General features: G+C 62.1%; 115 protein-coding genes, 1 tRNA gene and 2 pseudogenes (2 of these 118 running past the window's edge). 67 read left to right on the plus strand and 51 right to left on the minus strand.

Annotated features, from left to right (window positions below; genetic code table 11):
- From pgeF to lgt, 3 genes are all read right to left on the minus strand, one after another.
- Positions 1–180, minus strand: the 5' portion of a protein-coding gene (pgeF, locus tag ACU8HS_RS15900; RefSeq protein WP_447014686.1) for a peptidoglycan editing factor PgeF. It extends 615 nt beyond the left edge of the window; only the first 180 of its 795 coding nucleotides appear in the window; it begins with the start codon at positions 178–180; the stop codon falls past the left edge of the window.
- Between the two features lie 107 nt (positions 181–287).
- The gene (locus ACU8HS_RS15905) at positions 288–1,388 is read right to left on the minus strand and encodes a class I SAM-dependent methyltransferase (protein ID WP_447014687.1); all 1,101 of its coding nucleotides are present in this window, start codon (positions 1,386–1,388) and stop codon (positions 288–290) included.
- Between the two features lie 19 nt (positions 1,389–1,407).
- Positions 1,408–2,256 (minus strand): prolipoprotein diacylglyceryl transferase, encoded by an 849-nt coding sequence (gene lgt, locus ACU8HS_RS15910; protein WP_112572553.1) that lies wholly within the window; start codon positions 2,254–2,256, stop codon positions 1,408–1,410.
- A gap of 193 nt (positions 2,257–2,449) precedes the next feature.
- On the opposite strand from lgt, the gene ACU8HS_RS15915 reads away from it, so the two are divergent.
- The 4 genes from ACU8HS_RS15915 to ACU8HS_RS15930 all read left to right on the plus strand — a co-directional run bounded on the left by ACU8HS_RS15915 (position 2,450) and on the right by ACU8HS_RS15930 (position 4,792).
- Positions 2,450–2,710, plus strand: a complete 261-nt coding sequence (locus tag ACU8HS_RS15915; protein WP_112572557.1) for an accessory factor UbiK family protein — start codon at positions 2,450–2,452, stop codon at positions 2,708–2,710.
- Positions 2,711–3,111: 401 nt separating this feature from the next.
- Positions 3,112–3,612: a type III secretion system chaperone family protein gene (locus tag ACU8HS_RS15920; protein ID WP_112572559.1), complete on the plus strand. Its 501-nt coding sequence runs from the start codon at positions 3,112–3,114 to the stop codon at positions 3,610–3,612.
- 1 nt (position 3,613) lies between these two features.
- The gene (gene proC / locus ACU8HS_RS15925; RefSeq protein ID WP_112572561.1) at positions 3,614–4,441 is read left to right on the plus strand and encodes a pyrroline-5-carboxylate reductase; all 828 of its coding nucleotides are present in this window, start codon (positions 3,614–3,616) and stop codon (positions 4,439–4,441) included.
- A 9-nt stretch (positions 4,442–4,450) separates the two neighbouring features.
- On the plus strand, positions 4,451–4,792 hold the full coding sequence (locus ACU8HS_RS15930) for a tRNA-binding protein (protein WP_112572563.1): 342 nt from the start codon (positions 4,451–4,453) through the stop codon (positions 4,790–4,792).
- 45 nt (positions 4,793–4,837) lie between these two features.
- On the opposite strand, the gene ACU8HS_RS15935 is transcribed toward ACU8HS_RS15930, so the two are convergent.
- Positions 4,838–5,407 carry a DUF1349 domain-containing protein gene (locus tag ACU8HS_RS15935; RefSeq protein WP_377311548.1) on the minus strand — a complete coding sequence of 190 codons (570 nt, stop codon included), beginning with the start codon at positions 5,405–5,407 and terminating at the stop codon, positions 4,838–4,840.
- A 2-nt stretch (positions 5,408–5,409) separates the two neighbouring features.
- Positions 5,410–6,054 (minus strand): MBL fold metallo-hydrolase, encoded by a 645-nt coding sequence (locus ACU8HS_RS15940; RefSeq protein ID WP_112572568.1) that lies wholly within the window; start codon positions 6,052–6,054, stop codon positions 5,410–5,412.
- 278 nt (positions 6,055–6,332) lie between these two features.
- Here ACU8HS_RS15940 and ACU8HS_RS15945 point away from each other — a divergent pair, with 278 nt between their 5' ends.
- Both ACU8HS_RS15945 and ACU8HS_RS15950 read left to right on the plus strand, forming a co-directional pair.
- The gene (locus ACU8HS_RS15945) at positions 6,333–6,950 is read left to right on the plus strand and encodes a DUF1236 domain-containing protein (RefSeq protein WP_377311549.1); all 618 of its coding nucleotides are present in this window, start codon (positions 6,333–6,335) and stop codon (positions 6,948–6,950) included.
- A gap of 190 nt (positions 6,951–7,140) precedes the next feature.
- Complete coding sequence (locus tag ACU8HS_RS15950) at positions 7,141–7,407, plus strand: hypothetical protein (RefSeq protein ID WP_007824354.1); 267 nt, start codon at positions 7,141–7,143, stop codon at positions 7,405–7,407.
- On the opposite strand, the gene ACU8HS_RS15955 is transcribed toward ACU8HS_RS15950, so the two are convergent.
- Positions 7,388–7,903: a hypothetical protein gene (locus ACU8HS_RS15955; RefSeq protein ID WP_447014688.1), complete on the minus strand. Its 516-nt coding sequence runs from the start codon at positions 7,901–7,903 to the stop codon at positions 7,388–7,390. The genes ACU8HS_RS15950 and ACU8HS_RS15955 overlap by 20 nt on opposite strands.
- Before the next feature lie 255 nt (positions 7,904–8,158).
- Here ACU8HS_RS15955 and ACU8HS_RS15960 point away from each other — a divergent pair, with 255 nt between their 5' ends.
- From ACU8HS_RS15960 to ACU8HS_RS15970, 3 genes are read left to right on the plus strand one after another with little or no spacing between them, the layout of a single operon-like run.
- Positions 8,159–8,596: a MarR family winged helix-turn-helix transcriptional regulator gene (locus ACU8HS_RS15960; RefSeq protein ID WP_112572595.1), complete on the plus strand. Its 438-nt coding sequence runs from the start codon at positions 8,159–8,161 to the stop codon at positions 8,594–8,596.
- Positions 8,597–9,298: a response regulator gene (locus ACU8HS_RS15965; RefSeq protein ID WP_112572572.1), complete on the plus strand. Its 702-nt coding sequence runs from the start codon at positions 8,597–8,599 to the stop codon at positions 9,296–9,298. It begins immediately after the preceding gene.
- Between the two features lie 25 nt (positions 9,299–9,323).
- On the plus strand, positions 9,324–10,700 hold the full coding sequence (locus tag ACU8HS_RS15970; RefSeq protein WP_112703924.1) for an ATP-binding protein: 1,377 nt from the start codon (positions 9,324–9,326) through the stop codon (positions 10,698–10,700).
- Here ACU8HS_RS15970 and ACU8HS_RS15975 read toward each other — a convergent pair.
- Entirely contained in the window at positions 10,697–11,110 is a 414-nt protein-coding gene (locus ACU8HS_RS15975; RefSeq protein WP_447014689.1) for a winged helix-turn-helix transcriptional regulator, read from the minus strand. The two genes, ACU8HS_RS15970 and ACU8HS_RS15975, sit on opposite strands and share 4 nt — an antisense overlap.
- 65 nt (positions 11,111–11,175) lie before the next feature.
- Between ACU8HS_RS15975 and ACU8HS_RS15980 the strand changes: the two genes are divergently transcribed.
- Positions 11,176–12,048 (plus strand): oxidoreductase, encoded by an 873-nt coding sequence (locus ACU8HS_RS15980; RefSeq protein ID WP_113412166.1) that lies wholly within the window; start codon positions 11,176–11,178, stop codon positions 12,046–12,048.
- Between the two features lie 70 nt (positions 12,049–12,118).
- On the opposite strand, the gene ACU8HS_RS15985 is transcribed toward ACU8HS_RS15980, so the two are convergent.
- The 3 genes from ACU8HS_RS15985 to ACU8HS_RS15995 form a co-directional block, all read right to left on the minus strand.
- Positions 12,119–12,559 (minus strand): BA14K family protein, encoded by a 441-nt coding sequence (locus ACU8HS_RS15985; RefSeq protein ID WP_112572578.1) that lies wholly within the window; start codon positions 12,557–12,559, stop codon positions 12,119–12,121.
- Positions 12,560–12,701: 142 nt separating this feature from the next.
- On the minus strand, positions 12,702–12,917 hold the full coding sequence (locus ACU8HS_RS15990) for a cold-shock protein (protein ID WP_007824341.1): 216 nt from the start codon (positions 12,915–12,917) through the stop codon (positions 12,702–12,704).
- A gap of 488 nt (positions 12,918–13,405) precedes the next feature.
- A complete protein-coding gene (locus ACU8HS_RS15995) occupies positions 13,406–14,296 on the minus strand; it encodes a DMT family transporter (protein ID WP_112756998.1) in 891 nt (296 codons plus the stop codon).
- Positions 14,297–14,403: 107 nt separating this feature from the next.
- Here ACU8HS_RS15995 and ACU8HS_RS16000 point away from each other — a divergent pair, with 107 nt between their 5' ends.
- Both ACU8HS_RS16000 and ACU8HS_RS16005 read left to right on the plus strand, forming a co-directional pair.
- Positions 14,404–14,967 carry a DUF1176 domain-containing protein gene (locus ACU8HS_RS16000; RefSeq protein WP_162703019.1) on the plus strand — a complete coding sequence of 188 codons (564 nt, stop codon included), beginning with the start codon at positions 14,404–14,406 and terminating at the stop codon, positions 14,965–14,967.
- The gene (locus tag ACU8HS_RS16005; RefSeq protein ID WP_447014690.1) at positions 14,907–15,380 is read left to right on the plus strand and encodes a DUF3052 domain-containing protein; all 474 of its coding nucleotides are present in this window, start codon (positions 14,907–14,909) and stop codon (positions 15,378–15,380) included. The genes ACU8HS_RS16000 and ACU8HS_RS16005 overlap by 61 nt, the downstream gene beginning before the upstream one ends.
- Here the strand turns inward: ACU8HS_RS16005 and ACU8HS_RS16010 are convergent.
- From ACU8HS_RS16010 to ACU8HS_RS16020, 3 genes are all read right to left on the minus strand, one after another.
- Complete coding sequence (locus tag ACU8HS_RS16010) at positions 15,377–16,531, minus strand: PQQ-dependent sugar dehydrogenase (protein ID WP_113412168.1); 1,155 nt, start codon at positions 16,529–16,531, stop codon at positions 15,377–15,379. The genes ACU8HS_RS16005 and ACU8HS_RS16010 overlap by 4 nt on opposite strands.
- Before the next feature lie 110 nt (positions 16,532–16,641).
- Positions 16,642–16,974 carry a sortase gene (locus ACU8HS_RS16015; protein ID WP_112759198.1) on the minus strand — a complete coding sequence of 111 codons (333 nt, stop codon included), beginning with the start codon at positions 16,972–16,974 and terminating at the stop codon, positions 16,642–16,644.
- Complete coding sequence (locus ACU8HS_RS16020; protein WP_112572589.1) at positions 16,964–17,263, minus strand: hypothetical protein; 300 nt, start codon at positions 17,261–17,263, stop codon at positions 16,964–16,966. Before ACU8HS_RS16020 ends, ACU8HS_RS16015 begins: the two co-directional genes overlap by 11 nt.
- A 385-nt stretch (positions 17,264–17,648) precedes the next feature.
- On the opposite strand from ACU8HS_RS16020, the gene ACU8HS_RS16025 reads away from it, so the two are divergent.
- Positions 17,649–18,851, plus strand: a complete 1,203-nt coding sequence (locus ACU8HS_RS16025) for a pyridoxal phosphate-dependent aminotransferase (RefSeq protein WP_112572591.1) — start codon at positions 17,649–17,651, stop codon at positions 18,849–18,851.
- 125 nt (positions 18,852–18,976) lie between these two features.
- On the opposite strand, the gene ACU8HS_RS16030 is transcribed toward ACU8HS_RS16025, so the two are convergent.
- Entirely contained in the window at positions 18,977–20,071 is a 1,095-nt protein-coding gene (locus ACU8HS_RS16030; protein ID WP_113412169.1) for a calcium:proton antiporter, read from the minus strand.
- 239 nt (positions 20,072–20,310) lie between these two features.
- Between ACU8HS_RS16030 and ACU8HS_RS16035 the strand changes: the two genes are divergently transcribed.
- Complete coding sequence (locus tag ACU8HS_RS16035; protein WP_112564531.1) at positions 20,311–20,592, plus strand: DUF2188 domain-containing protein; 282 nt, start codon at positions 20,311–20,313, stop codon at positions 20,590–20,592.
- Positions 20,593–20,628: 36 nt separating this feature from the next.
- Here the strand turns inward: ACU8HS_RS16035 and ACU8HS_RS16040 are convergent, their stop codons facing one another.
- Positions 20,629–21,537 (minus strand): LysR family transcriptional regulator, encoded by a 909-nt coding sequence (locus ACU8HS_RS16040; RefSeq protein ID WP_447014691.1) that lies wholly within the window; start codon positions 21,535–21,537, stop codon positions 20,629–20,631.
- Between the two features lie 89 nt (positions 21,538–21,626).
- On the opposite strand from ACU8HS_RS16040, the pseudogene ACU8HS_RS16045 reads away from it, so the two are divergent.
- A pseudogene (locus tag ACU8HS_RS16045) lies at positions 21,627–22,649 on the plus strand (NAD(P)H-binding protein).
- On the opposite strand, the gene ACU8HS_RS16050 reads toward ACU8HS_RS16045, so the two are convergent.
- From ACU8HS_RS16050 to trxB, 6 genes are all read right to left on the minus strand, one after another.
- Complete coding sequence (locus tag ACU8HS_RS16050; RefSeq protein ID WP_112564534.1) at positions 22,646–23,443, minus strand: aminoglycoside phosphotransferase family protein; 798 nt, start codon at positions 23,441–23,443, stop codon at positions 22,646–22,648. The pseudogene ACU8HS_RS16045 and the gene ACU8HS_RS16050 overlap by 4 nt on opposite strands.
- Positions 23,444–23,515: 72 nt before the next feature.
- On the minus strand, positions 23,516–24,640 hold the full coding sequence (locus ACU8HS_RS16055) for an alkene reductase (RefSeq protein WP_112756658.1): 1,125 nt from the start codon (positions 24,638–24,640) through the stop codon (positions 23,516–23,518).
- A 24-nt stretch (positions 24,641–24,664) separates the two neighbouring features.
- Positions 24,665–25,735, minus strand: coding sequence for an MFS transporter (locus ACU8HS_RS16060; protein WP_447014692.1), 1,071 nt, complete (start codon positions 25,733–25,735; stop codon positions 24,665–24,667).
- Between the two features lie 3 nt (positions 25,736–25,738).
- On the minus strand, positions 25,739–26,032 hold the full coding sequence (locus tag ACU8HS_RS16065) for an ArsR/SmtB family transcription factor (protein WP_112564790.1): 294 nt from the start codon (positions 26,030–26,032) through the stop codon (positions 25,739–25,741).
- A 555-nt stretch (positions 26,033–26,587) separates the two neighbouring features.
- Positions 26,588–27,484 carry a LysR family transcriptional regulator VtlR gene (locus ACU8HS_RS16070; protein ID WP_112543602.1) on the minus strand — a complete coding sequence of 299 codons (897 nt, stop codon included), beginning with the start codon at positions 27,482–27,484 and terminating at the stop codon, positions 26,588–26,590.
- A gap of 22 nt (positions 27,485–27,506) precedes the next feature.
- Complete coding sequence (trxB, locus tag ACU8HS_RS16075; RefSeq protein WP_112564537.1) at positions 27,507–28,481, minus strand: thioredoxin-disulfide reductase; 975 nt, start codon at positions 28,479–28,481, stop codon at positions 27,507–27,509.
- A gap of 230 nt (positions 28,482–28,711) precedes the next feature.
- Here trxB and ACU8HS_RS16080 point away from each other — a divergent pair, with 230 nt between their 5' ends.
- On the plus strand, positions 28,712–29,179 hold the full coding sequence (locus tag ACU8HS_RS16080; RefSeq protein ID WP_112564538.1) for an Lrp/AsnC family transcriptional regulator: 468 nt from the start codon (positions 28,712–28,714) through the stop codon (positions 29,177–29,179).
- Between the two features lie 20 nt (positions 29,180–29,199).
- Here ACU8HS_RS16080 and ACU8HS_RS16085 read toward each other — a convergent pair whose 3' ends face one another.
- Genes ACU8HS_RS16085 through greA form a run of 3 tightly spaced genes read right to left on the minus strand, consistent with a single transcriptional unit; the run spans position 29,200 to position 31,595 of the window.
- The gene (locus ACU8HS_RS16085; RefSeq protein WP_112759193.1) at positions 29,200–29,991 is read right to left on the minus strand and encodes a hypothetical protein; all 792 of its coding nucleotides are present in this window, start codon (positions 29,989–29,991) and stop codon (positions 29,200–29,202) included.
- A gap of 46 nt (positions 29,992–30,037) precedes the next feature.
- Complete coding sequence (locus ACU8HS_RS16090) at positions 30,038–31,087, minus strand: glycosyltransferase family 4 protein (RefSeq protein ID WP_113412173.1); 1,050 nt, start codon at positions 31,085–31,087, stop codon at positions 30,038–30,040.
- Positions 31,088–31,118: 31 nt separating this feature from the next.
- Complete coding sequence (gene greA / locus ACU8HS_RS16095) at positions 31,119–31,595, minus strand: transcription elongation factor GreA (protein ID WP_112564541.1); 477 nt, start codon at positions 31,593–31,595, stop codon at positions 31,119–31,121.
- Positions 31,596–31,845: 250 nt separating this feature from the next.
- Here greA and ACU8HS_RS16100 point away from each other — a divergent pair, with 250 nt between their 5' ends.
- Both ACU8HS_RS16100 and ACU8HS_RS16105 read left to right on the plus strand, forming a co-directional pair.
- Complete coding sequence (locus ACU8HS_RS16100) at positions 31,846–33,078, plus strand: putative DNA modification/repair radical SAM protein (protein ID WP_113412174.1); 1,233 nt, start codon at positions 31,846–31,848, stop codon at positions 33,076–33,078.
- Complete coding sequence (locus ACU8HS_RS16105) at positions 33,078–34,523, plus strand: UdgX family uracil-DNA binding protein (protein ID WP_447015913.1); 1,446 nt, start codon at positions 33,078–33,080, stop codon at positions 34,521–34,523. The genes ACU8HS_RS16100 and ACU8HS_RS16105 overlap by 1 nt, the downstream gene beginning before the upstream one ends.
- 22 nt (positions 34,524–34,545) lie before the next feature.
- On the opposite strand, the gene ACU8HS_RS16110 is transcribed toward ACU8HS_RS16105, so the two are convergent.
- The 4 genes from ACU8HS_RS16110 to ACU8HS_RS16125 all read right to left on the minus strand — a co-directional run bounded on the left by ACU8HS_RS16110 (position 34,546) and on the right by ACU8HS_RS16125 (position 41,403).
- Positions 34,546–35,745, minus strand: a complete 1,200-nt coding sequence (locus ACU8HS_RS16110; protein WP_113412175.1) for a T6SS phospholipase effector Tle1-like catalytic domain-containing protein — start codon at positions 35,743–35,745, stop codon at positions 34,546–34,548.
- Positions 35,746–35,867: 122 nt separating this feature from the next.
- The gene (gene carB, locus ACU8HS_RS16115; protein ID WP_112564544.1) at positions 35,868–39,353 is read right to left on the minus strand and encodes a carbamoyl-phosphate synthase large subunit; all 3,486 of its coding nucleotides are present in this window, start codon (positions 39,351–39,353) and stop codon (positions 35,868–35,870) included.
- Between the two features lie 173 nt (positions 39,354–39,526).
- Positions 39,527–40,555 (minus strand): zinc-dependent alcohol dehydrogenase family protein, encoded by a 1,029-nt coding sequence (locus ACU8HS_RS16120; RefSeq protein ID WP_113412176.1) that lies wholly within the window; start codon positions 40,553–40,555, stop codon positions 39,527–39,529.
- A gap of 77 nt (positions 40,556–40,632) precedes the next feature.
- A complete protein-coding gene (locus tag ACU8HS_RS16125; protein ID WP_447014693.1) occupies positions 40,633–41,403 on the minus strand; it encodes a LytTR family DNA-binding domain-containing protein in 771 nt (256 codons plus the stop codon).
- 85 nt (positions 41,404–41,488) lie between these two features.
- Here ACU8HS_RS16125 and ACU8HS_RS16130 point away from each other — a divergent pair, with 85 nt between their 5' ends.
- Together ACU8HS_RS16130 and ypfJ are read left to right on the plus strand one after the other, a co-directional pair.
- Positions 41,489–41,977, plus strand: a complete 489-nt coding sequence (locus ACU8HS_RS16130; protein ID WP_447014694.1) for a DUF2306 domain-containing protein — start codon at positions 41,489–41,491, stop codon at positions 41,975–41,977.
- Positions 41,978–42,061: 84 nt separating this feature from the next.
- Positions 42,062–42,991 (plus strand): KPN_02809 family neutral zinc metallopeptidase, encoded by a 930-nt coding sequence (gene ypfJ / locus ACU8HS_RS16135; RefSeq protein WP_112564548.1) that lies wholly within the window; start codon positions 42,062–42,064, stop codon positions 42,989–42,991.
- Positions 42,992–43,041: 50 nt separating this feature from the next.
- Here ypfJ and ACU8HS_RS16140 read toward each other — a convergent pair whose 3' ends face one another.
- Complete coding sequence (locus ACU8HS_RS16140) at positions 43,042–44,034, minus strand: aldo/keto reductase (RefSeq protein ID WP_447014695.1); 993 nt, start codon at positions 44,032–44,034, stop codon at positions 43,042–43,044.
- A gap of 111 nt (positions 44,035–44,145) precedes the next feature.
- Between ACU8HS_RS16140 and ACU8HS_RS16145 the strand changes: the two genes are divergently transcribed.
- The 3 genes from ACU8HS_RS16145 (at position 44,146) to ACU8HS_RS16155 (ending at position 47,977) form a co-directional block, all read left to right on the plus strand.
- Entirely contained in the window at positions 44,146–45,051 is a 906-nt protein-coding gene (locus ACU8HS_RS16145; protein ID WP_112703901.1) for a LysR family transcriptional regulator, read from the plus strand.
- 134 nt (positions 45,052–45,185) lie between these two features.
- Positions 45,186–46,433 carry a TCR/Tet family MFS transporter gene (locus tag ACU8HS_RS16150; RefSeq protein ID WP_112564551.1) on the plus strand — a complete coding sequence of 416 codons (1,248 nt, stop codon included), beginning with the start codon at positions 45,186–45,188 and terminating at the stop codon, positions 46,431–46,433.
- A 140-nt stretch (positions 46,434–46,573) separates the two neighbouring features.
- Positions 46,574–47,977 (plus strand): MATE family efflux transporter, encoded by a 1,404-nt coding sequence (locus ACU8HS_RS16155; protein WP_113412180.1) that lies wholly within the window; start codon positions 46,574–46,576, stop codon positions 47,975–47,977.
- A 31-nt stretch (positions 47,978–48,008) separates the two neighbouring features.
- Here the strand turns inward: ACU8HS_RS16155 and ACU8HS_RS16160 are convergent, their stop codons facing one another.
- Together ACU8HS_RS16160 and carA are read right to left on the minus strand one after the other, a co-directional pair.
- Complete coding sequence (locus ACU8HS_RS16160; RefSeq protein WP_112564553.1) at positions 48,009–48,329, minus strand: antibiotic biosynthesis monooxygenase; 321 nt, start codon at positions 48,327–48,329, stop codon at positions 48,009–48,011.
- A 114-nt stretch (positions 48,330–48,443) separates the two neighbouring features.
- Positions 48,444–49,649, minus strand: a complete 1,206-nt coding sequence (gene carA, locus ACU8HS_RS16165; RefSeq protein WP_447014696.1) for a glutamine-hydrolyzing carbamoyl-phosphate synthase small subunit — start codon at positions 49,647–49,649, stop codon at positions 48,444–48,446.
- 272 nt (positions 49,650–49,921) lie between these two features.
- Here carA and ACU8HS_RS16170 point away from each other — a divergent pair, with 272 nt between their 5' ends.
- Positions 49,922–50,374, plus strand: a complete 453-nt coding sequence (locus tag ACU8HS_RS16170; RefSeq protein WP_112756684.1) for a GatB/YqeY domain-containing protein — start codon at positions 49,922–49,924, stop codon at positions 50,372–50,374.
- Here ACU8HS_RS16170 and ACU8HS_RS16175 read toward each other — a convergent pair.
- Positions 50,355–51,251, minus strand: a complete 897-nt coding sequence (locus tag ACU8HS_RS16175) for a hypothetical protein (RefSeq protein ID WP_447014697.1) — start codon at positions 51,249–51,251, stop codon at positions 50,355–50,357. The genes ACU8HS_RS16170 and ACU8HS_RS16175 overlap by 20 nt on opposite strands.
- A gap of 654 nt (positions 51,252–51,905) precedes the next feature.
- Between ACU8HS_RS16175 and dnaG the strand changes: the two genes are divergently transcribed.
- The 6 genes from dnaG (at position 51,906) to ACU8HS_RS16205 (ending at position 59,333) form a co-directional block, all read left to right on the plus strand.
- The gene (gene dnaG, locus ACU8HS_RS16180) at positions 51,906–53,891 is read left to right on the plus strand and encodes a DNA primase (RefSeq protein ID WP_112756736.1); all 1,986 of its coding nucleotides are present in this window, start codon (positions 51,906–51,908) and stop codon (positions 53,889–53,891) included.
- Positions 53,891–55,756, plus strand: a complete 1,866-nt coding sequence (recQ, locus tag ACU8HS_RS16185; RefSeq protein WP_447014698.1) for a DNA helicase RecQ — start codon at positions 53,891–53,893, stop codon at positions 55,754–55,756. Before dnaG ends, recQ begins: the two co-directional genes overlap by 1 nt.
- 76 nt (positions 55,757–55,832) lie before the next feature.
- Positions 55,833–56,294: a cupin domain-containing protein gene (locus tag ACU8HS_RS16190; protein WP_447014699.1), complete on the plus strand. Its 462-nt coding sequence runs from the start codon at positions 55,833–55,835 to the stop codon at positions 56,292–56,294.
- Positions 56,295–56,639: 345 nt separating this feature from the next.
- Positions 56,640–57,827, plus strand: a complete 1,188-nt coding sequence (locus ACU8HS_RS16195) for a glycine C-acetyltransferase (protein WP_112756690.1) — start codon at positions 56,640–56,642, stop codon at positions 57,825–57,827.
- Between the two features lie 110 nt (positions 57,828–57,937).
- A complete protein-coding gene (tdh, locus tag ACU8HS_RS16200; protein WP_112564565.1) occupies positions 57,938–58,975 on the plus strand; it encodes an L-threonine 3-dehydrogenase in 1,038 nt (345 codons plus the stop codon).
- A 10-nt stretch (positions 58,976–58,985) separates the two neighbouring features.
- Positions 58,986–59,333 (plus strand): GFA family protein, encoded by a 348-nt coding sequence (locus tag ACU8HS_RS16205; protein ID WP_112564567.1) that lies wholly within the window; start codon positions 58,986–58,988, stop codon positions 59,331–59,333.
- Here ACU8HS_RS16205 and ACU8HS_RS16210 read toward each other — a convergent pair.
- A pseudogene (locus tag ACU8HS_RS16210) lies at positions 59,330–59,488 on the minus strand (L,D-transpeptidase family protein); the annotation flags it as partial. The gene ACU8HS_RS16205 and the pseudogene ACU8HS_RS16210 overlap by 4 nt on opposite strands.
- 498 nt (positions 59,489–59,986) lie before the next feature.
- Here ACU8HS_RS16210 and rpoD point away from each other — a divergent pair.
- From rpoD to ACU8HS_RS16250, 8 genes are all read left to right on the plus strand, one after another.
- A complete protein-coding gene (gene rpoD / locus ACU8HS_RS16215) occupies positions 59,987–62,041 on the plus strand; it encodes an RNA polymerase sigma factor RpoD (RefSeq protein ID WP_112564571.1) in 2,055 nt (684 codons plus the stop codon).
- 238 nt (positions 62,042–62,279) lie between these two features.
- Positions 62,280–62,573: a GYD domain-containing protein gene (locus tag ACU8HS_RS16220; protein ID WP_112564573.1), complete on the plus strand. Its 294-nt coding sequence runs from the start codon at positions 62,280–62,282 to the stop codon at positions 62,571–62,573.
- Positions 62,574–62,679: 106 nt separating this feature from the next.
- A complete protein-coding gene (locus ACU8HS_RS16225) occupies positions 62,680–63,429 on the plus strand; it encodes a DUF930 domain-containing protein (protein ID WP_447015914.1) in 750 nt (249 codons plus the stop codon).
- Positions 63,430–63,477: 48 nt separating this feature from the next.
- Entirely contained in the window at positions 63,478–64,557 is a 1,080-nt protein-coding gene (locus ACU8HS_RS16230) for a DUF930 domain-containing protein (RefSeq protein WP_112756694.1), read from the plus strand.
- A 100-nt stretch (positions 64,558–64,657) separates the two neighbouring features.
- Positions 64,658–64,819 carry a hypothetical protein gene (locus ACU8HS_RS16235; RefSeq protein WP_183740999.1) on the plus strand — a complete coding sequence of 54 codons (162 nt, stop codon included), beginning with the start codon at positions 64,658–64,660 and terminating at the stop codon, positions 64,817–64,819.
- A 52-nt stretch (positions 64,820–64,871) separates the two neighbouring features.
- Positions 64,872–65,669 carry an APH(3') family aminoglycoside O-phosphotransferase gene (locus ACU8HS_RS16240; RefSeq protein ID WP_447014700.1) on the plus strand — a complete coding sequence of 266 codons (798 nt, stop codon included), beginning with the start codon at positions 64,872–64,874 and terminating at the stop codon, positions 65,667–65,669.
- Between the two features lie 53 nt (positions 65,670–65,722).
- The gene (locus tag ACU8HS_RS16245) at positions 65,723–66,523 is read left to right on the plus strand and encodes an AraC family ligand binding domain-containing protein (protein ID WP_447014701.1); all 801 of its coding nucleotides are present in this window, start codon (positions 65,723–65,725) and stop codon (positions 66,521–66,523) included.
- Between the two features lie 72 nt (positions 66,524–66,595).
- Positions 66,596–67,483 carry a DMT family transporter gene (locus ACU8HS_RS16250; protein WP_447014702.1) on the plus strand — a complete coding sequence of 296 codons (888 nt, stop codon included), beginning with the start codon at positions 66,596–66,598 and terminating at the stop codon, positions 67,481–67,483.
- A 20-nt stretch (positions 67,484–67,503) separates the two neighbouring features.
- On the opposite strand, the gene ACU8HS_RS16255 is transcribed toward ACU8HS_RS16250, so the two are convergent.
- Complete coding sequence (locus ACU8HS_RS16255; protein ID WP_377310482.1) at positions 67,504–68,367, minus strand: helix-turn-helix domain-containing protein; 864 nt, start codon at positions 68,365–68,367, stop codon at positions 67,504–67,506.
- Positions 68,368–68,502: 135 nt separating this feature from the next.
- On the opposite strand from ACU8HS_RS16255, the gene ACU8HS_RS16260 reads away from it, so the two are divergent.
- From ACU8HS_RS16260 to ACU8HS_RS16300, 9 genes are all read left to right on the plus strand, one after another.
- Positions 68,503–69,438, plus strand: coding sequence for a phytanoyl-CoA dioxygenase family protein (locus ACU8HS_RS16260; RefSeq protein WP_112703888.1), 936 nt, complete (start codon positions 68,503–68,505; stop codon positions 69,436–69,438).
- A gap of 130 nt (positions 69,439–69,568) precedes the next feature.
- Positions 69,569–70,492: a ketopantoate reductase family protein gene (locus tag ACU8HS_RS16265; protein WP_447014703.1), complete on the plus strand. Its 924-nt coding sequence runs from the start codon at positions 69,569–69,571 to the stop codon at positions 70,490–70,492.
- A 66-nt stretch (positions 70,493–70,558) separates the two neighbouring features.
- Positions 70,559–70,957: a DUF427 domain-containing protein gene (locus ACU8HS_RS16270; RefSeq protein WP_112703886.1), complete on the plus strand. Its 399-nt coding sequence runs from the start codon at positions 70,559–70,561 to the stop codon at positions 70,955–70,957.
- 141 nt (positions 70,958–71,098) lie between these two features.
- Complete coding sequence (locus ACU8HS_RS16275) at positions 71,099–71,755, plus strand: hypothetical protein (protein ID WP_112564592.1); 657 nt, start codon at positions 71,099–71,101, stop codon at positions 71,753–71,755.
- Between the two features lie 123 nt (positions 71,756–71,878).
- The gene (locus ACU8HS_RS16280; RefSeq protein WP_113412190.1) at positions 71,879–73,102 is read left to right on the plus strand and encodes an MFS transporter; all 1,224 of its coding nucleotides are present in this window, start codon (positions 71,879–71,881) and stop codon (positions 73,100–73,102) included.
- Between the two features lie 108 nt (positions 73,103–73,210).
- Positions 73,211–73,564, plus strand: coding sequence for a DUF1428 domain-containing protein (locus ACU8HS_RS16285; RefSeq protein WP_112703883.1), 354 nt, complete (start codon positions 73,211–73,213; stop codon positions 73,562–73,564).
- 74 nt (positions 73,565–73,638) lie between these two features.
- Positions 73,639–74,061 (plus strand): secondary thiamine-phosphate synthase enzyme YjbQ, encoded by a 423-nt coding sequence (locus ACU8HS_RS16290; protein WP_112703882.1) that lies wholly within the window; start codon positions 73,639–73,641, stop codon positions 74,059–74,061.
- 178 nt (positions 74,062–74,239) lie between these two features.
- A complete protein-coding gene (locus ACU8HS_RS16295) occupies positions 74,240–74,551 on the plus strand; it encodes a hypothetical protein (protein WP_447014704.1) in 312 nt (103 codons plus the stop codon).
- A 152-nt stretch (positions 74,552–74,703) separates the two neighbouring features.
- A complete protein-coding gene (locus tag ACU8HS_RS16300) occupies positions 74,704–75,057 on the plus strand; it encodes a hypothetical protein (RefSeq protein WP_447014705.1) in 354 nt (117 codons plus the stop codon).
- Between the two features lie 111 nt (positions 75,058–75,168).
- Here ACU8HS_RS16300 and ACU8HS_RS16305 read toward each other — a convergent pair whose 3' ends face one another.
- Positions 75,169–75,912, minus strand: coding sequence for an SIMPL domain-containing protein (locus ACU8HS_RS16305; RefSeq protein WP_447014706.1), 744 nt, complete (start codon positions 75,910–75,912; stop codon positions 75,169–75,171).
- 230 nt (positions 75,913–76,142) lie between these two features.
- On the opposite strand from ACU8HS_RS16305, the gene ACU8HS_RS16310 reads away from it, so the two are divergent.
- The 4 genes from ACU8HS_RS16310 (at position 76,143) to ACU8HS_RS16325 (ending at position 80,858) form a co-directional block, all read left to right on the plus strand.
- Entirely contained in the window at positions 76,143–76,880 is a 738-nt protein-coding gene (locus ACU8HS_RS16310; protein WP_112564607.1) for a glycosyltransferase family 25 protein, read from the plus strand.
- Positions 76,874–78,220 (plus strand): O-antigen ligase family protein, encoded by a 1,347-nt coding sequence (locus ACU8HS_RS16315; protein WP_447014707.1) that lies wholly within the window; start codon positions 76,874–76,876, stop codon positions 78,218–78,220. Before ACU8HS_RS16310 ends, ACU8HS_RS16315 begins: the two co-directional genes overlap by 7 nt.
- Positions 78,221–78,280: 60 nt before the next feature.
- Positions 78,281–78,460: a hypothetical protein gene (locus ACU8HS_RS16320; RefSeq protein WP_162706878.1), complete on the plus strand. Its 180-nt coding sequence runs from the start codon at positions 78,281–78,283 to the stop codon at positions 78,458–78,460.
- Between the two features lie 184 nt (positions 78,461–78,644).
- A complete protein-coding gene (locus tag ACU8HS_RS16325) occupies positions 78,645–80,858 on the plus strand; it encodes an adenylate/guanylate cyclase domain-containing protein (RefSeq protein ID WP_447014708.1) in 2,214 nt (737 codons plus the stop codon).
- Positions 80,859–80,892: 34 nt separating this feature from the next.
- On the opposite strand, the gene ACU8HS_RS16330 is transcribed toward ACU8HS_RS16325, so the two are convergent.
- The 3 genes from ACU8HS_RS16330 to ACU8HS_RS16340 all read right to left on the minus strand — a co-directional run bounded on the left by ACU8HS_RS16330 (position 80,893) and on the right by ACU8HS_RS16340 (position 82,235).
- Positions 80,893–81,405, minus strand: coding sequence for a YHS domain-containing (seleno)protein (locus ACU8HS_RS16330; protein ID WP_377310495.1), 513 nt, complete (start codon positions 81,403–81,405; stop codon positions 80,893–80,895).
- A gap of 30 nt (positions 81,406–81,435) precedes the next feature.
- Positions 81,436–82,026, minus strand: a complete 591-nt coding sequence (locus ACU8HS_RS16335; RefSeq protein ID WP_112759166.1) for an ankyrin repeat domain-containing protein — start codon at positions 82,024–82,026, stop codon at positions 81,436–81,438.
- Between the two features lie 133 nt (positions 82,027–82,159).
- A tRNA-Ile gene (locus tag ACU8HS_RS16340) sits at positions 82,160–82,235 on the minus strand.
- A 407-nt stretch (positions 82,236–82,642) separates the two neighbouring features.
- On the opposite strand from ACU8HS_RS16340, the gene ACU8HS_RS16345 reads away from it, so the two are divergent.
- Entirely contained in the window at positions 82,643–83,011 is a 369-nt protein-coding gene (locus ACU8HS_RS16345; protein ID WP_447014709.1) for a response regulator, read from the plus strand.
- Positions 83,012–83,117: 106 nt separating this feature from the next.
- Here the strand turns inward: ACU8HS_RS16345 and ACU8HS_RS16350 are convergent, their stop codons facing one another.
- The 3 genes from ACU8HS_RS16350 to ACU8HS_RS16360 all read right to left on the minus strand — a co-directional run bounded on the left by ACU8HS_RS16350 (position 83,118) and on the right by ACU8HS_RS16360 (position 84,953).
- The gene (locus tag ACU8HS_RS16350) at positions 83,118–83,309 is read right to left on the minus strand and encodes a hypothetical protein (RefSeq protein WP_112564623.1); all 192 of its coding nucleotides are present in this window, start codon (positions 83,307–83,309) and stop codon (positions 83,118–83,120) included.
- Positions 83,306–83,971, minus strand: a complete 666-nt coding sequence (locus ACU8HS_RS16355; RefSeq protein ID WP_112564625.1) for an acyl-homoserine-lactone synthase — start codon at positions 83,969–83,971, stop codon at positions 83,306–83,308. The genes ACU8HS_RS16350 and ACU8HS_RS16355 overlap by 4 nt, the downstream gene beginning before the upstream one ends.
- A gap of 256 nt (positions 83,972–84,227) precedes the next feature.
- The gene (locus ACU8HS_RS16360) at positions 84,228–84,953 is read right to left on the minus strand and encodes a LuxR family transcriptional regulator (protein WP_112564629.1); all 726 of its coding nucleotides are present in this window, start codon (positions 84,951–84,953) and stop codon (positions 84,228–84,230) included.
- A 126-nt stretch (positions 84,954–85,079) separates the two neighbouring features.
- Here ACU8HS_RS16360 and ACU8HS_RS16365 point away from each other — a divergent pair, with 126 nt between their 5' ends.
- A complete protein-coding gene (locus ACU8HS_RS16365) occupies positions 85,080–85,265 on the plus strand; it encodes a hypothetical protein (protein WP_007824145.1) in 186 nt (61 codons plus the stop codon).
- A 32-nt stretch (positions 85,266–85,297) separates the two neighbouring features.
- On the opposite strand, the gene ACU8HS_RS16370 is transcribed toward ACU8HS_RS16365, so the two are convergent.
- The gene (locus ACU8HS_RS16370; protein WP_447014710.1) at positions 85,298–86,695 is read right to left on the minus strand and encodes a CehA/McbA family metallohydrolase; all 1,398 of its coding nucleotides are present in this window, start codon (positions 86,693–86,695) and stop codon (positions 85,298–85,300) included.
- Between the two features lie 373 nt (positions 86,696–87,068).
- Between ACU8HS_RS16370 and ACU8HS_RS16375 the strand changes: the two genes are divergently transcribed.
- A complete protein-coding gene (locus ACU8HS_RS16375; RefSeq protein WP_447014711.1) occupies positions 87,069–88,997 on the plus strand; it encodes a DUF5054 domain-containing protein in 1,929 nt (642 codons plus the stop codon).
- A 9-nt stretch (positions 88,998–89,006) separates the two neighbouring features.
- On the opposite strand, the gene ACU8HS_RS16380 is transcribed toward ACU8HS_RS16375, so the two are convergent.
- A complete protein-coding gene (locus ACU8HS_RS16380) occupies positions 89,007–89,255 on the minus strand; it encodes a DUF2934 domain-containing protein (protein WP_113413890.1) in 249 nt (82 codons plus the stop codon).
- A 284-nt stretch (positions 89,256–89,539) separates the two neighbouring features.
- On the minus strand, positions 89,540–89,746 hold the full coding sequence (locus ACU8HS_RS16385; RefSeq protein ID WP_112564633.1) for a hypothetical protein: 207 nt from the start codon (positions 89,744–89,746) through the stop codon (positions 89,540–89,542).
- A gap of 316 nt (positions 89,747–90,062) precedes the next feature.
- Here ACU8HS_RS16385 and ACU8HS_RS16390 point away from each other — a divergent pair, with 316 nt between their 5' ends.
- Both ACU8HS_RS16390 and ACU8HS_RS16395 read left to right on the plus strand, forming a co-directional pair.
- Complete coding sequence (locus tag ACU8HS_RS16390) at positions 90,063–90,446, plus strand: hypothetical protein (protein WP_112564635.1); 384 nt, start codon at positions 90,063–90,065, stop codon at positions 90,444–90,446.
- 93 nt (positions 90,447–90,539) lie between these two features.
- Positions 90,540–90,947, plus strand: coding sequence for a DUF4174 domain-containing protein (locus ACU8HS_RS16395; protein WP_112564803.1), 408 nt, complete (start codon positions 90,540–90,542; stop codon positions 90,945–90,947).
- A gap of 11 nt (positions 90,948–90,958) precedes the next feature.
- Here the strand turns inward: ACU8HS_RS16395 and ACU8HS_RS16400 are convergent, their stop codons facing one another.
- Positions 90,959–91,948: an alpha/beta fold hydrolase gene (locus ACU8HS_RS16400; protein ID WP_113413886.1), complete on the minus strand. Its 990-nt coding sequence runs from the start codon at positions 91,946–91,948 to the stop codon at positions 90,959–90,961.
- A gap of 127 nt (positions 91,949–92,075) precedes the next feature.
- On the opposite strand from ACU8HS_RS16400, the gene ACU8HS_RS16405 reads away from it, so the two are divergent.
- Positions 92,076–92,660 carry a TetR/AcrR family transcriptional regulator gene (locus ACU8HS_RS16405; protein ID WP_112703871.1) on the plus strand — a complete coding sequence of 195 codons (585 nt, stop codon included), beginning with the start codon at positions 92,076–92,078 and terminating at the stop codon, positions 92,658–92,660.
- 12 nt (positions 92,661–92,672) lie between these two features.
- On the opposite strand, the gene ACU8HS_RS16410 is transcribed toward ACU8HS_RS16405, so the two are convergent.
- Entirely contained in the window at positions 92,673–93,383 is a 711-nt protein-coding gene (locus tag ACU8HS_RS16410) for a GntR family transcriptional regulator (protein WP_112564641.1), read from the minus strand.
- Between the two features lie 268 nt (positions 93,384–93,651).
- On the opposite strand from ACU8HS_RS16410, the gene ACU8HS_RS16415 reads away from it, so the two are divergent.
- The 8 genes from ACU8HS_RS16415 (at position 93,652) to ACU8HS_RS16450 (ending at position 100,648) form a co-directional block, all read left to right on the plus strand.
- Positions 93,652–94,740, plus strand: coding sequence for an ABC transporter ATP-binding protein (locus tag ACU8HS_RS16415; RefSeq protein ID WP_447014712.1), 1,089 nt, complete (start codon positions 93,652–93,654; stop codon positions 94,738–94,740).
- Between the two features lie 29 nt (positions 94,741–94,769).
- Complete coding sequence (locus ACU8HS_RS16420; RefSeq protein WP_112756732.1) at positions 94,770–96,068, plus strand: ABC transporter substrate-binding protein; 1,299 nt, start codon at positions 94,770–94,772, stop codon at positions 96,066–96,068.
- Positions 96,069–96,233: 165 nt separating this feature from the next.
- Positions 96,234–97,145, plus strand: a complete 912-nt coding sequence (locus ACU8HS_RS16425) for an ABC transporter permease (RefSeq protein ID WP_112753280.1) — start codon at positions 96,234–96,236, stop codon at positions 97,143–97,145.
- A 1-nt stretch (position 97,146) separates the two neighbouring features.
- Positions 97,147–97,968: an ABC transporter permease gene (locus ACU8HS_RS16430; RefSeq protein WP_112753281.1), complete on the plus strand. Its 822-nt coding sequence runs from the start codon at positions 97,147–97,149 to the stop codon at positions 97,966–97,968.
- 1 nt (position 97,969) lies between these two features.
- On the plus strand, positions 97,970–98,713 hold the full coding sequence (locus ACU8HS_RS16435) for an aspartate/glutamate racemase family protein (RefSeq protein ID WP_112757427.1): 744 nt from the start codon (positions 97,970–97,972) through the stop codon (positions 98,711–98,713).
- A gap of 2 nt (positions 98,714–98,715) precedes the next feature.
- Positions 98,716–99,327 (plus strand): flavin reductase family protein, encoded by a 612-nt coding sequence (locus ACU8HS_RS16440; RefSeq protein WP_113414128.1) that lies wholly within the window; start codon positions 98,716–98,718, stop codon positions 99,325–99,327.
- A gap of 90 nt (positions 99,328–99,417) precedes the next feature.
- Entirely contained in the window at positions 99,418–99,906 is a 489-nt protein-coding gene (locus tag ACU8HS_RS16445; RefSeq protein ID WP_112757423.1) for a heme-degrading domain-containing protein, read from the plus strand.
- Between the two features lie 121 nt (positions 99,907–100,027).
- Entirely contained in the window at positions 100,028–100,648 is a 621-nt protein-coding gene (locus ACU8HS_RS16450) for a DUF2799 domain-containing protein (protein ID WP_112564658.1), read from the plus strand.
- Positions 100,649–100,658: 10 nt separating this feature from the next.
- On the opposite strand, the gene ACU8HS_RS16455 is transcribed toward ACU8HS_RS16450, so the two are convergent.
- A complete protein-coding gene (locus tag ACU8HS_RS16455; protein ID WP_112757421.1) occupies positions 100,659–101,903 on the minus strand; it encodes an AGE family epimerase/isomerase in 1,245 nt (414 codons plus the stop codon).
- A gap of 173 nt (positions 101,904–102,076) precedes the next feature.
- On the opposite strand from ACU8HS_RS16455, the gene metH reads away from it, so the two are divergent.
- Positions 102,077–105,850 (plus strand): methionine synthase, encoded by a 3,774-nt coding sequence (gene metH / locus ACU8HS_RS16460; protein WP_112757419.1) that lies wholly within the window; start codon positions 102,077–102,079, stop codon positions 105,848–105,850.
- 3 nt (positions 105,851–105,853) lie between these two features.
- Here the strand turns inward: metH and ACU8HS_RS16465 are convergent, their stop codons facing one another.
- From ACU8HS_RS16465 to ACU8HS_RS16480, 4 genes are all read right to left on the minus strand, one after another.
- On the minus strand, positions 105,854–106,273 hold the full coding sequence (locus tag ACU8HS_RS16465; RefSeq protein WP_112757417.1) for a type II toxin-antitoxin system RelE/ParE family toxin: 420 nt from the start codon (positions 106,271–106,273) through the stop codon (positions 105,854–105,856).
- The gene (locus tag ACU8HS_RS16470; protein WP_112757415.1) at positions 106,270–106,536 is read right to left on the minus strand and encodes a type II toxin-antitoxin system ParD family antitoxin; all 267 of its coding nucleotides are present in this window, start codon (positions 106,534–106,536) and stop codon (positions 106,270–106,272) included. Before ACU8HS_RS16470 ends, ACU8HS_RS16465 begins: the two co-directional genes overlap by 4 nt.
- 61 nt (positions 106,537–106,597) lie before the next feature.
- On the minus strand, positions 106,598–107,362 hold the full coding sequence (locus tag ACU8HS_RS16475) for a GntR family transcriptional regulator (RefSeq protein WP_112564665.1): 765 nt from the start codon (positions 107,360–107,362) through the stop codon (positions 106,598–106,600).
- The gene (locus ACU8HS_RS16480; protein ID WP_112757413.1) at positions 107,359–108,243 is read right to left on the minus strand and encodes an N-acetylglucosamine kinase; all 885 of its coding nucleotides are present in this window, start codon (positions 108,241–108,243) and stop codon (positions 107,359–107,361) included. Before ACU8HS_RS16480 ends, ACU8HS_RS16475 begins: the two co-directional genes overlap by 4 nt.
- A gap of 529 nt (positions 108,244–108,772) precedes the next feature.
- Here ACU8HS_RS16480 and ACU8HS_RS16485 point away from each other — a divergent pair.
- Positions 108,773–109,219 carry the start of an ABC transporter substrate-binding protein gene (locus tag ACU8HS_RS16485; RefSeq protein WP_112757411.1) on the plus strand. The gene runs 813 nt beyond the window's last position, so only the first 447 of its 1,260 coding nucleotides appear in the window; its start codon is at positions 108,773–108,775; the stop codon falls past the right edge of the window.

Genomic DNA, 109,219 nt, shown 5'->3' on the forward strand with positions numbered 1-109,219 from the left:
CCGGCGGTTTTCTTCGACATTGCCGCGCTCGTCATGCGAGCCGAGGCCGACATTGAGGCCGCGATAGATGCCTTCGGAGACGCCGCCGGCGCGGGTGAAATAGCCATGGCGGATCGTCCCGCCGGCCGCTTCGTTCAGCAGCGCGCTTTCGATCGGTGCCGGGGAGGCCGCATCTGTCATGTGATATTCCGGGTCTTTTGGAGAGGGATCGACGTCGTCTTCGCCGGTTCTCGCCCGGCGAAGCATTGTCATTTTGCGGCCGATGTTGGCGAGCGTAAGGCTGGCTGTCAATCCACCGGGCGGAACGGCATCAGGTCGATCGGCGGATGGGAGACGGCGAGCACCTTGAAGAGCTCGCCCATGCGGCCTTCGCCCGCACCGGCGAGCCGGTCGACGGCGCTCTGGATGATCTGTTGCGTGCGCGGCTCGCGGTCGCGGCCGAGGGCTGCGGCGCGCTCGAGAATGCCGAGCCCGGTCAGGAAGTCGCCCTGGTGCAATGCGCCGTTGATGTGGACGTCGGCGGAAGCCGCCGTTTCCGCAAGCTGCTGGAAATCGACATGGCTCGTCAGGTCCGCCTCGCCGGGATGGGCGAGCGGCGGATCGAACTCGTGCATGCGCACGGCCTGCAGCGTGTCGCCGAAACCGGTGACGAGATGCCCGTAGTCTATCGTAAGCGCGGTGCCGCTGAAGGCGCGCAGCCTTTCGCAGATGGCGCTCATGACGGCCTGACGCGCGGGCGAAATCTCAAACAGGGTGCCGAGCGGCACGCTTTGAGCGGGCTCCGGCAGCAGCGCCGGATCGATGCCGGCAACGCCGGCCGCAAAGGTCAGTTCGCCGTCTGCGTCCAGGCCGACCATGCGCTCGCGGAATCCGGTCTGCGTGCGCACGAACTGGCGGATCGGGATCGCGTCGAAGAGTTCGTTGGCGACGATCAGCGTGAAGCTGGGCGGGACCTCGTCGAAGCCGCCGTGCCAGCTGATCTTGCCGTCGTACGGTTCGAGCGTCTGGCTCTGGACATCGCGCAGGCGCTCGCTGGTTTCGACGAGATGGACGGTCATGTTGTCGAAGAGCGGCGGTGCGATGCGCGAAATCACCCGCAGCATGTCGGCCATCATCGTGCCGCGGCCAGGGCCGATCTCGATGAGGCGAACGCCGGCGGGCGTCGCGTGGCGCTGCCAGGCGTGGACGACGAAAACGCCGATCATTTCGCCGAAAAGCTGGCTGACCTCAGGCGCGGTGACGAAATCGCCCGAACGGCCGAAGGGCTCGCGGGTGCGGTAGTAACCGTGTTCGGGATCGGCAAGGCAAAGCGAGAAATAGTCGGTGACGCTGATCGGCCCGTTGGCCTGGATGATCGTCTTGATCTTTTCGCCCAAAGCGGTGGTCATTGCGGTCGTCCCGGTCGTTTCAATGCTGCAGGGCAGCTGCCTGGCGGGCGCGGAAGATCGCCCAGAGGCCGAGCAGGATCATCGGGAAGGACAGAACCATGCCCATCGTCAGCCAGCCGGTGCCGAGCAGATAGCCGAGCTGCGCATCCGGCTCGCGGAAGAATTCGACGAAGATGCGCGACAGCGCATAGCCGCAGACGAAGACGCCGGAAATGAGGCCGGGGCTCTTCAGCGCCTTGACGCCGTAGACGAGCGCGGCAAGGACGAGAAGCAGGACGATGCCTTCAAGGCCCGCTTCATAAAGCTGGCTCGGATGGCGTGCGAAGGGGCCGCCGGTCGGGAAGACGACCGCCCAGGGCACATCCGTCAGCCGGCCCCAGAGTTCGCCGTTGATGAAATTGGCGATGCGGCCGAAGAACAGGCCGCAGGGCACGACCGTGGCGACGATATCGAACAGGCTCCAGATCGGGATGCTGTTGCGGCGGGCAAAGAGGATCATGGCGATCGTCGTGCCGGCCAGGCCGCCATGGAAGGACATGCCGCCGTTCCAGATCTGCACGGCGCGGATCGGGTCTTCGATAATGGCGCCGAGATCATAGAAGAGGATATAGCCGATACGGCCGCCAAGAACGATGCCGAGGGCGGCCCAGACGATGAAGTCGTCCAGCTGGGGCCGCGATATGGGCGACGTATCGTTCGGCCAGAGGGTATCGTTTGCGGCGATGCGGCGGGCGTAGGCCCAGCCAAGGAGGATGCCGGCGACATAGGCCAGGCCGTACCAGTGAATCGCCAGCGGGCCGATCGAAAAAGCGATCGGATCGATATTAGGGAAAGGCATTATAGCAAGAAGATCAGCGGCTATCGGCAAGGTTTTCCCACCCGTTGAGATGCGCGGAACATGGCTCCGCGATCTGCGGGGGTCAAGTGCATTGTTCGTCACGGACCCGTGCGCCGGGGCTTATCCCGTGCAAAGCGCTTGCATCCTTAACGGCGAAGCCCTACCTCCATTTTCAGTGGCCGCAAGGCCTTACATTCACGTCGTGCGAAGGGAGAAATACGCCATGACGACCGGAACGAACCGCATCATGGATGAATTCGCCAAGCTGATGACCGATGCTGCGGGTGCTGCCCAGGGCGTGCGCAAGGAGATCGAAACGGCCTTCAACGCCCATGCCGAACGCTGGCTGAACAGCATGGACGTCGTCAAGCGCGAGGAGTTCGAAGCCGTGCGCGAAATGGCCATCAAGGCGCGTGACGAAAACGAGGCGCTGGCCGCCCGCATCGCCGCGCTCGAAGCCAAGCTCGCCGCCAAGGGCAAGTAGCCTCCGTCGAAAGAAGTTGCTGTATAAGGTGCGGCGTGGCCCATATGTTACATGCCGCATCTTCGATAAAAAAATCAGGTGCGATTTTCCACCTGTGGACACTGCCAAAAAAGCCAATGGGCAGAGTCTTTTACCTCCCCCGCTGAATCTGATTCCCTAAGTGCTTTCCACAACCGGCCCGGCCAAATTTCCGTGAGAGGGGCTGGCAGGCCGCGAGGGTCATTATACACTGATTTTAAATGATGATTCGAAGCGAATTGGTAAGCTCCGGGCAGGTTCACTGCGTTAGTCTGGCAGCGGTTCAGCGATCATCCCAGGTGGTGGTTTCCGGTGTTGCGTGTGTCTTGTTTTGTGTTTTTCACGAAGTTGGGCCGCATTCATTCCGGTCAAGAAGGTGCTGCATGAGCCTTATGGAATTGGAAGTCGAACGCCAGTCGAACCCGGTCGACATGATCGAGTACGTGGCGTCCAGCAATGACTGGGCATTCGAGCGGTCCGGCGAAGACGAGATTGCGATGACGGTCGAAGGACGCTGGGCTGACTATCACGTCTCCTTCTCCTGGATGGAGGAATTCGAAGCGCTGCATCTCGGCTGCGCCTTCGACATCAAGGTTCCCGATATCAGGGTCAACGAGGTGGTGAAGCTGCTCTCGGCGATCAACGGACAGGTGCTGATGGGCCATTTCGACCTGTGGCGCCAGGAAGATGTCGTCATCTTCCGCCAGTCGCTGCTGCTGGCCGGGGGCGCCGAGCCGACAAACCGCCAGGTCGAGGTGCTGCTTTCGAGTGCACTCGATACCTGCGAGGCCTATTATCAGGCGTTCCAGTTCGTCGTCTGGTCCGGAATGGAGGCCAGCAAGGCGATGGAAGCCGTTCTTTTCGAAACAGTTGGCGAGGCCTGACATGCCTGCAACCATCTTTTCCGCCGCCAATCCGGTCGTTCTCGTCGGTGCCGGCAATATGGGGGGCGCCATGCTCTCCGGCTGGCTGAAGAGCGGAGTTCCGGGTTCCGCCGTCGTCGTGGTCGATCCCGGCCCGTCGCCGGCGATGATGTCGACCATTGCCGATGCCGGCGCCACACATGTCACGTCCGCTCCGGCCAATCTCAAGGCCGGGGTCCTGTTCCTGGCGGTGAAGCCGCAGGTCATGGAAGCCGTGCTGCCCACGGTCAGGGGTGCCGTCGGGCCGCAGACGGTCGTCGTTTCGGTCGCAGCCGGCAAGACGCTGGCCTTCCTCGAAAAACATCTCGGCGAAGCGGCCATGGTGCGTGCGATGCCGAACACGCCCGCCATGGTCGGGCGCGGCGTGACCGGCGCCTTTGCCAATGCGCGTGTGAGCGCCGAACAGCGCGATGGCGTCAATGCCCTTCTTCGCGTCTCCGGCCCTGTCGAATGGGTGCCTGCCGAAGCCGACATCGATTCCGTGACGGCGCTTTCGGGCAGCGGGCCGGCTTATGTGTTCTATCTCGTCGAGTGTATGGCAGAAGCGGGCCGTAAGCTTGGCCTGCAGGCGGACCTTGCCATGCGTCTTGCGCGGGAAACTGTCGCGGGGGCTGGTGAGCTGCTGCACCAGTCCCCCGACGACGCTCAGCGCCTGCGCCAGAACGTGACCTCGCCGGGCGGAACGACGGCGGCGGCACTTTCCGTATTGATGGCTGAAGACGCCATGCAGCCGCTGTTCGACAAGGCGCTCGCGGCGGCCCGCAAGCGCGCCGAAGAACTCGCCAGCTGAGAGACGATCATGGCTGAAGAGATTACCTTTGCCGATTTCGAGCGCGTCGATATCCGTGTCGGCACCGTCATCGAGGCAAATCCCTTTCCGGAAGCGCGCAAGCCCGCGATCAAGCTCGTGATCGATTTCGGCCCCGAGATCGGCGTCAAGAAATCCTCGGCGCAGATCACGGTCCATTATTCGCCGGAACGGCTCGTCGGACGGCAGGTGCTTGCCGTCGTCAATTTTCCGCCGCGCCAGATCGGACCGTTCCGGTCCGAAGTGCTGACGCTCGGTTTTGCCGACGAGAAGGGCGATATCGTGCTGGCGGCCGTCGAGCGGCCGCTGCCGAACGGCCAGAAGCTGATGTAGGCCGCTCAGGCCGGGCAATCGTCGGCGCGGGCTGCGGGCCTGGCCTCAGTGGATGTCGCGCGAGAGCGGATCGCTCAGCAGGAAATCGTGGAAGACGGCTTCGAAGCCGGCGCGTTGCGGCGAGCAGAACACGGGGCCGACCAGCACCTCTTCAAAAGCGGGATCGAACCAGGCGAGGCGGGCCATGCGCCATTCGTCCATCGTATCCGTGCTGTACTGGATGAAGAGCGCGTCGCCGTTGCGGGTGGCGCGAACCGAAATGGCGTCGAAATCATGGCCGATGCGAAAGGCCGACCAGTCGGAATTGCCGTTGGTGACGACGGTGCTGAAATGCCTGGCGCCATCGGTATATTCGATGCCGCATTTCATCCAGTGTTCCTCATCGGCGCGGATCATCAGGCCGGCCTGGTCGTAGAGCGCTTCATAATTGCCGGAGAAGGTGACTTCGGCGGTGAAGTCGCCCCTGCGGCTTTCGTGCAGGAAATGGCCGTCGTCGCGGTGGAAGCCGTAATAGGTGCCCTGCCAGAAATCGGTCCTGTCACCGGAGCGGACATGGAGCGCGCCGTCGCGCTCTTCAAAGAAGGGCGGCGGGTTCAGCCAGCTCATGTGCCTCATGCTCAGATCTCCCGCAGGAAAGGATTTTCGCGGCGTTCGTCGCCGATGCGGCTGCCCGGTCCGTGGCCGCAGATGAAGCCGACATCGTCGCCGAGCGGCAGGACCTTGTCGCGGATGGAATCGAGAAGCTGGCGATGGTTGCCGCCGGGAAGGTCGGTGCGGCCGATCGAACCGTTGAAGAGCACGTCGCCGAGATGGGCAAATTTCTGGGCGCGGTTGACATAGATGACGTGGCCCGGCGCATGGCCCGGCGTGTGGTAGACCTCGAATTCGTGCGAGCCGAACGAGACTTTGTCACCATCCTTCAGCCAGCGGTCGGGCGTGACGTTCTGCAGGCCCGGCACGCCATATTTCTCGGCCTGGGTTTCGATGCGCTGCAAAAGCGGCAGGTCGTCCTCATGCGGGCCGACGATATCGACACCGAGCTTTTCCTTGAGCTCCTTCGCACCGCCCGCATGATCGAGATGGCCGTGGGTCAGCCAGATTTCCTTGATCTTGAAGCCGTTCTCCTCGATCACGCCTGCAATCACCGACACGTCGCCGCCGGGATCGACCACCACGCCCTCCTTCGTATCGGGATCGAAGAGGATGGTGCAGTTCTGCTGGAAGGGTGTCACCGGAATGATGCCGGCCTGGAGCATGCCCATGAATGCCTCGTTTTTACGTCTTTCGATTGCCTGTCTCTATAGGTGCAAACGCGGCCGAAGGCAGCCGGAATTTTCGGCCGGTTCACGCGCAGACGACAGGCTGAAACAGGAAGTTATCGGCTTCCCGATCGCGGCGTGGCGCTGGCCGTGGAGGGATTTCGTAGCGATTTCAGATGCTTGTCGCCGCCTTCTTTGCGCCATCGTTCAGCCGCGGCTTTTGCGGCGGAACAAGCGCGTGGCCCGTGCGTTGTCAGCCCATCGCAACAGGAGACCTTACAATGACCCTGAAGAGAAACCTTCTGCTGGCCGGTGCCTTTCTGGCTGCGAGTGCAGGCCTTGCTCAGGCGGAGATGGTGGCGACCTCCATCAACGACCTGAACATTCGCTCCGGTCCCGGCCCGCAATATCCTTCCGTCGGCCTTGCCACGCGCGGCTCGACCGCCGTGCTTGACGGCTGCATCGAAGGCAGCCGCTGGTGCCGCGTCGATGTGAACGGCGTGCGCGGCTGGGTCTATGCCGAATATCTGCAGGTCGATCAGGGCGGCTCGCCCGTCATCGTGGAACAGCATCGCGCCGATCTCGGCGTGCCCGTCGTGACCTACGAGACGACCTCCGGCGTTCTGCCGGCAGAGCCGATGCCCGCACCCGACGACGAACTGATCGGCCCGGTCGGATCGGTCGAGGCGATCACGCCGCCGGAAGAGGTCCGCACCTATATCGACAGCACGCCGGGGCAGGCCGTGCAGCTTGGCGGCGACGTGGTGGTCGGTGCCGAAGTGCCCGCCGACGTGACCTTCCAGGAGGTTCCGGATTACGAGTATCGCTATGTCCGCATCAACGACCGGCCGGTGCTGGTCGATCCGGGCACGCGCCGCATCGTCTACGTCTATCAATAAAGCCAGGGGGCAATAAAGCCAGGGCAAAGGCGGCCGTCCGGCCGCCTTTTCCCTTTCCGCGACGATCCGCCGGGCGCTCGCATGGGTTGCCAGAATCCTCTACTTCTCCTCGCAAATATGATAATATACTAACATGCCATCCGGTGATGGCATGAGTCGGCGATCGAAGAGATCGCCAGAGGAGAAAAACATGGAAGCGCTACTTCCGCTCATCACACAACTGGTTGCTGGCGCCGTCGGCGGCAATGTCGCCAGCGCGGCACTGAAACAGCAGGCGATCAATGTCGTTGCGCGCACGATTGCAGGCGCCATCGGCGGCATTGGCGGCGGCATGCTGCTCAGCATGGTTGGCGGGGAAGCGGCAATGACCGGACTGATCGCCGATGGTATCGGCGGGCTGATCGGCGGCGGCATCCTTTCGACGGTTGCCGGCCTGGTCATGGCCAAGGCACGCTGAAGGCCCGGACGCTGGGCGACGAAACGGCCCGGCAGACGCATGTTTCGGGCCGGCATGACTGACGGATGGTTTGATCGGCGGCGATCACCGCGGCCGATGAGATTTCCATCCTTCGTTCGTTTCCCGGCGTTTCGGAGATTGTCGCCGGCGTGAGGCGATACGGACCGGTTTCGGATACGGGAATGAATACCGCGGCCGAACCGGTCAGGAAGCAATGCGGGATCGGCGTGTGAACGGCGCCACCCCCGACAAGACGATATTGGGGCGAAGAGGAGATCGACGCCATTTGCCCCGACACCTGGCCGCGATGATCGAGCATCTTCGCCGCGGTGTATCCCGTAATTTCAGCCGCGTGAACGCGGTTTGCCCGGGAGAAGCGCCCGTCCTCTCGCCGGTGCGTCACAAGGAGCGGCCGCAGGTCAAGCCTTTCGAAAATCGAAGCCAGTCTTGGCGGCCCAGGCGCGGTTGCACCATGTCTGTTGATTGTTGTCCCCATTACGTTCTATCCACTGACGCCAGGGGAAATTGCGCGTGCGTTGGAGATTTGCCGGACGGGCCTTAGTTTCCGGGGAAGGAACGGTCCGTGCGGGCTTGCGCAATGTCCGGGGGAAGCTGACGGCGCATGAGAACAGGTTATTGAAGCCCATAAGTTCCGCGGGGCTTCGCAAGGCTCGCGCCAAGAGAAAGGAAATGCCGGGTGCCACGACAGATGAGCTCGAAAGCAGGCAAGCCTGAGCCGCTGGCCACGCCGATGGAGGATGCCGGGATCATCGATTTCGAGATCATCGAGCTGTTCTTCTTCGCTTATCGAGACTTCGTCTCCGATCCCGACGCCATTCTGGAAAAGAGCGGTTTCGGGCGCGCGCATCACCGCGTCGTGCACTTCGTCAACCGCAATCCCGGCATGACCGTCGCCGACCTGCTCGACACGCTGAAGATCACCAAGCAAAGCCTCGCAAGAGTGCTGAAGCAATTGATCGATTCAGGCTATATTCGGCAGGTGGCCGGCCCGGAGGATCGCCGGCAGCGCAAGCTCTATCCCACCAAATCGGGCAGGGAGCTGGCGCTGGCGCTAGCCGAGCCGCAATCGCGCCGTATTGAACGGGCATTCGAGGGAGCTACCCCTCAGGCGCGAGAGGGCGTAAAGGCATTCCTCCGAGGCATGAGAGACAGACAGAAGGCGGATTGAATGGCGGTGAAAACAGGCATTTCCGATGATGCGGCGCATCTTCTCGTCGTCGACGACGATACGCGTATCCGCGCACTGCTGAACCGCTACCTGACGGAAAACGGCTTTCGCGTGACCGTCGCCTCCGACGGGGCGGAGGCGCAGCGCAAATTGGCAGGGCTCGATTTCGACCTCATCATCATGGACGTGATGATGCCGGGCGAATCCGGTATCGACGTGACGCGCGGGCTGAGAGCCGTGAAAAACGTGCCGATCATCATGCTGACGGCGCTTGCCGAATCCGACAACCGCATCGCCGGTCTCGAGGCCGGGGCCGACGACTATCTCTCCAAGCCTTTCGATCCGCGCGAACTCGTGCTGCGTGTCAACAATATCCTGCGGCGCAACAGCAGCGGCGATACGCCGAAGATCGAGCAGATCATGTTCGGCCCCTACACGTTCTCGCTGACGCGCAAGGAGCTGAAGAAGGCGGCCGAAATAATTCGCCTGACGGATCGCGAGCAGGAAATCATGCTGCTTTTCGCGCGCCGCGCCGGCGATACGATCCCGCGCCACGAGCTGATCGGAGACGATGCCGAGGTCGGCGAGCGTACCATCGACGTGCAGATCAACCGCCTGCGGCGCAAGATCGAGGACGATCCTGCCAACCCGGTCTGGCTGCAGACGGTGCGCGGTATCGGCTACAGGCTGAGCATCGACTGAAACGACAGGTGCGGGACCGGCGCAAATGGTGACATTCGACAGCTTGCGGCGGGAAGACCGCTCTCCTGCACCCGGCTGGCGCTCCCTGGTGCGCTGGCTGCGCCGGCGATTGCCGACCGGCCTTTATACGCGTTCGCTGCTCATCATCATCATTCCGATGGTGCTTCTGCAGTCGGTCGTCGCCGCCGTGTTCATGGAACGTCACTGGCAGATGGTCACGGAGCGTCTGTCGCTCGGCGTGACCCGCGACATCGCCGCCATCATCGAGGTCATCAACACCTATCCGCAGGATGCGGACTATAGCGAAATTACCCGCATTGCCCGCGACCAGCTCAACCTGCAGATTTCGGTCGAGCCGGACGGAGACCTGCCGCCGCCGCGCGTCAAGCCGTTCTTCTCGATCCTCGACGGCATCCTGAGCGACGAAATCACCGACGAGATCCGCCGGCCGTTCTGGATCGATACGGTCGGCAATTCCAATCTCATCGAGATCCGCATCAAGCTCGACAACCGCATCCTGCGGGTGATTACCAAGCGCAGCCAGGCCTATGCGTCGAACACGCATATCTTCATTCTCTGGATGGTCGGCGCATCGCTGGTGCTGATCACAATCTCGATCCTGTTCCTGCGCGGCCAGATCCGGCCGATCCTCAATCTGGCGCGGGCAGCGGAAAATTTCGGCAAGGGGCAGAAGGCCGATAATTTCTATCCGCGCGGCGCCGATGAGGTCCGCCGCGCCGGTCTTGCCTTCATCCTCATGCGCGAGCGCATCGAACGGCAGATCGAACAGCGCACGGCGATGCTCTCGGGCGTCAGCCACGACCTCAGAACCATCCTCACACGCTTCAAACTGCAGCTGGCGCTCGCCGGCGACAATCCCGACCTTGCCGGACTCAACGAGGACGTCAACGACATGCAGACCATGCTGGAGGCCTATATGGCCTTCGCCAAGGGCGAGGTGGAGGAAGATGTCGGCGAGCTGAAGCTCAGCGAGGTCTTCGAAAAGCTCGAAGGCGATTTCGAGCTGCATGGCAAGGTGCTGACCTATTCCATCGACGGCGAGGACGATATCTCGGTGCGGCCGAACGCCTTCTTGCGCCTTGTGACCAACCTTGCCTCGAATGCAAGACGCTACGCCGACACGCTGCATATCGAGGCCAAGCATGGCGCCAAGTGGCTGACCATCGTCTTCGACGACAATGGTCCCGGCATCCCGGAAAAATACCGGGAGGATGTGTTCAAGCCGTTCTTCCGGCTGGACAGCGCCCGCAACCTCGATGCGTCGGGCACCGGCCTCGGGCTGGCGATCGTCAGGGACATCGCGCGCAGCCATGGCGGCAATATCACGCTTGGCGACAGCCCGCTCGGCGGGCTGAGGGCGACGGTGCGTATTCCGGCTTAGGCCCTGGTCGCCGGTTTGGCGGCGTCGAATTCATCGAGATGGACGACGATCCAGCGCCAGAGCGAGACGACCTGCGTCAGCAGTTCGCGGCCGAGCGGCGTCAACTCGTATTCGACGCGCGGCGGCACCTGCGGATAGAGCGTGCGGATGACGAGGCCGTCGTTTTCAAGCGTGCGCAAGGTCTGGGTCAGCACCTTCTGGCTGATATCTTCCACCCGCTCCAGCACTCTTGAAAAGCGCAGAGGCCCGTTTGCTTCCGAAAGCACGTGCAGGATACGCAACGGCCATTTTGCGGCAGCGCGCTCCAGCATCTGGCGGGCGCGGGCATCCTGCTCGTCGTTCAGGTCGCGGCAAAAATCGAATATGTCGTTGCTCATTACAGTTACTTCCAGGTGCGTATAGATCTCCAAGGTACCTTCTTTCTAAAGGAAACAATAGATCCTAAATGGATCGGGAACCGAAAAGGAGGTTTCCCATGTCGAAGGTTTGGTTGATTACAGGAAGTTCGCGCGGCCTCGGGCGGGCGCTCGCCAATGCCGTGCTCGAAGCCGGCGACAAGCTGGTTGCGACGGCGCGCGATCCCGGCCAGCTTGCCGATCTTGTCGAGAGGTTCGGATCGCAGGTTCTGGCGCTGCCGCTCGACGTGACGGACGAGGCTGCGGCGGGAGCGGCAGTCAAGGCCGCAGTCGATACGTTCGGCCGGCTCGACGTGCTGGTCAACAATGCCGGCTACGGCAATGTCGGCCCGATCGAGGATACGAGCCTTGCGGAATTCCGGGCGCAGATCGAAACCAATCTTTTCGGCACGATCATCATGACCAAGGCGGCGATCCCGGTCATGCGCGGGCAGGGGGCAGGCCACATCATCCAGTTCTCCTCCGTCGGCGGCAGGATCGGGCCTGTCGGCCGCGCGCCCTATGCGGCGGCGAAATGGGGCGTCGAGGGCTTTTCCGAAGTGCTCGCCAAGGAGGTCGGGCCGCTCGGCATCAAGGTGAGCGTCATCGAGCCCGGCGGCTTCCGCACCGATTTCGCCGGTTCCTCGACGACAATCTATGAAGGCCGCCCGGAATATGCCGAAACGGTCGGCGCCATGGCGCAGTACCAGCGCAATTACAATGGGCGTCAGCCCGGCGATCCCGCCAGGGCCGCCGCCGTCGTGCTCCACATTGCTTCGCTCGACGCGCCGCCGCTGCGACTGCTGCTCGGCAGCGATGCGGTTGCCGCGGTGGAAAGGGCGGATGCGGCGCGAATCGAGGCCGACCGCACGTGGCGCGTCGTCAGCCAGTCGACCGATTTCGAGGAGGGCGGCAGAGCCGGCCCCATGCCCTGGGAGAAGAAGGCCGGCTGAGCCCGGTCGCCGCACATGAAAAAGCGCCGCTCGAGGGCGGCGCTTGGTGCTTCAGCAATTTATGAGACTGTCAGCTCGCGACGCAGAAGTGCTCGCGGCCGTCATTGCCGACATAGGTGCCGCTCCGCGGATCGAAGGTGCGATAGCGGTAGGAGCAATAACGGTGCCATTGCGGGCTCCAGGGCTCCATGGCGCCGACCGGGCGGCCATAGACAGGCTCGGAATAGACCGGGCGCGCACGATAGACCGGCGGGGGAGCGTATTCGGGCTCATAAACCGGCGGGTCGATGTAGCGGCGCTCTTCGTAGACAGGGCCGTTATTGGCATTGGCGATGGCAGAGCCGACGATCAGGCCGGTGGCAAGGCCGACTGCACCGCCGACCAGCGCGTCGTTGCCGTGGTCATGGCCGTGGCGCCAGTGGCGGTCACGTGCGGACGCTTCGCCGATGGCCGAGAGAGTGAGGGCAGCGGCGGTTGCCGTCAGAAGGATAGTCTTTGCAAGCCTGTTCATCGCGTAAAATCCCAGTACCGGGAACCGGGAGCGGTCCCTTTCATGGTTTGGAAGCTAGTGGCGTCATGCTGAATGAAGACTGAACGACAAAACCCGGCATGGCTGCCGGGCTTCAACTCGAATTCCACGCCTACGCGAGTCTTCAGCCTGAAATCTGCAGATTGACGGCCTTCGGGCCTTTGCCGCGGCGATCCGGCTCCGTGTCGAAGCTTACTTTCTGGTTTTCCGTCAGACCGGCCAGGCCGGAAGCCTGAACGGCGGAAATGTGAACGAAGATATCGGCGCCACCCTTATCCGGCTTGATAAAGCCGAAGCCCTTGTCGGTATTGAAGAATTTTACAGTGCCAGTCTCGGCCATGCCTCAGGTCCTTTTGTCTCCGCCCGCCATCCACACGGGCAGCATTACGCTATTGTCTTCTTGCGAAGACGCTGGCAGGCAGATCTTGAAATGTGAGAAAAAGGTCCCCTCTACCTCCGCCGGCTCCAGACAGGACTTAACGCCTGCTGATTTTTGGAACCGGCTGACCGGAATATTAGCGTTTCCGGCTCGCAAATTCTTAAGGACTTCCCATGCTCGCAAAATGCCCGAACGCGCGAAGAGTGCTGCGTTTGACGGATTTTGGCAAGCAAAAGTTTTTTAACGTGTTGCTAAGAACACACTCGCAAATATGGCCCGTTTTCGCAAAAACGCAAAAAATCCTTCGTCGGGAGCAAATGATTAACGTTTTATATCGTCTGCAATATAAGTTCCGGGCAGATTTTACCAAAAATGCAACGATAGCGCGTCTTGCCGAGCCCCAAAAAAAATTTCAGATAAGGCTGAATACCCCACAAATGGACGCGTGTTCAGGCCATTTGTGAGCGGCGGCGGGTCATTTCAGGCACGAGCTCGACTACAAGCATAGCGATAAACATAAGCGCGCAACCGGCATAGCCGAGAGGCGACATGCTCTCTCCCAGAAGAAGCGCGGCGAGTGTTGCGCCGAACAGCGCTTCGGCGGAGAGGAAAATCGCCGCCTGCGACGGGGTGGTGTAGCGCTGGGCGACGACCTGCAGCACGAAGGCGACGCCCGAGGAGAAGATGCCGACATAAAGGATTTGGGGTGCCGCCGCGCGGATATCCTCCAGGCTGATCGGTTCGACAACGGCGGCAACGAGGAGCCCGCAGACTGCCGTAAGCGCAAACTGGGCGGTGGAAAGGGCAAGCGGCCGGCCGGTTTCGCCGACCGTCGTTCCGGCGAGCGTGATCTGGACGGACCAGAAGACGGCGCAGACGACCGTCAGCAGGTCGCCGATCGTCAGGGCCGAAAGCTGGCCGCCCGACAGCATGTAAATGCCGGACACCGCCATGATGGCGCCCGGCCAGATGATCCAATGCGGCGAGCGGCGCAGGAAAAAGACGGCAATCAGCGGGACGAAGATCACGTAAAGGCCGGTGATGAAGCTGGAATTGGTGACAGTCGTCGTCTGCAGGCCGAGCTGCTGTGTCGATGCGCCGCCGAACAGCGCAAGGCCGATCAGCAGGTAGAGGCCGAGATGCCGGCGGCTGGTGGCGATTTTCGCCTTGCGGGCTTCGAGGAGGGTAAAGGGCAGGGTGGCGAGCGCGGCGATGGCGAAGCGCAGGCCGATGAACCAGAAGGGGCCGATCGCCTTCATCGCCGTCGACTGGGCGACGAAGCCGCCGCCCCAGATGGCGGCGGCAAGCAACAGAAGGAGGTTCGCCTGGATGCGCGTCATTTCCGCCTCGATGTCAGGAAAGCACCTGGGAGTTATGCTGAGCGGGTTAGCAGTTGCATTTCTTTTCGGCAAGGACGAGGTTTTCGCAAATGGTTCGGAGCATGTGGATGAGAGAACGATTGATTGCGGCCGGGGCGGCCGCGGTATTGACAGGGCTCGGGTGCGGATCGGCCGAGGCTTCCCCAACCGTCCGGCCGATTACACGCTTTGCCGATCTGCCCGAGGTCGTGCGGGCGGATGTCGAGCCCGAGAATGGCGGCTGCCACATCGAAGAGCGGCGACTGGCCTATGGCGACGCTTTCGAAGTGGCCGACGAGACCGGGATGAGATTGATCGTCGTGCCTTGCGGCGAGACCGGCGCCTACAACATGCCCTTTGCGATCTATGGCGGTCGCGGCGACCGGATTTCCCGAACGGTCTTCCCCTTGAAGTTTTCGGAGACGACCGGCGATACGGCCTTCAATATCCGTTATGACGCGACGCAGCGGCTCTTTACCTCCTTCGTGAAGGGGCGCGGCATGGGCGATTGCGGCAGTTACTATGCCTGGCATATTGCCGAGCCCGGCAGTGCGGATCTGCTCGTGCTCGAGGAAGTGCGCATCAAGGAAGAATGCGACGCCAAAGCCGACGGCGGCCCGGCAACATGGCCGCTCGCATGGAAGCGTCAATGACGGCGGGCTATTCCGGAACGCCGCTTACACGGAAGCTCGGGCTCAAACCGGGGCAGGCTGCCCTGCTCGTCAATGTTCCCGATGGGCTGGGGGAGATCGGCGGGTTTGCGGGTTTCGTTTCGGTCGCGCGTGCCTTGCCGGCAGTTCCTCAGCGAGACTTCGACTACATCCACGTTTTCGAAACGCAGCGTGCGGCGCTCGAGGCGATGGCGGGCCGGCTGTTTCAAGCCGTCAGGCCGGGCGGCATGGTCTGGATATCCTGGCCGAAGAAGAGTTCGAAGGTAACCAGCAGCCTCACGGAGGATGCGTTGCGCGAAATCCTCTTGCCGACCGGCCTCGTCGACGTGAAGGTCTGTGCTATCGACGACATATGGTCGGGGCTGAAATTCGTGATCCGCAAGGAAAGGCTCTAGCCGGCCCGGTTGGCGGCGCGGGAGACCCGAAGCAATTCGCCGTCATTCTCGTCCGTCACCATCAGCAAGGCGCCATCGGGAGCGACAATCACATCGCGGATACGGCCATAATCGCCTTCGAACATGCGCTCCTCGGCGGTGAAGGCCCCGCTTGAATCCCGCTGCATGCGGGACAGCAGCTGGAACTTCAGCGCGGCGACGATGAAATTGCCGTCCCATTCCGGAAACATCTTGCCGCGATAGACGACGAGAGCGCCCGGCGCGATCGACGGATCCCAATAGTGCAGGGGCTGTTCCAATCCCTCCTTGGCCGTTCCCTCGCCGATCTTGGCGCCGGAATAGTCGCGGCCGTAGGTGATGACAGGCCAGCCGTAATTCTTGCCGGCCTCGGGATTGTTGATCTCGTCACCACCCTTTGCGCCGTGCTCGACCGTGTAGAGCTTGCCGTCGGCGCTGTCGAAAGTGATGCCCTGCGGGTTGCGATGGCCCTTGGACCAGATTTCCGGCAGGGCCTTGCTGCTGTCCTTGAAGGGATTGTCGGCGGGTATGCTGCCGTCGGCGTTGACGTGGACGATGGAACCGGCATCGTCCTTCCAGTCCTGCGAGCGGTCGCGATTGCCGCGATCGCCGACGCTGATGAACAGCGAACCGTCGGGGGCGATCGCGATGCGCGATCCGTACTGGATGTTGCCGCGGGTAAAGCGCTGCATGGTGAAGATGGGCGTGACGTTGTCGAGGCTCTTCTCGTCCGGGGAGAGCGTGGCGCTGAAAGCCTCGGTGCCGGAGCCCCGGTCGCTGGCGATTGCGGCGGTCAGGTAAAGCTTGCGGCTGGTGGCGAAATCCGGGGCCAGGGCGACATCCATCAGGCCGCCCTGGCCGCGGGCGCTGACTTCCGGCACGCCTTCGATCAGATCGGAAACCTTGCCGTCGCGGACGATGCGCAGCCGCCCCGGCCGCTCCGTGACGATATAGGCGCCGTCGGGCAGGACCTCGACCGCCCAGGGATGCTCCAGTCCTTCGGCGAGCTTTTCGACGCGAACCGAAACTTCCTGCGTCCTGACGATATCGCCGGTCTGGGCGAGGGCCGGACCTGCAATAATAGCGGCGCCTGCGAACAGCGCGGTGAAACGGAAAGTCGAAACGGCGTCCATCACAATCCCCCATCGTCGATTCGAGGATAAGGTGGCGCGGGCGATGAAGCGCTTCAACCGCCATTGGCGGTCCATAACGGTTTTGTGTTCCGGGGTTGAACGGGAGCCGGTCAGTCGATCACGCGGGGAGGGACGCGGATATCGAAATCGGCATATTGCAGCTGCGCGCTCATTGTCCGCTGGGTGATCAAGCCCGTGCGCTTCGCCTCGGCTTTCAGGAAAAGTCCGCAGCCGATCAGCGCCATGCCGTAGAAGGCGAGGCACACGATAGCGACGGCGACCAGTTTCTCGACGATCGAAAGCCCGGGCAGACGCGGCCTCGGCGCTGCAGGCGGCGCGTCATGGGCCGCCGCCGCGGCCATTGCAAGCTCCATATAGGTCGGCAGCGGCTCGAAAGCGTCCGCTTCCTCGATCCTGCCGGCACGCCGGGGCTTAACGGCCATCGCGCTTGCCTCCCGGAAGGACGAGGCCCTTGACGCGGCGCAGCCAGATGGCGAGACCGTTTGCGGCGACGAAGGCGGCAAAAAGCACGGTCACGCCGTCAGTAATCTTCTGATCCGCATAGGAAGACTGGAAAGAGCCGGAGGCCATGGCCGGCCCGGCCTCGGCGACCGAAAAGAGGCCGAAGGTTGCAACGGCGCAGCATGCGAACGCAATGACCGCCACCATCAGCGACAGGGAAACCCGGCTTGTGCGCAGCCGCCCCGCCGCGCGCTCGTCTTCCAGAAACATGGCATGCCCTCAATAACCAATGTCGGATGATGCAAGAATACCGTTTCGATCTCGGCGCTCTCACGACCGAATTGCGGCACGCCACGGCATTTGTTGCGGCTTATTCGTGGCAAATGGTAAACAGGCGATAACCTTGATTTTAAGGAATAAAACGGGGCCGACTTCAGAAAGTGATTCAAGTTTGCGTGAGGCCGGATCGGCGCCGTTTTGCGCCGGGCAGAGGTCCGGTCCAAGATTCCGGGCGCGGCTGCGGCAATCGATCAATAAGAATCATCGCCGCCATCACGCCTTTGCGCTTGAAATGATGTCACACATTGGACATAGAGCTTAGCGCAGAACTCCGGTCCCGGCCTTCTGCCCGTTTCAACCTTGTAGGACCGATATCATGGCCTTCCTTGCCGATGCCCTTTCCCGCGTGAAGCCTTCAGCCACCATCGCCGTCGCTCAGAAAGCGCGCGAGCTGAAAGCCAAAGGACGCGATGTCATCGGCCTTGGCGCCGGCGAGCCGGATTTCGATACGCCCGACAATATCAAGGAAGCGGCAATCGACGCGATCCGCCGCGGCGAAACGAAGTACACGCCGATCTCCGGCATTCCGGAGCTGCGCAAGGCGATCGCCGCCAAGTTCAAGCGCGAGAACAATCTCGACTATACCTGGGAGCAGACGATCGTCGGCACCGGCGGCAAGCACATTCTCTTCAACGCCTTCATGGCGACGCTGAATGCCGGCGACGAGGTAATCATCCCGACGCCTTACTGGGTTTCCTATCCCGAGATCGTCGCTCTTTGCGGCGGCACGCCTGTCTTCGTCGCGACGACGCAGGAGAACAACTTCAAGCTCCAGGCGGCCGATCTCGAAAAGGCGATCACGCCGAAGACCAAGTGGTTCATGTTCAACTCGCCGTCCAACCCGTCGGGCGCTGCCTATACGCACGACGAGCTGAAGGCGCTGACCGACGTGCTCGTCAGGCATCCGCATGTCTGGGTGCTGACGGACGACATGTACGAGCACCTGACCTATGGCGACTTCAAGTTCGCCACTCCGGTCGAGGTCGAGCCGGCGCTCTATGACCGCACGCTGACGATGAACGGCGTCTCCAAGGCTTATGCCATGACCGGCTGGCGTATCGGCTATGCGGCCGGCCCGATCCAGCTCATCAAGGCGATGGACATGATCCAGGGCCAGCAGACTTCGGGCACGACCTCGATTGCCCAGTGGGCCGCCGTCGAGGCGCTCAACGGTCCGCAGGACTTCATCCCCCGGAACAAGAAGATCTTCGAAGGCCGTCGCGATCTCGTCGTGTCCATGCTGAACCAGGCCAAGGGCATTTCCTGCCCGGTTCCGGAAGGCGCCTTCTACGTCTATCCGTCGTGCAAGGGCCTGATCGGCAAGACGGCTCCGTCGGGCAAGGTCATCGAGAACGACGAGGATTTCGTCACCGAGCTCCTGGAATCGGAAGGTGTTGCCGTCGTTCACGGCTCGGCCTTCGGTCTCGGGCCGAACTTCCGCATTTCCTATGCGACCTCGGAAGAGCTGCTTGAAGAAGCGTGCCGCCGCATCCAGCGCTTCTGCGCCGCCTGCAAGTAACCGGCAACATCGGCTTCATTGGAAAAGCCCGCCAGAGATGGCGGGCTTTTTGTTTGCCCTGAGTTTCTGATTTAACGCGCTGCGACGATGAATCAGCTTGTCGCGTCAAGTCACTGATTTCAGATTCAAAGTCCGATCGCCGTCAGCATGATGAAGGTGGCGAAGAGGATGAAGTGGGTCATGCCCTCGATGGCGTTCGTTTCGCCGTCGTTGAGGTTGATGGCCGCGGCAATCAGCGTGACCATGACCATCACCGTCTGGACCGGCGACATGGCCATGATGAAGGGCTGGCCGGTATAAAGCGCGATACCCTCCATGACCGGCACGGTGAGGATGACCGTCGAAAGGGAGGCGCCCATGGCGATGTTGACGGTTGCCTGCATGCGGTTGCGCAGCGCTGCCCTCAGGGCCGTCAGAATTTCCGGAGCCGCGGAGATGGCGGCGACCACGATGGCGGTTACGGCCACGGGAGCGCCGGTGCCGCGCAGGCCCTCGCTCATGAAGCCCGACATGAACTCGGCAAGCGCGCCGATGATGACCACGCCGATGAGGATGATGGTGATGGAGGCCGCGACCGATCCTTCTTCGTGATGTTCGTCCGGATGTTCCTTCTGCCGTTCCGAGCGCGGATAGCTGTAGGAGAAGAAGTAGCTGTGCTGGCCGACCTGCATGCGCAGGAAGAGGCCGTAAAGGGCGATCATGGCGATGATGGTGAAGCCGGAATAATAGTGCCATTTGTCGTCGGGCACGAATTCGGGAACGATCATCGAAATGCCCATGGCAGTCAGGATCATCACGCCGTAGGTCTTGCCGGAATTGTCGTTATAGGGCTGCTCGCCATGTTTCAGGCCGCCGAGCAGGGCTGCGAGGCCGAGAATGCCGTTGATGTCGAGCATGAGCGCCGAATAGATCGTGTCGCGCACGAGCGTCGGCGACGTTTCCTCGCCGCTCATCATGATGCCGAGAATGATGACTTCCACGGCGACGGCCGAGAGTGTCAGGATCATCGTGCCATAGGGATCGCCGACCTTGACGGCGAGCAGTTCCGCATGGTGGGCGACGCGCATGGAGGCGAGCACGATGGTGACGATCAGGGCAGCGGCGGCGGCAAGCGCGATCACCTGCCCGGCCTCCATGACGGCATGTTCCATGAGATAGGCGACGACTGCCACGACGACCGCCACGACCAGGAACTTTTCTTCCTTAAGATGCAATGCCATTTCCACCACCAGCGCCGATTTCGATTCCCCCGGGGACTGTAAGCCGGTGATTTTTCTACGCAAGAAGACTCGTCACGGATGAAATTTGCAGTCTGTGACGATTAATGAAATACTGCTTTTCATACGGCAGCCGGAACCCAGATCGCGGCGTCCTCGAAATCTTCTCAAGCGGCCCGCGCTGAACCGGACATGATCCGGGAGCCCACGGATGCGCAACGAGAAGAAGAGGAGAGACATGCATGGTCAAGGTGGTCTACGAAGTCGTACCGCATGACGGCGGCTGGGCCTACAAGCTGGGAGACGTCTATTCCGAGGCATTTCCGAGCCACTCCGAGGCGCTCGAAGCGGCCCGTATCGTTGCGGCAGAGCAGCAGGTGGGCGGCGATTCCGCCGAGATCAGCTGGCAGGATGCTCAGGGCAAGTGGCACGAGGAATATGCCGAGGGCGGGGATCGTCCCGAGACCGAGGTCGTGGACGTCTTTGCCAAGAGCCGTTCGCCCGAGGTTTCCCCCGAGCCCTGATTTGCGGCCGGCACCTCATCGTCGTTCAGCGCGTCGTCAGACGCGCGTTTCCCTGCATGACCTGATATAGTTCAGCAGCCCCTTGACCAGTGCGTCGAAGGCGACGCGGCAGCGCGGCGATGTCTTGAGGCTCTCGTGCATGACCACCCACGTCCCGAGAGGGATTTCGAATTCATCTGCCAGAATATGGACGAGATCGGGGTTCGGGCGGGCAAGTCCCGTCTGGCAGACGCCGATGCCTATTCCGGCGCGGATAGCGGTGTAGTGGGCCAGATGGCTGCTGGTGCGGAAGGCATAGGCGAGCTGCTCGGCCACCGGGTAGAGCTTCAGCATCATGCGGATATAGGCCGTCTGCCGGTCGAAGCCGATGAGGCGATGGCCGGCAAGCTCGGCCATGGTTTGCGGCGTGCCGTGCCGTTCCAGATAGCGGCGATGGGCATGGAAGCCCAGCGGGATATCGCCGATGCGCCGCACCAGCAGCGCGTCCTGCCGCGGTTCGGCCATGCGCACGGCAATATCCGCCTCCCGGTTCATGAGGTCTTCCAGCGCATCGGATGCCGACAGTTCCACCTGAAGGCCGGGATAGGCTTCCTGCAGATCGGCGATGATCGGCGGCAGGACCTCGATGCCGATCACTTCGCTGGCGCTGATGCGTACGGTGCCTTCCACCTTGCCGCGCTGGCTGGATGCTGTGCGCAGGAGCGCGGCCGCCGTCGTTGCCAGCGTTTCGGCGTAGGGCCGCAGGTCGAGCGCCATGTCGGTCGGCAACAGGCCGTTTGACGAGCGGATGAAAAGTTCCGCGCCGACAGCTTCCTCCAGCGCATCGATGTGGCGGCCGATCGTCGGCTGCGTCAGGCCGAGTTCGCGGGCGGCGGCCGAGAGCGACCCGTGGCGCAGCACAGTGAGGAAAGAGCGGTAGAAATCCCAGCTTGGCTCGGAGGTCATGTATTTATGTATAGCGGCGGAACGTATTTCGTCAATTTTGTTTATCTCCGGCCGAAGGCATAGTCGTCTCGTCGAACAAGGAGACGATCATGGGCAGTGGAGATCAGCGTAGGAAATCGGCGCTTATTCTGGGTGCTACGGGTGGCATCGGCGGCGCGGTTGCCCGCAAACTGCAGGCGCGCGGCTGGACGATCAGGGCACTCCACCGCAACGCCCAGAAAGCATCGGCGAGCGGGCAGGGCTTCGACTGGGTACAGGGTGACGCAATGAATGCCGCCGATGTTCGCAGGGCCGCGGAAGGTGTTGATCTCATCGTTCATGCCGTCAATCCCCCTGGCTATCGCGACTGGGAGAGGCTGGCGCTGCCGATGCTCGACAATACGATCGCCGCGGCCTGCGCGGTCGGCGCGCGCATCCTGCTGCCGGGCAATGTCTACAATTTCGGGCCGGATGCCTTTCCGGTCGTGACGGAGGACAGCCCCCAGCACCCGGTGACGAAGAAGGGCAGGATTCGCGTCGAGATGGAGAAGCGCCTGAAGGCGGCTTGCGAGATGGGCGCCAGCGTCATCATCGTGCGCGCCGGCGATTTCTTCGGGCCGGGCGCCACCGGCAACAGCTGGTTTTCCGCCGCCTATGCCACGCCGGGCAAACCGGTCGGCACGATCAGAAACCCCGCGCTGCCGGGCATCGGGCACCATTAGGCCTATCTGCCCGATGTCGCCGAGACGATGGTGCAGCTTGTCGAGCGGGCCGAGCGCCTGCCGGCTTTCGCCTGCTATCATATGAACGGATTCTGGGACGGCGATGGCCGCCAGCTGGCGGAAGCGGTCCGCCGGGTTGCCGGCGGCAAGGCGAAGATCGGTCGTTTTCCCTGGTTCGTCGTGCCGCTGCTCGCTCCCTTCATGACGCTGATGCGGGAACTGAAAGAGATGCGTTACCTCTGGAAAGTGCCGCTGCGCATGAAGAACGACAGGCTGGTCGCCGAGCTTGGAACCGAGCCGCATACGCCGATCGACGAAGCCGTGCGCGCCGCGCTCATTGCGCAAGGCTCGCTGCCGGAGCTGCCGCATGGCGCGGCGGCGCTTCTTTCGCATGCTGGAAAGGCCGGTTAGCCAAGCTCCGCAAGCGCGATGCGGGCAACCGTCAGAGGTTTCTCGGCGGAGGCATGATCGCCATCCTCAAGGAACCAGGCGGCGGAGAGGGCGGAATAGGCGGCGATCCATTTGAGCAGTCTCGACGGCTCGATGTCTGCCTCGCCGGAGACGATCGGAAGCTGGCGCCGCAAGCGCCTCGGGTCCACCGTCGTCGGCAGGTCTTCGTTGGCGAAGATATTGGCAAAGTCGTAGCCGCGCTCGCCGTAGATCCGCTTGGGGTCGATCGCCAGCCAGCCCCTTTCGCCGAAATCGAGGACGTTGCGGTGATGGATATCGCCGTGGAGAATGCCGAGCTGCTGCGGCGCCGCAAGCAGGGCGCTTGCGATCTTCCAGCAATCGGCGAAGGTGCCTGCATGGGTTTCCGCCGCCGGCTTCAGGCTGCGGAACCAGCGCTCGAGCGTCGGCGCCCCCTCAAGCGGGGTGGGGCGGGGCGCATGCAGCCTTGCGGCAGTGCGCACCATGATACGGCTTGCCTCGTCGTCCTTACCGTTCAGGGCCATGTGCAGCAGGGACTGCCTGTCTGCGGCGCGCTCCAGGAGGACGGCATCGTCCTCCTGCGCATAGACCCGGGCCGCGCCATCGCCATTCCACCATTGCATCAGCAAAGCGCCTTCGCGCTCGCTGCTGTCGATTGCGACTTTCAGCATGGCGGGTTTGTCCTGCCAGATGACCGGCAGGAGGCGGCTTGAATGGGTGATGATGGGTTCGCCGTCTGGCGACAGCGACCAGCGTTCGAGATAGCGGGAGAACATGGCGGCATGCTAGCGGCAATGGTCTGAAATGGAAATCCCGCCGGGCGGCGGGATTTCTGTCTGCTTCGACGATCAGGCGACCTTTTCGAGCAGCGGATAGTCGATGTAGCCCTTGGCGGTGCCACCGTAGAAGGTGGACTGGTCGGGCGTGTTGAGCGGCAGGTTCTTTTCCAGGCGCTCGACGAGATCCGGATTGGCGATGAAGGGTTTGCCGAAGGCAACAAGATCGGCCGCGCCGGTTTCGACGGCTTCGAGCGCCATATCGCGGTTGTAACCGTTGTTGACCATCCAGGCAGCCTTGCCGCCGGCCTTCTCGTAGGCGGCACGCAGCGCCTTGTAGTCGAAGGAGGGGTTGTCGCCCTGGCGATAGTCGCGCTCGCCGCCGGTCTGACCTTCAACGACATGGATATAGGCGAGGTCGTACCTGGCCAGGCCTTCGACGACATGGGTGAAGATCGCCTGCGGATTGGAATCGTAGGATTCGCCCGACGGCGTGACCGGCGAAATGCGGATCGCGGTGCGGCGGGCGCCGATTTCCCTGGTCACGGCTTCAACGACTTCAAAGGTCAAGCGGGCGCGGTTTTCGATCGGGCCGCCATATTCGTCGGTGCGGTCGTTGACGCCGTCGCGCATGAACTGGTCGAGCAGATAGCCGTTGGCGCCGTGGATTTCGACGCCGTCGAAGCCGGCATCGATCGCGGCGCGGGCGGCCTTGCGGTAATCCTCGACGATGCCGGGAATTTCGGAGGTTTCGAGCGCGCGCGGCTCGGAGGTGTCGGTAAAGCCGCCGGTGCCGTCCGCGTTGACGAGATAGGTCTTGGCCTTGGCGATGCGATTGGTCGACGAGACCGGCTTGCCGCCGTTCGGCTGCAGCGCGGTGTGCGAGATACGGCCGACATGCCACATCTGCACGACGATCTTGCCGCCCTCGGCATGGACGGCATCCGTCACCCGCTTCCAGCCATCGAGCGCTTCCTTGCTGTAGAGGCCGGGTACGTTGGCATAACCCTGGCCCTGGTGCGTGATGGCGGTCGCTTCGGTGATGATGAGGCCGGCCGTGGCGCGCTGGCGGTAATATTCGACATTCATGTCGTTCGGGATTGCGCCCGGCGAACGGTTACGGGTGAGCGGCGCCATGACGATATGGTTCTTCAGGGCAATATCGCCCGCCTGCGTCGGTTGAAAGAGCTTGGCCATAGTAAGGTCCTTTCTGCTTGGGGGTCACTCGGCGGCGGCGGGCGCGGCCTGCGCCCGGCCGGAGAGATAGGTAAGAGCGGTGGCGGCAAGGCCGATCAGGGCCATGGCGGCCGCCGCGAGGGGAACGCGGTCGAGATCGAGGCCGGCATCGATGACCGTGCCGCCGACCCAGGCGCCGAGGGCGTTGCCGGTGTTGAAGGCGCCGATATTGATGGTCGAGACGAGGTTCGGTGCGTCCCTGCCGAAGCCGACCACGCCGACCTGCAGGGCCGGCACCGCAGCAAAGGTGGCAGCAAGGGCAGTACCGAGGCGCCAGTCGGCAAGCTTGCCGCCGATCAGGTTGCCGACCGTCAGGCCGATGCCGATCAGGAACAGTGTCCAGGTCACCCCTTCCGGCGAGACGCCGGTCACGTCCCGCAGCAGCGGGGCGATATAGGTGAAGAGCGTGAACATCGAGGCCGAGAAGAAGACGGTGACCGACAGCGCCATCCACAGGCGGCCGTTCCGCAACGCCGCGATCTCGCGCAGGATGCCGCTCTGCTCTTCCTGTCCGTCGCGAGGCAGGGCGGCGATCAGGCCGGCAATGGTCACGACGCCGATTGCAGTCACCACCCAGAACGTGGACCGCCAGCCGAAGGCCTGGCCGATGGCGGTGCCGAGCGGCACGCCGAGCACGTTTGCGAGCGTCAGGCCGGTGAACATCAGGGCGACGGCGCGGGCCTTGCGGTCCTCGCTGACGAGATTGGCGGCAACGACCGAGCCGATGCCGAAAAAGGCGCCGTGGCAAAGGGCCGTGACGATGCGGGCGATCATCAGCACCCAGTAGTTGGGCGCAATCGCGCAGAGCAGGTTGCCGGCGATGAAGAAGGCCATCAGCATGATGAGCGCCGAGCGGCGCTTCAGCCTGGCGGTGGAAACGGCCATGACGGGCGCGCCGAGTGCTACGGCCAGCGCATAACCCGTTACCAGCCAGCCGGCCTGCGGGATCGTGACAGAGAGGTCGGCGGCGACTTCGGGCAGAAGGCCCATGATGACGAATTCGGTGGTGCCTATCGCAAAAGAGCTCAAGGCAAGCACGAGCAGGGCAAGGGGCATGGGTCAGAGATCCTGCGTCAGTTGCTGGAGGAAGGCGGCGATCGTTTCTTCGTTGCGCTTGTAGAAGATCCACTGGCCGACGCGCTTGCTGGTGACGAGGCCGGCGCGGTGGAGGATGCCAAGGTGCGAGGACACGGTGGATTGAGACAGGCCGCAGCGTTCGAACTGGCTGGCACAGACACCCATTTCAAACGGATGTTCCTGCGTCGGAAAGTGTTCTTCCGGGTTCTTCAGCCAGTTGAGGATGTCCATCCGGGCAGGATTGGCCAGCGCCTTGAGAATCTCGTCTTTGTCCATCGTCATTCATCGAATTATAAATCGGATTTTCTCGATATATGGATCGATGATATTCGATATGCAAGTCACGGAGGCGTGAGGTCGTAATTTTCCCGCTCTGCCTAAAGTTTAAGCAAAAAAAGAGGGCCGCTGGAAAACCAGGGCCCTATAAGTGTGAAGGTCAAAAACCTCCAGAGGGGAACAGCCAACGCGGTGGCACTGGGAGAGAAGCCACGAAATGCATCAGCTATGAGCGATATGGTGGTTCTTTGTGCAGCTTTCAATACATTTTTGTGCATGCCAGCTATGCGCTGCACAAAATTTTCCGCACTGCGGTATCTCCCGGTAAAATTCAGGCAAAAAAAGAGGGCCACCGGAAAACCGAGGCCCTTATAAGTGTGAAGGTCAAAAACCTCCAGAGGGGAACAGCTAATGCGGTGGAACTGGGAGGAAAAGCCACCGTGTGCATCAGCTATGTGCGATATGGTGCTTTAATGAGCAAACGGCAACCCTTTTTTGTGCATGTCAGTCATGCGTGGGTTGCATGATTTGATATTCGTTCCACAAAAAGGGAAATCAGAAGTTCCAGTTACGGGCCTTGCTGACGATGAAATCGCGGAAGGCTTTCAGCTTGGCGGCGTTCTTGATCTCGTCCGGATAGCAGAAATAGGTATCGAAGGAGGGAACGTCGGCATTGATCGCCAGCTGGATCAGGCCGGGGTCGCGGCCGACGATATAATCCGGCAGGCAGGCGATGCCGATACCGAGCAGGCAGGCGCGCTTGATCGAGGTCTGGCTGTTGATCTGCAGGTGCGGAATGCGCTTGTTGTCCGACGAGCGGCCGGCGATTTCCAGCCAGTTGACGTCGAGCAGGTAGTTCGGCGCCGGTTCGCCGAAGGTGATGATCCGGTGATTGTCGAGATCCTCGATCGTCTGCGGTTCGCCATGGCGGTTGATGTAGGAGGGGGCCGCATAGACGTGCATATGCACGGTGAAGAGCTTGCGCTGGATGAGGTCCGACTGTTGCGGCTGGCGAAGGCGGATGGCGCAATCGGCATGGCGCATGTTCACATCCACTTCCTCGTTGTCGAGGATGAGCTGGATCTGGACATCGGGATAGAGCTGCAGGAATTCCTGGATCTTGTCGGTCAGCCAGCCCTGGCCGAGACCGACCGTGGTGGTGACGCGCAGCTTGCCGGACGGTGTTTCCGTCGTCTCGGTCAGCTGCATCTTCACGGTTTCGAGCTTCAGCAGCACGTCATGGGCGGTGCGGTACAACAACTCGCCCTGTTCGGTGAGGATCAGGCCGCGCGCGTGGCGATGGAAGAGCTTGGTGCCCACATCCTGCTCGAGCGCGCTGACCTGACGGCTGATGGCCGACTGGGACAGATGCAGCTTGTCGGCCGCATGCGTAAACGATCCGGCTTCGGCAGCTGCGTGGAAAATACGCAGCTTGTCCCAGTCCAACGGCATTCCCCCACCCCTCATGCCACGATTACTCCGCTGCTACGGCAACGGGCATATGGCCCGTCAGATAACGCTCCGCCTCGAGGGCGGCCATGCATCCCATGCCTGCGGCAGTGACTGCCTGGCGGAACGTATCGTCGGTCACATCACCTGCGGCATAGACGCCCTCCAGGCTGGTCGCAGTCGAATCCGGCGCGGTCCAGAGATAGCCGTTGTCCTTCAGCTTCAGCTTGCCCTTGAAAAGTTCGGTTGCCGGTGCGTGGCCGATCGCGACGAAGACGCCGTCGACGGCGACCTCGGTGATGGCACCTGTGCGGGTATCACGCAGGCGGGCGCCGGAAACGGACGGCGGCATGGGGGGCTTTGCCGGCGTGCCCGTGATTTCGGCGACCTCGGTGTTCCAGAGAACCTTGACGTTCTCCTTGGCGAAGAGGCGTTCCTGCAGGATCTTTTCCGCACGGAAGCTGTCGCGGCGGTGCACGACAGTAACCGACCTGGCGATATTGGAGAGATAGAGCGCTTCTTCGACGGCGCTGTTGCCGCCGCCGACCACGATCACGTCCTTGTTGCGGTAGAAGAAGCCGTCGCAGGTGGCGCAGGCAGAGACGCCGAAGCCCTGGAAATGCTGCTCGCTCTCGATGCCGAGCCACTTGGCCTTGGCCCCGGTTGCGATGATCAGCGTATCGGCCGTCCAGACCTGGCCGCTATCGGTACGGGCGACGAAGGGGCGCTGGTTGAGATCGACCTCGGTGACGAGGTCGTTGACGATTTCGGCGCCGACATGCTGGGCCTGCTGCAGCATCTGGTCCATCAGCCAGGGACCCTGGATCGGATCGGCAAAGCCCGGATAGTTCTCGACGTCGGTGGTAATCATCAGCTGGCCGCCCTGTTCGAGACCGGCGATCAGAACCGGTTTCAGCATGGCGCGTGCGGCGTAGACCGCTGCCGTATAGCCGGCAGGTCCGGAACCGATAATGAGCACCTTGGTATGGCGGGCAGACATAGAATTTCCTTTCGACTGGCAGGATGCGACGGCCAAGAGGCGAATAAGGCCGTTTCGCAATCCCTGCGCCATTTATGAACGACCAATGCTTTTATTCAAGGGCAGCCTTGCATTGCCAACAAGGCAAATGCAGGTGCTGTGCAAGATTCCGTCATCGGACTGAAACTTTCTTGCGTATTCCGTGGCTTTATATAGAAGCTGCCCGCGGGGAATTAAAGAAAGGCCTGGGCGTGGTTCGCGCTGAACTTGACGTTATCGACATAAAGATATTGCGGGAACTGCAGGCAGACGGCCGCATGACCAATGTGGAACTTGCCGACCGGGTGGGAATTTCAGCGCCGCCCTGCCTGCGCCGGGTGCGCAAGCTCGAGGAAGCCGGCGTCATCGAAGGATACCACGCGATGCTGAACAGCCCGAAGCTCGGGCTCGATCTCGTCGCTTTCTGCATGGTCGGCCTCAAGCACCAGTCCGAGGCCAATCTGAAGGCCTTTGCCGCCGCCACCGCCGAATGGCCGCTGGTGCGCCAGGCCTGGATGGTTTCCGGCGACAGCGATTTCCTGCTGCATTGCGTGGCCCAGAACCTCACCCGCTTCCAGGATTTCGTCATCGAGGTGCTGACGGCCAACGAGCATGTCGATACCGTTCGCACCATGCTGACGATCCGCCAGGTCAAGAAGCTCGGGCTGGTCGAGCTCTGAACGCACTTTCCTGGAAGGCTTCAGCCGCGCCAGGCCTTGCTCAGCCAATCGGTATTGCCGATGCGGCGATACCATTTCTGCCCGCCGCCTTCGAAGACCTCGCTCATTTTCGGATTGCCGGCGAAGACGACGATCCTGGCTTCCGGCGGCAGTTCGGGATCGCGCCAGAAGCTCTTGATGTGGCGCGGCACGCAGGCGTTCTTGAAGCTCACGCACCATTCGCGCGGCCAGTATTGCAGGTTTCCATGGGCTGCGAGCTGTGCGCTCTGGAACTGCTGGGAAATCTCGTATTTCGACATGGCTGCCACAGGATCGGCGATGTAGGTGTCGAGAATATAGGCGTGGGCGCCGATTTCGTAGCGGAAGACCGAGCTGTTGCCGACCGAGGCCAGGAACCGGTCGCGGGCCGGATTGAGCTTGCGCAGCGGCTTTGGCCGGAAGAGATCGTCGTCGCGGATGATGAGGAACTTGCCCGGATGCTGGAAGAGCGGCTCCAGGTCGTCGACGATGACGAGGTCGAGATCGAGGAAGAGGCCGATGCCCTCGAGACCGGCGAGGTCGCGGCGGAAGAGCGACAGCTTCTGCCAGCGGCGGTCCTTCGAGCCGGCCGGCAGGCCGAGTTCGGGGAGGGGGAAGGTTTCGATACCCTCTTCGAGGCCTTCCGTGTTGTCGGTGAAGCAGACAAAACGGTGCGGGCGTTTCAGGTGCCGTTTGACGCCGCGGTAGAGGTTGTTGACATATTCGGGGCCGTAGAGCGTTCCCCACTTCATGCAGAGCACGTTGACCAGGTCATTGCTGTTTGCGGTCGACATCCCTTGCGCCCCTGCCTTCCCGAATTGTTTGTTACAAAAGTTCGGCTTAAGCGCCGAGAAGCTCCTGGTAAATCCGGGCGATTGCCGTCGCTTCCTTTTCCAATGCGAAATTTTCGCGCACGTGCCGGAGCGCCGTTTCCCCCTGTGCGGCGGCCAGCGCAGGATCGGCAAGATAGGTGGCAATGGCTGCCGTCAGCGCCTTGCCGTCGCCGGGCGGCACGATGACGCCGTTTTCGCCTGACACGATCATTTCGGCATAGGCGCCGGCGTCGGAGGCGACGACCGCCGTCTTCGAGGCCATGGCTTCCAGAGGGGTCAGGCCGAAGCCTTCGTTGCGGGACGGGGCGACGTAGAGCGTCAGGCGGCGATACCAGACCTTGATGTCGGGCACTTCGCCGATGAAGACGATGCGGTCGGCCAGGCCGGCGGCGGCAATATCGGCCTTCAGCCTGTCGGCGAATGCCGTGTGCTCCGGCGTGACGCGGCCGGAAATGACGGCCGTCCAATCCGGATATTGCGGCAGAAGCGCAATCATCGCCTGGACGAACAGATCGGTGCCCTTCTGGTGGCGCACGCGGCCGAAGCAGCCGACGAGATGGCGGCCGGGCAGGCCGGTGGCCATGATCGTATCGTCCGGTCCTTCGGGCGGATGGAAGAGCGCGAGATCGACGCCGTGCTGAATGACCGTGTGCGGCACCTTGAGGAAGGAGCCGGAGCGGCTGCTGGTGGCGATGACGGCATCCATCCGGCGGATCAGCCAGCGGGTGTAGGACGTGTGGCGGCGCTGGGCGGCCGAGGTGAAGACGAGCTTCAGCGGCATGCGCAGCACGTGGCGCAGGAGGATGCCTGCAGCCATCTCGTTGTTGCGGCGCGCATGCCAGACGCGGTGGCGGCGCCCGGCCGGCGGGCGCCAGAGGCCGGCCAGCTGCGGCCATTTCAAGCGCGGAAGATCCGGCGGCAGGCCGGGGCCGAGAGCGGCGATCCTGATCCCCAGCCGGATCTGGCAGGGGATAAGCTGGACGATCGTCGACGTGACGCCGGAGAGCCGGCGTTTCAGGTTGGGCGCGATGATCTCGACGTCGCTGATATCCGGCACGGGCTGCTCTTGAAAAGAAAAGCGCGGGCGATCAGCCCCAGGAAACGGAGAGGATTTCGTAGGCCTTGGAGCCGCCCGGCGCGTTGACTTCGATGGAATCGCCGACTTCCTTGCCGATCAGCGCGCGGGCGATCGGGGAGGAGATGGAAATTCGGCCCTGCTTCACGTCGGCTTCCTGATCGCCGACGATCTGGTAGGTCTTTTCCTCTTCGGTGTCCTCGTCGACGAGCTTCACCTTGGCGCCGAACTTGATCTTGTCGCCCGACATCTTGGTAAGGTCGATGACTTCGGCGCGCGCCGTCAGGTCTTCGAGCTCGGTGATGCGGCCCTCGTTGTGGCTCTGCGCTTCCTTGGCTGCATGGTACTCGGCATTTTCGGAAAGGTCGCCATGGGCGCGCGCTTCCGCAATGGCCTCGATGATTCGCGGGCGCTCCTCCTGCTGACGCCAGCGCAGCTCTTCCTGCAGCTTGACGAAACCACCCTGTGTCATCGGTACCTTATCAACCATTTTCTTGTCCTTCTCTCCCCGCATCTGCAGTTCGCGCAGACACAAAAGAAAACAGGTCCCGAAGGGGAACTTCGGAACCGTGTTACAATCCTATTTCGCCGCTTATAGCAGATCGGCACGCGCAATTTCCATAAAATTCGTATCGGCGCTTTTTGCGGTGTGCTGAAGTGCCTGCTTTTGAAGGGAAGTCGGGTACAATCCCGTTTCTCCGTCTTGATTTCGCCGCCGTGAACATTTAGTGAACATACGGATGAAGAAATCGCTTAAAGAACGGTTGGCGATCCTTTCCGACGCTGCCAAATACGATGCTTCCTGCGCCTCCAGCGGTACCGTCAAACGGGATTCGTCCGGCGCCGGCGGGCTTGGCTCCACCGAAGGCTCGGGCATCTGTCACGCCTATGCGCCTGACGGCCGATGCATCTCGCTGCTCAAGATCCTGCTCACCAATTTCTGCATCTATGACTGCGCCTATTGCATCAACCGCTCGTCGAGCAATGTCGAGCGCGCGCGGTTCACGCCCGAGGAGGTCGTCTGGCTGACGCTGGAATTTTACCGGCGGAACTACATCGAAGGCCTGTTCCTCTCCTCGGGCATCATCCGCTCATCCGATCACACGATGGAGGAAATGGTGCGCATCGTGCGGGAATTGCGGGTCACGCATAGTTTCCGCGGCTACATTCACCTGAAATCCATTCCGGAAGCATCCGCGCATCTGATCGAGGAGGCGGGGCTCTATGCCGACCGCCTCTCGCTCAATATCGAACTGCCGACCGATAGCGGCATCAGCCGCTTTGCACCGGAGAAGAAGCCGGCCGGCATTCGCCGCTCGATGGGCGATCTCCGGCTGAAGATCGAAGCGGCGCAAGAGCCGACGCTGCAAACCAGGAGGCGAAAGCGCTTCGTGCCGGCCGGCCAGAGCACGCAGATGATCGTCGGCGCCGACGGGGCCAGTGATGCGACGATCCTATCCACCAGCGGCCAGCTTTACAGCAGCTACGGCCTTAAACGCGTCTATTATTCCGCTTTCAGCCCGATCCCCGACAGTTCGAAGAACCTGCCGCTCATCAAGCCGCCGCTGATGCGCGAGCACAGGCTCTATCAGGCCGACTGGCTCTATCGTTTCTATGGGTTCGGCATCGACGAAATCACGTCGACGCAAGAGGGCGGCATGCTGGATCTCAATCTCGATCCCAAGCTTGCCTGGGCGCTTGGACATCGCGAGGACTTCCCCGTCGATGTCAACCGGGCCGATCGTGAGAAGCTGTTGCGCGTACCGGGGCTCGGCACCAGGACGGTGAAGGCGATCCTGACCGAGAGGCGGCAGCGCCGCTTGCGGCTCGAGGACCTGCCGCGGCTCGGCGTTTCCGTCCGCAGAGTGCAGGCTTTTGTTACCGCCGAGGGCTGGACACCGCATCGCCTTGTCGACCGGCCGGACCTGCGCGCCATGTTCGAGCCGCAACCCGAACAATTGACGCTGTTATGATGCGCCGGATCGTTCTGGAGGGCAGGGGGAATTTCGAGGAATGGCGCAAGGCCGCCCGCGCCTTTGCCGCGGCCGGAATCCTGCCTGACGACATCGACTGGCAGGAAAAGAGCAGCGAGCCGGGCTTTGCCTTCCAGCGTGATGCCTTGCCGCCCGATCCTCCCGCCGGCGCAAGGCCGATGAGCGTTCCGCCGGCCTTCATGGTTTTGGCCGAAGCGGTGATCTGCCATAGCGATCCCGGCCGGTTTTCGCTGCTCTACAGCCTGCTGTGGCGCCTGCTGGAAAACCGCGATCTGCTGGATCTGGCGTCCGACGAAGAGGTTTCGCGGGCGCGGCTGATGCAGAAGAGCGTGCATCGCGATGCGCATAAAATGACGGCCTTCGTGCGCTTCAAGGAAGTGGCGGCACCTGTCGGCGGGCGGCGAAAGTTTATCGCCTGGTTCGAGCCGGATCACTATATCGTCGCGCGCAAGGCGCCGTTCTTCCAGCGTCGCTTCAACGACATGGATTGGCTGATCGCCACGCCGAAGGGATCGGCCGCCTGGGACGGCGAGCGGCTGACGACGAGCGATGCACCCTGCGAAAAGCCTGACATCAGCGACGCAACCGACGATCTCTGGCGCACCTATTATGCCAGCATCTTCAATCCTGCCCGGCTGAAGGTGAAGGCCATGCAGGCCGAGATGCCGAAAAAATACTGGAAGAACCTGCCGGAGGCCGATCTCATCCCCGGCCTGATCGCCGATGCGGAAGCCAAGGTGCTTGCCATGGCCGAACGCGAAGCGACGATGCCGCTTGCCTATCATAACAGGATTCGGGAGGCGGCCGCCCGCATGCCGGCCCCGAAACGGGCGCCTGCCGGCACGCTGGAGGCGTTGCGGGAAGAAGCCGCCGCCTGCAGCCGATGCCCGCTGCATGAGAGGGCGACGCAGACGGTCTTTGGCGAGGGGCCGGTCGATGCCGAGATCATGTTCGTCGGCGAGCAGCCGGGCGATCAGGAGGACCTTGCCGGCCGCCCCTTCATCGGCCCGGCCGGGACCGTTTTCGACGAGGCGATCGCGCAGGCCGGTATCGATCGGTCGAGTCTCTATGTCACCAATGCCGTCAAACATTTCAAATACGAGCCGCGCGGCAAGCGGCGCATCCACCAGAAGCCCAATTTGGGCGAGGTGCAGCATTGCCGCTGGTGGCTGAAGCTGGAGCTCGATCTCATACGGCCGCGGCTGGTCGTGGCGATGGGGGCGACGGCCTTCTACGCGCTGACCGGTGAGAAGCGGAAGCTCGCGGATGTGCGGGGGCGAGCGATTGCCATGCAAGAGGGACGATCGCTTTTCGTCACCGTGCACCCTTCCTACCTGCTGCGGATTCCGGATGAGGAAAGGAAGGCGCAGGAGCTTGCGCGTTTTCGGCAGGAGATGAGTCTGATCAAGGGCCTGGCGGCCTGAACGGAGAAATCGATTCAACGCGTCAGCGCACGAATACGGGGTCTCTGGGCAGGTTGGGCGGAGCATAGCCGGTCGCCATGCGGGCCTGCACGGAGGCATGCAGGGTCGATCCGTCGGGAATGAAGCGCCGGTCCTGTCGCGGCAGATAGATGGCGCGTCTGTCGCCGCGTCTGCGCCAGGAATTTTCCGGCACCCGTCGCGGAATATATTCGAGCGGTTTCCAGCCGGCTGTCATGGAATCGTGCAGGGCCGCGGTCGGATCGAGTTCGACATATTGGTTGTCATTCTTGCCGAGCACGATGTTGTTGATCGTGCGCGAGACGTAGAGCAGGCCTGCCGGCTCCGTTTCGCGGATCATCCAGTCGAGCGGTATCTTCACCTGCGCGCTTTCGGCTTCCGGGTAGCCGCCGCCGATATCGCCGTGGACGCCGGCAAACCAGACTTCCTTGAAATCCTGCCTGGCACTCGCGGGCTTGAAGGGATTGCCGCGATAGTCCTGATCCGGCGTCCACAGTTCCGGCTGGAACATGGTTCTGCGCTCGTCGATCGATACGGCATGGCGCACGTATTCGACGCTTGGGTTCTTGCGGGTGAAGGGATGGGTCTTGAACTGAGGGCGCCCTCTGCCGGCCTCGATCACCGAGGCCACCGTATCGAACAGGCCGAGCAGCTTGATCGGCGGGCGGTCGTTGCGCAGCATGCGCTCGTAGAGACGCATACTCTTGAAGGCCGATGACGGATCGGCGCCGTCAGGGCCGTCGGTGCGCTGCTCCTGTTCGGGAATGCCCTTGTAGGTTCTGTAGGCATAGTCGAGCAGGTTCAGGTGATAGCGGCTGCTCAAGCCGAAGGCGTGAATGAAACCTGCCAGAACGCGGGCCGTATACGCGCCGCGGCTGAAGCCGAAAATATAGATGCGGTCGCGCTCGGGATGACCGCCGTGATCGTCGGGCGGACCGGCATCGTAGTTCTCGACCAGGAAGCGATAGGCGCCCTTGACGTTTTCATCAAGACCCCAGCCGGTGGCAAGGCCCCAGACTTCGATGGTCTTGCGGTAGAAGCGCGACCAGGCATCTGCCGCACCAAGCGTGCCGACTCCGGGATCGTAATAGACGATCTGTTCGTCCGAGCGCTTCAGCGTTCCGAACAGGCGCAGAATATTGGTGCGGTCTGCGGATATCTCGTTCGACGTGCCGTCGAACAGAATGACGATGTTCTTCGACATGCTGCTCCCCCAATACGGCCGGGGAGCAGGCTAACATCAAGTTCCCATGCCTGCAATTTTGGGTCGCAGTTTTGCCGGGATGGGAGGCAGAGGTGAAGAGGCCTTGCCCCTTCACCCGATCGTCAGAAGTAGCTCTGCAGCGGGCGGACTTCGAGGTTGCCGGCCTTGAGCGCCTTGATCGCCTGGGCGGCCGCTTCGGCGCCGGCCATGGTGGTGTAATAGGGCACTTTCTGCATCAGCGTGGCGCGGCGCAGCGACTTCGAATCCGAGATCGCCTTGTTGCCGTCGGTCGTGTTGATGACGAGCTGGACCTGGCGGTTGCGGATCGCGTCCTCGATATGCGGACGTCCTTCGAGAACCTTGTTGATCTTGGTGGCCTCGATGCCGTTTTCGCCGAGGAAGCGGGCGGTGCCGCCGGTTGCCAGAACCTTGAAGCCCTGTTCGGCCAGAATGCGGATCGCCGGCAGGACGCGCGGCTTGTCGGCATCGCGCACGGAGACGAAGACCGTGCCTTCACGCGGCAGTTCGACGCCGGCGCCGAGCTGGGACTTGGCGAAGGCCAGCGCGAAATCGCTGTCGAGGCCGATGACTTCGCCGGTGGAGCGCATTTCCGGGCCGAGCAGCGTGTCGACACCGGGGAAGCGGGCGAAGGGGAAGACGGCTTCCTTGACGGCGATGTGCTTCAGCGCCCGCGGATCGGGCTTTTCGCCATAGGCGGCGAAGGTCGCGTCGAGCTTCTCACCGGCCATGACGCGGGCGGCGATCTTGGCGATCGGCGCGCCGATGGTCTTGGCGACAAAAGGCACGGTACGCGAGGCGCGCGGGTTGACTTCAAGAACGTAGACCGTGTCGTCCTTGATGGCGAACTGCACGTTCATCAGGCCGCCGACATTCAGCGCCTTGGCCATGGCCTTGGCCTGACGCTCCAGCTCGTCGAGCATTTCGCGCGACAGCGTGCGCGGCGGCAGCGAGCAGGCGCTGTCGCCCGAATGGATGCCGGCCTCTTCGATATGCTCCATGATGCCGGCGACATAGACGTCGGTGCCGTCGGAGAGGCAGTCGACATCGACTTCGATGGCGTTGGTCAGGTAGCTGTCGAAGAGCAGCGGGTTCTTGCCGAGCAGGGTGTTGATCTGGCCAGTCTTGTCGTTCGGGTAGCGTGCCTTGATATCTTCCGGCACCAGTTCCGGAACGGTGTCGAGCAGGTAGGTCTGCAGCTGGCTCTCGGCGTGGATGATCTGCATGGCGCGGCCGCCGAGCACGTAGGACGGGCGAACGACCAGCGGGAAGCCGATTTCGGCGGCGACGAGGCGCGCCTGCTCGACCGAGTAGGCGATGCCGTTGTTCGGCTGGTTGAGGTCGAGCTTCATCAGAAGCTTCTGGAAACGGTCGCGGTCCTCGGCAAGGTCGATCGCATCGGGGGCGGTGCCGAGGATCGGGATACCGTTCTTTTCCAGCGCTTCGGCAAGCTTCAGCGGGGTCTGGCCGCCGAACTGGACGATGACGCCGACGACTTCGCCCTTTTCCTGCTCGGCGCGCAGGATCTCGATCACGTCTTCGGCCGTCAGCGGCTCGAAATAGAGGCGGTCTGACGTATCGTAGTCGGTCGAAACCGTTTCCGGGTTGCAGTTGATCATGATCGCTTCGTAGCCGGCATCCTTCAGCGCGAAGGCGGCATGGCAGCAGCAATAGTCGAACTCGATGCCCTGGCCGATACGGTTCGGGCCGCCGCCGAGGATGACGACCTTCTTGCGGTCGGAGACCTGCGCTTCGGAGCGGGCGGCGCCGACGAAAGGCGTCTCGTAGGTCGAGTACATGTAGGCGGTGGGCGAGGCGAATTCGGCCGCGCAGGTATCGATGCGCTTGAAGACCGGGCGGACGTTGAGCGAATTGCGCAGCTCGGCCACTTCCTTCGGGCGCTTGCCGGTCAGCGTGGCCAAGCGGGCATCGGAGAAGCCCATGGCCTTCAGCATGCGCAGGTTGGCGGCATCCTCGGGCAGGCCGTGCTCGCGGATGCGGGCTTCCATGTCGACGATGTTCTTCAGCTGGGCGATGAACCAGGGGTCGATCTTGCAGCCTTCGTGGACTTCGGCCTCGCTCATGCCCTGACGCAGCGCCTGGGCGACCATGCGCAGGCGGTCCGGGGTCGGCGTGCCGATCGCGGCGCGGATGGCGTTCTGGCTGGATTCGCCTTCCTCGAAATCCGGGATCTCGATTTCGTCGAGGCCGGTCAGGCCGGTTTCGAGGCCGCGCAGCGCCTTCTGCAGCGATTCCGCAAAGGTACGGCCGATCGCCATGACTTCGCCGACCGACTTCATGGCGGTCGTCAGGACCGGCGAAGCGCCGGGGAATTTCTCGAAGGCGAAACGCGGGATCTTGGTGACGACATAGTCGATCGACGGTTCGAAGGAGGCGGGTGTCGCGCCGCCGGTAATGTCGTTTTCGAGTTCGTCGAGCGTGTAGCCGATGGCGAGCTTGGCGGCGACCTTGGCGATCGGGAAGCCGGTGGCCTTGGAGGCGAGTGCGGAGGAGCGCGAGACGCGCGGGTTCATTTCGATGACGACGAGGCGGCCGTCCTTCGGATTGACGGCAAACTGCACGTTCGAGCCGCCCGTCTCCACGCCGATCTCGCGCAGCACCGCGATCGAGGCGTTGCGCATGATCTGGTATTCCTTGTCCGTCAGCGTCAGCGCCGGGGCAACGGTGATCGAATCGCCGGTATGGACGCCCATCGGATCGATGTTTTCGATGGAGCAGATGATGATGCAGTTGTCCGCCTTGTCGCGGACGACCTCCATCTCGTATTCCTTCCAGCCGAGAACGGACTCTTCGATCAGCACTTCCGTGGTCGGGGAGGCATCGAGGCCGCCGCCGACGATTTCGAAGAATTCCGAGCGGTTATAGGCAATGCCGCCGCCGGTGCCGCCGAGCGTGAAGGACGGGCGGATGATGGCGGGCAGGCCGACATGGTCGAGCGCCTGGGCGGCAATCGCCATGGCATGGCTCATGTAGCGCTGCTTGCGGTCGCTCTCGCCGAGGTTCCACTGGTTTTCCAGCTCGTCGAGCGCCTTGTCGAGATCGGCGCCGGAGAGGCTTTCGCGCAGCTTGGCACGCTCGGCCTCGTGCGTCTTGCGGTCGGCATCCTTGATATCGGTGGCGTTTGCCAGCATCGAGCGCGGGGTTTCCAGGCCGATCTTGGCCATGGCTTCGCGGAAGAGGGCGCGGTCTTCGGCCTTGTCGATGGCGGCGGGCTTGGCGCCGATCATCTCGACATTGTAGCGGTCGAGCACGCCCATGCGCTTCAGCGAAAGCGCGGTGTTCAGCGCGGTCTGGCCGCCCATGGTCGGCAGCAGCGCATCCGGGCGCTCCTTGGCGATGATCTTGGCGACGACTTCGGGCGTGATCGGCTCGACATAGGTCGCGTCGGCCAGGCCCGGATCGGTCATGATCGTTGCCGGGTTGGAGTTGACGAGGATGACGCGGTAGCCTTCCTCTTTCAGCGCCTTGCAGGCCTGGGTGCCGGAATAGTCGAATTCGCAAGCCTGGCCAATGACGATCGGTCCCGCGCCGATGATGAGGATCGATTTGATGTCTTGGCGCTTCGGCATGGGCGATATCCATTGTGTGGCTGCGCAAAAAGCCGGCCAGGGTGGGAGATCACCGGGTCGGGTCGCGCATTGAGGGTCTTTTCAGGCTAGAAGCGGCTTATAGGCAAATGTTTTTGCAAACGGAACCCCATAAATCACGGAATCGACAGGAATTCGGACCGGCTTTTGGAAGCCTATTGCCCGGCGGGCAAGACGAGCGTGCGAATCTCGCCGCCAAACGCCGGATTGGCGATGGCTTCGGGTGCCTGTTCCAGCGTTACACGACGCGAAATCAGTGGCTCGACCTTGACCGCGCCCGTGGCAATGAGATCGGCGGCGCGCTGATGGGTGAACGGGTTGAGGAAGGAGCTGACGAGGTTCACCTCCCGAAACAGCAGATCGAATGGCTCGATCTCTATCCTTGCGCCCTGCGGCATGACGCCGAGGATGACTGCCGTGCCGCCGCGTCTTGCAAGCCTCGGCGCCTGCATCATCGTTTCGGCAACACCGGCACATTCGAAGACGACATCGGCGCCGCTGGGCAGCAAGCCGCCGTCGCCGGCAATGCCGCTGACCGCATCTGCCGCTGACGGATCGAAGCTTGCGGTGGCGCCCAGCGTTTCGGCCAGCGCGCGTTTGCCGGCATTGCGGGTGACGAGGAGAATACGCGTCGCGCCGGCAAGCCGGGCAAGCTGGACGGTGAGCAGGCCGATCACGCCGCCACCAAGCACGATCACGGAAGCGCCTGTCTTGATGTTGGCGAGATCGACGCCATGCAGGCAGCAGGCGAGCGGCTCGCAAAAGGCGCCGTGCAGGGGATCGAGGCCGGGCGGCAGGGCAAAGGCCTGTTTCTGCGGAAGGATGACGTAATCGGCAAAGCCGCCATCGCGGTGAATGCCGATGGCCTGCAGGTTCCGGCAGAGATTGACCCGGCCCCTGCGGCATTCTTCGCAGCCGCCGCAGGCGATGTTGGGATCGCCGGTCACGCGCATGCCGGGGCGGAAGCCCACGACATCGGGGCCGACCGCTTCGATGATGCCGGCAAATTCGTGCCCGAGCGTCACCGGCGGGTGCGAGGGGAACTCGCCGAGGAAAAGATGGCGGTCGGTGCCGCAGATGCCACAGGCTTCGATGCGCACCAGCAAATCGCCGGGGCCGGGAACGGGCTTTTCGACCTCGCGCAGAAACAGCTTTCCGGTCGCTTCCAGGCGCACGGCTTTCATCGGCTTTCTCCTCCCTGTCTCCTTGCCGTCAGGAAGCGGGAAAGCGGGAGTCCCGTCAAGCATTTACCGGGGCTTCTTCAGCCGAAACGGCGGCGGGCTTGCTCGGCAAAACTCCGGCTGACCGGGATTTGCGTACCGTCGCGCGTGAGGATCAGGACCTTGCCATTGTCGCGTTTCAAGGTCTCGACATGGGCGTCGGCCACCCAATGCGACCTGTGGACCTGCAGCCCCGGTGTCGCGCCGATTTCGCGCAGCGCATCGGAAAAGCGCAGCAGCACCAGCTCGCGGCCGCGGCTGGTGACGACCTCCGTGTAGTGATCCTGTACCGAGAGGCGCAGCAGGACGCCGCGGTTCTGCGGCTTCAGCCGGTCGAGGATCGAGGCCGCAGGCGGGGCCTGTGCCGCGGCCTCCTCGATCTGCCGGTGCATGGCAAGATAGGTCAGAAAACAGAAGAGGGCGCAGAGCGGCAGCGCAAAAAGGGCTCTTGCCAGGCTGCCGCCGAGGGCTGCCGGATCGCCGCTGAAGGCATAGTCCACAAGGCCGATCGCAAAGCCGATCGGCAAGGCGGCGACCAGCGAGCCGATCATCATGCGCCAGAACGTATTCCCCAGCCGCTTGCGCAGCAGCGCATCGGCGAGCACGGAAAACAGGATGGCGATCGACCATGCGACGGCGTGCAGGATCAGCCAGTAGGCGAAGCGCTCGCCGGCCGGCATGCTGTCCATCGTGCCGTAGGGACCTGTCACCGCGAAGATGAGGACAATGGCGAGGAAGGTTCCCCAGAAGCGCGAAGAGCGCCAGAAGACCTGCAATTCGCGAAGCGTGGATTGCAAGGAGGGGTGATCCACGAAGTTTTCCCGCCGTTTACGCCATGTTCGTTGAGGGAAATGCACTCATGCCGGAAACGGGGGGCGAATTCAACCGGAGCCGATCATGACGCTTGAACCTCTGCTCAATGCGCCTGCTGCCATACAGATCCATGTCGCCGCCGTCGTGCCGGCGGCCATCCTCGGGGCCTATCTGCTCGCCCGGCCGAAGGGCACGCGGCTGCACCGGCTGCTCGGCAAGATCTGGATGGCGCTGATGGTGGTGACGGCGCTGTCGAGCTTCTTCATCCACGAGATCAATCTCGTTTACGGCTTCAGCCCGATCCACCTTCTCTCCGTCTTCGTACTCGCCGGAAGCTGGCGGGCAATCCTCGCTGCGCGCCGGCACGATATCCGCACGCATCGGCGGATCGTATCGGGCATGTATTTCGGCGGCATCGTCGTTGCCGGCCTTGCGACGCTGCTGCCGGGCCGGCTCATGCATGCGGTTGCGTTCTCCGGCAACAGCTGGCTGACGCTGGTGCTGTTCGGGCTGATTGCCGCCGCGCTCGTCGCGGCCGTCGGCCTTCGCCCGCGCCGCGGCCGGGTCGCGTGAGGAAGCGGCTGGAATTCGCCCTTGCGGCGGATATATAACTGACTCCTGAGAGCATGCATGGGCGCATCGCCGGGGAGATCGATCATGGAATGGAAAGGACGGCGTCAGTCCGACAATATCGAGGATCGCCGCAGCGATCCGTCCGGTGGCATTGGACGCAATCCCTTCGGCCGCGGCGGTGGCTTCAGCTTTCCGTCGGGCGGCGGCGTCGGCCGTCGCGGCGGCGGGCTCAGCATCGGCACGATCGTCTTTCTCGTCGTCATCTACCTGATCTTCAAGGCGATGGGCATCGACCTGATGCAGGTGATGGAAGGCGGCGGATCGATGGACGGCTCCGGCTATTCGCAGAGCGAGTCCGCCCCGCAGACGCCCGCCAACGACGAGATGACCGCCTTCGTGCGCACGGTTCTCGCCGAAACCGAAGATACCTGGCATGGTATCTTCCAGTCTCAGGGCCGGGATTACGAAGAGCCGCGCCTCGTGCTCTTCTCCGGCCAGACGCAGTCCGCCTGCGGTTTCGCATCGGCTGCGACCGGACCCTTCTATTGCCCGGGCGATCACAAGGTCTACCTCGATACGGCCTTCTTCCAGCAGCTTTCCGATCAGTTCGGCGCGTCGGGCGATTTTGCCGAGGCCTATGTGATCGCGCACGAAGTCGGCCATCACGTGCAGAACCTGCTCGGCATCCTGCCGAAATTCAATCAGGCGCGCCAAAGCATGAGCGAGGCCGATGCCAACAGGATGTCGGTCCGCGTCGAACTGCAGGCGGATTGTTTTGCCGGCATCTGGGGCAAGTTTACCCAGCAGAAGGGCATTCTGGACGCCGGCGATCTGGAGGAGGCGCTGAATGCCGCCCAGCAGATCGGCGACGATACGCTGCAGAAGCGTTCGCAGGGCTATGTCGTGCCCGAGAGTTTCAACCACGGCACGTCGGCGCAGCGTATGCGCTGGTTCAAGCGCGGCTTCGACAGCGGGCAGCTTTCGGCCTGCGATACTTTCTCCAACCCGATCTGATCGGGAAAGGCGGCACCCCGAAGGACAGGGTGCCGGCCTCTCGGGGCAGACTACTTTTCACTATCCATGTGCCTGAGCTGGGCTTCCGGATAACGGGCGCCCTTGGCCGCACCTTTCGGCACGGCGCGTTCGATGGCGGCGAGATCGTCGGCGGTGAGTTTCACCGCGCGCGAGCCGAGCGCCTCCGTCAGCCGGTCGCGGCGGCGGGCGCCGACCAGCGGCACGATATCCTCGCCCTGTGCCGCCACCCAGGCGATCGCGACCTGCGCGACCGAGGCGCCCTTGAAGGTGGCGATCTTTCTGAGTTCTTCGACCAGGGCAAGGTTTTCATCGACGTTGCCTTCCTGGAAGCGCGGGCTGAAGGCGCGGAAATCGCCTGCGCCCTGCTGGCCCTTCTGCCAATGGCCGCTGATGAGGCCGCGCGACAGCACGCCATAGGCGGTGACGGAAATGCCGAGTTCGCGGGTCGTCGGCAGGATTTCGTCCTCGATGCCGCGGGAAATCAGCGAATATTCGATCTGCAGGTCGGCGATAGGGGCGACGGCGGCGGCCCGGCGGATCGTATCCGCCCCGACTTCGGAGAGGCCGACATGGCGGACGTAACCGGCCTTGATGAGATCCGTTATCGCGCCGACCGTTTCCTCGATCGGCACATTGGGATCGAGGCGGGCGGGGCGATAGATGTCGATATAGTCGACGCCGAGGCGTTGCAGCGTATAGGCGAGGAAGTTCTTCACGGCGATCGGGCGGGCGTCGTAGCCGTTCCAGCCATTGGAGGGATCGCGCAGCGCGCCGAACTTGACACTGATGACGGCGTCTTCGCGCTTGCGGCCCTTCAGCGCTTCGCCGATCAGCATTTCGTTATGGCCCATGCCGTAGAAATCGCCGGTGTCGAGCAGGTTGATGCCGACATCGAGCGCGGCATGGATGGTCGCAATGCTTTCGGCGCGGTCGGACGGGCCGTACATGCCCGACATGCCCATGCAGCCGAGGCCGATGGCCGAGACTTGGGGACCGGTTTTTCCCAAACGATAGGTCTGCATCTTCTTCTCCTTCAGCGGCGCCCCGACGGCGTCTTCGGATGCGGTTTTATCGCCGATAAGTTTGTGCGATAATCCGGATAGTCTCGAACAGGCCGTACGGGAAAATGCACAATGGATGAGCTTCCCCTCAGTGATCTGGATGCCTTTGCCGCAATTGCAAGGGAGCGCAGCTTCCGCTCGGCGGCCCGAAAACGCGGGGTTTCCGCCTCGTCGCTGAGCGATTCCCTGCGGCGCCTGGAAGAGCGGCTCGGCGTCAGGCTGCTCAACCGCACGACCCGCTCCGTCACGCCGACGGCGGCGGGCGAAAGACTGCTGGAAAGGCTTGCTCCGGCGCTGTCGGAAGTTGCGGCCGCGCTCGGCCAGCTGGACAGCTTTCGCGATCATCCGGCCGGCACGCTGCGGCTCAATGTGCCGAGCATCGTCGTCAAGCTTTTCATGGCCGATCTTGCCGCCCGTTTCCTGACGCTGTACCCGCAGATCACGCTGGAGATCATTGCCGACGACAATTTCATCGACGTGCTCGCCGCCGGCTTCGATGCCGGCGTGCGTTACGATGAAAGGCTGGAGCGCGACATGATCGCCGTGCCGATCGGTCCGCGCCGGCAGCGCTACGTGACGGCGGCCGCACCCGCCTATCTCGACAGGCGCGGCGTGCCGCAGCATCCGAGGGACCTGCTGGAGCATAGCTGCATCCGCCATCGCTTCCTGAGCGGGGCCTCGCTGGCCTGGGAATTCGAACGCGGCAAGGAGACGGTGCTCGTCACCCCTTCCGGCCCCATCGTCGCCAATGCGGTGGAGATGGAGATAGGGGCAGCTTATGCCGGGCTCGGCGTCATCCGCACCTTCGGGGAGTTGCTTGCGCCCGGTATCGCCGATGGCCGGCTGATGCCGATCCTTGCGGAATGGGACAGCGAATTTTCCGGCCCGTTCCTTTATTATCCGAGCCGCCGCCATATGCCCGCACCGCTGCGCGCCTTTGTCGATTTCGTACGGATGGAGCAGCGGAAGGGCGCCTGACCCATCTGTTTTGACGGGTTCGCCATCAAAAACATTGAAATGTTCACGGATTGTTTCACCCGTCCCAATCGGCTATGTCACATGTTCGGCGACAAGATCGTCTTTCCGGAAAATAACAGCTGTAGAGATGTCTCATGCTTGATGCGAAATTCGTTCGCCGCGGCCTTTTCCTGGTCTTTGTCATTCTCTTCCTGGATATTATCGGCATTGCGATCATCTTGCCGGTGCTGCCGGTCTATCTGGAGCAGCTGACGGGCGGCACGGTCAGCGATGCGGCCATCGACGGTGGCTGGCTGATGCTGATCTATTCGCTGATGCAGTTCCTGTTTGCGCCGCTGCTCGGCAATTTGAGCGACCGTTTCGGGCGCCGTCCGATCCTCTTGCTGTCGGTGCTGACCTTCGCGCTCGACAATTTCATCTGCGCCATTGCCACCAGCTACTGGATGCTGTTCGTCGGCCGCGTGCTTGCCGGCATCAGCGGCGGCAGCTTCGCCACCTGCTCGGCCTATATTGCCGATATCAGCAACGAAGAGAACCGCGCCAAGAATTTCGGCCTGATCGGCATCGCCTTCGGCGTCGGCTTTACGGTCGGCCCCGTCATCGGCGGCTTCCTCGGCGAATTCGGGCCGCGCGTACCCTTCTTCGGCGCGGCGGCGCTGTCCTTCGTCAATTTCGTTGCCGCCTGCTTCCTGCTGCCGGAAACGCTGGATGAGAAGAACCGCCGCCGGTTCGAATGGAAGCGCGCCAACCCGCTCGGCACGCTGCGGCAGATGCGGCACTATCCCGGCATCGGCTGGGTCTGTCTCGTCATGTTCCTGGTCTTCCTGGCGCACGCCGTCTACCCTTCGGTCTGGGCTTTCGTCTCGAGTTTCCGTTATGGCTGGAGCGAGGGACAGATCGGCCTGTCGCTCGGCATCTACGGAATAGGCGTGGCGCTCATCATGGGGCTTGTGCTGCCGCGTATCGTGCCGGTGCTCGGGGAATGGAAGACGGCGCTGGTTGGGCTCTGTTTCACGATGGTTGCCCTCGTGGGCTATGCCTTCGCCTGGGAAGGCTGGGTCGTCTATACGGTAATCATATTGACCGTCATGGAGAATGTCGCCGATCCGCCGCTGCGCAGTATTGCCGCCGGCAAGGTGCCGCCCTCGGCGCAGGGCGAACTGCAGGGCGCGCTCACCAGCATCAGCAGCATCACCACGATCGTCGGGCCGCTGATCTTCACGCAGATGTTCGGCTATTTCACAAAGCCCGATGCGCCTGTCGTCTTTGCCGGCGCGCCCTATCTTCTGGCGGCTCTCTTCATTCTCGTGGCGGCAATCGTGTTTCTGACGCGGGTGACGACCGCGAAGGCGCCGGCGGAAGTATTCAACGCGGCGGAGTGATCCATCAAAAACAGTGAAGGCGTGATGAATTTTTCAGCATCTGCCCGTTTTGGGGTAGTTCTTCGCGCGAGTTTGCTCTAAGCCGACACGATATTTTGCCGCATTGCGGCCCTTAACGATCCAATCTCAGGAACAGTGTCATGGACACGCCCATCGAGGTGCGCTCGGTCGCGCCTGTAAACGACAACCGCTGGTCTGCGCATTTTCGCGCCACGCTGATGCTCGGCGTGCCGCTGATCGGCGCCCAGCTGGCCCAGTTCGGCATCGGCATGACCGACGTGATGATCGTCGGCCAGCTTGGTGCGGAAAACCTTGCGGCCATGGTGCTTTCGGCGCAGTTCCTGTTCACGATCCTGATTTTCGGCTCGGGCTTTGCGATCGCCGTCATTCCGATGGTGGCGCAGGCCTACGGGCGCGGCGATGTCGTGAGCGTGCGCCGGTCGCTGCGCATGGGGATCTGGGTCGTCATCTGCTACTGGCTGCTGATGCAGCCGGCCTTTTTCAATTCCGAGTCGATCCTGCGCTATTTCGGGCAGAAGCCCGACGTGGCGAAGCTTGCGCATGGTTATATCGTCATCGGCCAGTTCGGCGTACTGCCGGGGCTGCTTTACAATGTCATGCGCGCGCTCGTCAGCGCCATCGGCAAGGCCGGCGTCATCCTCAACGTCACCATCGCCATGCTGGTGCTGAATGCGATCGGCGCCTATATCCTCGTGCTCGGCCATTTCGGCTTCCCGGTCATGGGGCTGGAGGGGGCGGCAATCGTGTCCGTCGCGGTGCAGGTGGCGGGCTTCCTGTTCATCCTGTCCTATGTGCAGGGCAGGGAGGAGACGCGGCGCTACGAGATCTTCGTGCGCTTCTGGAAGCCGGACTGGCACGCCTTTTTCGAGGTCGTTCGCCTCGGCCTGCCGATCAGCATCACCATTCTCGCCGAGGTCAGCCTCTTTACGGCAGCGTCGCTGCTGATGGGCCATATCGGCACGATCGAGCTTGCCGCGCACGGCATTGCCCTGCAGTGGGCGTCGATGGCCTTCATGATCCCGCTCGGCCTCGGACAGGCGGCAACGGTGCGGGTCGGCGTCGCGCACGGGCAGGGCGATCATGCGGGTCTGGTGCGGGCGGCCGTCACGGTGTTGATCATCGCCAGCATTGCCGCGATCGTCGGCAGCGTCATCTTTGCGACCGTGCCGCAGGTTCTGGCGCGGCTGTTCCTCGATGTCAGCCTGCCGGAGGCGCCTCAGGTGCTTGCCTATGCCGGTCCGCTGATCGTCATTGCGGGCCTTTTCCAGTTCGTCGACGGCCTGCAGGCGATTGCCAGCGGCCTGCTGCGCGGGCTTAAGGATGCGCGCGTACCGATGATCATGGCCCTGATCGCCTATTGGCCGATCGGCTTCTTCCTCGCCTGGGCCTTTGCCTTCCCGCTCGGCTTCGGCGGGATCGGCATCTGGCTCGGTTTCCTGGTCGGGCTTGCGGCCGCGGCCGCCATGCTCTGCATGCGCTTCTATATCCTGGTTCGCCGGGAAGGCGCGACGGCCGGCGCTTGAGCCGGCCGGTGCGAGGTTGGCGCGACCTGCTTCAGGCAGCCACAGGCTTGTAGCTGGCGATATCGGCGCGAATGCCGAGACGCGCAAACATTTCCTGCGGATTGAAATTGGCCGCCTCGTGGGCCGCCGCTACCGCCGCCTTCACACGCTCGACGACATCGGCGCTTTCCCATTCGGCGACCGTGACGAAATTGAACTCGCCGGGACCGGCAACCTGTTCCAGCACCGTATGGCCGATGAAGCCGGCCTGTGCCTCCAGCACCTTATGGGTCCTCATCACATTGACCAGAAATTCCTCGCGCGCTGCGGCCGGCACGACGAATTTGTCTACCCTGTAGAAAGCTCCGCTCATTCAGTCTTCTCCTGCATCTGATGTGTTGCAGGCAGTTCTGTAATTCCTCAAGTTAAGTTGAGGTCAATATGCGGAGAAAGAAAAAGGCCCGCGCGAGCGAGCCTTGATCCGGTATCAGCGTTCGGCGAGTGCCGGTTCGCCCTTCTTCTCGCGCACCATGTTGACGAAGCGGCGGAAGAGGTAGTGGCTGTCCTGCGGGCCGGGCGAGGCTTCCGGGTGGTGCTGGACGGAGAAGACCGACTTGCCGAGAATGCGCAGGCCGCAATTGCTGCCGTCGAACAGCGAAACGTGAGTCTCTTCAACGCCTTCCGGCAGCGACTTCGTGTCGACCGCGAAGCCGTGGTTCATGGAGACGATCTCGACCTTGCCGGTCGTATGGTCCTTGACCGGATGGTTTGCGCCGTGGTGGCCCTGGTGCATCTTCTCTGTCCTGGCGCCGAGCGCGAGGCCCAGCATCTGGTGGCCGAGGCAGATGCCGAAGACCGGGATATCGGTCTTGATCAGTTCCTTGATGACGGGCACGGCATATTCGCCCGTGGCGGCCGGGTCGCCGGGGCCGTTCGACAGGAAGATGCCGTCCGGCTGCAGGGCAAGCACGTCCTCGGCGCTCGTCGTTGCCGGCATGACGGTGACCTTGCAGTCGAGGCCGGCAAAGAGGCGCAGGATATTGCGCTTCACGCCGTAATCGAGGCAGACGACGTGGTACTTCTGGCCGGCGGCGCCGAGTTCGCCGTAGCCTTCGTTCCAGACCCAGGGGGTCTGCGACCATTGCGAGGACTGGCCGGAGGAGGCGATCTTGGCGAGGTCGAGGCCTTCGAGGCCGCTCCAGGCCCTGGCTTCGGCCTTCAGCGCGTCCACATCGAAATTGCCCGCGGGGTCGTGGGCGATGACGGCGTTCGGGGAGCCGTTTTCGCGGATCCAGGCGGTCAGCGCGCGGGTATCGATGCCGCAGAGCCCGATGATGCCGCGCGCCTTCAGCCAGGCGTCGAGATGCTTGGCGGCGCGGTAGTTCGAGGGCTCGGTGATATCGGCCTTGAAGATGACGCCGACCGCGCCGTGGCGGGCTGCCGGCGTCAGGTCTTCGATATCTTCTTCGTTGGTGCCGATATTGCCGATATGGGGGAAGGTGAAGGTGACGATCTGGCCGAGATAGGAGGGATCGGTGAGGATCTCCTCGTAGCCGGTCAGCGCCGTGTTGAAGACCGCTTCGGCCTGGACCTTGCCGGTGGCGCCGATACCCTTGCCTTCGATGACGGTGCCGTCGGCAAGAACGAGCAGGGCGGTCGGCTTTTCGGTTGTCCAGGGTGCTGTCGCGGTCATCTTCATCCCGTTTCCGGCGGGCCTGGCGTTTGCGAAAACGCGAGCCGGCCATTTGATCTCGCAGGTACAGGCGCGCAGCTTTAGCCGCGTTTGACGCCTGATCACGAATTTTGGTGCAGGTGGCGGTAGATAGCCACGCTCTTTGTCCAGGTCAATCTTTGTACCGCAGATTGCGGTACTTTTCCTGCTGATATTGGCCGGATTCTCGCAATTTATTTGATCCCATGCATCGGCCTGGTTTATGAAAGCGCCATTTTAAAAGGAGTAGTAACATGCTGCGCGACCAACTCGCCACCGAGCTCAAAGAGGCCATGAAGGCAAAGAGGATGGACCGACTCGGCACCATCCGCCTCATCCAGGCCGCTATCAAGGATCGCGACATCGCCAATCGCGGCGCCGGCAAGGACGAGGCTGGCGACGATGAAGTGCTGCAGATCCTCGCCAAGATGGTGAAGCAGCGCGAGGAGTCGGCGAAGATCTACGAAGAGAATGCCCGCCCGGAGCTTGCCGAAAAGGAGCGTGCCGAAATCGCCGTCATTCAGGATTTCCTGCCGAAGCAGCTTTCCGACGATGAGGTGCGCGCCAATATCGCCGCCATCATCAAGGAAGTCGGCGCCGAAGGCCCGAAGGACATGGGCAAGATCATGGCCGCCCTCAAGGAGCGTTATGCCGGCCAGATGGATTTCGCCAAGGCTTCCGGCGCCGTCAAAGAGCTCTTGAAATAAGGCGTTTTGCCTGCGGTTGCTCGTCGACCGCAGGCCCGAACACTGCTTCGGCAGCGGCGTCGATAATGCCGAATTTCGCCGCCTGATAGTTCCAATATTCGAGGACGAAGCCGCGGGAGAGCCAGAAATCGCCCTTTCTCGGCGGCTCGGTCCAGCCCACGCTGCCCATGGCGGCGGCCTGTGTCAGCAGGCGCTTCAGGTGGGTGTTGGAGATCATGAACTGATCGCGAATCTCGCGCAGCGACAGCGGGCCGACGAAGACGCGGTCGGCAGAAGGCGGAAAGCCCGGCAGGCGCGAAATCAGGTAATCCATCACCAGGCCGCCGGAATTGGCCCAGTTGAAGAGATTGAAGGTGGTGCCCGGATCGCGCACGGCTTCGGTTTCGATGATCTGCCTGGCGATCAGCGGCTGCAGGCGGGCGATCGACGCAGGGTCGGCCGCCAGATTTTGCGCGCGGCGGCCGCCATCGAGACTGTCCAGGACCATCAGATGGGCGGCCAGCCATTTGGTGAAATGATCTTCGGCCGTTTCCGTCGGCTCGAGAAAGCGGGTGCGCTTGTCATCGCCCGGAATGGGGCGCAGAAACCGGTAAGCCAGCATTTCCTGCACGAAGGCGGCCGCGGTGTTGCGGCTGGCGATCTTGTTCTGGATGACGAAATCGATGAAGCGGCCGGAATAGAGGCCGCGTTTTTCTTCGCCGGGATAGCCGTAATAGAGCGCAAAGCCGGTATGTGCCATCAGCCAGCGCTGCTGAGCTGCGAATATGGATGCAATACGGGGGCTCTCGCGATAAATCGCGAGCATCTGATTGGCGCAATGAAGAATTGCAGCAAGAAAATTATCGTCGGCTGCAAGTTTTTCTGCGGTATAGGCCATAGCACTGTCCAGGAGTTTCGCGCATTCATTTGCCACGCCTGTTGGAAGTGTCAATGCTTTTGTATTTTAGGGGTTAATTGGTAAGGTAAAACTCAATAAAGGCGCAGCGCTAAGCCCAAAAATTAAGAAGGCAGGAGCTGGGGGCGCTCCTGCCTTCTTGCTCTTTGCTTCCGTCAGCGACGCAGGGTTGAAACCCAAGCCGGCGGGTATTTGCAAAGGCACCCTTGCGAGGCGGCGCCGGGGGTAGGGATGGTGCCTCGCTTGGGGATCGCTCTGTTGAGATCGAACTTATGGCCGGCCCTCGGCTTATTCAAATTACAAAAATATAATAATCCCGGATTCGGCCTTTCCGGTTGCGAATTTGGCGCTCGGCGCAGCACTTCGGAAATTCTGTTCACATGCAATCTAATAAATTGTTTTTACTTTATCTTTTCGGGGTTTCCCTTTTCGGGAAAAGGATGTTTCAGACCACCTGGAAATTGGAAAATGTCAAAAATGTCGCACCCCCTGCCAGGGTCCGATAACGTGTTGTTGAGTGGCTTTGGCTGGCGTTTTTGACAGTGTCTCCGCCCCTGTGAAAAGCGGGATTTGCCGCAGAGTTTCGTGGCGCGGCGCGACAAAGCTGCTTATATGGAGGCTCTGCAAGAGGTAGAGATGCGCTTTTCCCCCACCTTCCTGGACGATATCCGCGACCGCGTTCCCATTTCGAACGTGATTGCGCGGCGCGTGAGCTGGGACAAGCGCAAGACCAACGTGTCGCGCGGCGACTACTGGGCCTGCTGCCCGTTCCATGGCGAAAAGTCGCCGAGCTTCCACTGCGAGGATCGCAAGGGCCGCTACCATTGCTTCGGCTGCGGCGTGACCGGCGATCATTTCCGCTTCCTGACCGAACTCGAAGGCCTGAGCTTTCCCGAGGCGGTGCAGACGATCGCCGATATGGCCGGCGTGCCGATACCGGTTGCCGATCCGCAGATGGAGAAGCGCGAGAAGGAGCGCACCTCGCTTCTCGACGTCATGGAAATGGCGACGCAATTCTTTCAGGACCAGTTGCAGGCGGCCAATGGCGCAAAGGCGCGGGCCTATCTGCGCGACCGCGGGCTGACGGGGCGCACCATCGAGACGTTCCGGCTCGGATTTGCGCCTGACAGCCGCAATGCGCTGAAGGAATTTCTGGCCGGCAAGGGTGTCAGCAAAGAGCAGATCGAGGCCTGCGGCCTTGTGGTGCACGAGAATGTGCCGGTGTCCTACGACCGGTTCCGTGACCGCATCATGTTCCCGATCCTGTCGTCGCGCGAGAAGGTCATCGCCTTCGGCGGCCGGGCCATGTCGCCGGATGCGCCGGCGAAATATCTCAATTCCAACGAGACCGAGCTCTTCCACAAGGGCAACGTGCTCTACAATTTCGCCCGCGCGCGCCGATCGCTGCAGGGGGCGAACGGCGAGGGCACGATCATTGCCGTCGAAGGCTATATGGATGTCATCGCGCTGCATCAGGCGGGTGTCGAAAACGCCGTGGCGCCGCTCGGCACGGCGCTGACGGAAAACCAGCTGGACCTGCTCTGGAAGATGACGCCGCAGCCGGTGCTCTGCTTCGACGGCGACGGCGCCGGCATTCGCGCCGCCAACCGCGCCGCCGACCTGGCCCTGCCGCATCTGAAGCCGGGACGCAGCGTGCGTTTCGCGCTGCTGCCGGATGGCAAGGATCCCGACGATCTCGTCAAGCACGAGGGCAGGGCGCCGTTCGACAAGGTGATGGCGCAGGCCAAGCCCCTCTCGGAAATGCTCTGGGATCGCGAAGCGCGCAGCGGAAAATTCGATACGCCGGAAGCGCGCGCAGAACTCGAAGCGCGGCTGCGCCAGCTCGTCGCCGTCATTGCCGACGAGAACGTGCGGCGCCATTACCAGCAGGACATGCGCGACCGGCTGAACAGCTTCTTCCAGCCGCAGTTCCAGAACCGCGGCGGCAGCGAAAGGCGCAGTTTCGGCGGCAATGGCGGCGGCAGTTTCCGCGGCCAGAAGGGCGCCGGTCCCGGCGGGGGGCGAACCTCCGTTGCCGCGTCGGACCGTCTGACCCGCTCGGGGCTCGTGCGCGGCCATCAGGACAATGCGGCGCTGAGAGAATGCGTGCTGGCGCTCACCGTCATCAATCACCCTGCCTTGATGCTCGACGATTACGACGAGATCGCCGCGATCGATTTCGACAATCGCGACCTGCAGAAGCTCTGGTCGGCGATGCTGGGGGCGGCGGCCGTCGTTGCCGGGCCGCATCTGACGCGCGACTATCTGATGGAATGTCTCGATGTCGCCGGTTTCGGGCCGCTCCTGAAGAACCTCGATCAGCAGGTGCGCAATGCGCGGCTGTGGACGGCCACCGAGGAGGCGGCGATGGAGGATGCGCGCGAGGGCTATCGCCAGGCACTCGCCTTCCACAAGCGCGCCAAGGACCTGCGCTGGCAGAAAATCGAGCTGGAGCGCGATATCGCACAGGCGACGGAGGCCGGCGACGATGCCGAGATCGACCGGCTGATGCGCGCCTCGCAGGAAGTGCATTACGAAGCGCTCAGGCTTGAAAACCAGGAAGCCATCATCGATGGTTTCGGTGTGCTCTCCGGCCGCGTCAAGGGCGCTGCGAGCCACTGATGTCGCAGGCCGATCGGAACGCAGCATCCTTCTCCGCCTCCGATGCGCTGTTTGCCGGCGCGGCCGAGCCGCTCGACGTGGTGAAGCGCGTCTACGGCTATTCCGCCTTTCGCGGTCGGCAGCAGGAAGTGGTGGAACATGTGGTTGCCGGCGGCGATGCCGTGGTGCTCTTCCCGACCGGCGCCGGCAAGTCGCTCTGCTTCCAGATCCCGGCCCTTTGCCGCCCGGGTCTCGGTATCGTCGTCTCGCCGCTGATTGCGCTGATGCGCGATCAGGTGGAGGCGATGAAGCAGCTCGGCATTCGTGCGGCAGCGCTGAATTCCTCCATTTCGCGCGAGGAATATGTCGCGATCCGCCGCGGCATTTCCTCCGGCGAGCTCGACCTGCTTTACGTGACGCCCGAGCGGATTCTGATGGACGGTTTCCGCGAGATCATCGGCAATACGAAGATCGCGCTGTTTGCGATCGACGAAGCCCATTGCGTTTCGCAATGGGGCCATGATTTCCGGCCGGAATATCGCGAACTCGGCAAGCTTGCCGAGCAATATCCCGGCGTGCCGCGCATCGCGCTGACGGCAACGGCCGATCCGCATACACGCGAGGACATTATCGAGCGGCTGATGCTCGACAATGCCGCGGTCTTCACGACGAGCTTCGACCGGCCGAACATTTCCTATGAGATCGTCGAACGCGACCAGCCGCGCCAGCAGCTCCTGCGTTTCCTTTCCGGCCATAAAGGCAATAGCGGCATCGTCTATTGCCTGTCGCGCGCCAAGGTGGAGGAGACGGCCGACTGGTTGAACACGCAGGGCATCCGGGCGCTGCCCTACCATGCCGGCATGGACCGGGCGCTGCGCGACGCCAATCAGGACGCTTTCCTGAAGGAGGAAGAGCTCTGCCTTGTGGCGACCGTCGCCTTCGGCATGGGCATCGACAAGCCGAACGTGCGCTACGTCGCCCATCTCGATCTGCCGGGTTCGGTCGAGGCCTATTACCAGGAAACGGGCCGCGCAGGACGCGACGGCCTGCCTTCGGAAGTGTGGATGGCCTATGGCATGGCGGACGTGATCCAGCGCCGGCGGATGATCGACGAGGGCAATGCGGCCGACGAGATCAAGCGCATCGAGCGCAGCAAGCTCAACGCGCTGCTGGCGATCTGCGAGACGGCATCCTGCCGGCGGCAGGCGATCCTGGCGCATTTCGGCGAGGCGCATGGCGGCAAATGCGGCGGCTGCGATACCTGCCTGAAGCCGGTCGAGACCTGGGACGGGACGGAAGCGGCGATCAAGGCGCTGGCCGCGATCTATCGCACCGGCGAACGTTTCGGCGCCGGTCATGTGATCGACGTGCTTGTCGGCAATGTGAATGAAAAGACCGAGCGCTTCGGCCATGTCGACATGCCTGTTTTCGGCGCCGGCAAGGATATTCCCGTCCGTACCTGGCAGTCGGTCTATCGCCAGCTGATGGCAATGGGGCTGATCCGTGTCGATCACGAGGCTTTCGGAGCCCTGAAGCTGGAGCCGGAGGCGCGTGCGGTTTTCAAGCGCGAACGCGAAGTGTTCTTTCGCAAGGACCGTCCGCCGTCCGAACGCAGGGCGAAAAAAACCGAGCGTGCGGAGCGCAGAACCGGTCTTTCCGGTGCTGACGGCGCGCTTTTCGAGGCGCTCCGGGCCGAGCGCATGTCGATCGCCAAATCGCTCGGCGTGCCGCCCTATGTCGTCTTCCCCGATACGACGCTGATCGCGTTTGCCACCGAGCGGCCACGCAGCCGCAAGGAATTGCTCGGCATTTCCGGCGTCGGCCAGTCGAAGCTCGAACGCTACGGGGACGCCTTCCTCGATATTATCCTCTCCCATGACGATTAGCGCGGTTGCATATATCTTCCGCTGCAATCGTTCGAGATCTCTGCTAAAATTCGCGCCAGAGTTTGGGGGAAGTTCGATGGCGCATTTCGACAGAGCGGTGGCGTCACTACCCGGACGCGAGCGGATTGCCAGGCATCCGCATGGCGGGCAGATTTTCATTCATGCGACGGCAGAGGAAACCGCAGGCGCCTACGGCATCTGGGAGACCTTTTCCGCGCCCGGCACCGGCCCGTCGCGGCATATGCATACGCGCGAGACGGAGGTCTTTCGCGTCATCGAGGGGAGCTACCGGTTCTGGTGCGGCAGCGAGATGATCGAGGCTCCGGTTGGCGCCGTCGTGGTCCTGCCGCCGAACGTGCCGCATCACTGGCGCAACGTCAGCGACCGCATGGGGCGGATGATGAGTTTCGTGACGCCTGGCGGTTTCGAGCATTTCTTCATGGAGCTCGAGCGGGCCGGAGCGACAACGCCTGAGGTGATCCTGCCCATCCAGGAGCGTTTCGGCCTTGTGGAGATCGGCGACGGTCCCGACCCTTGAGATCGGCCCTGTCGCATCCGCTGGCTATTTTGCGCGCGCAAGCTGTTCGTGCAGCGGCGGGCCGTGGCGTGCGTGCGCGCGTTGGCGACGGCTCCGGTCTTTGTCGCTGCCTCGGTTAAACGCTGCAGCCTGCCCGCAGGCGCATCGACTTCCTGCTCACGAATATAAAGGCCGCAACGATACTCCTTTTGAACATGCGGATGTCCTTTCGAATATTCATATCAATTCCATGGCGGCCAAGCCCGGAGTCCGAAAAATTTTTCGTACCGGATCGGCGACATCTGCACTTGCTTTGTGCTAATTGCAGCGCCCAACGGAGGACGTTTTTGGGAAAAGGGGTCTATAATGACAAAAGCATTTCTCTCCCACCTGCAATCGGAACTCGCCTCGCTCAAGGATGCCGGCCTTTACAAGTCCGAGCGCGTCATCACGTCCAAGCAGGCCGGCGAGATCGCCGTCGCCTCGGGCGAGCGTGTGCTGAATTTCTGCGCCAACAACTATCTCGGCCTTGCCGACAATGAGGAACTGGCGGAAGCCGGCAAGAAGGCGCTCGACCGTTATGGCTACGGCATGGCCTCGGTGCGCTTCATCTGCGGCACGCAGGAGGAGCATAAAGAGCTCGAGGCGCGCATCTCCTCCTTCCTCGGCATGGATGACACGATCCTCTACTCCTCCTGTTTCGACGCGAATGGCGGCCTGTTCGAGACGCTGCTTGGCGAAGAGGATGCGATCATTTCCGACGCGCTGAACCACGCCTCGATCATCGACGGCGTGCGCCTCTCCAAGGCTAAGCGCTTCCGCTATGCCAATAACGACATGGCGGCGCTGGAAGAAGAGCTGAAGAAGGCCGAGGGCAGCCGCTTCAAGATGATCGCGACCGACGGCGTCTTCTCCATGGACGGCATCATCGCCAATCTGCAGGGTGTCTGCGATCTCGCGGAAAAATACGATGCGATGGTCATGGTGGACGACAGCCACGCGGTTGGCTTCGTCGGCAAGCATGGCCGCGGGTCGCCGGAACATTGCGGTGTCGAAGGCCGGGTCGATATCACCACCGGCACGCTCGGCAAGGCGCTCGGCGGCGCATCCGGCGGCTACACGTCGGCCAAGGCCGAAATCGTCGAATGGCTGCGGCAGCGTTCGCGCCCCTATCTTTTCTCCAACACTTTGGCGCCGGTCATTGCGGCCGCCTCGCTGAAGGTGTTCGACCTTATTGAAAACGGCGATGCGCTGCGCGAACGGCTGTCTGCCAATGCGGCACTCTTCCGCTCCGAAATGACCAAGCTCGGCTTCACGCTTGCCGGCGAGGGGCATCCGATCATTCCGGTGATGCTGGGCGATGCCAAGCTGGCGCAGGATATGGCAGCACTGATGCTGAAGAAGGGCGTCTATGTGATCGGCTTCTCCTTCCCCGTCGTGCCGAAGGGGCAGGCGCGTATCCGCACGCAGATGTCGGCGGCGCATTCGAAGGCGGATGTGGAGCGCGCAATATCCGCCTTTGCCGAAGCCGGCCGCGAACTTGGTGTGATCTAAAAAGCAAGTGACGGTGTGCCATGTGGCCCCCTCATCCGCCCTTTCGGGCACCTTCTCCCCGCGGGGGAGAAGGGGAGGGTTGGCCTCGGTGAAAGCCAAAGGGAAAAACGATGTCGAACATGATGAAAGCGCTGGTCAAGGCGAAGCCCGAAGTCGGCCTCTGGATGGAACATGTGCCGGTGCCGGACGTCGGCCCGAACGACGTGCTGATCCGGGTGAAGAAGTCGGCGATCTGCGGCACGGACGTGCATATCTGGAACTGGGACCAGTGGGCGCAGAAAACCATTCCGGTGCCGATGGTCGTCGGCCATGAATTCTGCGGCGAGATTGCCGAGATCGGTTCTGCTGTGACCAAATACAAGGTCGGCGAACGCGTTTCCGGCGAAGGCCATATCGTCTGCGGCAAGTGCCGCAACTGCCGCGCGGGCAGGGGCCATCTCTGCCGCAATACGCTCGGCGTCGGCGTCAATCGGCCGGGTTCCTTCGGCGAGTTCGTCTGCATTCCGGAAGCCAATGTCGTGCCGATCCCGGACGATATTCCCGACGAGATCGCGGCGATCTTCGATCCGTTCGGCAATGCCGTTCACACCGCGCTTTCCTTCGACCTCGTCGGCGAGGACGTGCTGGTGACGGGTGCGGGGCCGATCGGCATCATGGGCGCGCTCGTCGCCAAGCGCTCCGGCGCGCGCAAGGTCGTCATCACCGACATCAACCCGAACCGGCTCGATCTCGCCCGCAAGCTCGGCATCGATCATGTCGTGGACGCCTCCAAGGAAAACCTTGCCGATGTGATGAAATCGATCGGCATGACCGAAGGCTTCGATGTCGGGCTTGAAATGTCGGGGGCGGCGCCTGCTTTCCGCGACATGATCGACAAGATGAACAATGGCGGCAAGATCGCCATTCTCGGCATTGCGCCTGCCGGTTTCGAGATCGACTGGAACAAGGTCATCTTCAAGATGCTGAACCTCAAGGGCATCTATGGCCGCGAGATGTTCGAGACCTGGTACAAGATGATTGCCTTCGTGCAGGGCGGCCTCGACCTCTCGCCGGTGATTACTCATCGCATCAAGATCGACGAGTTCCGCGATGGTTTCGAGGCAATGCGGTCGGGCAATTCCGGCAAGGTCGTGATGGATTGGATGTGAGGAGACAGGAATGAAATACGAGGGAAGCTGCCATTGCGGCAATATCGCCTTCACGGTGGAAGGCGCGTTCACCGAAGCGCTCGATTGCAACTGTTCGCTTTGCCGCCGGCGCGGCGGTCTGCTCGGCTTCGTGCCGCGCGAGAAGTTGCAGCTGACCGTGCCGGAAGAAAACCTGTCGACCTATACGTTCAACACGCATGCCATCAAACATCACTTCTGCGCCAAGTGTGGTATTGCACCCTTCGGCGAGGCGAAGGCGCCCAATGGCATGGAGATGGCTTCCGTCAATCTGCGCTGCATTCCGGCGCTCGATCTATCGGCGCTCAAGGTAAACGCCTATGACGGGCAATCTCGTTAGGGCATGATCTCAATGGGCGTGTGATTTGGAACACGCGCCCAAAGACCGCGCATCTCCTCGTCGGTGACGGCAATACAGCCGTCCGTCCAGTCCCACAGCCGGTGTTTGTTCCGCAGGAAGCCCCACCCATTGGGAAGGCCGTGGATCATGATGTCATGATCCTTGTCACCGGCATTCTCCATAATGGTGTGCGTTTTATTTTTGCAACCCATGTTGGCGATTTGCTAAGAATCTATGGCATGTGACGGTAACGATATCAGGTTATTCCGATGATCATCCGAAAGGCCTTGTCTTTTGCCGGTGACATACTAGATAAGCAACGCAATCGCTGGCGCGGTTCAAAGCCTGTGGATAAGGCTTTTTCCGGGTTTTCGGTGGCTTTTTTTCTGGAAAAGCTTGACGAGAACAAATTTTGTGGGAATCACCGTTCGACTTGAGCGGTGAACTGGGTCAAGGCGGATCGCACAACCATGGCCGGAAATCCAATGGCAATTGAATTTTGCTGTCCGATGCCGACGATCGTGGTTAATCAGGCTTTAAATGTCATCCCGTTAGGTGGGTATAGGTGATTCGAGGCCGGCGCGCACGCCCGGGCCACGAGGCGGCCATTCACCGCAGCGAGTATGAATAGCGTCAGGAAGGCGACGATATAAATGGCAACGAAGGTCAAAGAGAACGAAGACCAGGAAGTCGAACGCGACGGCGCAAGCGACGGCCCTCTTCTCGATCTCTCCGATGACGCGGTCAAGAAGATGATCAAGGCCGCCAAGAAGCGCGGCTATGTGACGATGGACGAGCTCAACGCCGTCCTGCCTTCCGAAGAAGTGACGTCCGAACAGATCGAAGACACGATGGCGATGCTCTCCGACATGGGCATCAACGTGATCGAGGACGAAGAGGCCGAGGAAGCCGGCGCTTCCGGCGGTGACGACGACGACAGCTCGGGCGACGAGGACGGCGAGGGCGGCGAACTTGCGCCTTCCGGCGGCACCGCGCTTGCGACCGCCAAGAAGAAAGAACCGACCGACCGTACCGACGATCCGGTGCGCATGTATCTGCGCGAAATGGGCTCCGTCGAGCTTCTGTCGCGCGAAGGCGAAATCGCCATCGCAAAGCGCATCGAGGCCGGCCGCGAAACGATGATCGCAGGCCTCTGCGAGAGCCCGCTGACGTTCCAGGCGCTGATTATCTGGCGCGACGAACTCAACGAAGGCACGACGCTGCTGCGCGAGATCATCGATCTCGAAACCACCTATTCCGGCCCGGAAGCCAAGGCTGCCCCGCAGTTCCAGAGCCCCGAGAAGATCGAGGCCGACCGCAAGGCTGCCGAGGAAAAGGAAAAGACCCGCCGCGCCCGCTCCGGTGACGACGACATTACCGATGTCGGCGGCGAAGGCATGCCTCCGGAAGAGGAAGAAGAGGACGAGGACGAATCCAACCTCTCTCTCGCCGCGATGGAAGCCGAGCTTCGCCCGCAGGTCATGGAAACGCTCGACATCATCGCCGAGACCTACAAGAAGCTGCGCAAGCTGCAGGACCAGCAGGTCGAGCAGCGCCTTGCCGCCACCGGCACGCTGTCTTCCGCCCAGGAGCGCCGCTACAAGGAACTCAAGGACGAACTGATCAAGGCCGTCAAGTCGCTGTCGCTCAACCAGAACCGCATCGATGCGCTGGTCGAGCAGCTCTATGACATCAACAAGCGCCTCGTGCAGAACGAGGGCCGCCTGCTGCGTCTGGCCGAATCCTACGGCGTCAAGCGCGATAGTTTCCTGGAACAGTACCAGGGCGCGGAACTCGATCCGAACTGGATGAAGTCGATCGGCAATCTGGCCGCCCGCGGCTGGAAGGAATTCGCCAAGAGCGAAAACACGACGATCCGCGACATCCGCCAGGAGATCCAGAACCTCGCGACGGAAACCGGCATTTCGATCTCGGAATTCCGCCGCATCGTGCATATGGTGCAGAAGGGCGAGCGCGAAGCGCGCATCGCCAAGAAGGAAATGGTCGAAGCGAACCTTCGCCTCGTCATCTCCATCGCCAAGAAGTACACGAACCGCGGCCTGCAGTTCCTCGACCTCATCCAGGAAGGCAATATCGGCCTGATGAAGGCGGTCGACAAGTTCGAATACCGCCGCGGTTACAAGTTCTCGACCTATGCGACCTGGTGGATTCGCCAGGCGATCACCCGCTCGATCGCCGACCAGGCCCGCACGATCCGTATTCCGGTGCATATGATCGAAACGATCAACAAGATCGTTCGTACTTCGCGCCAGATGCTGCATGAAATCGGCCGCGAGCCGACGCCGGAAGAACTGGCCGAAAAGCTCGCCATGCCGCTCGAAAAGGTCCGCAAGGTCCTGAAGATCGCCAAGGAGCCGATCTCGCTCGAAACCCCTGTGGGTGACGAAGAAGATTCGCATCTCGGCGATTTCATCGAAGACAAGAACGCGCTGTTGCCGATCGACGCCGCCATCCAGGCGAACCTGCGCGAGACGACGACCCGCGTTCTGGCATCGCTGACGCCGCGCGAAGAGCGCGTGCTGCGCATGCGCTTCGGCATCGGCATGAACACCGACCATACGCTCGAAGAAGTCGGCCAGCAGTTCTCGGTCACGCGCGAACGTATCCGCCAGATCGAGGCGAAGGCGCTGCGCAAGCTCAAGCATCCGAGCCGATCCAGGAAGCTGCGCTCGTTCCTCGACAGCTAAGGCTTCGACGGATAGGAAAATCGGAACCCGGCCAGCCCCGCGCTGGCCGGGTTTTTCTTTGGTCGGAACGGTTGCAGATGAGCCTTTCGGGCTATTGCTAAGCCGGATTGATGGCGCCGATCTTGTTGTCGCGCTGTGGTGACACGCCTATAATCCGGGCGCGGGGGAAGGGAGCGGTCGCGGCATGCGAACGGTTCACATGCCTGCCCGGAACATGGCCTCCGCCGGGAGGTGTAACATGACCACTTACATTCTCATGGTAAACTGGACGGATCAGGGAATCCGCAGCGTGAAGGATTCCGCCAAGCGGCTCGATGCGGGAAAGGCGTTGCTCGGCAGCATGGGCGGCTCCTTCGAGCGCTTCTATCTCACCATGGGCGAATATGACATGGTGGCTGTCTGCGAGGCGCCCGACGACCGGGTCATGGCGCGGTTTACGCTGTCGCTCGGCATGGGCGGCAACGTGCGCACGAAAACCTTGAAGGCATTTCCGGAAGTGAATTATCGCGACATCATCGCGTCGCTCGCATAGATCAGGATGGCCGATAACTGGTGACGAGCCAGAGAGAGCGTTGCGGCTGCCTCGCAGCGCTGTCAGTGTCGCTGTGCCTTGAACCCAGAGCATGGACTTGCCTTCGATGGAACATTCCGGCCTGTTGCAGAGAGGAAAGATCGATCCGGCGTGGCCGGCGTCGCTCGCGCTGCATCTTGCCGTCATCGCGATCCTGCTCGCCTTTCTGCCCGACGTGGTGCCGATCAGAGCTCCGCCGGAGGACAGTATCGATGTCGAGGTGGTGACACCGCCCGTCGCCGTCGCTCCAGCTGCGCCGCCTGCGGCCCAGCCACCGCCGAACCCCGCAGAGGGGAAAAATTCGGTCGCGGCACAGGCTGCTCCCACCGCTCCCGCAACGGCACCCGAGACGGTTTCGCGAGAGGTTCCGCCCGCCTTGCCGGCGCTGCCGAAACCTCCGGCCTCAGCTGTCCAGCAGCTGGTACAGGCAACGGAACTCTTCTCCGGCAAGACGCTTGCCAGTCCGCGCAGCCGCAGGGCGCGTCAGCTTATCGCCACGCTGTCGGCCAGCGAGCGCAATCTGCAACTCTGCAATCTCGAGGCGCTGGAGCAGGTCAGCCGCTCCCGGCCGGGCTCCGCGCCCGATCTCGTTGCGCCCTATGCCATGAAGCCGGAGACGGTGAGGGGCAACAGCATCGAGGTGGGCGGCGGGGCTTTCCGCAGCAAAAAGAACTGGTTCAATATCCGCTTCCATTGCGAGGTGGATCCCGCAGGGAAGACTGTCACCGCCTTTGCCTTTGCGATTGGCGATGCCATTCCGAAGGACCTGTGGCAGGAACACAATCTGGTGGCCGAGGACGGCGAAGCCGACCAGTGAGCTTGCTGCTACCGGTCGCGAAGGCCATCATCACAAGGTTTTTTCCATTTGTGGCTTGATGCTGCCAGTTTTAAAGGCCACATCGCTGCTGTGACAGAAGAAGAAGTCGAACCGGATACCGATCACGAGACGCAACACCAGGAGCCTCGCGCTCGCTGGGGCGTTGTCGCGTCCGTGCTGGTGCATGTGCCCATCGTCGCGCTTCTCATATTCGGCCTGCCGGAGATCCAGCCGAAACCCGCCGAAGACGAGAGCGTGAAGGTGGAACTCGTGCCGCCGCCGGAGGAGAAGAAGCCGGAGGAGAAGCAGAAAGAGGAAGAGAAGCCCAAGGAACAGGCAAAGGCTGAGCCGCCGCCGCCTCCGCCTCCGCCACCACCTGCAAGGCGTCCGCCGTCTCAGCCAAAGATGTCGCCTACCGTGTTTGAATTTGCGGAAAAGGATACTGTACCGAACCAGCGCGAGTCTGGGCCACCGCAGCAGGCACGGGCGCCGAAGCAGTCTGTCAGCGATGTAAGGCAGGCGGAGAAACCTTCCACTGAGCCGTCAAAGCCGGATCAAACTAGAGTAGCCGAGCAGAGCTCTTCAACGAATCCAGTGCCGGAGGATATCAGTCTGCCGCAGGTCGAAACCGCGGAAGCCAATCCCGAAAAGGATGGCCCCGCGTCTACGGGAAGCACCGAGGCCAAGACAGATTTCGAGACGGCGAAACCGTTGGAAGAAGCCAAGGTATCGTCGCAAACCGATGTGAAAGCCGAGGAAGCAGATCAACTCGCCAAAGCGCGGACATTGTTTTCGGAAGAGATTACGTCCGATCCAGCCATCAAGACGGCGATGAGGAACCTTTCGCGCGGTGACCGTATCGATCAGCTTTGTCAGACTGAGCTAAGACAACAACTGATTCACTCGTCGGCGCAGTACAACCCACGTTGGCTGCCTTCTTTCCGGCTTTCGGCGGGGAATGTGCTTGACGCGAAAGGCGGGGCCTTCAAAAATGGAAATGAATGGTACAACGTAAGGTTTCGCTGCGAGGTCGACAGTGATGCCACGAAGGTCGTATCCTTTGCCTATGATGTCGGCGATGTGGTTCCGAGAAGCCAATGGAAAAGCCGGCGCTTCCCGGCAGATTAGCCCTGGTGGAGTGTCTCGCTTCACAACAAGCCACGCGCAAGGAACCGTCTCTATCGTTCTCGCATGACCGTTATGGTACGGTAGCGAAGGGACACATGACATGTCGAACGAGATCGAGCATTTTTTCGAGCGCCAGGAAGAAGCCGTCAGCCTGATGTTTCTGGAAAACAAGGCAGACGAGCTGACCGACATTCTGGTCGCCGCTCTGGAAGAGGCTTTCGAAATTCTTCTGGAAAGCGCGCCGGCCGAAACCTTCCACTAAGGCGCCCGCGCGCGAGCCCCAATAGGGAGCTCTTTTCCTCAACAGGATCATCATGGTCATACCGCTTCAGGAGGATGGCAGACTTCCGGTTTCGGTGCGCAGCCACCTTGGCGGCTATGAATGGCGGCGCGATGCTCTCGGCCGTTCTTCGGCCTGTGTCTTTCGCCTGGAAGCTCAGGGCCGTCCCGGGCTTTATCTGAAGGTCGAGGAGGCGGGGCCGTTCTGCGAGCTCGCCGACGAGGCCGACAGGCTTGTCTGGCTTGCCGGCAAGGGCCTCGCTTGCCCCGAGGTTATCGCCCTCGAGAGCGACGGCGAACGCAGTTTTCTCCTGATGACGGCGCTGCCGGGGGCCGATCTCGTCACCGCCGCGACGCTGTTGCCGGAAGAGCGCGTCGAAATTCTCGCCGCGGCGCTCAGCACTCTCCACAGCCTCGATATCGACGCCTGTCCATTCGACCATCGGTTGGACAAACGCCTCGCGGCCGCCGAAGCGCGCATGCGGGCCGGCCTCGTCGACGAGACGGACTTCGACGAAAAGCGGCTGGGCAAAAGCGCCTTCTTCCTCTTCGGCGAATTGCAGCGGCTGCGGCCGGAAAGCGAAAATCTCGTCGTTGCCCATGGCGATGCCTGCCTGCCGAATTTCATGGCTGCGGGCGGCCGGTTTGGCGGTTATGTCGATTGCTGCCGCCTGGGTGTCGCCGACCGTTACCAGGACATCGCGCTCGCCTGCCATAGCGTCGTCTATAATTTCGGCGAGGAATTGGTGCGCCCGTTTCTCAATGCTTACGGCCTGTCGATCATCGATCCCGAGAGGATCGAATATTATCAGCTTCTCGACGAGTTCTTCTGATCCCTTGCCCGGCTTGCCGCTGGCTGGCAATGTCGGCGGCAAAGGAGATTGTCATGGCAGCCGGTCAGTTCAGGATGCTGCGCTCGTCCGTGGCGGGCGTCGAAGCGGTGGTGGCGACATCGGGCCATCGTTTCGCACGCCATACGCATGAGCAGTTCGGCATCGGCCTGATCTTCTCCGGCGCGCAGAAATCGCTGAGCGGGCGCGGCATGGTGGAAGCGGAAGCCGGCGATCTCATCACCGTCAATCCGAACGAGGTCCATGACGGCGCGCCGATCGGCGAGGCGCGGTCCTGGAGCATTCTCTATTTCGATCCCGCCGTCATGGACGGCCTTGCGCGCGACGTGGCGCAAGACAGCGCCGGCCGTTCGGAAATTCCGCGCCCCGTCATTCATGACGGACGGCTCGCCGACCGGTTCCGCGCGCTGTTCTTCGCCGTGACCGGCGAAGGGGAGCGGCTGCGCTGCGAGGAGCTGCTGCTGTCGGTCATTGCCGATACGATGCGGGAGGCGGCAATGCAGGAGGAGCCGGCGCCGGCGCCGCGCTCCGTCGTTCACGCCCGCAGCCTGATCGATGACGATCCGGCTGCGGAAATCTCGCTTGCCGACCTGGCGCGCGAAAGCGGGCTCAGCCGGTTTCAGGTGCTGCGCGCCTTTGCCAGGGCGACGGGTTTTACGCCGCATGCCTATCTCGTTCAGGCCCGCGTCCATCTTGCCCGCCGGCTGATTGCCGGCGGTGCGGGTCTGGCGCAGGCGGCTGCCGAAAGCGGCTTTGCCGACCAGAGCCATATGACGCGGGCCTTCGTCTGCCGCTATGGGCTGACGCCCGGCGCCTATGCGCGCGGCCATTCCTGACCCCCTGCAATTTCGTTCAAGACCCGCGGCCTTTCGGCCTGTTTGTTTCCGCCGTCTCGAAAGGAGCGGCAGATGAGCAGGCAATTTCAAGGTTACATCTATCTCACATTGGCCATGACGACGGTCGGCAGTACCGTTGTCGCCAGCAAGGTCATCGCGTCCGGGCTGCCGCCCTTTACGGCAACGGCGCTGCGTTTTGCGGCGGCCTTCCCCTTTTTCCTGTTTCTGATGCACTGGACGAGGTCGCGGCTGCCGCGGCTTTCCGGGCGGGACTGGCTGATCCTCGTCACGCAGGCGGGGGCGGGGAGCGTCGGTTACACGACGCTCCTGATTTCCGGCCTGTCGCTGACGTCGGCGGCCAATGCCGGCGTCATCATCGGTACCCTGCCGGTCGTCTCGGCGGCGATCTCCATCCTCGTCCTCGGCGAGAGGCCGCAACGCTTCCTGCTTCTGGCGATCGGCCTTGCGGCGGCGGGCGTCTTTTCCATCGTCTTCTCGCCGGGTGCCGGCAGCGGGTCTCTTGCCGGTGACATGCTGATTTTCGGCGCGGTTGTCTGCGAGGGGCTGTTCATCCTGCTGAACAAGCGGCTCGGCACGGCGATCCCGCCATTGACGCAATCGGCGCTGATGACGGCGATCGGTTTCGTGGTTGCCGGTGTGCCGGCCCTGTTCGAGCATCATGATATCGGCGGCGCTTCGCAAGCCGCTTTGCTTGCGGTCGTCTATTACGCGCTGGTGCCGACCGTCGGCGGGTTCATACTCTGGTATGCGGGCGCGGAGCGCGTCAGCGGCGCGGAGGCTTCGCTCTTTACGGCTGTCGCGCCGGCAAGCGCCGTCATCTTCGCCTTCCTGGCTCTCGGCGAGGCGATCGGTTCCAACCAGATTTTCGGGATCGCCTGCGTCCTGTCTGCCGTCATCGGTCTTGGGCTCGCAAGCCTTCGCAGGACGGCCAGGAACTGACGCATGCGCCGCGATGTGCTTCAGCCGCGGCGGAAGACGTTGCGATATTCCCGCGGCGTCATGCCGGTCTGCGCCCTGAATTGCCTGTTGAAATTGGCAAGCGAGCCATAGCCGACGGCATCGGCAATATGGCCGATGGGCTGGCCTGTGGCGGAAAGGCGGGCGCAGGCATCGCCGATGCGCATGCGGATCAGATAGTCGGAGACGGTGGTGCCGGTGTGGCGGCGAAAGAGCCGGTGCAGGCCGGAGACGCTGAGTGCGGCGATATCGGCCAGCTCTTCCAGAGGGATGGCGCGGGCATATTGAAGATGCAGGTGGGTGAGCACCCGGTCGATGCGTTCGCGGCTTTCCTGCAGTTCAGGGCTCTGGCCGGGCGCGCTGGCAAGCGCGGATGCCTGACGGTCGCCGGCAATGCGTCCCAGAATGTTCAAAAGGGACAGCAGCCGCTCGGCGGGCGGTTTTGAAAAGATCGCCTCGATTTCGCTGCGCACGGCATCTGCGGTTTCCTTTGAAAACTGCAGCCCCCGGTCGGCGCGTGACAGCATGGCTTCGATCGGTGCGAGTTCGATTGCCCCTGCGGTGACCTTGCGCATCCAGTCCGGATGAAACCAGAGAACCAGGGCGATATGCGGCGTTGCCTCCTCGTATTTTGCGCGGGATACCCAGGTATGTGGCAGGTTGGGGCCGACGAGCACGAGGTCTCCATCCCCATATTCCCCGGTATGGTCCCCGATGAAGCGCTGGCCGATGGAATTCAGCGTCATGGTCAGCTCGAATTCCGGATGGTGATGCCATTGAAAGGGAATCGCGTCGTCCAGCCGTCGGTTCAGCATGCTCCAGGAGGAATCGGCGTGTCGCGGCAGGATTTCGAGATAAGGCCTCATCGGGCGCCTTTCTGGTCATTGACGCCAGAATAGTATCATAATCCGCCAAGCCGGCACAACATCGGCCGAGCTGCGACGTTACACTCCCCCCATCACCTGAAACGACAGGGATGGAACAAATGATGGGAGGATCTCATGCAACTGGCAGTCAAACGCGACGCTCATCCGACGGCCTCGTCGGTTACGACGCAGCTCAAGGACATCAAGAAGAAGCTGCCGCTGCGGGTGCTCTCGCAGGCGGACTGGCAGCACTGGACGACGAGAGGTTATGTGATCGTTCGTCAGGCCGTTCCTGCAGCCAATGTCGAGCGGCTTGTGGACGTGCTCTGGCGTTTTGACGAGAAGGATCCGAACGATCCTTCGACCTGGTATGCGCCGCAACGGCGCGAGCACAAGATGAAAGAGCTCAACAATACCGGCATGCTGGAGATCTACAATCACCAGGCGCTCTGGGATAACCGGATGGAGAAGCGCGTCTATGACGTGTTCGTCGATATCTGGGACCGCGAGGACCTGTGGGTGACGATCGACCGCGCCAATCTCAACCCGCCGAAGAAGGTCAAGGGCAATCCGAACGGCTTCATCCACTGGGACGTCGATACGTCCATCCGGCCGCTGCCGATCGGCGTGCAGGGTGTCTTGAGCCTCAAGAAGCAGGACGGCGATGTCGGCGGCTTCCAGTGCGTGCCCTATCTCTTCGAGCATTTCGAGGAATGGGTGAAGACGCAGCCCGAGGATCGCGATCCGATGCATCCCGATATGACCGGCCTTTCGGTCGTCAACATCGACATGGAGCCGGGCGACCTGATGATCTTCAACTCCCTGCTCGCTCACGGCGTTCGGCCGAACCATTCGGATAACCGCGTGCGCATGGCGCAATATATCTCCATGCATCCGGCCGAATACGACAATGCCGAGGAGCGCGAGGAGCGCATCCGGCTGTGGCGGGAGCTCGACCATCCGAAGCGCGATGCCTTCCCGGGCGATCCGCGCGAATGGGAAAAGCACAATGCCAAGACCGCCGAGCTGACGCCGCTCGGCCGCAAGCTGCTCGGCCTCGACCGCTGGTAAAAGGCAGGCGATCACAAGTCGCGGAGGCGGACGCCTCCGCGGCTCTTTCGTCTTGACGCGGCAGCGGCAATGGCGATCCTCCGGTTCGATCGTTCAACGAGTGGCGTTGAACGGAGGGATCGGATTTCAGATGCGTGTTCTCGTTGTGGGCGCCGGCGGCATCGGCGGTTATTTCGGCGGAAGGCTGGCGGCTGCCGGCAGGGACGTGACCTTCCTGGTGCGGCCGAAGCGGGCGGAGAGCCTGCTGCTCAACGGCCTCGTCATCCGCAGCCCGCTCGGCGACGCGCATGTGACGCAGCCAAAGCTGGTGACGGCAGACAGGCTCGGCGGAAGCTTCGATCTCATCCTGCTCGGCTGCAAGGCCTATGATATCGACGATGCGATGGCCTCCTTCGCGCCGGCGGTCGGGCCGCAGACCGCGATCCTGCCGACGCTGAACGGCATGGCGCATCTCGATACGCTCGAACGCCGGTTCGGCGCTGCGGCCGTTCTTGGCGGAACCTGCTTCATATCCGCGACCATTGCGCCCGACGGCGCCATCCTCCACATGAACGATACGCACAGGCTGAGCTTCGGTGAGAGAAGCGGCGGCCTGTCGCCGCGCATCGAAGCGATCGCCGCGACTATGGCCGATGCCGGCTTCCAGGCGGAGGCGAGCGCCGACATCCTGCAGGCGATGTGGGACAAATGGGTCTTCATCGCTTCCAGCGCCGGCATGACCTGCCTCATGCGTTCGGCGATCGGCGACTATGTCGCGGCCGGTGCCTCGGACGCTGCGTTGCAGCTGGTCGACGAATGCGCCTCGGTGGCCGCCGGCCAGGGTTTTGCGCTCGGCGCGGCCGCGCTCGAGCGCATCCGCGGCATGATGACGATGGCCGGGTCTGGCATCACCACGTCCATGCTGCGCGATATCGAAGCGGGCGGGCGCATCGAGGCGGGCCAGATCATCGGCGACATGATCGTCCGGTCCGGCACGCGGCCGCCGATCCTCTCGCTCGTCCACGCGCATCTGAGGGCCTATGAGATTCGCAGGGCGAGGGAGGGCGGCCGCTGACCCCTTGGGATGGCCGCTTGCGCACCCTATCTCTGCGGTAGAGATAGCAATCCGGAGATGACCCCCATGTCAGGCAAGCCGATCAAGATTCCCGGGCCGGACCATCCGATCACCGTCGAACACAATCCCTCCCGTATCGTCGTCAAGCTCGGCGGCCGCGTGATTGCCGATACGCGTGATGCGTTGACGCTGCGCGAGGCTTCCTATCCGCCGGTGCAGTATATTCCACGCAAGGATGTGGATATGTCGCTCCTTCAGCGCAGCGACCATACGAGCCATTGTCCCTACAAGGGCGAGGCATCCTATTACAGCATTCCTGGCGGCGGTGAACGCTCGAGGAATGCGATCTGGACCTACGAGACGCCCAATCCGGCTGTCGCCAATATCCGGGACCATATGGCTTTTTATCCGGACCGCGTGGATTCCATCGAGGAGTTCTCGTCGCCGGAAGCAGGGCAATTCTAAGGGACAGGTTGCCTGCCGCCTTCCTGTTTGCGGGCGGCCGGGCGAAGCGCCTGCGAATGTTTAAGCGTATTGGGTTAATATGAAACTTCCTCAGGTTGCAGTATTCTTGCACGCGGCAGGGATTATGCAGCCGGGGGGCTCATGAAACTGGATCAGGTTGAGCTTCGCTCGGAAGCATTGGATATACGCATCGCCGAGAGCCTCGGCGACGGTTCTTTCAATCTTGAGTTTGATGTCGCACCCGGCGACGGCTATGTTCTAATTCTCCTTGAAATACTGGCGGGAAGGGGAGATTTCCTCGTTCGGGGTTTCGACGAGGAGGATAGCGCTGCAGCTTCCCTCAAGGGCCGGCAGCGGGTCTATGTGGTGCGACCCGTAAAAGCCAGGCGCGTGATCGCGGTCGGCATGTTTGCGGCCGTCGACAGCAAGGTCCGGGCGACGATCGCCTGTTTCAGGAAGAAGGTCGCCGATACTTCGGAGGAATTATCCTGCCCGCAGTGCCGGGCGCTTTCCAAATTGCTCGTCGGCTCGGCTCTTGCCTGGATGGGTATCCCGTCTCCCGACATGCTGGATGCGGCCGAGATTTCCGCCGCTCCTTCCGTCGAACAGATGCGGAAACTGCTGATCGGTACGGCGACGACCGGCACGTCGCAGCAGGAATTGCTCGATCGTGTCGATCCCGGCCTGCGTACGGCAATCCTCGATGTGATGGGGGAGACCATGTGGCTGCTCGACATGCGCGACCAATTGCATGCCGCCGCCTGCGAGATGGTCGGCTGCCGTCAGACCGTCCATTGATGCGGCAATTGCGCGCCACAGCTTATTCCGGTTGACATCGGTCATTTTCAAGCAGAACACCGTTCCGCTCTTATAAGATTCCTATAAGCGTCTGCGGCCCGGCCGCAGGCCGGTGAATGCACAATGGACATTACAGTGAAAGAGCGGGACAGCGTTCTGCGCCATCCCGGCTATCTGAACTTCGCCGCCTCCCGCGTCTTCTCCTCGCTTTCGTTCCAGGCCGTGGCGATTGCCATGGGATGGATGATCTACGAACAGACGCACAGCGCCTTCGCGCTTGCCCTTGTCGGCTTCTGCCAGTTTCTGCCGATGGCGGTGCTGACCTTCGTGGTCGGCCATGTCGCCGACCGGTTCGACCGCCGGCGGATCGGGCTTGCCTGCCAGCTCATCGAAGCGATCACGTCGCTCGTGCTGGCGATCGCAACCTGGCAGCAATGGCTTACGCCGGTCGGAATGCTTGCCGCCGTCACCATCATGGGCGCGGTCGTCGCCTTCGAGAGGCCGACCATGGCGGCCCTTCTGCCCAATATCGTGCCGGCCTCGATGCTTCAGCGGGCGGTTGCCACCTCGACCTCGATGATGCAGACGGCGCTGATCATCGGCCCGTCGCTCGGCGGTCTTCTCTATGGCGTCAGCCCTGTCGTTCCCTTCGCGGTCGCGGCCGTGCTCTTTGCCGTGGCGAGCTTCAACGTCATCTCCATCCGCATGGAGTGGACGCCGTCGAAACGCGAGCCCGTAACCCTGTCCTCCGTCTTTGCCGGGGTTTCCTTCATCCGCAGCCGCCCGGTCATGCTCGGCACCATCTCTCTCGACCTTTTCGCGGTGCTGCTCGGCGGCGCAACGGCGCTGTTGCCGATGTTTGCCAGCGATATCCTGCATGCCGGCCCATGGGGGCTTGGCATGCTGCGCGCGGCACCCGCCATCGGCGCGCTTGCCATGTCAATCGTGCTTGCGCGCCGACCGCTGACATCGGATGTCGGTCGCAAGATGCTGCTGGCCGTTGCGATCTTCGGCGTGGCTACGGTCGTTTTCGCGCTTTCCACCAACATTGCGCTTTCCGTCGTCGCGCTGCTCGTCGTCGGAGCTTCGGACACGGTGAGTGTCGTCGTTCGCAGCTCGCTGGTGCAGCTCCTGACGCCGGATGACATGCGCGGGCGCGTCAATGCCGTCAATTCGCTCTTCATCGGCACGTCGAACCAGCTCGGCGAATTCGAATCCGGCATGCTTGCCGGCGTCATCGGACCGGTGGCGGCGGGTATTGCGGGCGGGTTGGGGACGATCGCAGTCGTGCTGCTGTGGACGCGGCTTTTCCCCGATCTCCTCAAGGTGAAGACCCTCCAGGGCTGACCGCCTGCTCTCCTTGCCGCATCGGGTGCCGGCGCTAATTGACGGCGCAATGTCGGATGTGGCCGGCGTCGAACGTCCTTCGGACGTTAACGCAAGAGGAGGAGTGCAATGTCCTACGTCGATGGTTTCATCGTCGCCGTTCCCCGCGAGAACGTCGATGCCTACAAGGAATTTTCCGCCTATGCCGGAGCGATCTGGAAGGAATACGGCGCGCTCGAATATGTCGAGTGCCTCGGCAATGACGTGCCCTACGGCGAATTGACCTCCTTTCCGCGCGCCGTCATGGCCAAGGAAGACGAGGTGGTCGTCTTTTCCTGGATTCTCTACGAATCCAGGCAGGCGCGCGACGAGATCAATGCGAAGGTGATGGCCGATCTGCGCCTTTCCAGCGACAAGTGGAAGATGCCGTTTGACGGCAAGCGCATGATCTATGGCGGGTTCGAGGAACTGCTGCGGCTTTGATATCCGATCCCTGCCATTGACTTGGACGGCAAGGCGCGCCACCTCGCGGCAGACAAACCGCGACGGAGACCGCCTTGCCCCAGACGACAGTGACACTTTCAACCCGCGGCCAGGGCCTTTACGAATTTACCGACCAGGTCAGCGCCTTCGTGCGCCGGTCCGGCATGGAGGAGGGGCTGCTGACGGTTTTCGTGCGCCATACGTCCTGCTCGCTGCTCATCCAGGAAAATGCCGATCCGGATGTGAAGACCGACCTCAACAGTTTCTTCCGCCGCCTCGTGCCGCCGTCTTCCGACCCGTCCATGCGCTGGGTCGTCCACACGATGGAGGGGCCGGACGACATGCCCGCCCACATCAAGGCGGCGCTGACCCCGGTTTCGATCGGCATTCCCGTCAGCCAGGGCCGGCTGATGCTCGGCACGTGGCAGGGCATCTATCTCTTCGAGCACCGTGACCGGCCGCATCGGCGCGACGTGGTCCTGCATTTGAGCCCATAGGCTGTTCCAGGCAATTGCGGGCGCAGAACCGCGGCAGGCTTTGCCGGCATTGCCCGGCGCCGTTAACCGTTGTGAATGTCAACTGAATGGGCGGTTCGAACGGCGTTCAGCTTTCCTCGTCTAGTCTTGCGACAATCCCGGAAGGGAGATCGAGGACACACCACGAGGAGATCGTCCCATGTCGCACTTTCTTGCCAAGGCTTCGCTTGCCGCACTGATTGCTCTGAGTTCCATCCCGCTTGCAGGCTCCGCCGCCGCCGTCGCCGCGCCCCAGACCGATTTCGTCGTCAAGGCGCAATATCATTATCGCCCGCCGGTTCGCGGCTGCTCGCCGATGGAGGCCATCCGCAAGGCCCGCTATTCCGGCCTGCGCGATGTGCGCATTTCCAACATTACGCCGCGCCGGGTTGTCGTTGCCGGCCGCGATCGCCGTGGCTGGGACCGCATGACCTTCGCCAATGTGCGCGGCTGCCCGCTCATGTATCGCTGATTTCTTCGGCCAGGGCCGGGAAAACGCGCGCCCGGGCCGTTTTGCCTTGACCGCGACACTTTCGCCCGTCTTCTCTCGGAACTGTATGTAAGTGATTCCGAAACAAGCTTCGGCAATTGCCGGCGCGGCTATCAACCACGAGGATCTTTTTCATGATGCAGTTTCTGGCGAAGGCAGGGTTTGCAGCCCTTCTTTCCGCTGCTGCGCTGGCCGGCACGGTTGCGCCGGCTTCCGCACAGGTCAATATCATTATCGGCGAACCCGACCGTCGTCCGCCGCCGCCGGATTGGCGCCGTCCGCCGCCGCCGCTGCCGGGTTACGGCCGTCCGCCGCGTGGCGGCTGCAATCCGCGCATGGCGGAAAATATCGCCGAGGATTACGGCCTGCGCCGCACGCATGTCGTGGATATCACGCCGCGCCGTGTCGTCGTGCAGGGCTGGGGCCGTCGCGGCCCCGACGAGATGACCTTCGGCAACGTTCGCGGTTGCCCGCTGCTGCGCCGCTGATATCAGGCGCCCGACCGCCTATCGCATAAAAACCGCCCTTGCCGACAGCAGGGGCGGTTTTCTTTTGCGCGGCTTTCCGTCAGGGCAGGGCGCCGAAGCGCCCCACGGACCTTACTGCTCGATTGCGAAGGTCACGCTGACGGTGACGTTGTAGCTGTTCTCGCCGCCCTGGACCGGCACGGAAGCGGCATCGGCGGCTTCCTTCATCATCGCGGTGCGGTAGACCGGCTGCGGCATCGGGCGCACGACATTCTCGCTGATTTCGATGACGCGGCCGATCTTGACGCCGGCGGCCTCGCTCAGCGTCTTCGCCTTCTTGATCGCGTTGGCGACGGCATCCTTGCGGGCGGCCTCAAGCGCCGCTTCCGGCTTGTCGTTGGTGAATTGGATATCGCCGCCCTGATTGACGCCGAGAGTGACGGACTGGTCGATGATCTCGCCCAGTCTGGACAGGTCGCGGACGCGCACCGTGACCGAGTTGCTGGTCTGATAGCCGATCAGTTGCGGCGGCTGCGGCTGGTTGTCGACCGGCTGCGGGTAATTGTACTGCGGCTGGATCGAGAAGCCCGAGGTCTGCAGGTCGCGGTCGGCAATGCCGCTCTTCTTCAGCGCGGCGAGCACCTCGCTCATCGCCTTGTTGTTTTCGTCGAGCGCTTCGCGGGCGGTCTTTGCCTGCTTGACCACGGCCAGATTGACGACGGCCATATCGGGAGCCAGCGTCGATTCGCCCTCCGCGGACACATTGATGACCGCTTCGCGCGGCCGGTTCTCCTGCGCCAGAAGCGGAGCGGATGCCGCCAGCGGCAGGCTCAGAAAGGCTGTCAGAAGGGCAGTCTTGGTATAGTTCGGCGCCATGTTCGTTCCTCGGCTGTTTGCGTCCCTGCGCGCTTTGTGTCTGGGGATTGTGAAGCTATTGCGGCAGAAACCGATAAGGGAAAAGCTTTACCATGACGATCGTTTTCGACTAAAGGGTGTAGAAGGGCAATCAACGCATGGTAGATAATGCGAGCATGTGGCTGTTGCCCGCGGTTCAGCCGCGACTTATAGAGAACCGCATTTCCGTCTCCTGCTGAAGTTTCGCCTCTATGAAAATCGGTGCCTATGTCATCAACCTGAACCGTTCCATCGCCCGCTGGGAAGGGCTGTCGCGGAAGGCCAGTTCGCTTGGGCTCGACGTCGTCAGGATATCCGGGGTGGATGGCTCGCAGATCGAGGCCCACGACAAGGCTGATATCGACAGGCGGCAGTTTCTCCTTCGCAACGGCAGGAACTATCTGCCGGGCGAGCACGGCTGCTATCGCAGCCACGTCAAGGCGCTGACCGAGTTTCTCGACAGCGGCAACGATGCGGCGATCATCATGGAGGACGATGTCGAACTGCAGGCCGATCTGATCGAGCGTGCGGAAGCCGTGCTTGCCGCGCTCCCGAAAGCGGAACTGGTCAAGCTGCTGAACCACCGCTCCAAGGGGTTCATGCAGAAGGCGACGACGAAATTCGGCGACGCCATAGGCCGTTGCATCCACGGGCCGCAGGGCTCGGCCGCCTGTTATCTGGTCACGCGATCGGGGGCAGGCAAGCTCCTGCGAACCATGGCCGTCATGGTCTATCCCTTCGATGTGGCATTAGAGCGCGGGTGGTCTACCGAGGTTAATACCTTTACGGTCAAGAACAATCTGATAGAGCTAGGGCCGAACAGCCACGAGACCGCGATTGCGACGAAGCTCGACTACAGGCGGCAGAAATTCAAGGGAATACGCCGCTCCGTCACGCATCTGCTTCGCGCCGCCGATTATGCAAGAAGGGTGCAATATTCTCTATGGTAGCGAGCGAAGAGCCGATCGCCACGCCCTCCCGCGTCAAATCCGTCCTTGTCATCCTGTGGCTGCTGATGATTTCGGCTCCCATCGTGGAAAGCGATACCTATCGCTATGTGGCGCTGCTGCTGATCGGGACGACCTTCGTCTGGTTCAAGCCGAATCTGAACCTGCTGCGGCGCGACTGGCTGGCGAATGCCTGTATCGCATGGGGCGCCTATGCGCTGCTGCGCTTCCTTTTCGGCCTGATCGTCGACGGCGAGAAGGGCGCGTCGGACTGGCTCTATGCCTTTCCGCTGTTTTTCCCCGCGGTCGGCATCGCGCTTTATTCCGGGCGCAAACATGTCGAAACGGTCATTGCGATCTATTTCCCGGCGGCGCTTGCCGCGCTGCTGGTCTCCACCGACTACCGGCTGATCCTTGAAGGCGACGTGCGCATTTCGCCGCTCTACCACAACAACCTCATTCATGGCGCGATCGGCTGCGGTTTCCTGATGATCGGCGCCTTCTACTGGCTGCTGAATGCCTGGGAGACCGGCAAGCTGGCGCGCCGTTCCGGTGTGTGGATCATTGCCGTCAGCATGTCGATTATCGCGCTCTGCCTCTTCAATATCTACGGCTCGAAGGCGAAAGGCGTCTGGCTGAGCCTCGTTCTCGTCGGGCCTCTCATGCTCGCTTCGCTGCTGCTTTACGCAGACAGGCGCCGTGCCGCCGTTGCGGGTCTGGTCGCTTTGCTCTTCATTTCGCTCGGGATCTGGGTCGGCTGGAACAGTATCTGGACCTTCGCCGGCCCGACCTATGAGGCTGCCGCGCGGATCGCCACAGAGGTTTCGCAGCGCGGGGGAGTGTGGAACGCTGTCGCCGCCGCCATTGCGTCCAGCGATACGCCGAATGCCATGAGCGAGCGGCTGCAGCTCTGGGCGAACGCTTCGGAAGTGATTGCCCAGGCGCCGTTCTTTGGCGCCGGAAACCATTGGCTCACGCTCTGGCGCTCGACCACCTATGCCAGCGTGCCTTACACGCTGCTCCACAACGGCTATTTCGAAATGCTCGTCCGCCACGGGCTGTTCGGCATCGTGGTTTTCGCCATTCTGGCGGGCGCCATGTACAGGCGCGTCCTGGCCGCGCGGAGGCAGAGGCTGATCAGCCTCAGCGCATTGCTGGCCTATACGATGGTGACGCTGTTCTTCCTTGGAACGATCCTGTCCAATTCCAACAACCGGCTGGCAATCGGCGAATCGTTCTTCTTCGTGTTTTCCGCGGTCGCGTTCGCCTGCGGGATCATGGTGAAGAAGGGGGAGATCAGGCAGGATACCGGCATCGTATCTCGGGACCGGAAGGCTGCCTGAGAGGGCCGGGGACCTCAGCCCAAAGGCATTGCAGAGCGCTCCTGCAACGGAGCGCCCGCGTTGTCAGATACCGAAATCGTCCAGAAACGAAGGATGGATGGCGGTTTTGCGTGCCTCGCGCGCATCACGATAGCGCTGCTGGGCAGAACCGAAACCATTGACGATCCGTCGCATGAGGCCGCTTTTGCGGCGTTTGAAAATCAGGGGCATAGAAAGCTCACTTTTTCTTATTTTTGTTAGCCGGCGAGCATATAATTTGTGCGCGATGCTGCAGCAATGGGCATTTTGGCATGCCACCTATGCAGAATATGACAGTGATGTGACATCGGGCGCAACGTCTCGTTGTCCATTGCAGCCAATGGCATCGGTTATGGCGGTCATGTAAGATGCCGGCCATGTCGTCCTTTCGGGGGAAGAGACGGACATGGAACGCCGCCTTGCAGCAGTACTGATTGCCGACATTGTGGGCTATGGCCGTCTAAGCCAGGTCGACGAGGAGGGCACGCGTCTGCGTTTCCAGGCAGATCTGAGGGACGTCGTCGCGCCGCTGATCGCACGCCACAGCGGAAGGCTGGTCAAGACGATGGGCGATGGGCTGCTGGTCGAATTCCACAGCGTCGTCGATGCCATGAACTGCGCCATAGACGTGCAGAAGCAGAAGGCGGAGCGGAATGTCGGCGTACAGGCCGACCGGCGCCTGGACTTTCGCATCGGCATCAACCTGGGCGACATTATCGTCGAGGGCGAGGATATCCATGGCGACGGGGTCAATCTCGCCGACCGGATGCAGGCGCTCGCAGAGCCCGGCGGAATCGCGATCTCGGGTGCGGCCTACGACCAGGTGAAATCGAAGCTCGCGGTCGGTTTCGTCTCTCTCGGCACTCAAAGGGTCAAAAGCATCGCCGAACCCGTGCGTGTCTACCGCGTGGTGTTCGATCCGGCCGCGGCGAAGACGTTTGCCAACCTGCGCAGCTATCTCGGCCGCCGGCGCACCGCGGCGATCGCCGCCGCCGTCCTCGCCATTCTGGCGGGGGCGGCACTGTGGTGGCAGCCGTGGATGCTGCTCGAAAGCCCGTCCTTGACCCAGCGCTTCGCCTATCCGCTGCCGGACAAGCCTTCCGTTGCCGTTCTGCCGTTCATCAATGTCAGCGGCGACGTGGCGCACGATCATCTTGCCGAAGGCCTGACCGACGATCTGATTACGGAATTGTCGAAAGTTTCCGGCCTGTTCGTCATCGCGCGCCATTCCGTTTTCGCGGTGCGCGACGATGGCGGCAAGATACAGGATGTGGCGGCCGAACTCGGGGTTCACTATGTCCTGGAGGGCACGTTGCAGCGCGCCGGTTCGCGATTGCGCATCAACGTCAAACTGATCGACGCGCTGACCGGGCTTTCGATCTGGGCCGAGCGCTATGACCGCGAATATGCCGATCTCTTTGCGGTGCAGGACGACGTCATCAGCAAGATCATTGCCGCACTTGCCATCAGGCTCAGCGACGGCGAGCGCACGCAGCTGGCGCAGATCCCGACGGAAAATCTCGAAGCCTATGATTATTACATGCGCGCCGAACAGGCGGGGCTCACCTATGGAGACGTGGCGACCTATCGTGAGGCGCTGTCCTATTACCAGAAGGCGATCGATCTCGATCCGAATTTTGCCGACGCGCATGCGGGAATCGCGCGGATTGCCGTCGATGTCTGGCGCAACGACTACAATATCCTCTGGTCGGCCGCCGTTGCCCGCAAGATCGCCTACGACGCGGCAGGGGAGGCGCTGAAGATCGATCCGAACAATGCGCGCGCGCATACGGTGCTTGCGCTCCTGCAACTGGTCGACGGGCGCCAGACGGAGGCACTGATTTCGGCCAACCGCGCCGTGCAGGCGCAGCCGAGCGATGCCGAAGCCTATGCCAACCTGGCGCTGGTGCTTGCGCATATCGGCAGTCACGAGCAGGCGGTCGAGGAAATGGAGAAAGCGCTGCGTTTCGATCCTTCGCCTTCGGCGGGCTTCCAGTTGCTGGCCGGCATCGTTTTCTACATCGTCGGAGACGAGGACCGGGCGATCTCGCTGATGGAGGCCGCCCGCGACGCCTTGCCCAATGCGGAGGCGGCACGCGAATATCTGACGGCGGCCTATATAGACGACGGGGACAGGACGCGCAGCCTGCAGGAGAAAACCAAGCTGCTCGAGCTCTTTCCCGAGAGCAACCTGACCTATTACAGCTATCTCTACGACTACTGGCGCAGCGACGATCTGAGCAAGCATCTCGGCCGCCTGCGCAAAGCCGGCATTCCCGATTGGCCCTTTGGTTTCCAGGGCGAGAAGGGCGATCTCGTCACCGGCGAAGAGCTACGCGACCTCATTAGCGACAAGACCTGGACCGGCAAACACCGCAACGGCACGCAGTTCGTGCAGTTCTTCGACAAGGCGGGCAATACCGCCTATCGCAGCGCCAATACGAACATTACCGGCACTGTCGAAATCAGGGGAGACTGGCTCTGCGAGAAATTTCCGGGCTATTTCCTCGACCGGATGGTCTGCGGCAACGTCTACCGCAATCACGCGACCGAAGAGCCCGGCGCGACATATGTGCATGTCACGCCGCAGGCGCTGAAATTCTTCTCGATCGAGCGCTGACGGGCAAAGCCCGGATTGTCAAAAGGGCAGCCGCCTATTGGGCGGATGGATGCTGCCAGTCCTTCTGCGCCTTTTCCGAGATCAGGATGTTCTGCACTTCCGACCAGTGCTTCTGGGAATCGACCACTTTCGTCGGGTTCTTCACCAGTCCCTCGGCGGCCCCCGGATCGTAGCTGATATAGAGCTTGCCATCGATGATCCGCCAGGCATTCGGGTCGATATTGGTCGTCACCGTTCCGAAGGACACGCCATCGGCGCAGTAGCCGCCATATTGCGGGGCATATTTGCCGGGATCCTTGACGAACATGTCGCGATGTTCGGCGCTGGCGAAATACCAGGTCGCGCCCAGCCAGTGGTGGGAATATTGCGGCGATCCCTGCACCGCCTTGTCGTCGGTGAAATAGGCGACCGGGTCATAACCCTTGATCGCCACATCCCCGAAATAGCCGGTATTGACGAAATCCTCCGCCGGGGCGGGTTCGGCAAGCAGCAGGACGGCAAGGCCGCCCATGGCCGCAGCCTTCACAAATCCATTCCAGTGAGACATTTCATTGCTCCCGTTTCCAGGCGCGCACGGTCATTTGCGCTTCGTGCACTCGTCATAGAGCCACTGACCGGTAAGGTCCGCGCCCTGACAGGCGGCGCCCGCTTTCAACAATAGAGTGACGGAATCCCAGTGCGACCGCCATCCGGCCTGCGTCACCGGCGTGTAGCCGTTTCGTTCCTTCGGCTCGATATCGGCCTTCTGCGCGAGCAGGAAAGCAATGATATCGGCGTGGCCTTCTTCGGCTGCGGCGTGCAGCGGCGTCATGCTGTAGAAGTTCTTGTGGTCGTTGACCGAGGCACCTCTCGCCACGAGAAGTTCCACGACATCGAGATGGCCGCCATAGGCCGCCGCATGCAGGGCCGTCAGCCCGCCCTTGTTGCGGATTTCGATGTCGCAGCCCCGGTCGAGAAGAAGGGCGACGACATCGGCCTTGCCCGAAAGAGCTGCAATCAGCAGCGCCGGCTCGCCGGTGGCGTCAGGCTCGGAGAGGTTTGCACCCTGATCCGCAAGCTGCCTGACGCGCTCGACATTGCCCTCGCGCGCAGCGTCATGCAGCGGTCCCGCCGAAGCGGCGGAAATCCCAAGGCCGAGACAGATGAAGCTTGCCCAAAACACATTCATCGCGCACCCCCGTCTTGCCATCCCTGGCCTCACAAGCGCGAAAACGTGGTTAAGCTATCATGAATATGCGCAACCGACAATAAACAGGGGTGCCATTGAAGGGGCCTATGGCCGCTTTGGCGGTTTGGGAAAATGGTGGGCCCGGAGGGACTCGAACCCCCAACCAAGCGGTTATGAGCCGCCAGCTCTAACCATTGAGCTACAGGCCCGGCACGTTTCGTGCGGTAAGCCGGGGCAATGGCACCCGCGGCTTTTGTCCGCTTAACGCAAATCCGGGGCAGTCACAAGCCATGAGCGCAAGCATCTGTGGACGATGGATATTTCCGCTTTGCCCTCTGGAACCTTCGCGCGCCGGCTACATTTATCGCAGTCAGATCACAGCATGTCGCGCAAAAGTGCAGAGCGGTTTTGCGATAACGACATGCGAAAACAGGAACCTCGTGTCGCGCAAAAGTGCAGAGCGGTTTTGCGATAACGACATGCGAAAACAGGAACCTCGTGTCGCGCAAAAGTGCGGAGCGGTTTTGCGGACGAGATGGGGGAACAGGAGGCTGAAGCGTTGCACGCGGATCGAGGGATCGCGGCGCGCGTTTGGGCTGGAGAGGGCAATCGCAGAATGGTGGCTTCCCAGGGTGCCGTGGTGCTCATCGTCGAGGATGAGCCGCTGATCAGGTTCAATATTCTGGACGCGCTCGAAGACGTGGGGCATGTGGCGCTCGAGGCCGGGAACGCGGATGAGGCGATGGTGCTGCTGAAAGCGCGCAACGATGTCGATATTCTCTTCACCGACGTCAACATGGCCGGTTCGATGGACGGCATACAACTCGCCAAGCGGGTGCGGGCAATGCGGCCGAATATCGGCATCATCATCACGTCCGGCCTGGTGCGGCTCGATCCCATGTCGCTGCCGGCCAATACGGCTTTCCTGCCGAAACCCTATCAGCACGAGGCCCTGATTTCGGCGATCGCTTCGATGACGCGCTAGCCGCTGTTGCGGCTCTCGATCTCCGGGGGAGTGCCGGAGATCGAGAGGCGCGGCCAGGGCTGAAGGGGAGGTCTGCTTCAAGCCCGGCCGCTGCCCCGGGGAGCCGTCAATTGTAGCTGCTCTTCAGCAGGTCGTTTTCCTGATGCGCCTTCTTTTCGTAGATCGTGAAAAGAGCCATCGAGAGGAGATAGGAGAGGAAGGGGTCTCCCATCTGCGTGGCGATATCGCGGGATGCGAGGATATGCCGTTCCAACGCACCGATGTCTTTTTGTACGGCGGTTTCGTTTAAGCGGTTCATGCTGCCATCTCCAGAAATTGGGTCACGACGGAACGCGTCGGGACGTAGCGGGTATAGAGGGGAGTATCGATGCCGAGGGATGCGCGCATCTTGGTGAGAACGCGCTCGGAAACTTCGAAGGCGCCGCAGCAAACGGGATATTTGCCGTAGCCGTCGGCGCGGCCGAGTTCCTCGACTTCGGCGCCGGCGCGCTTGTAGACGCGCTTAAGATGGGGTTCGTAATTGGAAATCATGGTGTGGATGCCGTGATCGAGGGCGCATTCGCAGAGCGCGAGCAGCAGCATGGAGAAGGCGCGGCCGGCATCGATGTCGGGGAAATCGGCTGATATCGCTTCTTCGTCAATGCACATGCGGGTGCCTTCCCAGATGCCGGGGGCGACGAGATTGGCCGCCTGCGGGAAGGTTGCACGGAAGACGTCGTAGAGGAGGGTCGGTCCGGTCGTCGGCATCAGGCGCATGCCGCCATAGAGGCGCGTGCGGGTTTCGTTGCACCAGACGAGATAGGCCGGGCAGAGCGAGTCGTAGCTGTCGCGCTCGAAGGGGCCGATTACCGGAACGTTCCAGCCAAGAGTGTCCGCAAAGACTTTCTTGCGCAGGCGGAACATCTGGTCGAGTATGAAAGCGTATTTCTGATACTCATGTGCCTGAATGATAACGAACATTTTGCCCTCCAGCGTGTTTGGTTCGTGAGGGCAGAATGGTTCAGGACGGCGGGGCCGGAAATTCCCTCATATGGGCGCCCACAGATGATCCCCCGCATATGAGGGGGTCGCCCGGAGGCCTTTCCGGCCTGCCGGCAGAACGCTTCGATCCGTCGAGGAAGCGAGCGGAAGCGCGGCGCGATCCTTCCGGTCCGCCCCCGGCACTTCAGGTCTTGTTGGCGCAAGACGGACGGCTGCCGGTCCTTGCGATGCAGGCTCAGGGATTGATGATGCGCAGTTGCACGGCTCGCGAGGCGGCTGCGGAAATGGTGGCGCAGCCGAGTTTGAAGCGGGCGGTTTTCAGGTAGTCGCGGGTCGTATGTTCGGAAATCCCGAGAATGACGGCAATGTCCTTGTAGTCCTTGCCGAGTGCCGTCCAGTGCAGGCATTCGATTTCGCGCGGGGAAAGCGCCGGCACCGGGTCGTTCTCGCCATGCAGTTCGTAGATGGCCTTGCGGTGGACGAGATGGGCGATTTCGATCCACTCGTTGCGATAGGTCTTGACCATGGTGGTCCAGTCGTCGAGCGGAATGCGGGCATTGATCGACAGCAGCGCGCGGCGCTGCGCCTTGTCGGCGACGGGGATCGAATAGCCGTTGCCGCCGATCCCGTGCTTCTGGGCGTCGACCAGCATGGCATAGGCTTCCGGTGTCGGCTCCACCTCGCTCCAGTCGAAAGGCAGCTGGCGCTCGAAGCCCTGCTTGACGATCGGATCGACCTTCACATAGCTGTTGAGCAGGTAGCGCGAGACCCAGGCATCGGGATAGGTGGTGCGCACGAAGGGGGAATCGATCCTTGCGGCGATGGTCTGCGCGAGGTGATAGGTGACGTAGTCGACGGCATACTCCGCCTGGAAAATGCGGATGGAAGCATCGACATTGGCCGCAGCCTTGATCTGTTCGAAAACAGGTTCGAACTTTTGCGAATAACTGATTTCCGTCATCGTGCCGCCTGCCTCAAACCGTTCAATCCTACCGCGAGGAATGTCAAAAATACAAGGCATCCCCACATATGCGGGGAATGACTTTTTCAGACCCGTCTGTTAGCGCCTTTTTCGGGGAGGCTCCAGATGGACAGCAAGAGAACGTTCGATATCGCCGAATGCCATCAGGCAGCCAAGGGGCTGAGATCGAGCTGGCAGGATATGGCCGGCTCCGAAGCGCTGATCCGCGCGCTCGTCGCCGAGCGCAACGGCGATACGTTGCTTGCCTTGTTCTGGACCGAGGTTCACCGGACGCTCTGCGAAGAAAAATAGCCGCTCCTTTACCCTAACATCAGCCGGGAAATTCATTCGATATAGACGGGATTGGCGAGCGCGCGCCGGATCGGCTGCTGCGCCAGTTCGATGCCGCGCAGCTGCCAGGAAAGCGGCCTGCCGGAAATCGCAGCGTTGAAATCGTCAAGCAGTCTTTCGCGCGCGGCTTCGGCAATGATTTCGGCGCGCAGGAAGGTTTGGGGCCGTCCCGAAAAGCTGCCCTGCCATTCCTGCGCCTCGATCGTTTCTTCGGCGACAATGCCCGACGCGTCGAGCCAGACGATGCGATCGCCCCTTGCGCCGCGGATCTCGGCCGTCGCCGAGACCGGCCCGGAAACGGTCGCGCCCATCGGGAGGCCGTTGACTGTCAGCGACAGATGCGGGCCGTCGGGGCTTTCGGTAACGTAGCCGCGGCCGGCCTTCATGGCGGCAAGGACCGCCGCTTCCGAAAGCTCTTCCAGCCACAGCACGGTCGTCGGTCGCGCCAGCGCGAGCGGTCCCTCGGGCATCAGGCGGGCGGGCTGGTGGAAATCGCTGCCGCCGATCGCCGAAAGGCGCCGGCCGGTTGCGAGGCGTTCCTGGTAACGGGCGAGCGCGACCCAGTTCCAGGCCATCCAGCTCGATTGCCAGACTTCCATGCAATCGGCCTCGGGAAGCTCATAGTCCCAGGGAATGGTCGGTTTGTCGTGGTTGATCGACAGCAGGCCGCCGCGCTCGTGCACGAGCCTTGCCAGCGTGTGGGCGTGTTCGGGCCGCGTCATGCGAAAGTCGATCCAGTCGTCGATGCCGTAGACATTGGCGTGACCATTCGCCGTCGTCACCTCCATGGCGCGGATAAAGACGAGGTCGGGCGAAGAGGCCGGATGAAAATAGCGGCGCTGGCTGATCGTATTGTGATCGGCCACGGCGAGGAAATCGAGACCGGCCTGTCTTGCGGCTTCGTGGAGCAGTTCGGGCGCGCCTGCCGCATCCGAATGGAAGGTGTGGCAGTGAAGGTCGCCGCGATACCAGCCGGCGCCCTTGCGCACCGGCAGGGTGCGAACCGGCTGCGGCCGCAGCTCGCGCGGGCTTGCGTCGTGAAGGAGCGTCAGGGCGATATCGGCGCCCGATGGCGGCACCTTGTAGAGGCCGAGCATGATGCGCCAGCGTCCGGCCGGCATTTCGCCGTGAATATAGCCCGGCGTCGCGTCGTCTGTGGCGACGAAGAAACTGTCGCGGGCGCCGCCGCTCCAGCCGCGAAAACCCTGGGATGACGGGTAGACGGTCGCACGGGGATCGAGAATGCCGAGATCGATGATGCAATCCTCGGCCTTTTCGTAGGCCATCGTCACGTCGAGGCGGGTGGTGCCGGCCGGAATGTCGAAGGGCACGTAGAAATAAGGATCGCTCGCCCGGTCGGCAGGTGTGACGTGGACAGTGAGTTCGCTCATCGGGTGGGCCATCGCCAGAGGTTCGGATACGTCGTGTAAAGCAGCAAGATGACAGGCATATCGCGAACCTATTGCGCCGACCATCCAGGCGGAATGGCGTATGAACACGTCTTCATTTTCGGCCGTCAATTAATGAGCGTCTCATGATTCAGGCAAGGCATGCGAGAGCGAGAGAGACAAAATATTCAGCATATTCCGATATCTCGCTGAATTATGCTTGACGGATCGTTACCATGAAGCGCAAAGGTGCCTGTGGAAACGATTACACAGCCGCGGTTGTATCATATCGGGAAGGATGGCTGGTCCGGCGTTGGATGCGCAGCGTCCTGCCTTGAGCGCGGGGCTGCGGCGGCAACGGCCCAATGGAATGGAAATGACCGAAAAGCGCGTGCATCTGGTCTTCAAGACCCATCTCGACATCGGCTTTACGGACCATGCCGAAAAAGTCCGCCGTCAATATCACGAACGCTTCATCCCGCAGGCGATCGAGACCGGCGCGCATTTTTATGCCGAGAACCCGAAAGAGCCGAAATTCATCTGGACGACGGGCGCCTGGCTGATCTGGGATCACCTCAATTCGCGCTCGCCTGCCGAGGTCGCCGCACTCGAGCAGGCAATCGAACGGGGGCTCATCCGCTGGCACGGGCTGCCCTTCACCACTCACACAGAGCTGATGTCACCGGACCTGTTCTGCGCAGGCCTTTCCTATTCGCAGGAGCTCGACCGCCGTTTCGGCAAACGGACGATCGCGGCGAAGATGACCGACGTTCCGGGCCACACGCTCGGCATGGTGCCGTTGCTGGCGGAAGCCGGCATCCGCTTCCTGCATCTCGGCGTCAATACCGCGTCGCCGCCGCCCGACGTGCCCGACGTTTTTCGCTGGCGTGCGCCCGATGGGGCGGAAGTCGTCGTCATGTACCAGCGCTCCTACGGCGAGACCTATTTTCCGGAGGGCTTCGACGACGGGCTGAGCTTTGCCCATACGCAGGACAATATCGGCCCGCAGAGCGTGCCGCAGACGGCCGAAGCCTATCGCGACATGCGCCGCAGCGAGCCGGATGCGGTCATCCGCGCGGCCACGCTGGAGGATTATGGCGCGCTCCTTTGGGACGCGCGGGAGCGTTTTCCGGTGCTGGAGCTGGAACTCGGCGACAGCTGGATCCATGGCAGCGCCGCCGATCCCATGAAGACGGCGAAGTTTCTTGCCCTGCAGCGGCTCTATGACCGGTTTGCGGGCGAGAGGCTTACGGCGCGGCGGCTCGCCTTCGGCCGTGGGCTCGCCATGGTGGCCGAGCACACATGCGGCGTCGATATCAAGTCCTACCTGCGCGATGACAAGGCCTGGGCCAGGGCCGATTTCGAGGCGGCCCGCAAGGCGGACTACCGGTTTGCCTATACCGAGGCGTCATGGGACGAGCAGCGTGGTTATATCGACCAGGCGGTCGGCGAACTCGATGCGGCCGACCAGAAACAGGCGCAGGCCGTCCTCGCCGAATTGTTTGCGCCCGCGACTGTCACCGGCGGGGGACGTGAGGCCCACCTGGCGGCCGGCGGCTGGTCGATCGAGCTGGACGAGGCGACCGGCGACGTGACGGGGCTGACCTCGCCGGAAGGGCGGCGGATATGCGGGCGCGATGGCGCACTGATCGCCTATCGCTACGAGAGCTACGACGCTGCCGACGTCAACAGGCATATGGACACCTATCTGACGCATCGGCAGGAATGGGCGGTGCTCGATCATGACAAGCCGGGCCTTGGCCGATCGGGTGCGGCGCTGTCGAAAATCTTCGTGCCCCGCCTCGAAAGCGCGGGCGAGGGCGCACTTCTGCTTTCCATGCCGGCCGAAGCCACCGAGCGCTTTGGTGCGCCACGGCAGCTCGTCATGACGTTTTCTGCCGAAGACGACACGCTGCAATTGCGGCTTTCGCTGCGCGACAAAGCCGCCAACCGCATGCCGGAGGCGAGTTTCCTGTCCTTCAAGCCTGAGCGCGCCGGCGACTGGGCGTTCAGGAAAATGGGCCTGTGGCACCCGTGCGGACATTATGCGCGGTCCGGCGGCGCGCAGCTTCAGGCCGTCTCGGCCGTCCGCGGCATGATCGAAGACGCCGGGACGCTCGAAATCGTGCCTCTGGATACGCCGCTGGTCGCGCCGCAAAGCTGGGATTTCATGACCTTCTGCAAAGACCTGCCGGATTTTGAAGAGGGGGTCCGCTTCAACCTGCACAACAACAAGTGGGGAACCAATTTCCCGATGTGGTGGGAGGGCGAGCTCTCCGCCCGTTTCCGGCTCCGCCTGGGTTAGGCGGCCTGCTCATACCGCTCGCGGAAGCTTGTGGTTTTCGCTGATCCGGACCGCAGGCTTGCGCGGTTGTGCAATTTTCGGGCGGAATTTTATGAGGACCTCGTTGCCGTCTGCCGAGGCGCGCGTGCGCTCCAGCCGGTCGCGCTCGGCCGTTGCCTGATGCCAATGCTCGGCGTCGCGGCCCTGCGGCCTGCCTTCCGCTTCCCAAATTGCGTAGGCGCGCTTGCATATCCAGTCATGCCGGGAGGTGTCGCTCATGGTTGCGTCCTTCTTGAGCCGCTCTTTGGCCGCCACCGAAACCACACGACTGGCCCTCCGCCGAAGGCGGTACCTCAAGCTCGTCTTGTGGATGGTTCCGGCAATGTGCCGGCATTTCGATGGGGCGGGCATGGCGTTCTGCCATGCTCACGGTAAGAACGATTTCACCTGAGATGTGTTCCCGGCATGGTCCGTGAAATTTTGCCCGAAGCGAGGGCCGCTACTCCGGGCGCGAACGCGCATTGGCGGCTTCGTGCCCTTTGCGGATTCTGACCTTGCCATCGTTACTCGCGGATGTGGTCCGGCAGTACCGGCGGGCGGCGCTTGGCGGCCATCAACAGGTCAAGCTCGACCGATGATGGTCCGAAGCGGGTAAAGAGGCTTTCTGCCTGTTCGTTTTTCAAGCCATATTTGGCGGCGAATTCGTGAAGGCTGTACGGGCGGCCACGCAGGGTCCGGCTCCGTCGTTCGGGTTGACGAATTTGCGTCATATTGATCTCCCCAGGCTCGATTGCTGAGGGGAAACCGGTCAGGCCGTTAAAAGTTCCGAAGGCCGGTTTCAGGGCAGTCTTGCCGCCGGAATGGCCGCTTGCCTCTCTTTCTGCGCGAAAAAATACCCTGGACTATTCATGAATTTCAATCGGTTAGATATTCCGGCCGGCCGGGCGGGCAGAAATGGCTTTATCACGCCTGTGTTACTCTATAAAATGAATCGTGTATCCGGTCCGAAGGAGGAGCCGAGCGTTGTTCCGCGTCGATTCGGACCGGATCCGAGGAAGCTGGCTAAATCCATCAGAGGAGACAGACATGATGAATGCACTGCCGCCACTTCACAACGGACATGCCCCGTTTACCCTGCAACAGCTGTTCCGCGAGGCGCTTTACGCCTACGAGGAATGGGACAGCGAACTGACGGAGCCAATCGTCACCCATGAAGGCAGGGTCATTCCGATCAGCTTCGTTTTCGAAGCGATGCGCGAATGCACCGATATCGTCCCGGCCAATATCGTCGGCGCCGTCACCGAACGGCTGACCAAACCCTGGGAAGGCGAGGGACCGCTGGACCAGATGACGTTCTCCACGGCGGCGCGCGTCATGCGCGTTCTGGTGCGCAAGCGCCTTCTCGCCAATGGCACGCCTGATATAGCAGCCCTTTCGACGCGCGCATCCGAAGCCGAGCCGCGCGAATAGGCATTCAGGATCGCGGCGCTCGCCGCGATCCTCTCCCGTTGGGAACCCTGCTCATTTCCAGCCGTTGAAACAGGCAAAGAAGGAATGAGCACCATGTTGAGATCCATCCTGCAGGAAATCATGGGAACAGGCGTTCGCGAGGCGCATCTGCCGCGATCGCTGGAACAGTTCCTCGGTGAAAAGAACGTGCTGATCGTCTTTGCCGATGCCGAAGACAACAGGCCGATCGTTCAGGACGAATTGCTGCGCCGCTCGCAGATGCGGCTTATCGAAGACGATATCGAAGTTTTCACGATCGCCGGCGGCGGCGCCTTCTCGCTGTTCGAGGATGGGCGCGACCTCGACGCAGACGATGTGCGCGAGGAGCTTCAGGGACCGCGCGACGGCGAATTCGGGCTGGTGCTGATCGGTATCGACGGCAAGGTGAAGCTGCGCTCCAGCGAGCCGATGAGCGTGGAGGATATCAGCCGCGCCGCCGATATCCCTTCGCCCAATCATTGATCCCGCGGGGCTTATAATACCCGGCCCAGGAATTCGTGCGTGCGACCGGCTATTTCTTCGCTCCTGTCGGCCAGCGCGCAATGGCCGCTGTCGGTCAGATGGATCTCGGCGCCCGGCAGCACCTCGCGATATCGCTGCTGGTTCTCACCTGTAAACAGGATATCGTTCCTGCCGCTGACGACCAGCGTCGGCGGCTTCTGTGCAAGCAGGTAGTCCTGGGCGCTCTTCAAGGCCGGGCCGTTGGTGCGGATGTCGTAGAGCAGGTCGAGCGAAATGTCTGCGGCACCCGGACGCTGCAGCGAGGAATAGTCTGCCTGCCATTCGCCCGGATCGACAAGGGACGGATCGCGGACACCGGTGAGGTAGAGATCGCGAACCACATCAAGGGTGAGATAGTGTTCCGCCGCCTTCCGGCGGCTTTCGGCCGTACCGTCCTTCCAATAGGGCACGAGCGGGCCGAACCACGGGCTTTCGCTGAGGAAGAGCGGATTGTTCTGCGCGATCAGCGCCTTCATCCGATGCGGCGTTTTCAGCATCACCCGGTAGCCGACAAGGCCTCCGAAATCCGTCGCATACAAGGCGAATTGCCTGATGCCGACCTTGTCGACGAATTTGCCGATCACTTCGCCGAGGGCGTCGAACGTATAGGGGGCGCGGGAGCGATCGGGCGTCTGGCTGTTGCCGAGGCCGGGATAGTCGGGCGCGAAGACGTGATAGTTTACGGACAGGTCGCGGATGAGATCGCGAAACATCGCCGACGATGACGGCCAGCCATGCAGCAGAAGCACGACCGGCGCGCCGGGGGCGCCGGCTTCACGGTAGAAGACGGAAAGCCCGTCGATATCCACGGTGCGGTAGCGGGTCGGGAAAACCGAGTTTCCGGCGGGAGGCGATTTTGTATCCGGGGTGGCGGTCCTGGCCGCTGCCGATGTTGCGCCGGATATGGCCATGGCTGCGGGGGCGGCGAGAAAACTCGTTGTAAAGAAACGACGCGTGAGCATGATGGGATAACCCTGCTAAGGTGGAACAGATGAATTATTTCAAGCATCTCGGGCCGATCCTCTCCATCTTGGAACGATCGGTCCATCATAGTTGGAACGATCGTTCCAAGATGTCAAGCGGCGGAAGATGAGCGGCAAGCAGCAATATGATGACGAGTCCGTGATCGCGGCGGCAATCGCGGTGTTCTGGCGCAACGGCTATGCGTCGTCGGCCATCAGCGACCTTACGGAGGCGACGGGCCTGTCGCGCTCAAGTCTCTACCAGCGGTTCCGTGACAAGGACGGCCTGTTCCAGGAGGCGCTTGTCGCGTACACGGAGCAAATCGTGGCGGTGATGCGTTCGGTCAAGGGAGAAACGGCCCGCGGGCGCCTGGAGGCGTTGCTGCGGGAATTCCGGCCCGACCCGTCCTCCCGGCCGCCGGGTTGTCTGATCGCGCGAAGCTGCGTCGAGATATCGGCGCTTTCGGACGAAGGCCGCAGGCTTGCCCTGGAAGGGGCGGAGCGGCAGCGCGGGGTTCTCGAAACGATGTTCCGCGAGGCCCAATCAGCGGGCCAATTGCCCGCTGATACCGATGTCGCTGCCCTTGCCTGGCATTATCTGGGCGCGCTTTATGCCGTGCTGAACTTGCCGCAGGCGGGCATAGGCCCGGAAATGCTCGACCGCATGATCGAGATCGCGATGTCGCACTGGCCCGGTTCCAGCCGCAGCTAGAGGCGGCATTGCCTAGAGCTCGAAGGCTTCCTTGAGGCCGAGGCTCTTGCGTTCGCGCAGGTCGAGATCGGCCTCGATATGGGCGATGTGGTGGAGCATCAGATGACAGGCGCGGTCGAGTTCCCGGCTTTCGATCGCCTCGATAATGTCCCCGTGTTCGGCATGGCCGCAGCTCGAAACGGTCGATTGCCCATAGAGCGCGATTACCAGAGACGAGCGGGCGACCAGCTCTTCCATGAAGCGCTGCATGATCGCATTGCCGGATATGGCTGCGAGCGTCAGGTGGAAATCGCCCGACGCCTTGATCTCGGCCCGTCTTGCCGTCTGGCCGCGCTCGCCCATCAGCCGGCCTTCTTCCAGAAGCAGCTGTTTCAGGTGCTGGATATCCGAAGGCGTGATGCGGGCGGCCGCTTCGCGCAGGATGCCGGGCTCGACCAGCCGGCGGGCGGCGAAGATCTGCCGGGCCTCGTCCGGAGAGGGATAGGCGACGAAAGCGCCGCGATTCTTTTCGACGCTGACGAGGCCTTCATAGGAGAGCGCCTGCAAGGCGGCGCGGGCGAGCGTGCGGCTGACGTTGAAGAGATTGCCGACATCGCTTTCCGACAGTTTCGTGCCGGGCGAAAGGCGCCGCTCCACGATCGCATCCCTGATCGCATCGCGGATCTGCGGGGCGCCCGTTTCCTGGGAATCGTCTTGGCTCAAGCCGCTGGCGGCGGATTTCATGAAATCGGTTTCCTTGGTGTCGTCAGACCATAGCCGTCTTCGTCTCAAAAGTTAAATGGATTTTGTGCGCATAATTCATGCATGATTGTATACGATTTTCTGCACGAATTGAGCACAAAAGGCTCATTTTGTGTGCAGTGCGAAAGCGGCGCCGGAATTCGCCGATTCCGACTATGTCACGAAAAATTCATATTTTGTAAGGGTTTGGGACGCGCGCCGCAAACTGGCATGGCAGATGCATCGTCTCTCCCGAACAGGGGAAGACACGATGTCGAAAGCGGCAGAGATCGATATAGCATCCGTTTCCAAGGTCTATGACGCCACGACCGCGGTCCATGCCATCAGCCTGAAAATCCCGGCCGGCTCCTATTGCTGCTTCCTCGGGCCATCCGGCTGCGGCAAGACTTCGACACTGCGCATGATCGCCGGTCACGAGAGCATTTCGTCGGGCGATATCCGGCTCGGCAATGTCGTCGTCACCGATTTCCCGCCGGCCAGGCGCGGCACGGCGATGATGTTCCAGTCCTATGCGCTGTTTCCGCATCTCGACGTCGTCGACAATGTCGCCTTCAGCCTGAAGATGAAGGGTATCGACAGGGACGAGCGCCGCGCCAAGGCGCTCGAGATGCTGAAGCTGATGCAGATGGAGGCCTATGCCAGCCGCCGGCCGGCGCAGCTTTCCGGCGGCCAGCAGCAGCGCGTGGCGCTGGCGCGCGCGCTGATTACCGATCCGGAGGCGCTGCTGCTCGACGAGCCGCTTTCCGCACTCGACCCTTTCCTGAAGATCCGCATGCGCGCCGAACTGAAGAAGCTGCAGAAAACGCTCGGCATCACCTTCGTGCATGTGACGCACAGCCAGGAAGAGGCGATGGCGCTCGCCGATCTCATCGTCATCATGAATGACGGCAGGATCGAGCAGGCGGCTTCCCCGCGGCAGGTCTTCGAGAAGCCGGCGACGGCCTTCGTCGCCCGCTTCATGGGCGACCACAATGTGCTCTCCGGCCGCGTCACCTCCAGCGGGGACGGCATTCTCACGCTCGCAGCCCCCGAAGGGCAGAGCTTTTCGGTGCGCGGGACGGGCAGGGAGGTCGGCGAGGCCGTCGATATCGGCATCCGCACCGACCGGGTGCGCCTGACGGCCGCCGACGACAGGACGCTCGGCTTCTCCGGCATCGTTTCCAACATCGAATATCGCGGCTCCTCGGTGAAGATCACCGTTCTGGGCGCCGGCAGCGACGACTTCACCGTCATCGCGAGCGACAGCGATTACTTCGCAAAGCCGGTCTCGGTCGGCGATGCGGTGTCTCTGAGTTGGGCTCTGGAGGATGCCGTCCTCCTTGGCCGCATGTCCGCATAACCTTCAATATCAAGAAAAGGGGAACTGCCATGACGACTGAAACGAAGACCACCAAGGCGGAGAAGGGAATTTCCCGCCGCTCGCTTCTCAAGACCGGTGCCGCCGCCGTCGGCGCCATTGCCGGCTCGGGCGCCATTACCGGCTTCCCGACCATCTGGGCGCAGTCCAACATCACGCTTCGCCAGTTCGGCACCGGCGTTTCGAACATCAATGCGATCGCCGAAAAGTGCAAAGCCGATCTCGGCATCACGCTGGAGATGACGGCGACCGATTCCGACGCCGCCGCCCAGCGCGCCGTGACCCAGCCGGACAGCTACGATATCGCCGATATCGAATACTGGATCTGCAAGAAGGTGTTCCCGACCGGCGTGCTGCAGCCGATGGACGTCAAGAAGCTCAAATATTTCGACAAGGTCGTGCCGATCTTCACCACCGGCAAGCTGAAGGCCGACAGCACGATCGCGCAGGGCACGGCGCCGCACACGGTCGGCTTCGTCGAGGCGCAGGATTCCAAGACGTTCGCCAAGGAACCGACCCAGTGGTTCACGATGATGCCGACCATCTACAATGCCGATACGCTCGGCATTCGTCCGGACCTGACCGGTCGCGAAATCACCTCCTGGGCCGATATTCTCGATCCGGCCTACAAGGGCAAGACGGCGATCATCAACGTGCCGTCGATCGGCATCATGGATGCGGCGATGATTGCCGAAGCCTCCGGCAAGATCAAATATGCCGACAAGGGCAACATGACCAAGGAGGAGATCGACAAGACGATCGAATTCCTGATCAAGACCAAGGGCGACGGCCAGTTCCGCGCCTTCTGGAAGAGCTTCGACGAGTCGGTCAACCTGATGGCCTCGGGCGAAGTGGTCATCCAGTCCATGTGGTCGCCGGCCGTTGCCGCCGTCCGCTCGAAGGGCATCGCCTGCACCTTCCAGCCGCTCAAGGAAGGCTATCGCGCATGGGGCGGCGGTCTCGGCCTTGCCGCGCATCTGAAGGGCGCGCAGCTCGACGCGGCCTATGAATATATCAACTGGTACACGTCCGGCTGGGTCGGCGCCTATCTCAACCGCCAGGGCTACTATTCGGCCTGCCTCGAAACCGCCAAGGGTTTCATGACCGCCGACGAATGGGGCTACTGGATGGAAGGCAAGCCGGCACAGGGCGATATCCTCTCGCCGGAAGGCAAGATCATGGAGAAGGCCGGTGCCGTTCGCGACGGCGGCTCCTTCGAGGATCGTATCGGCCATATCGCCTGCTGGAACTCCGTCATGGACGAAGACCGTTACATGGTTCGCCGCTGGAACGAGTTCATCGCGGCTTAAGCCAGTTCGGCGTTTGCCGCTTTCCCCTCCCCAACCCTCCCCACAAGGGGGAGGGAGTCCGGCGAGGGTGCGGCAGAAAACTCCCTCCCCCTTGTGGGGAGGGTTGGGGAGGGGTCTTTCGATCCCTCCCTGTTCGGACAAGGACAGATTTCCGAAGGGGGAAGAATGGCCACGATCGCTTCAGAGCAGACGATACCGGCGGCGGAGACGCGCAAACGCGCCTTCCGGCTTGCGCCATCTGCGATCTCCTATCTGCAGGCCATGCCGCTGATCGCCATTCTCGGCTTCTTCTTCATCCTGCCGATCGCCATGATCGCGGTCGTCAGCTTCTGGGACTATGATTTCGCCGGCATCTACCCCGATTTCCTGACCATGAACTATACCGATACGCTCGGTTCATGGGTCACATGGAAGACCTATCTCAACACCTTGAAATTCACCGTCGTCGTCTGGGCGCTGACGCTCTTCATCGGCTTCTGGGTCGCCTATTTCCTGGCCTTCCATATCCGCAAGACCTCGACGCAGATGATCCTCTTTCTCGTCTGCACCGTGCCCTTCATGACATCGAACATCATCCGCATGATCTCGTGGATCCCGGTGCTCGGGCGCAACGGCCTCGTCAATTCGGCGCTGGTGGAAATGGGCATCGTGCCGCAGCCGGTGGAATGGCTGCTCTATTCGGATTTCGCCGTGGTTCTCGCCATGGTGCATCTCTACACGCTGTTCATGGTGACGCCGATCTTCAACACGCTGATGCGCATCGATCGCTCGCTGTTCGAGGCGGCGCGCGATGCCGGCGCGTCCGGCTGGCAGGTCCTGTGGAACGTCGTCATTCCGCTTGCCAAGCCCGGCATGGCGATCGGCACGATCTTCGTCGTCACCCTCGTCATGGCCGATTTCTCCACCGTGCAGGTCATGTCCGGCGGGCAGAGCGCTTCGGTGGCGCTGATGATGAAGAACCAGATGTCGCTCCTGCAATATCCGGCGGCAGCTGCGAATGCGGTCGTCCTCCTGGTCGTCGTGCTGATGATGGTCGCGGCGATCCTGCGCGTCGTCGATATCCGCAAGGAGCTTTAGGATGAACCGCGAAAAACGCTCCCTCGAATTCTACGTGCTGGCCGCCTTCTTCGCCATCTTCGTGCTCTTTCTCTACGGGCCGCTCTCGGCGATCGTCATCCTCTCCTTCCAGGGGCCGGATGGCGGCCTGACCTTTCCGCTGAACGGTGTCTCGCTGCACTGGTTCTTCAATCTCTTCGAGAAACAGGCGGTCGGCGATTTCGGCGCGTCCTTCCAGCGCTCCTTCATCCTCGGCCTGATGGTGATGGTCGTGACCGTCGTCGTTTCGCTGATGGCGGGGCTTGCCTTCCGCCGACGCTTCCGCGGCTCGTCGGTCTTGTTTTACGCGACGGTCGCAAGCCTGGTCGTGCCGTCGATCATCATCTCGCTCGGCATCGGCGTCGTCTTCCAGCAGGGCGGTTTGCGCCCCGCCTGGTATTCCTCCGCCTTCGGGGCGCACCTGACCTGGACGCTGCCTTTCGGCGTGCTGATCATGTTTGCCGTCTTCAACCGTTTCTCTCCGGCATATGAGGAGGCCGCGCGCGATCTGGGCGCAACCTCGTGGCAGACGTTCCGCCATGTCGTTCTGCCGATGATCGCGCCAAGTCTCATCGGCGTCGGCCTGTTCGGCTTCACGCTCTCCTATGACGAATTCGCCCGCACGCTGATGACGTCAGGCACCTACAATACGCTGCCGCTCGAAATCTACGGCATGACCACGAATGTCACGACGCCGGTGCTCTATGCGCTCGGCACGGTCACGACGCTCTTCTCCTTCACCATCATTCTCGTCGCGCTCGGCATCATGACGATGCTCGGCCGGCGGCAGGCAAAGACACGCTGACATGCGCATATTGATCGTCAATCCCAATACCACTGCCTCGATGACCGAGAAGGCGGCAGGTGCGGCCCGCGCGGTCGCGGCTGGCGGCACCGAGATCATCGCCGCGACGTCGCGCATGGGGCCTGTTTCCATCGAAGGGCATTATGACGGGGCGCTCGCCATTCCCGGCCTGCTGACGGAGCTGAAGGAGCGGCAGGAGGCAGGTTATGACGCCGCTGTCATCGCCTGTTTTGACGATACCGGGCTCGATGCGGCGCGTGCCTTTGCCGATGTTCCGGTTCTTGGCCTCTGCGAATCCGCCGTTGCCACCGCCGGCTTTCTTGCCCAGCGCTTCACGGTCGTGACCACGCTGGAACGCTCCCGGGTGCTGATCGACAATCTCGTGCGCCGCTATGGCATGGGCGGGCGGGCGAAGGTGCGGGCATCGGACATTCCGGTGCTGGAACTGGAGGACGCCGCATCTGGAGCGATCGGCAAGCTGAAAGCGGAAATCGAGAGAGCGCTTTCGGAGGACGGTGCCGAAGCCATCGTGCTCGGCTGTGCCGGCATGACCGATCTGGCGCGCGAGCTGCAGGAATTCTACGGCGTGCCCGTCATCGACGGGGTCGCCGCCGCCGTCAAGCAGGCGGAAGCGCTGGTTTCGCTCGGCCTTTCCACCAGCAAGCGCGGCTCCTATGCCTCGCCGCTGCCGAAGCCCTTTGCCGGGGCCATGAGCGGCTTTGCGCCGATGCGGGCGGCCGGCTGAGCATGGCCGTTTCCTTCGATTTTACCGCGCTGACCGGGCGTGAGCGCTACAAGCTGATGATCGGCACGATCATTCCGCGGCCGATCGCGCTGGTGACGACGGTGGATGAAGACGGGCGCATCAATGCCGCACCGTTCTCCTTCTTCAACTGCCTTTCGGCCGATCCCCCGATCCTTGCCATCGGTGTCGAGAACCATCCGGACATGTCCTTCAAGGATACGGGCCACAATATCCGCATGACCGAGGTTTTCACCGTCAACATCGTTTCCTTCGCGATTGCCGAGGCCATGCATATCTGTGGCGCCAAATATCCGCGCGGGGTCGATGAACTCAAGGAAGCCGGGCTGACGGCGATGCCGGGCGTGAAGGTCGCTTCGCCCTGGATCGAAGAGGCGCCCGCCGCCTTCGAATGCCGCCGGCATGTGACGCTCGAACTCGGCAAATCGCGGCAGATCATCATGGGCGAGATCGTCTATGCGCATTACCGCGATGGGGTGGTCGATCCCGAGCGGCTGCATGTGGATCCGGCCATGGTCGATGCCATCGCGCGGCTCGGCGGCGATACCTGCTCGACCATCCGCGACCGTTTCGAGATGCTGACGCCGAAACTTTGAGCGGTGCATAGCGCCAAGTTTTGACTTTACTTTTTCCCCTCGCATGAGAATTGTCACAGCCGATCATCACGCTGAGAGGAGAGCTGCGCCATGTCGATCGAGGACGATCTGATCCGTATCGCGGAACAGGAAAAGGCGCTGAGCTTCGATGCCTTCGATCTGACAACCGCCTGGCAGCTCGGCAAGCTGCTGCAGGAACTGGCGAGCGAGCGCGGCCTCGGTATCGCGATCGATATCACCCTTCATTCCATGCCGGTCTTTTACGCGGCATTGCCGGGTGTCACGCCTGACAACGTCAATTGGGTGCGGCGCAAGCGCAACATGGTCTTCCGCTATTTCCGCAGCAGCTATGCTTCCGGCCTCAAGCTGCAGAAGGAGGGCAAGACCGTTGAGGACAACGGGCTTTCGCCCGCCGACTACGCCTCGCATGGCGGCAGCTTCCCGATCAACGTCAAGGGTACGGGCTGTATCGGCGCCGTTACAGTATCGGGCCTGCCGCAGCGGGACGACCACAATCTCGCGGTCGAGGCCCTTGCGCTGATGCTGGCGAAGGATCTCGATACGTTGCGGCTTGCCTGAGCTGCCGCATTTTTGACAAATAAAAGCCACGAAAACCGCAAGATCGCGATCCGTTCCCGGTGACGCTTGTATTTCGTGACGATAAGGTGCGCCCGGTTTTATGACTTGCTGCCGGGACACCATGTTACGTTTGCTCTTTGCCTTTGCCGCTATCGGTTTCAGCCTTTTCCTCGCCTCCTGCAATACGCTCTCGAAGGAAGAATGCGTCGCCGCCGACTGGCGGGTGATCGGCGAGTCCGACGGCGCTGCCGGCTACGAGCCGCAGGAGCGTTTTGCCGCGCATGCCAAGTCCTGCGAGCGGGTGAAGATCGTTCCGGACCAGACCGTCTGGTACCAGGGCTACCAGGCCGGCCTCGTGCGCTATTGCACGCCGATGAGCGGCCTGATGCATGGGCAGGCAGGTCATGGCTATTCCAACGTCTGCCCGGCCGAAACGGCGCCCGGTTTCCTGCGTGGCTATACGCTCGGAAACCGCCAGCATTCGCTGCAATCACGGCTGAATTCGCTGCAGGGCGATTATGGCACGAAGGAAGCCTATATCGACGACCTGTCGCACAAGCTCAAGGATGCTCCGGATGCCGACCGGCGGGATATCCGCCGGCGGATGGACGATCTCGAGGACGATCTGCGCCGCAATCGCCGCGAACAGCGGGACGTGCAGGACGAACTGGACAATACCAACGCCGAAGTGCAGTGGTTCCAGCAGAACCCGAACGCAGCGCCGCCGGTGCCGGGCTACTGAGGCTTTTGCCTCAGAGCCTGCCGCCGGCTTCGAGGATGCCCTTGGTCAGGCTGCCCGTTGCCGGGAAGAGCGGGATGAGGCAGGCCTGCAGGGCGTGGTAGATATCGCCCTTGCCGGGGAAGAGCGAATGCGAGGGAACGAGGTCTTCCGTCAGTTCCTCGTGCCAGCCGCCGTTCGCATGGTCGATAAAGGCGCGCTCGATCACGTTCCAGATCTTGCGGTAGCATTCTTCGTGATAGTCGCTCGGCAGGTGCTCGTTGAGGAAGTGCGCGGCGGCCGCACCCTCGCAGGCCGGCCACCAGAGCTTGTTGCGCTTGGCCGGCTTGTCGGCCCAGTCGAGCGTGTAGAAGAAGCCGCCCTTGTCCTTGTCCCAGCCGAGCAGCATCGATTGCTCGAAGAGGGCCTTGGCAGCATCCGGCATCCATTCGATCTTCTTGCCGCCGAGCGCCCAGAGCTGCAGGATCAGCCGGGTCCATTCCAGCCAGTGGCCCGGCGTCGTGCCGGCGGGGCGGAACATTTCATTCGGATGGTAATAGTCCTTGTCGAGCTTCCATTCGGCATCGAAATGTTCGGCGACGCGCCAGCCGACAGAACCGGCGGAGCGGCGGATGACGAGATCGGCGATGCTTTCGGCCTTGGTGAGATAGTCCCGGTCGCCGGTCGCTTCAAAGGCGGCCATCAGCGCTTCGGTCAGATGCATGTTGGAATTCTGGCCGCGATAGGTGCCGCCGTCGAGCGGCTGCCAGTCGGCGGTGAATTCTTCCGCAATCGCGCCGTGCCTGGCCTCCCAGAATTTCGCGTTCAGGACTTCGGTAATGTCGGCCAGCATGCCATCTGCCAGCGGATGACCAATTGTCTTCGCCGAGGAGGCGGCGAGCAGCACGAAGGCATGGCCGTAGCCCTGCTTGTTGGAATCGACGGGGCCGTCATTGTCCAGCGACCAGAAATAACCGCCGTTCTTGCGGTCGCGGTGATGGTTCCAGATATAGTTCATGCCGTGGTCGACGACATCGGCGGCACCCGGACGGCCGAGCAGCGTGCCGATCGAGAAACAATGGACGGCGCGCGAGGCAATATGGAGCGGCCGCACCTGGCCATGGGCATCGAGCGGCTTGCCGGCATCGTCGAGATCGTAGAAACCGCCCCTCGGGTTGATGGAATTGTGCTGGAAGAAATCGAAGAGGCCGTTGGCCTGCGAGAGCAGCCAGCCGCGATGATAGGCGCGGGTGGACCAGTTGCCGAGTGCAGGTGCCATGATACTCCTCCGAATTCGTGCACAGTGCCTTTAGGAAAAGGCCTATATAGAGGTCGGGCGAGTCTGTCATCCGCCAAGGCTTGCAATGGCCTAAACCGATCGGCATATGTTGACATAAAGATATCTTTATGTGATTTGTCGTTTCCGATCTTATGATGTCAAGGAGCCTTCCCGTGTTCGATAGTCTTTTTGGTCCCGAAGGGGGCAAGCGTGATGGCAGTGAAGTGTTTGCGGCGCTGAGACAGGCCGCCAGCGAACGCATTCTCGTTCTTGACGGCGCCATGGGTACGCAGATCCAGGGCCTGGGCTTCGATGAAGACCATTTTCGCGGCGACCGCTTCATCGGTTGCGCCTGCCACCAGAAGGGCAATAACGACCTCCTGATCCTGTCGCAGCCGGACGCGATCGAGGAAATCCACTATAAATACGCCAAGGCCGGCGCCGATATCCTCGAAACCAACACCTTCTCCTCGACCCGCATCGCGCAGGCCGATTACCAGATGGAAGGCGAGGTCTATGCGCTGAACAAGGAAGGTGCCGAGATCGTGCGCCGCGCCGCCCAGCGCGCCGAGCGCGAGGACGGCAAGCGCCGCTTCGTTGCCGGCGCCATCGGCCCGACCAACCGCACGGCCTCGATCTCGCCCGATGTCAACAATCCGGGCTTCCGCGCCGTCACCTTCGACGACCTGCGCGAAGCCTATGCCGAGCAGATCGACGGCCTGATCGACGGCGGCGCCGATATCATCCTGATCGAGACGATCTTCGATACGCTGAACGCCAAGGCTGCGATCTTCGCCTGCGAGGAGCGTTTCGAGGCCAAGGGCATCCGCCTGCCGGTGATGATCTCGGGCACGATCACCGACCTTTCGGGCCGTACGCTTTCCGGCCAGACGCCGAGCGCTTTCTGGAATTCCGTGCGCCACGCCAACCCTTTCACGATCGGCCTCAACTGCGCCCTCGGCGCCAATGCGATGCGCCCGCATCTGCAGGAGCTTTCGGGAGTCGCCGACACTTTCGTCTGCGCCTATCCGAATGCCGGCCTGCCGAACGAATTCGGCCAGTATGACGAAACGCCGGAATCCATGTCGGCACAGATCGAGGGCTTTGCCCGCGATGGCCTCGTCAATATTGTCGGCGGCTGCTGCGGTTCGACGCCGGAGCATATCCGCGCGATCGCCGAGGCCGTTTCCAAGTACAAGCCGCGCCCGATCCCGGAACACAAGCCGCAGATGTCGCTGTCGGGCCTCGAGCCCTTCCAGCTCACCAAGGACATTCCCTTCGTCAATGTCGGCGAGCGCACCAACGTCACCGGCTCGGCGCGTTTCCGCAAGCTCATCACCAATGCCGATTTCACGGCAGCGCTCGATGTGGCCCGCGATCAGGTCGAGAACGGCGCGCAGGTGATCGACATCAACATGGACGAGGGCCTGATCGATTCCGAAAAGGCGATGGTCGAGTTCCTGAACCTGATCGCCGCCGAGCCCGATATCGCCCGCGTGCCCGTGATGATCGACAGTTCGAAATTCTCGATCATCGAAGCCGGCCTGAAACGCGTACAGGGCAAGCCGATCGTCAACTCGATCTCGCTGAAGGAAGGGGAGGAGAATTTCCTCGCCCAGGCCCGCCTGCTGCGCAACTACGGCGCTGCCGTCGTCGTCATGGCCTTCGACGAGACGGGGCAGGCCGACAGCTACGAGCGCAAGGTGGAGATCTGCACCCGCGCCTACAAGCTGCTGACGGAAAAGGTCGGCTTCCCGCCCGAAGACATTATCTTCGACCCGAACATTTTCGCGGTGGCGACCGGTATCGAAGAGCACAACAATTACGGCGTCGATTTCATCGAGGCGACGCGCACGATCCGCAAGACCATGCCGCTCGTCCATATTTCGGGCGGCGTATCGAACCTCTCCTTCTCCTTCCGCGGCAACGAGCCGGTGCGCGAGGCGATGCATGCCGTATTCCTCTACCACGCCATTCAGGCGGGCATGGACATGGGCATTGTCAATGCCGGCCAGCTGGCGGTCTACGACCAGATCGATCCGGATCTGCGCGAGGCCTGCGAAGACGTGGTGCTGAACCGCCGCTCCGACGCGACCGAGCGGCTGCTCGAGGTTGCAGAGCGCTTCCGCGGCGCCGGCGGCAAGGAAGCCAAGGCGCAGGATCTTTCCTGGCGCGAATGGAGCGTCGAGAAGCGTCTCGAACATGCGCTGGTCAACGGCATTACCGAATATATCGAAGCCGATACCGAGGAAGCCCGCCAGCAGGCCGCGCGCCCGCTGCATGTCATCGAAGGCCCGCTGATGGCCGGCATGAACGTGGTCGGCGACCTTTTCGGCTCGGGCAAGATGTTCCTGCCGCAGGTGGTCAAATCCGCCCGCGTCATGAAGCAGGCCGTGGCCGTTCTTCTTCCCTACATGGAAGAGGAGAAGCGGCAGAATGGCGGCGAGGAACGCAAGGCTGCCGGCAAGATCCTGATGGCGACCGTCAAGGGCGACGTGCACGATATCGGCAAGAACATCGTCGGCGTCGTGCTTGCCTGCAACAATTACGAGATCATCGATCTCGGCGTCATGGTGCCGGCCACCAAGATCCTCGAAACGGCGGTTGCCGAAAAGGTTGATGTCATCGGCCTTTCGGGCCTCATTACGCCGTCGCTTGACGAGATGGTGCATGTGGCGGCCGAAATGGAGCGGCAGGGCCTCGACCTTCCGCTGCTGATCGGCGGGGCGACGACCAGCCGCGTGCATACGGCCGTCAAGATCCATCCGGGCTACAGCAAGGGCCAGACGGTTTATGTGACCGATGCCAGCCGCGCCGTCGGCGTCGTGTCCGCGCTGCTGTCGCCGGAGGGCCGCCAGACCTATATCGACGATATCAGGGCCGAATATGCCAAGGTCGCTGCCGCACATGCGCGCAGCGAAGCCGAGAAGGTGCGCCTGCCGCTCGCCCGCGCCCGCGAGAATGCACAGAAGGTCGACTGGGCGGCCTACACGCCGACCAGGCCGAGCTTCCTCGGAACCAAGGTATTCGAAGATTACGATCTGGCCGAGCTTGCCAAGTACATCGACTGGACGCCGTTCTTCCAGACCTGGGAACTGCGCGGCCGCTACCCGGCGATCCTCGAAGACGAGAAGCAGGGCGAAGCCGCCCGCGCGCTCTGGGCCGACGCCCAGGCGATGCTGAAGAAGATCATCGACGAAAAGTGGTTCCGCCCGCGCGCCGTCATCGGCTTCTGGCCGGCCGGTACCGTCGGCGACGATATCCGCCTGTTCAAGGACGATGCGCGCAAGGAGGAGTTGGCGACCTTCTACACGCTGCGCCAGCAGCTTTCCAAGCGCGACGGCCGCCCGAATGTGGCGCTGTCGGACTTCGTGGCCCCTGTCGACAGCGGCGTGCAGGATTATGTCGGCGGTTTCGTCGTCACGGCCGGTTTCGAGGAGATCGCCATCGCCGAGCGTTTCGAGCGCTCGAACGACGACTATTCCTCGATCCTCGTCAAGGCGCTTGCCGACCGCTTCGCCGAAGCTTTCGCCGAGCGCATGCATGAGCGCGTGCGCCGCGAATATTGGGGTTACGCCAAGGACGAGCACCTGTCCAACGAGGAGCTCATCACCGAGGCCTATGCCGGCATCCGCCCGGCGCCCGGCTATCCGGCGCAGCCCGACCATACCGAGAAGAAGACGCTTTTCGGCCTTCTCGACGCGGAAAATACCGCCGGCGTGAAGCTGACGGAGAGCTACGCGATGTGGCCCGGCTCGTCGGTCTCCGGCATCTATATCGGCCACCCCGACTCCTACTATTTCGGCGTTGCCAAGGTGGAGCGCGACCAGGTGGAGGACTATGCCAAGCGCAAGGGCATGGAGATTTCCGAAGTCGAGCGCTGGCTCGGGCCGGTGCTCAACTATGTGCCGCGCAAAGCCGACGAGGATATCGAAGACGCGGCCTGAAACTTAAGTCTTTTCCATCGTTTGGAGCTGCAGACTTAGTGATTGATTCAATGAATGATAAAGCCGGGACGTGTTTCGCGTCCCGGCTTTATCCTTTTGAAATAAAAGATTATTTCCTATTGCCATGTCCGTCGTAATCTGACGGCCGCCGTAGAAAACGCCAAGGATCATAACCCTGTCGTCATTCACCTGAAAGGCGATGCTGACACGGCTTCCATATCCGATTATGCGCAGACCCTCCCGAAGCTCCGTGCGTTCGGTGCCGCGTTTTGGAAAGGTGTGAAGTTCAAGGCAGAATGTCCGGATGCCGGAAATGAAGTCCCAGGCGATAACAGGGCCGGCTTGCTCTGCGATATAGTCATAAAGCGCCGCGAGTTCGCGTTGCGCCTCGGGATGAAAGGCGACGCGATATTCAGGTATCATTGATCCTTCGCAACGCGCGTTTTATGTCGGATCTCTAATTCTTCAAAGACCGTCTCCAGTGGAACGGCTTTTTCAGGCTTCTGCTTCAGATCGTCCATGCGCGGGACGATCTCATTGCGCAGCCAATGTTCCCGTGCATCTTCGTAGTCTTCAAGCATACGAAGGCCCGCTCGTACGACTTCGCTGGCATTATTGTAGCGCCCGGATTCGAGCTGCTTCTTGATGAACTGTTCGTAGCGTTCACTCAATGCGATGCTTACCATATCCGCCTCCGGATAATAAGCTCGGGCCCGGATTGTAGCAATAGATGTTACTGATGAACAATCAAGTCGCCCCGATCGTCAGTTCGGCAACGAAGTCATAGGCGTCGCCGCGATAGAGCGAACGGGTGAATTCCACTGCGCGGCCGGAGCCGAGATAGGAAATACGCTCGATGGAGAGCCCGGCCTGGCCGACGGGCACGCCGAGCAGGTGGGCGTCGGCTTCCTTCATGTTGGTTGCGGATATCCTCTGGACGGCGCGCACGGGGCGCACGCCGCGACGTTCCAGTTCGGCATAGAGCGAATTGGTGACGGCGGAGGGGTCCGGCAGGAATTCGCCCGACACGCTCGCATGCTCGATCGCCAGCGGTTCGTCGTCGGCGATGCGCAGGCGTGAGAGGCGCGAGACCTTGATGTCGGTCCCGAGGCCAAGGATCATCATCTCGTCCGGGGAGGGCGTGTGGATGCCCTTGTGCAGCCATTCGGAACGGGCGCTCATGCCGCGCCTTGCCATGTCCTCGGTAAACGAGGTCAGCTGCGACAGGCGCTGCTCGACCCTGGAAACCGGTTTGGCGACGAATGTGCCGGAGCCGTGGCGGCGCACCAAGAGCCCATCGGCCACAAGCTCGTCGATCGCCTTGCGCACGGTGACGCGGCTGACGGCGGCGAACTCGGCAATGTCGCGTTCCGGGGGCAGGGCATCGCCATGGGCGAGCGTGCCGGTGCGCACGGCATCTTCCAGCGTGCGGCGCAGCTTGACGTAGAGCGGGCCGGTGCCGCCGGCCTGCAGGCGCTCGGGCGAAAGGATGGTGGCGAGATCGTCGGTCATGCCGCGCCTCCCGTCCGTCCGTTCACGAGCTTGACGGCGAGATCGACCGCACCCTGCAGCGCATCGGCCTTGGGTTCGGCAAGCAGCGCCTTGTGCCGCTCCGCGATCCAGGGACGATAGGCCCTGGCGAGCCCGCCAAGCAGGCAGATGGACGGGCATTTCGGCCAAAACAGCGCGTCGAGACTTTCCTCGATCGCGCAGGCAGCATCCCTGACGATTCCGAGTGCGGTCGCATCGTCAGCCGCAGCACTTTCGAAAACCATGGGCGCGTAGCGGGCGAAGTCGGCCGGACGCGCCGTATGGGCGAATTCGACGACGCGCTCGGGATCGTTGCCGTATTCGGCCATGAGCCTATCCGTCAGCGCCGAGGCGGGGCGGACCTTGTCATAGGCAAGCAGCGACTTTTCCAGGAGGTCGCGGCCGAGGCGGGCGCCGCTTGCCTGATCGCCGACGATCGAACCCCAGCCGCCGATGCCGTGCAGTCTGCCGTCCCGGCGGGCATTGTAGACTGAACCGGTGCCGAGCGCGCCGACAATGCCATCGGCGTCACCCAAGGCGCCCTGCAGCGAAATCCGCGCATCGGTGACGACCTGCCTGTTTCTGAAGGGCAGGGCCTTTTCGATACGTTTGCCGTAATCGCCGACATTGGCGCCGGCCAGGCCGATCACCGCGGAGGTCGTGGAAACGGTTTCACCTTCGAATCCCGCATCGCGCAGAGCCGCCTGCGCACATTGGACGATATTGACGAGAGAGTTTTCCAGATCGGAAAGGATATTGGCAGGGCCTGCCTTGCCGCGGCCGATGACATTGCCCATTCTGTCCGCAACTGCGGCCCGGCAGCTTGTTCCGCCGCCATCTATGCCGATTGCAAGTTCCGTCATCGGACCTCCGGATACGCGGTTCCCTTATGTTTTTTAATACCATACCAAAAAAATACCATTTACCAAGCGGAAATGGTTCGAAAATCATCTCTTTTTATCATATTGATTTTGTTCAATAAAATTTTTAGGTGAATTTTCTCGGGTCCAGAAGTTAATTTCGGCTGGACAATTGGTATTTTTTTGGCCTTAATTCCGGAAAAGGGAACAGCGTATCGAGGCATGTGAAAACCGGCAAAGACAAGAGCGTCGGCCAGGCTTCGAGAAAGGTGCAGACAGCAATCCGCATGGCCGGCGTGGCTGGCGGACGGCGAGGCATCTTCCCAGGCTTTCCCTCATTTTCTGGCGCCCGGTTCAGCGTATCGGGAGGGCGCAGCGTCCGGCGGCAGGCTCGCGCCTTGTCTGCCGGCAGAGCTTCGGGGCCGGCAGTCTTGGCGGCTCCAAAAGGGGCGTTGGGTGTTTCCTCAGACACGCCAACCGCTTGTTTCAGATCAAAAACAGCGCCTAACGGCGCTTAAAACAGGAGAGGGAAATGAAAAACACTGCTCTGAAAAGCTTGCTGCTGGCTTCCAGCCTGCTGTCGTCGGCCGGTCTCGTTCATGCCGCCGACGTGACGCTCACGGTCGAAAGCTGGCGCAACGACGACCTGCAGATCTGGCAGGAGAAGATCATCCCGGCTTTCGAAGCCAAGAATCCGGGCATCAAGATCGTCTTCTCGCCGACCGCTCCGACCGAATACAACGCTTCGCTGAACGCCAAGCTCGACGCCGGCTCTGCGGGCGACATCATCACCTGCCGTCCGTTCGACGCTTCGCTCGAACTCTTCAACAAGAAGCAGCTCGTCGACCTGACCAGCCTGTCCGGCATGGAAAACTTCTCGCCGGTCGCCAAGGCCGCCTGGTCGACGGACGACGGCAAGTCGACCTTCTGCGTGCCGATGGCTTCGGTCATCCACGGCTTCATCTACAACAAGGATGCC

This window comes from Rhizobium sp. KDH_Rht_773_N (assembly GCF_052946295.1).

Bases quoted from the DNA above. Each gene is read 5' to 3' on its own strand.
- ACU8HS_RS16140 (WP_447014695.1), bottom strand. From the start codon at position 44,034: ATGCAGACCTATCGTTTGGGAAAAACCGGTCCCCAAGTCTCGGCCATC.
- ACU8HS_RS16450 (WP_112564658.1), top strand. From the start codon at position 100,028: ATGTTACGTTTGCTCTTTGCCTTTGCCGCTATCGGTTTCAGCCTTTTC.
- ACU8HS_RS16410 (WP_112564641.1), bottom strand. From the start codon at position 93,383: ATGAAATCCGCCGCCAGCGGCTTGAGCCAAGACGATTCCCAGGAAACG.
- ACU8HS_RS16435 (WP_112757427.1), top strand. From the start codon at position 97,970: ATGCGCATATTGATCGTCAATCCCAATACCACTGCCTCGATGACCGAG.
- ACU8HS_RS16020 (WP_112572589.1), bottom strand. From the start codon at position 17,263: ATGTTTCTGGAAGACGAGCGCGCGGCGGGGCGGCTGCGCACAAGCCGG.
- ACU8HS_RS16225 (WP_447015914.1), top strand. From the start codon at position 62,680: ATGGAACATTCCGGCCTGTTGCAGAGAGGAAAGATCGATCCGGCGTGG.
- ACU8HS_RS16325 (WP_447014708.1), top strand. From the start codon at position 78,645: ATGGAACGCCGCCTTGCAGCAGTACTGATTGCCGACATTGTGGGCTAT.
- ACU8HS_RS16040 (WP_447014691.1), bottom strand. From the start codon at position 21,537: ATGACCTCCGAGCCAAGCTGGGATTTCTACCGCTCTTTCCTCACTGTG.
- ACU8HS_RS16270 (WP_112703886.1), top strand. From the start codon at position 70,559: ATGTCAGGCAAGCCGATCAAGATTCCCGGGCCGGACCATCCGATCACC.
- ACU8HS_RS16250 (WP_447014702.1), top strand. From the start codon at position 66,596: ATGAGCAGGCAATTTCAAGGTTACATCTATCTCACATTGGCCATGACG.
- ACU8HS_RS16480 (WP_112757413.1), bottom strand. From the start codon at position 108,243: ATGACGGAACTTGCAATCGGCATAGATGGCGGCGGAACAAGCTGCCGG.
- rpoD (WP_112564571.1), top strand. From the start codon at position 59,987: ATGGCAACGAAGGTCAAAGAGAACGAAGACCAGGAAGTCGAACGCGAC.
- ACU8HS_RS16255 (WP_377310482.1), bottom strand. From the start codon at position 68,367: ATGAGGCCTTATCTCGAAATCCTGCCGCGACACGCCGATTCCTCCTGG.
- ACU8HS_RS16295 (WP_447014704.1), top strand. From the start codon at position 74,240: ATGTCGCACTTTCTTGCCAAGGCTTCGCTTGCCGCACTGATTGCTCTG.
- ACU8HS_RS16390 (WP_112564635.1), top strand. From the start codon at position 90,063: ATGATGAATGCACTGCCGCCACTTCACAACGGACATGCCCCGTTTACC.
- dnaG (WP_112756736.1), top strand. From the start codon at position 51,906: ATGCGCTTTTCCCCCACCTTCCTGGACGATATCCGCGACCGCGTTCCC.
- ACU8HS_RS16455 (WP_112757421.1), bottom strand. From the start codon at position 101,903: ATGGCACCTGCACTCGGCAACTGGTCCACCCGCGCCTATCATCGCGGC.
- ACU8HS_RS16035 (WP_112564531.1), top strand. From the start codon at position 20,311: ATGGTCAAGGTGGTCTACGAAGTCGTACCGCATGACGGCGGCTGGGCC.
- ACU8HS_RS16030 (WP_113412169.1), bottom strand. From the start codon at position 20,071: ATGGCATTGCATCTTAAGGAAGAAAAGTTCCTGGTCGTGGCGGTCGTC.
- ACU8HS_RS16105 (WP_447015913.1), top strand. From the start codon at position 33,078: ATGCGCCGGATCGTTCTGGAGGGCAGGGGGAATTTCGAGGAATGGCGC.
- ACU8HS_RS16335 (WP_112759166.1), bottom strand. From the start codon at position 82,026: ATGAATGTGTTTTGGGCAAGCTTCATCTGTCTCGGCCTTGGGATTTCC.
- ACU8HS_RS16355 (WP_112564625.1), bottom strand. From the start codon at position 83,971: ATGTTCGTTATCATTCAGGCACATGAGTATCAGAAATACGCTTTCATA.
- ACU8HS_RS16245 (WP_447014701.1), top strand. From the start codon at position 65,723: ATGGCAGCCGGTCAGTTCAGGATGCTGCGCTCGTCCGTGGCGGGCGTC.
- carA (WP_447014696.1), bottom strand. From the start codon at position 49,649: ATGACCGCGACAGCACCCTGGACAACCGAAAAGCCGACCGCCCTGCTC.
- ACU8HS_RS16395 (WP_112564803.1), top strand. From the start codon at position 90,540: ATGTTGAGATCCATCCTGCAGGAAATCATGGGAACAGGCGTTCGCGAG.
- ACU8HS_RS16310 (WP_112564607.1), top strand. From the start codon at position 76,143: ATGAAAATCGGTGCCTATGTCATCAACCTGAACCGTTCCATCGCCCGC.
- ACU8HS_RS15920 (WP_112572559.1), top strand. From the start codon at position 3,112: ATGAGCCTTATGGAATTGGAAGTCGAACGCCAGTCGAACCCGGTCGAC.
- ACU8HS_RS16150 (WP_112564551.1), top strand. From the start codon at position 45,186: ATGCTTGATGCGAAATTCGTTCGCCGCGGCCTTTTCCTGGTCTTTGTC.
- ACU8HS_RS16380 (WP_113413890.1), bottom strand. From the start codon at position 89,255: ATGAGCGACACCTCCCGGCATGACTGGATATGCAAGCGCGCCTACGCA.
- ACU8HS_RS15995 (WP_112756998.1), bottom strand. From the start codon at position 14,296: ATGACGCGCATCCAGGCGAACCTCCTTCTGTTGCTTGCCGCCGCCATC.
- ACU8HS_RS16220 (WP_112564573.1), top strand. From the start codon at position 62,280: ATGACCACTTACATTCTCATGGTAAACTGGACGGATCAGGGAATCCGC.
- trxB (WP_112564537.1), bottom strand. From the start codon at position 28,481: ATGTCTGCCCGCCATACCAAGGTGCTCATTATCGGTTCCGGACCTGCC.
- proC (WP_112572561.1), top strand. From the start codon at position 3,614: ATGCCTGCAACCATCTTTTCCGCCGCCAATCCGGTCGTTCTCGTCGGT.
- ACU8HS_RS16175 (WP_447014697.1), bottom strand. From the start codon at position 51,251: ATGGCCTATACCGCAGAAAAACTTGCAGCCGACGATAATTTTCTTGCT.
- ACU8HS_RS16370 (WP_447014710.1), bottom strand. From the start codon at position 86,695: ATGAGCGAACTCACTGTCCACGTCACACCTGCCGACCGGGCGAGCGAT.
- ACU8HS_RS16345 (WP_447014709.1), top strand. From the start codon at position 82,643: ATGGTGGCTTCCCAGGGTGCCGTGGTGCTCATCGTCGAGGATGAGCCG.
- ACU8HS_RS16360 (WP_112564629.1), bottom strand. From the start codon at position 84,953: ATGACGGAAATCAGTTATTCGCAAAAGTTCGAACCTGTTTTCGAACAG.
- ACU8HS_RS16015 (WP_112759198.1), bottom strand. From the start codon at position 16,974: ATGGCCGTTAAGCCCCGGCGTGCCGGCAGGATCGAGGAAGCGGACGCT.
- ACU8HS_RS16010 (WP_113412168.1), bottom strand. From the start codon at position 16,531: ATGGACGCCGTTTCGACTTTCCGTTTCACCGCGCTGTTCGCAGGCGCC.
- ACU8HS_RS16385 (WP_112564633.1), bottom strand. From the start codon at position 89,746: ATGACGCAAATTCGTCAACCCGAACGACGGAGCCGGACCCTGCGTGGC.
- ACU8HS_RS15990 (WP_007824341.1), bottom strand. From the start codon at position 12,917: ATGGCCGAGACTGGCACTGTAAAATTCTTCAATACCGACAAGGGCTTC.
- ACU8HS_RS16280 (WP_113412190.1), top strand. From the start codon at position 71,879: ATGGACATTACAGTGAAAGAGCGGGACAGCGTTCTGCGCCATCCCGGC.
- ACU8HS_RS16400 (WP_113413886.1), bottom strand. From the start codon at position 91,948: ATGCTCACGCGTCGTTTCTTTACAACGAGTTTTCTCGCCGCCCCCGCA.
- ACU8HS_RS16430 (WP_112753281.1), top strand. From the start codon at position 97,147: ATGAACCGCGAAAAACGCTCCCTCGAATTCTACGTGCTGGCCGCCTTC.
- ACU8HS_RS16470 (WP_112757415.1), bottom strand. From the start codon at position 106,536: ATGGTAAGCATCGCATTGAGTGAACGCTACGAACAGTTCATCAAGAAG.
- ACU8HS_RS15935 (WP_377311548.1), bottom strand. From the start codon at position 5,407: ATGAGGCACATGAGCTGGCTGAACCCGCCGCCCTTCTTTGAAGAGCGC.
- ACU8HS_RS16275 (WP_112564592.1), top strand. From the start codon at position 71,099: ATGAAACTGGATCAGGTTGAGCTTCGCTCGGAAGCATTGGATATACGC.
- ypfJ (WP_112564548.1), top strand. From the start codon at position 42,062: ATGGAATGGAAAGGACGGCGTCAGTCCGACAATATCGAGGATCGCCGC.
- ACU8HS_RS16000 (WP_162703019.1), top strand. From the start codon at position 14,404: ATGAGAGAACGATTGATTGCGGCCGGGGCGGCCGCGGTATTGACAGGG.
- ACU8HS_RS16070 (WP_112543602.1), bottom strand. From the start codon at position 27,484: ATGCCGTTGGACTGGGACAAGCTGCGTATTTTCCACGCAGCTGCCGAA.
- carB (WP_112564544.1), bottom strand. From the start codon at position 39,353: ATGCCGAAGCGCCAAGACATCAAATCGATCCTCATCATCGGCGCGGGA.
- ACU8HS_RS16300 (WP_447014705.1), top strand. From the start codon at position 74,704: ATGATGCAGTTTCTGGCGAAGGCAGGGTTTGCAGCCCTTCTTTCCGCT.
- ACU8HS_RS16050 (WP_112564534.1), bottom strand. From the start codon at position 23,443: ATGTTCTCCCGCTATCTCGAACGCTGGTCGCTGTCGCCAGACGGCGAA.
- ACU8HS_RS16110 (WP_113412175.1), bottom strand. From the start codon at position 35,745: ATGTCGAAGAACATCGTCATTCTGTTCGACGGCACGTCGAACGAGATA.
- ACU8HS_RS16330 (WP_377310495.1), bottom strand. From the start codon at position 81,405: ATGTCTCACTGGAATGGATTTGTGAAGGCTGCGGCCATGGGCGGCCTT.
- ACU8HS_RS16350 (WP_112564623.1), bottom strand. From the start codon at position 83,309: ATGAACCGCTTAAACGAAACCGCCGTACAAAAAGACATCGGTGCGTTG.
- ACU8HS_RS16420 (WP_112756732.1), top strand. From the start codon at position 94,770: ATGACGACTGAAACGAAGACCACCAAGGCGGAGAAGGGAATTTCCCGC.
- recQ (WP_447014698.1), top strand. From the start codon at position 53,891: ATGTCGCAGGCCGATCGGAACGCAGCATCCTTCTCCGCCTCCGATGCG.
- ACU8HS_RS16170 (WP_112756684.1), top strand. From the start codon at position 49,922: ATGCTGCGCGACCAACTCGCCACCGAGCTCAAAGAGGCCATGAAGGCA.
- ACU8HS_RS16285 (WP_112703883.1), top strand. From the start codon at position 73,211: ATGTCCTACGTCGATGGTTTCATCGTCGCCGTTCCCCGCGAGAACGTC.
- ACU8HS_RS16065 (WP_112564790.1), bottom strand. From the start codon at position 26,032: ATGGACAAAGACGAGATTCTCAAGGCGCTGGCCAATCCTGCCCGGATG.
- ACU8HS_RS15950 (WP_007824354.1), top strand. From the start codon at position 7,141: ATGGAAGCGCTACTTCCGCTCATCACACAACTGGTTGCTGGCGCCGTC.
- ACU8HS_RS16405 (WP_112703871.1), top strand. From the start codon at position 92,076: ATGAGCGGCAAGCAGCAATATGATGACGAGTCCGTGATCGCGGCGGCA.
- ACU8HS_RS16130 (WP_447014694.1), top strand. From the start codon at position 41,489: ATGACGCTTGAACCTCTGCTCAATGCGCCTGCTGCCATACAGATCCAT.
- ACU8HS_RS16440 (WP_113414128.1), top strand. From the start codon at position 98,716: ATGGCCGTTTCCTTCGATTTTACCGCGCTGACCGGGCGTGAGCGCTAC.
- ACU8HS_RS16155 (WP_113412180.1), top strand. From the start codon at position 46,574: ATGGACACGCCCATCGAGGTGCGCTCGGTCGCGCCTGTAAACGACAAC.
- ACU8HS_RS16060 (WP_447014692.1), bottom strand. From the start codon at position 25,735: ATGCCCCTTGCCCTGCTCGTGCTTGCCTTGAGCTCTTTTGCGATAGGC.
- ACU8HS_RS16145 (WP_112703901.1), top strand. From the start codon at position 44,146: ATGGATGAGCTTCCCCTCAGTGATCTGGATGCCTTTGCCGCAATTGCA.
- ACU8HS_RS16425 (WP_112753280.1), top strand. From the start codon at position 96,234: ATGGCCACGATCGCTTCAGAGCAGACGATACCGGCGGCGGAGACGCGC.
- ACU8HS_RS16120 (WP_113412176.1), bottom strand. From the start codon at position 40,555: ATGAAAGCCGTGCGCCTGGAAGCGACCGGAAAGCTGTTTCTGCGCGAG.
- ACU8HS_RS16415 (WP_447014712.1), top strand. From the start codon at position 93,652: ATGTCGAAAGCGGCAGAGATCGATATAGCATCCGTTTCCAAGGTCTAT.
- ACU8HS_RS15970 (WP_112703924.1), top strand. From the start codon at position 9,324: ATGGTGACATTCGACAGCTTGCGGCGGGAAGACCGCTCTCCTGCACCC.
- ACU8HS_RS16265 (WP_447014703.1), top strand. From the start codon at position 69,569: ATGCGTGTTCTCGTTGTGGGCGCCGGCGGCATCGGCGGTTATTTCGGC.
- ACU8HS_RS16085 (WP_112759193.1), bottom strand. From the start codon at position 29,991: ATGTCGACCGCAAACAGCAATGACCTGGTCAACGTGCTCTGCATGAAG.
- ACU8HS_RS16205 (WP_112564567.1), top strand. From the start codon at position 58,986: ATGAAATACGAGGGAAGCTGCCATTGCGGCAATATCGCCTTCACGGTG.
- ACU8HS_RS15960 (WP_112572595.1), top strand. From the start codon at position 8,159: ATGGAGGATGCCGGGATCATCGATTTCGAGATCATCGAGCTGTTCTTC.
- ACU8HS_RS16445 (WP_112757423.1), top strand. From the start codon at position 99,418: ATGTCGATCGAGGACGATCTGATCCGTATCGCGGAACAGGAAAAGGCG.
- ACU8HS_RS16315 (WP_447014707.1), top strand. From the start codon at position 76,874: ATGGTAGCGAGCGAAGAGCCGATCGCCACGCCCTCCCGCGTCAAATCC.
- ACU8HS_RS15905 (WP_447014687.1), bottom strand. From the start codon at position 1,388: ATGACCACCGCTTTGGGCGAAAAGATCAAGACGATCATCCAGGCCAAC.
- ACU8HS_RS15985 (WP_112572578.1), bottom strand. From the start codon at position 12,559: ATGAACAGGCTTGCAAAGACTATCCTTCTGACGGCAACCGCCGCTGCC.
- ACU8HS_RS15965 (WP_112572572.1), top strand. From the start codon at position 8,597: ATGGCGGTGAAAACAGGCATTTCCGATGATGCGGCGCATCTTCTCGTC.
- ACU8HS_RS16195 (WP_112756690.1), top strand. From the start codon at position 56,640: ATGACAAAAGCATTTCTCTCCCACCTGCAATCGGAACTCGCCTCGCTC.
- ACU8HS_RS16100 (WP_113412174.1), top strand. From the start codon at position 31,846: ATGAAGAAATCGCTTAAAGAACGGTTGGCGATCCTTTCCGACGCTGCC.
- ACU8HS_RS16375 (WP_447014711.1), top strand. From the start codon at position 87,069: ATGACCGAAAAGCGCGTGCATCTGGTCTTCAAGACCCATCTCGACATC.
- ACU8HS_RS16260 (WP_112703888.1), top strand. From the start codon at position 68,503: ATGCAACTGGCAGTCAAACGCGACGCTCATCCGACGGCCTCGTCGGTT.
- ACU8HS_RS16025 (WP_112572591.1), top strand. From the start codon at position 17,649: ATGGCCTTCCTTGCCGATGCCCTTTCCCGCGTGAAGCCTTCAGCCACC.
- ACU8HS_RS15915 (WP_112572557.1), top strand. From the start codon at position 2,450: ATGACGACCGGAACGAACCGCATCATGGATGAATTCGCCAAGCTGATG.
- ACU8HS_RS15940 (WP_112572568.1), bottom strand. From the start codon at position 6,054: ATGGGCATGCTCCAGGCCGGCATCATTCCGGTGACACCCTTCCAGCAG.
- ACU8HS_RS16305 (WP_447014706.1), bottom strand. From the start codon at position 75,912: ATGGCGCCGAACTATACCAAGACTGCCCTTCTGACAGCCTTTCTGAGC.
- ACU8HS_RS16240 (WP_447014700.1), top strand. From the start codon at position 64,872: ATGGTCATACCGCTTCAGGAGGATGGCAGACTTCCGGTTTCGGTGCGC.
- ACU8HS_RS15945 (WP_377311549.1), top strand. From the start codon at position 6,333: ATGACCCTGAAGAGAAACCTTCTGCTGGCCGGTGCCTTTCTGGCTGCG.
- tdh (WP_112564565.1), top strand. From the start codon at position 57,938: ATGTCGAACATGATGAAAGCGCTGGTCAAGGCGAAGCCCGAAGTCGGC.
- ACU8HS_RS16235 (WP_183740999.1), top strand. From the start codon at position 64,658: ATGTCGAACGAGATCGAGCATTTTTTCGAGCGCCAGGAAGAAGCCGTC.
- ACU8HS_RS15930 (WP_112572563.1), top strand. From the start codon at position 4,451: ATGGCTGAAGAGATTACCTTTGCCGATTTCGAGCGCGTCGATATCCGT.
- greA (WP_112564541.1), bottom strand. From the start codon at position 31,595: ATGGTTGATAAGGTACCGATGACACAGGGTGGTTTCGTCAAGCTGCAG.
- ACU8HS_RS16465 (WP_112757417.1), bottom strand. From the start codon at position 106,273: ATGATACCTGAATATCGCGTCGCCTTTCATCCCGAGGCGCAACGCGAA.
- ACU8HS_RS16190 (WP_447014699.1), top strand. From the start codon at position 55,833: ATGGCGCATTTCGACAGAGCGGTGGCGTCACTACCCGGACGCGAGCGG.
- ACU8HS_RS16475 (WP_112564665.1), bottom strand. From the start codon at position 107,362: ATGACCGACGATCTCGCCACCATCCTTTCGCCCGAGCGCCTGCAGGCC.
- ACU8HS_RS16365 (WP_007824145.1), top strand. From the start codon at position 85,080: ATGGACAGCAAGAGAACGTTCGATATCGCCGAATGCCATCAGGCAGCC.
- ACU8HS_RS16005 (WP_447014690.1), top strand. From the start codon at position 14,907: ATGCGACGCCAAAGCCGACGGCGGCCCGGCAACATGGCCGCTCGCATG.
- ACU8HS_RS16055 (WP_112756658.1), bottom strand. From the start codon at position 24,640: ATGGCCAAGCTCTTTCAACCGACGCAGGCGGGCGATATTGCCCTGAAG.
- ACU8HS_RS15980 (WP_113412166.1), top strand. From the start codon at position 11,176: ATGTCGAAGGTTTGGTTGATTACAGGAAGTTCGCGCGGCCTCGGGCGG.
- ACU8HS_RS16160 (WP_112564553.1), bottom strand. From the start codon at position 48,329: ATGAGCGGAGCTTTCTACAGGGTAGACAAATTCGTCGTGCCGGCCGCA.
- ACU8HS_RS15955 (WP_447014688.1), bottom strand. From the start codon at position 7,903: ATGGGGACAACAATCAACAGACATGGTGCAACCGCGCCTGGGCCGCCA.